This window comes from Streptomyces sp. NPDC087270 (genome assembly GCF_044744625.1).
Lineage (GTDB): Bacteria > Actinomycetota > Actinomycetes > Streptomycetales > Streptomycetaceae > Actinacidiphila.
In genome coordinates this window covers 1-115,105 of sequence record NZ_JBIUYR010000001.1, presented here as the reverse complement: position 1 = coordinate 115,105, position 115,105 = coordinate 1, and the positions used below count along the sequence as shown (strand labels likewise).

Sequence of the window (115,105 nt, the reverse complement as noted above, 5' to 3'; positions counted from 1 at the left end):
GCGGGATCACCCAGCGCCGCAGCCTGCTGTCCCTGCGGCAGGCGCTGGAGCAGGAGGCGCTGCTGGCCTACGCGGCGATCGCGGCCGGCGCCAACGCGCCGAAGCTGATCGCCACCTCGGAGCTGGGCCCCGACGCGGTGATGCTCGTCTACGAGCACATCGGCGGCCGCCGCCTGGACGCGCTGGACGACGACGAGATCACCGACGCCCTGATGCGCGAGGCGTGGAAGCAGGTGCGCGCCCTGCAGTCGCGGCGGATCGCGCACCGGCGGCTGGTCGGCGAGTCCCTGCTGGTGGACCGGAGCGGCACGGTCTTCCTCACCGACCTGCGCGGCGGCGAGATCGCCACCGGCGACATCCTGCTGCGGATGGACATCGCGCAGTTGCTGACCACCATGGCACTGCGGGTCGGCCCGGCGCGGGCGGTGGGCGCGGCGCTGTCGGTGCTCGGTCCGGACGCGGTCGCCGCGTCGCTGCCGCTGCTGCAGCCGATCGCGCTGAGCCGTTCCACCCGCGGCGAGCTGAAGATGCTCAACCGGGCCCGCGCGGTGCGGGAGCGCGAAGCGGTGCTCGCCGCGCTGGCCGCGGACAAGGAGGCCAGGGAGCGCGGCAGGGCGCACCCCGCTCGCGAGCCGGCGCCGAGCACCGCCACGGTGGCCGCCGAGCCGGACGGCTCGGCGGCCAAGGCACCGTCGAAGGCGGAGCGGAAGGCCGAGACCAAGGCGGAGAAGCGCGCCATGGAGGACGCGCTGGAGGAGATCCGCGAGGAGGACCTGCTGTCGCGGATCAGGCAGCAGGTGCTGCTGATCCGCCCGCAGGCGCCCGTCGAGCCGGTGCGGCTGGAGCGGATCAAGCCGCGCACCCTCATCACGGTCATCGCGGGCGCCTTCGCCGCGTACTTCCTGCTCTCCCAGCTCTCGTCGGTGCCGATCGGCCACGCCATCGTGCACGCGGACTGGAAGTGGGCGCTGGTCGCCGTGGTCGGCTCCGCGGCGAGCTACGTCGCCGCGGCCGGCGCGCTGTCCGGTTTCGTGCCGGAGCGGCTGTCGTGGCCGCGGACGGTGATGGCGCAGGTCGCCGGGTCGTTCGTGAAGCTGGTGGCGCCGGCCGCGGTGGGCGGGGTGGCGCTGAACACCCGCTATCTGCAGAAGGCGGGGGTACGGCCCGGGCTCGCGGTGGCCAGTGTGGGCGCCTCGCAGCTCGTCGGGCTCGGTTCGCACATCGTGCTGCTGATGGCGTTCGGCTTCATCACCGGCACCGAGAAGACGCCGTCGCTGTCGCCGTCCAGGACCGTCATGGCGGGGCTGCTGACCGCGGGCGTGCTGGTGCTGGTGGTCACCGCGGTGCCCGCGCTGCGGAAGTTCGTCTCGACCCGGGTCCGCGCGCTGTTCGCGGGCGTCGTGCCACGCATGCTGGACGTGCTCCAGCGCCCGGCGAAGCTGCTCACCGGCATCGGCGGCACCCTGATGGTCACGGTGACCTTCGTGCTGTGCCTGGACGGCTGCGTACGGGCCTTCGACGGCAACCTCAGCTACGCGACGATCGCGGTGGTCTACCTCGCGGGCAACGCGCTGGGGTCCGCGGCGCCGACACCGGGTGGCGTCGGCGCGGTCGAACTGGCGCTGACCGGCGGCCTGATCGCGGCGGGGCTGCCGAAGGAGGTGGCCACCCCGGCGGTGCTGTTCTTCCGGCTGCTGACCTTCTGGCTGCCGGTGCTGCCGGGCTGGCTCGCCTTCACGCACCTCAGCCGCAAGGGCGAGTTGTAGGACCGGAACAGGGACCGGTCAACGGGGACCGGGACGGTGGCCGTCCTGCCGGCCGGCGGGACGACCCGGTCGGCAGGATCGGCGGCTCACTGGTCCTCGATGTCCGAGATCTGCTTCGTCGCGAGGTCGGACTGGACCTTCAGGTACGTGTAGTACGGGCTGCTCGGGTTGCCCCAGGTGAGGCGGACGGTGCTGAAGGCGTGGCCGGCGCCGCCGCCGTCGGCCGTGACCTGCCAGCCGATCGGGTTGTCCTGGGCGCGCAGCACACCGTCGGCGTGCTGCGCGGCCTCCCACGCGGCCAGCTTCGTCCGGAAACCGCTGGTCAGGTAGTGCTCGCGCAGTCCGTTGCGCAGGTCGTCGTTGCGCGCGTCCCACACCACGTCGATGTAGGCGCCGTAGAAGTCCGCGACGCGGTCGACGGTCGACTGCGGGTCGCCCGAGCGGACCGACCCGGCGGCCTGCGGCACCTCGGCGCCGGTGGTGTGGTCGCCGTGCACGCTGCCCGCGGACTGGGTGGGCGCGGCCGGATGCGTGCCGTGGGTGGTGCTCGCCTGGGCGGCAGCCGCGGGCGCGGCGACGGCGAGACCGAGCGCGACGGCAGTGAGGGCGAGCCGGCGGACCGAGCTCCGGGTACGGGTACGGGTACGGGTACGGGTACGGGTACGGGTACGCGCGAGTTGCATGGCTGCCTGACCTTTCGTGAGATGTGTGGTGATAGACCACTCTTATCCAATAAGCGATCTGACACCCCGTAAGACCGTCTGTGTCCTGGAAGGGTTGTCCTTCGTCCGGGGAAATCCCGTGAACTCCGCGCATGCGGCGGCTGCTGACGGCGTGACACGTCCGTGACCCAATAGGCACTGCACCGCCCTCGAACAGGCTGTTCCGCTTCGATACGGTGAAAGCCTGGATACGGGGACCAGACTCGGGTGTACGTCATTGCCGCGGACCCGGTGGCTCCCTTTGCGACGACCGATCGGGAGCTCTCCACGATGCGCGCACGCACCGCAGTGACCGCCACCGCACTCGCGGCGGCCACCGCCCTCACCCTGACCGCCTGCGGCGGCGGCTCGGGCGGCGGTGGCGACAAGATCTCGACGTCACCGAGCACTTCGGCCGCCACGGCGGCACCGACTACGTCCTCCCCCGCGAGCGGTTCGCGCATCGTCCTCGACCCGAGTGTGAAACTGCCCGCCGGCCTCAAGCTCGACTTCGCCTGGTCCACGCCGAGCGACCCCGCTCAGAAGGCGGCGCTCACCGCAACCGCGAACTTCATGCAGTCGATGGTGCACGGCGTCGTCGAACAGAACCCGAAGGACGGGTCCCTGTACGGCTTCGCCACCGACAGCGCCCTCACCTACGCGAAGACCTACGTACAGAACCACGTCTCCGCAAAGCGCACGCTGACCGGAACGGACGACTTCTACCGTCCCGTCGTCAAACTCGGCGCCAAGAGCACCGTCGCGGAGGTCACCTTCTGCGAGAACGACGCGAAGCTCTACGCCAAGGACCTCTCGACGGGCAAGGTCGACACCACTCCGGCCGGCGACGACAGTTACACGTCCTACGACATCGTCCTGGCCAAGATGCCCACCCAAGCAGAACTGTGGCAGGCACGATCCGTCACCTACAAAGAGAGGGCCGTGCAGTGCAAGCAGTGAGGATCGCCAGGAGACTGGGTCCGACCGTACCGATCGCCATGCTGGTCGTGGCGGCAACAGCTGTGCCCAGTTACGCGCACGACACCACACAGAAGCCTCCGCCTTCCACCAGTTCGCACGCTTCGGGCGACAGCAAGAACGGCACCCTCACCGCCGGTGCCGGAGCCGTCAGCGTCACGTACCCCTCCGGCTCCCCCGGCGGGAACTCGCACCCCCTCACGTCCGTCGACGTGCACTGGACGCCGCCGCCCTGCTGGATAGGCCCGATAGCCGACCCGGTGACGTTCAAGAAGAACGTCCTGGACGGGGTGAAGGCCACCAACGTGCCGGGGCAGGCGAACTACGCCCTCGAAGCCATGGACCAGTACAAGAAGCACTACGACAGCAACTACACCTGGGACGGCAGCGGCAAGGGCTACAAGGACTTCAACATCGACCAGCAGGGCAAGGGCATGTTCTGGGGGCCAGTGGAGAACCCGGACGCCCCGAACAGCCTGGACAAGTTCGCCTGCAACTCCACGATCCCCTTCTTCGTGCCCAACGGGCAGCGCCCGCCCGCCGGCACGCCGAACGTGATCACGTCCGAGATGCTGTCGAAGATCGCGTACGCGCACACGCAGGTGCCCGGCGTGACGATCAAGACCAACCCGGTGAACACCCAGACCGTCAACCTGCCCACCTGGGTGCGGCTGGATGAGAAGTACACGCCGGTGAAGGTGCGGGCGTCGGTGGACCTCGGCGGCGGGCAGCAGATCTGGGCGGAGACCACCGCGAGCCCGACGAGCGTGCACATCGACCCGGGAACGTCGGACGCGACGGTGTACCCGGCATCAGGCGACTGCCCGATCGCGGGGGACGGGACAGTCGGCGCGGACTACAACGGGAACCCGAAGGCCGATCCGCCGTGCGGTGTGACCTACCTCAGGTCCACCCAGGCGACCGGGCCGTTCGACCTCGACGTCACCGCCACCTGGAGCGTCAGCTGGACCGGCTCGGACGGCGGCGGCGCGGCCCTGCCCGACGGCCGTATCCAGCAGCCCAGGCAGGTCACCGTGCAGGAGATCCAGTCCATCAACCGCTGAACCACCCGCGGGCACGGCATGGGTGGAACAGCATGAGCGGCACGGCATGAGTAAGGGGCGGCACCCCAGGGTGCCGCCCCTTACTGTCTGGACTGTCCGGCCTAGTAGACCGGCTTGTCCGGCTCGATCGTGTTCACCCAGCCGATGACGCCGCCGCCCACGTGCACCGCGTCGGAGAAGCCCGCGGACTTCAGCACCGCCAGCACCTCCGCGCTGCGCACGCCCGTCTTGCAGTGCAGCACGATCCGCTTGTCCTGCGGGAGGTGTTCGAGGGCCGAGCCCATCAGGAACTCGTTCTTCGGGATGAGCTTCGCGCCGGGGATCGACACGATCTCGTACTCGTTCGGCTCCCGGACGTCGATGATCTCGATGTTCTCGCCGTCGTCGATCCACTCCTTGAGCTGCTTGGGAGTGATCGTGGAGCCGAGCGCGGCCTCCTGGGCCTCCTCGGAGACGACGCCGCAGAACGCCTCGTAGTCGATCAGTTCGGTGACGGTCGGGTGCTCGCCGCACACCGCGCAGTTCGGGTCCTTGCGGACCTTGACCTGGCGGTAGGTCATCTCCAGGGCGTCGTAGATCATCAGCCGGCCGACCAGCGGGTCGCCGACGCCGGCCAGCACCTTGATCGCCTCGGTGACCTGGATGGAGCCGATCGAGGCGCACAGCACGCCGAGGACGCCGCCCTCGGCGCAGGAGGGCACCATGCCGGGGGGCGGGGGCTCCGGGTACAGGCAGCGGTAGCAGGGGCCGTACTCGGACCAGAAGACCGACGCCTGGCCGTCGAAGCGGTAGATCGAACCCCAGACGTACGGCTTGTTGAGCAGCACGCAGGCGTCGTTGACCAGGTAGCGGGTGGCGAAGTTGTCCGTGCCGTCGACGATCAGGTCGTACTGCGCGAAGATCTCCATCACGTTCTCGGCTTCGAGCCGCTCTTCGTGCAGGATCACGTTCACGTACGGGTTGATGCCCTTGACGGTGTCCCGGGCGGACTCGGCCTTGGAACGGCCGATGTCGGCCTGGCTGTGGATGATCTGGCGTTGCAGGTTCGACTCGTCGACCTCGTCGAACTCGACGATGCCCAGCGTGCCGACGCCCGCCGCCGCCAGGTACATCAGCGCGGGCGAACCGAGGCCGCCGGCCCCGACACACAGCACCTTCGCGTTCTTCAGCCGCTTCTGCCCGTCCATCCCGACGTCCGGGATGATCAGGTGGCGCGAATACCTGCGGACCTCGTCAACGGTGAGTTCGGTGGCCGGCTCGACCAGGGGTGGCAGCGACACAGGGACCTCAGCAATACGGTTGGGTAGGTCATCGGACAGTAGGTACGGGCGGCCGCCCGCACGTCCTGGCCCTGTAACACTGCCACGCCCTTCTTCATTCCAAGACACCCGGTCCGAAAGCCGAGACGAAACCTGGTCACATGCTGGGCGGCGGCTCCTCGCGCACCCTGCGCACCGCTTCGTTCCAGTACCCGGGCAGGCCCGCCCAGGGGTCCGCGCCGTCCCGGTCGGTGCGGTCGGTCATGTACACGGTGCCCGCGCCCTGCCAGCGGGCGACCCGCAGCGCGGCGTCCAGGTGCGTGGCGGGCAGGCCGTGCACCAGGTGCGCGAACCGCCCCGGCGGGTACTCCGCCGTCCACGCGGGCACCTCCGACCAGCGGTAGCGCGTCCACGGCCCGGCGAAGACCACCAGCTGGTCGGCGAACTCGGCATAGCCGGGGTAGGGGTGCGCGCCGGGCGCGAGCACCACCCGGCCGCCCTCCGGCAGCAGCGCCCGCAGGGTCGCGGTGGCCCGGCGGCACTGCGCCACCTCGGCGCGGAGCGTGGGCGCCCGGTCCACGTAGAAGCCGTCCACCTGGTACCAGTCCCGGTAGCGCGAGGCGTCCGCGACCAGCTCGCCGTACGGCCTGGTGCCGTACACCGCGTCCAGCCGTCCGAGGAGTGGTACGGCGTTCTCACGGACGCGGGTGAGGGCCTCGGCGCAGAGGGCGTCCGCGCGGCTGCCGGGGCCGGACGACACGTCGAAGGCGGCCCAGTCCACCGGCGCGCCCGGCCGGGCCAGTTCGGCCCACTCCGCGGGCGCGACCAGCGGGTGCGCGAAGAGCGGCACCCCGAAGCCGGTTCTGGCTCCGGGTACGGCCGGGGCCGGGCGGTCCGGCGCGGCACCGGACCGCCCGCCCCTGACCGGGTGGAACCTTGACGGGTCGGCCCCGGGGGCCCCGGCCCCGGACAGGTCGGAGACGGGCGGATCGGACATCGAAGGGCCTGACGTCGAGGCGCCGGACGCGGCCGACCGGGCCGGCCGGGCCGACGAGGACAGGTCCGATCGGCCGCGCGAGGCGGCCAGGGGGTCGCCGCGGGTCGACGGATCACTGCGCGGGAACGGGTTCAGACGCGGCATGCCGCCTCCATCCACACATCGGCCAGCGACTCCTCCAGGCCGATCCGTGGCCGCCAGCCGAGCCGGTCGCGGGCCGTACGCACGTCGGCCTGCTGCCAGGACCCGCAGCCGTCCGGATACGGCGCGGCGTTCGGCGGGTCGTCCAGCTCGCGCAGCGCGCCGTCGTACCCGGCGACGTGGGCGAGGGCCGCGGCCATGTCCCGCATCCGCACCGCGCGCCCGCTGCCGATGTTCACCACGCCCTGCGCCGCCGACAGCGAAGCGGCGTGCACGGCCCTGGCCACGTCGCGCACGTCCACGAAGTCGCGCTGCGCGCTCAGCCCGCCGAGCTTCAGCTCGCCGTCGCCGTTCTGCATCGCCCGGCGCAGCGCCTCCGCGACCCGGCCCAGCGGCGCCCCCGTCGGCGTGCCGGGCCCGACCGGGCTGAACACCCGCAGCACCACGGCGTCCAGGCCCGACCCGAGCACCAGCTCGGTGGCGGCGAGCTTGCTCACGCCGTACGGGCCGCCCGGCCGCGGCGACGCGTCCTCGCCGGTGGACGAGCCGACCGGCGAGGGGCCGTACTCCGACCCGCAGCCGACCTGCACCAGCCGGGCCGCGACCGAGCTGCGGCGCAGCGCCTCGCAGACGGTCGCCACGGCCACGATGTTCTGCCGGGTCAGGTCGCGGGCGTTGCCCCGGGTGGAGCCGGCGCAGTTGACCACCACCCCCGGGTGGACCGCGTCCACGAACCGCGACAGCACCCCGGGCGCGCCCGAGGCGAGGTCGAACCGCACGTCCGCGTCGTCGCTGCGGCCCAGCGCGGTCAGTTGGCAGGCGGGGTCGGCCAGCAGGCGTTCCGCGACGTGGCGGCCGATGAAACCGTCGGCCCCGAGCAGCAGCACCCTCATCGCACACCCCGCCGGGTCCGGCGCCCCGCGACCGTACGGCTGCCCGCAGGCGCGGGCCGCACCGGGGGCGGCGGGACGGGGATCGCGAACGGGCCGACCGGCACGGCCCCCCAGGTCGGCGCCGCCGGTGGGCGGCCGTACAGGTACGGGGTCCCGGGGAATTCCGGGGTGATCGCTTCCGGAGTGGTCCGGGCGGACGGGTGGTGCGTGCTCACGAGGGTTCTCCTGGTTGGTGATACAGCAGGTCAGATGCGGTGGGCCGAGGCGCGCGGGACGAGGTGGAGGGAGTGCGCGGCCAGCACCAGGGCGGCGGCGCCGCAGGCGACGGCCTCGGCGGGGCCCGCCGGGAGCAGGGTCGGCAGCAGGGCCTGGGCGGCCACGGCGACGGCGAGGCCCGCGGCGGCGGTCCGCGGCGCGCCGTGCACGGCGAGCAGGCGGGCCGCGAACAGCAGCGCGCCGACGGCCGAGCCGCGCAGCGAGCCGAGGACGGCGAGCAGGACGAGCAGGGTCGCGGCGTATCCGGCCAGGGCCGCGATCAGCCGTGGGCGGACCGCGTCGGCGAAGTCGGCGAGGCCGTGGCTGGGGGCGAGTTGGGCGCGGGCGCTCGACGCGAACCAGCGGGCCAAGGCTGCCGCCGGGAGCAGGGTCAGCGCGAGTACGGCGAGGGTCCCGGTGCCGACCGGGTCCGGGCCGCAGCGGGCCAGGGCGAGCAGCGCCACGGCGCACATCGCCGCAGGTACGCGGGTCGCCGCGCGGCCGGGGACGCGTAACGGTCCCCGGCTCAGCGCCGGCCACGCGGTGCCGGCGAGCACCGCGACCGCGACGGCGCCCGGGGCGTGCAGGGCCGCGGCGAGGGTGCAGGCCGCGGCCGGCAGCAGGTGCAGGGCGAGGTCGCGGGGGCGCGGCCGCACGAAGGTGCGGGTCGCGGAGGTGGGGGCGCTCCGCGGGGGTGTGCGGGGGACCCGGGCGAACAGTTCCTCTGCGAGGCCGAAGACGTCGCGGTGGCGCAGGCGCCGTGCGTCCACGTCCGTGACGCCCCGGGCCTCCAGGCCCGCGGCCACCTCCCACGGGTCGGCTGCGCCCGCGATCATCGCGTGGTGGTGGTGCATCACCCCGCGGACCGGGTCCGCGGGGCCCCTGCGCCGCGGCGCCCCCTTCCCCTCCGGCCGCCCTACGCCCGCGGCGCGGCTGGCCGCCGGCGGCCGGACGCTCTCGCCGTCATGGCCCGCGCCCGCCGCGCGACCACCCGCCGGTGGCGGGACGCTTTCGCCGTCACGGCCCGCAGCCGCAGCGCGACCACCCGCCGGTGGCCGGTTGCTCGCGCAGTTCCCCGCGCCCCCTGACGTACCCCCCACCGACGCGGCACCCACGCCCACACCCTCACGGGGCACGACCGCAGCGCGACCACCCGCCGGTGGGACGACGCTCTCGCCGTCACCGCCCACGGCCGCCATGCGACCACCCGCCGGTGGCCGGACGCTTTCGCCGTCACGGCCCGCGCCCGCCGTGCGATCACCCGCCGGTGGCCGGTTGCTCGCGCAGTTCCCCGCGCCCCCTAGGGAACCCCCCACCGACAAGGCACCCACCGCCGCAGCCTCGCGGGGCACGCCCGCAGCGCGACCACCCGCCGGCGGGACGACGCTCTCGCCGTCACGGCCCGCGGCCGCCGCGCGATCACCCGCCGGTGGCCGGTTGCTCGCGCAGTTCCCCGCGCCCCCTAGGGACCCCCCCACCGACAAGGCACCCACGGCCGCAGCCTCGCGGGGCACGACCGGAGTGCGACTGGCCGGGGGGAGGGGGCGGGGGGTGGGGAGTTGATAAATCGATTCGCCTGGGGATTGCAGAAGCGATTCGTCTCGGGGTGGCATGGGGGCTCCTAGCGGCACGGGGTGAGGGCTTCCGCGGGGGCGACGAAGGGTCGGGGGGCGCCGGTGGCGTCGTGGAGGGGCTCGCGGGGGACGGGGTGGCGGGCGACGACGGAGAGGTAGGCGTCGCGGAAGGCGTGCACGCAGGTGGTCACCGTGAAGAGCGCGAGCGCGCGCTCGCGTGCGGCGGCGCCGAGGCGGGTGGCCCGCTCGGGTCCGCGGAGGAGTTCGAGCGCGGCGTCGGCGAGCGCGCGCGGGTTCCGCGGAGGCACGATCAGCCCGGTGCCGCCGATCACCTCGCGCACGGCGCCGACATCCGTGGAGACCGTCGGGCGGCCGCAGAACATCGCCTCGACCAGGTTGAGCGGGAAACCCTCCGCGCTGCTGCTGAGCAGCACCACGTCGCCCGCCGCGTAGGCGTCCGCGGGTTCGGGCGCGCCAGGAGACCCGATCTCCTCGAAGGCGACCGGGCTCTCGCCGACGGCGTGCGGGTGGGCCGCCTCGTCGGGGAAGAGCTGCGCGGCCAGGCTCCGGCAGTGCCCGAGGTACCCGGCGCAGCGCTCGTCGGTGACGGGGGCGTGGAAGACCCGCAGCCGGGCCCGCGGCTCCTCCGCGCGTATCGCGTGGAAGGCGTGCAGCAGCGCGATCAGGTCCTTCGCGGGGTCGGCCCGCCCCACCCAGACGACCGTGGGTTCGGCCCGCGCGGCGGGCCGCCGCGCCTCCTCCTCGGACTCCTCCCCCGCCCTGGCGAAGCGCCCCGCGTCGATGCCCGGGTGGACGGTGCGGATACGGTCGGTGGGCGCGCCGCACCGCTCCTGCCAGCGGCGCACATGGGTCGAGCCGGGGGTGACGAGCGCGGCCTGCCGGTAGGACTCGCCGGCCAGCAGCCGGTGGTAGTCCCCGAGCAGGACCCGTACCGCGGGGGTCAGCCCGGCCGCGCGGTGGGCCAGCAGCGCCTCCCGCACCCGCACGGTGTACTCGGTGACGATCAGCGGCGTACCGCAGAAGCGTTTGGCCAGCAGCCCGGGCAGTGTGGCGGGGCCACCGGAGACGGCGTGGCACACGTCGGCGGAGCCCAGCTCGCCGGGGCCGTACCAGGGCAGCGACAGCGGCCGCAGCTGGTGCTCCAGCAGCGCGGCCACCGCGAGGAGTTCGGTGACGCCGATGTCCCCGAGCAGGGGGCGTACGCCGGGTGCGTGGCAGGCCGCCTCCAGGGCGGCCAGGGCGTCCTCGCTCCGTATCAGCTCGGGCAGTCCGCCGTGCTCGGCGGCCAGTTCGGCGAGGCCGTACAGCCCCGCGGCGAACCGGTCGGCGCGGTCGCGGCCGCGTGCCGGACCGCCCCGGCCGGCACTGTCCGCGGCACCCGCGAGCGCGGCGGCCAGGTCCCCGAAGTGCCAGCGGAACGCGGCCCGCCTGGCCTTCCGTTCGGCCCGGCCACCGCCCCGCACCGGGGCCGGCGGCTCGCCCCACAGCCGCTCGGCCCTGACCCGCTTGACCGGCGGGGGCGGGTCCACCCGGCCCCCGGCCTCGGTCCGCGGCGATCTGCTGAGCGCGTACACATCGAATTCGTGGTGCGCGAGACCGCGCACCAGGCGGTCGCACCACGCACCTCCTTCACCTCGCGCATACGGGTAACCACCCTCGGTGAGTAGTGCGATGCGCACGAGTGCGCCCCCTCTCGGCGTGCCGGATGTACGGTCGCTGCCGGGTCGGGGTGCTGCGCGGTTCGATGATGCGGTGGCTGTGCCCGTCCGGCGCGAAGCACGCTATGCCGGGACAACGGTGCTTCGGTGGACGGTTGTCCGCGCTGCCACCAAAAGGGGTGAAGGGGCGTAACTTCCGCGCGCGGCCGCCGTTTACCCGGCTTGTGCTGCGCCGGACGGGGCCGCGGCCAGGGGAACGGCTACGGGAACGGCCAGGGGTTGGGGGTGCAGGTCGGGCCGCCGTCGAGGGACAGGAACTTGGTCTGCTGCATCATCACCGGGGCGGGGGCGCCCTCGCGGGGGCAGCCGACGTGGTTGTGGCCGAGGCGGTGGCCGACCTCGTGGTTGACCAGCATCTGCCGGTAGGCGTGCATGCGGTCCGGGCCGTACGTCGCGGCGCCCCGGGCCCAGCGGTACGCGTTGATCATGGTGCGCGGGGTGGACGCGGCGTCGCAGGAAACGTTGTCGACCGTGGTGTCGAGGCCGGACTTGGCGCACCACTTGGCGGTGGTGCCGGGGCTGGCGAGGGTGACGACGATGTCGGCGGGGCCGGAGGAGACCCGTTCGAACGTCATCGTGCCGCCGTGACCCCAACTGCGCGCGTCGTTCAGGGTGGTGAAGACGGCGTCGGAGAAGAGCCGGGGGTCGAGGTCGAGCCCCTTCTCGACGTCGACCCGGAAGCGCATCACCTTGCCCTTGCCGGGGGCGGCCTGGTGGCCGGGCACGGTGGTGAAGGCGCCGGAGAGGCTGAGGTGCGGGTCGAGCGGATACTGCCTGGCCATCTGCTCGTCGTACGACGCCGGGCTCGCGGTCGCGGGCGCCGCGGACGGGGTGGACGGCGCGGCGGAGGTCTCCTCCGCCGAGGGGCCGGAGTCGCCGCTGGGAGCGGCGTCCTCCTCGGTGCGGTGGCCGCGGTGCAGCTGGGTGCCGGCCAGCACCGCGATCGCGGCCAGCGCGGTGGCGGCGGCGACGGCGGTGAGCGCGCGGGTCCTGCCGCGACCCGCGGCGCCGGACGCGGCGGGCGCCGCGGAGTCGTCCGTGCCGCTGCCGCCCTCGTCGCCCGAGGCGGCGGAGCCGGCGGTGCCGGGCGGCGGGTGCGACACGAGGCGCGGCGACGGCTGGTCGAAGGCGTCCACGAACTCCTGCCGGGGCCGCGGCATCACGCGCCCCACCTGGCCGTGCCGGGGAAGGGAGCCGTGGGCGGCGGGCGAGCTGAGCGCGGACGCGGTGTCGTACGGCGCCCAGTCCTCGGCCCACTCCTCGACCGGGTCGAACGGCAGGTCGCGGCGGCCGGACCGGGCGGCCGACCAGGCACCGGGAGTGCCCCAGGCGTTGTGCTCGGGATGCTCGGGGCGGTCGGGCCGATCGGGGTGGCCGGGGCGGGAGCCGGACGAGTCGTCCGGGTCGTACGGCAGCGGCGGTTCGGCCGGGTCGCGCGGGCTCCGCGGTTCGTCCGGGCCTTCCGGGCCGTCCAGGCCGTACGGGCTCAGCGGCGCGAAGTAGTCGCTGTCGTCGGCGGGGCCGCGGCGGCGGCGTCCGGTGCCGGGGGTGGCAGGGGGGATCGGGCCGCCGCTGACGAAACCGCCGGAGTCGGGTATCCGCTGCTCCCAGCGGTCCTGCTCCCAGCGGTCCTGTTCCCAGCGGTCCTGGCTGTCCCGGTCGTCCTGTCCGTCTGTCGCGCTGTGCTTCCCCACGCCCTCGATCAGCTCCTGGTCGCCGCGTCGGTACTCGGACCCCTGCCCATGCCCGCACCCGCCAGGCCGCCGAGCTGCCGCGGGCCGCCGGCGTCGCGCCGGCGCGCGGCCACGTCGGACAGCAGGTCACGGAAGGCCCGGTCGACCAGCCCCGGGTACTCCATCATCGCCACGTGCCCGCTGCCGGGGATGAGCAGCAGCCGCCGGTCGCGGAAGGCGCGGGCCGCGTGGCGGGCGGACCTCATGGACACCAGCTTGTCCCGCCCGCCGTAGACCAGCAGGGTCGGCGCGAGCACCCGCTCGGCCTGGCGCCACGGCGCGTGCTGCCCGCCGAGGGTGTAGGCGTCGGCGAGCCCGCGGATGGAGCGGACCATCGCGTCCCGGAAGTACGGCAGGTGCAACCGCCGTTCGTACTCGGCCGCGGCGTCCTCGCGGGCCTGCGCGTCGACCACGCCCGGGTCGCCGTAGCAGAGCGCCAGCAGGCCGGCGGTGCGGCGCTCCGGGCTCCAGTCCCGGGTCAGCCGGGTGAAGAGCCGGAGCACGCCGGGGACCGCGGTGAGCGTGGTGGGCCAGGCGGTGAGCTGCGGCGGGACCTCGGGGAGCGCGGGCGAGATGAGGGTGAGGGTGCGCACCAGGTCCGGGCGGGCCGCGGCGACCTTGACGGCGACCGCGCCGCCCATGGAGTTGCCGAACAGGTGGACCGGCCCGCGCCCGTCCGCTTCCAGCAGCCGGATCACGGCCCTGGCGTGCCCGGGGATCGAGTAGTTGCCGTCGTCCGGCGGCGGGGAATGGCCGAATCCCGGCAGGTCCGGGGCCTCCGCGCTGACCACGTCGGAGAGCCGGGCCATCAGCGCGGACCAGTTCTGCGAGGAGCCGCCGAGGCCGTGCACGCACAGCGCGGGCTCCGGTCCGCCGTCGGTACGTGACCGCACCACCAGGCTGAGCCCGGGCAGCCCCACGGTCCGCACCGTCTCGCCTGCCGCCAGACGCGGCCCCTCCGGTGGTACGGACGCCGGTGCTACGGCCGCGCGGGGAAGATCGGTCGAGGGCATACGGCAATATTACGAGACGATCACGTCAACGGCCGAGTGTTCGCGGCCACATGCGGCCGGAAACGACAGGCGAGCGGCGGAAAGCCGCCGTCCCGCACTGCGCGGGCGCGCGCCTGCTCCTAGGCTCGAACGTGGCGGTATCGCGCGTTCCGGCACGAGGAGGGGCAATGTCCGACCAGACCGGCAGCACCAGTGGCAGCCCTGAGGGCGGCGCCGGGGGGCCGGCCGCCCGCGGCAGGCTCGCCGCACCGGACGAGTCCGACCGCGCGGACGAGCGGGACGGGATCGGCGAGATGGACGAGGCGGAGGCCGCGGAAGCCGCCGAGGCCGCGCAGGAGGCGGCCGACCTCGGCCTGGAGGAACCCGAGGCGGACACCGCGGAGCAGCGCGCCGAACTGCTCCAGCAGCGCGACGACCGGATCACCGCCCGCCCCGCCGACCAGGCCACCGAGGCCGACCCGGCGGACGCCGCCGAGCAGCGCCGTACGGTCGCCCACGACGAGGACGACTACCGCTGACGGCGCCCCCGCGCCCCGCGCCGGTGCACCGCCGCGGGGCGGCCGGGACCGGAGGGACCCGTCGGGGCTTCCGCCCGCAGGTCCCAGGAAGTGAGAATGTCCGTCCGCACGGCGCACAGGGTCGTTACTGAAAAGTACGATGGCCATCGCGGTGTTCATTCGTACCTTCACCACCAGAACTGGGAGGCGGCGTGACAGCCATCGAGCAGACTCAGGCGGCACGGCCGCGTGGCACCCGCCTGCCCCGCAGGGCTCGGCGCGAGCAGCTGCTGGGCGCGGCCCAGGAGGTGTTCGTCGCACAGGGTTACCACTCCGCGGCCATGGACGACATCGCCGAGCGGGCCGGGGTCAGCAAGCCGGTGCTCTACCAGCACTTCCCCGGCAAACTCGAGCTCTACCTCGCGCTGCTCGACCAGCACTGCGAGTCGCTGCTGCACTCGGTGCGCACGGCGCTGGCGTCCACCACGGACAACAAGAAGCGCGTCGAGGCGACGATGGACGCGTACTTCGCCTACGTCGAGGGCGAGGGCGGCGCCTTCCGGCTGGTCTTCGAGTCCGACCTGACCAACGAACCCGCGGTGCGGGAGCGGGTCGACAAGGTCGCGCTCCAGTGCGCGGAGGCGATCAGCGAGGTCATCGCCGAGGACACCGGGCTGCCCACCGAGCAGTCCATGCTGCTCGCGGTCGGCCTCGGCGGCGTCTCCCAGGTGGTGGCCCGCTACTGGCTGGCCAGCGGCAGCGACGTGCCCCGCGACACCGCGGTCCAGTTGCTGACCTCGCTCGCCTGGCGCGGCATCGCCGGGTTCCCGCTGCACGGGGCCGAGGGCGAGCACCGGCCCGAGCAGGGCTCCGAGGACGCGCGCTGAACCCTGTTCCACCACGTGCGGGGCCGGACCTTCGGGTCCGGCCCCGCACGTGCTCGTCGGGTACCGCCGCGGGCCTGTTCGCTCACGGCGTTTACGCCGTGCCGGTACCGCCGGTCGGGCGGGGCTAGTCTTTGCTGCGTACGGCGCGATTCGACCGCGCACACCGCCCGACCATCGGAGGTATCCAAGCCGTGGAGGTCAAGATCGGCGTGCAGCACGCGCCGCGCGAGATCAACATCGAGAGCGCGCAGTCGGCGGCTGAGGTGGAAGCCGCCGTCGCCGAGGCGCTGTCCGGCACCAGCAAGCTGCTGAGCCTGGTGGACGAGCACGGACGCAAGGTCCTGATCCCCGCCGAGCGCCTTGCCTACGTGGAGATCGGCGAGCCCGCCACCCGCCGCGTCGGCTTCGGCGCCGCGCTCTGACCGCGCCTCACCGCAGGCCCTGAAGCCGCGCCCCCACCGGGGGGCGCGGCTTCTCCCTTGCCCCGGGCCGGCCACTCCCGCGAGTTGGCGAACGCGCCGCCACGCCCGGCCGCCAACTCCGCCGAGCGGCACGCCGATCCGGCCCGGCCGCGCCTGGCGCCGCGCCCAACTGGCCGCCGAGGTGTTCGATCCCGGAGCAGACGGGTGAGAGCGCTTTGCGCCGGTGGACGGCGGGGTAGGAGACGTACGGACCGGTCCCGTTCCGTACGTGCCACCGGAGGGATTTCACGATGCTGTGGGAAGCCGTCATCTTCGCCGCCCTCGGGCTGCTGGCCGCCTGGACGGCGAGCCGGATGTTCCCGCTCCGGCTCCCCGCCTCCCCCCTGGTCCTCGCGACCGGCCCGGCCGCCGCACTCGTCGGCGGGCTCGTCACCTACAGCATCGTCGGCGGCAGCCACCCCGAGGCCACCTTCCCCGCGGCCCTCCTCACCTCCGCGGCCCTCCTCAGCGTCCTCTCCCGTCCGCCCCGCCGTGGCCGCCACGCCAAAATCCTGAGCCCCTGACCCCCCGAGGCGGTGCGTTCCGCCGGTTCCGGGACCACCCCCCGGTGGTGGGCTTGTCGCGCCGTTCTCCCCCAGAGCTTCGCCTGGGAGGTGCCCCCACGCGCCCCTGGTTTTCCGCGGCTCCTTCCTTGAAAGAAACCTCGCTCCTTCCGCGGTGCCCGGCTCCCGCCTGCTCGGCCACGCCCAATCCCGGGCCATCCACCCGCCGCGCCCAGGCCCTGCCCCCGCCTTGCCGGACCACCTCCCGGTGGTCTGCTGCTCCCCGGGGCTTCCCTGAGAGATCTCCCCGCGCCTCTTGAGAGGCCCCCTGCCTCCACGGAAGCAGCCGCGCAAAACCAGGGGCGCGGGGAACTGCGCGCGCAACCCACCACCGGCACGTGGTGAAGCCACGACCGCAAGGGGCACCCCCTCAGGACGCGCGGGCAACTCCCCCAGAGAAGCCCCAGGCACCAGCAGCCCACAGCAGGTGATCCGGAAACCCGGGTGATGGGCCTGGGCCGGCGGGTGGCAGGCCCGGCGACGGGCATGGCGGAAGCACGCGGCACCCGGGTACCGCGGAAGGAGTGAGGCTCATTCCGCGGAAGGAGCCGAGGAAAACCAGGGGCGCGGGGAACGGCGCGACAAGCCCCCCACCGGCAGGTGGTCCCGGAACCGGCGGAACACACCACCCCGGGGGGTCAGGGGCACCCACTACGCCGCAAGCCCCAGCGAAGCCATCCGCTTGGTGTGCGCCTCCGTGATCCGCGAGAACATCCGCCCCACCTCCGCGAGGTCGAACCCGTCCGCGACCCCGCCCACCAGCATCGTGGAGAGCGCGTCGCGATCCGCGACCACCCGCTGCGCCTGCGACAGCGCCTCCCCCATCAGCCGCCGCGCCCACAGCGCGAGCCGTCCCCCGACCCGCGGCTCCGCCTCGATCGCCGCGCGCACCTTCTCCACCGCGAAGGTGGCATGCCCGGTGTCGTCGAGAACCGCGAGCACGAGCGTGCGGGTGTCGGAGTCCAGCCGCGCGGCGACCTCACGGTAGAAGTCGGACGCGATCGAGTCACCGACGTACGCCTTGACCAGGCCCTCCAGCCAGTCCGACGGCGCGGTCTGGCGGTGGAAGCCGTCGAGCGCCGCGGCGAACGGCGCCATCGCCTCGTGCGGCGCCTCCCCGATCTCCGCGAGCCGGTCCCGCAACTGCTCGAAGTGGTGGAACTCGGCGGACGCCATCGCGGCCAGCTCCGCCTTGTCCTCCAGCGTCGGCGCGAGCTTCGCGTCCTCCGCGAGCCGTTCGAACGCCGCGAGCTCGCCGTATGCCAGCGCGCCGAGCAGGTCGACGACGGCGGCGCGGTACTGCGGCTGCGCGGACGCCGCGGCCCAGTCCTGGGCGGCGATGCCGGTAACGGTCGGCTGGTGGTCGGTGGGCGTCTCAGCAGGCGTGTCCATGCTGGGCACAATAGCCAAGTCCGCGGCCGCGGACGCCCCCCGGTGACGGCTTCACCCGCCCTGTCGCGGCCGCCCCGGTACGCCGCCCGGCAGTGGCCGCCGAGAGGCCGCCGTGACCCGATGACGTCCCGAACGAAACATTTGATCGGGTGCAGCTACGTGTTTCCGGGGTAGAGTGGTAATGCACCCGTCGACAGTCGGCCTGGCATCGACCTACGACGGGCCACGTGTGCAACACCTGGATGCCCGGTCGGTGGCCCGATCGGCTCCGAACCGACCGCCTTCCCGTCATCGGGAGGGGCCCACTCGCGGCTTGAGCGAGGGCAGCGGTCCCGCGCCTAAACGGCCGACCTATGGCCGTACGACACCTCTGCGCGGTCAGTGACCGGTTCGTCGCACCCGACGTACCGGCTTGCTCGACCCCCTCGCCGCCAGTGCCGCGTCTCACAGAAGAGGCAACATCCTGACCACCACGACTTTTCGCAGCCTTGGAATTCTCGACGAGACCGCCGAAGCCCTCGAGGCCGTCGGCATCACCACCCCCTTCCCGATCCAGGAGATGACGCTCCCGGTCGCCCTCGCGGGCAACGACGTCATCGGCCAGGCCAAGACCGGCACCGGCAAGACGCTCGGTTTCGGCCTGCCCCTGCTGGAGCGGGTCACCGTCGCCGCCGACGTCGAGGCCGGCCGCGCCACGCCCGAGCAGCTCACCGACGCGCCGCAGGCGCTCGTCGTCGTCCCCACCCGCGAACTGTGCCAGCAGGTCACCAACGACCTGCTCACCGCCGGCAAGGTCCGCGCGGTGCGAGTCACCGCGATCTACGGCGGGCGGGCGTACGAACCGCAGGTCGAGGCGCTGAAGAAGGGCGTCGACGTGGTCGTCGGCACCCCCGGCCGCCTGCTCGACCTGTCCGGCCAGAAGAAGCTGAACCTCAAGCACGTCCGCGCCCTCGTCCTCGACGAGGCCGACGAGATGCTGGACCTCGGCTTCCTCCCCGACGTCGAGAAGATCATGGCCATGCTGCCCGCGCGGCGCCAGACCATGCTCTTCTCCGCGACCATGCCCGGCGCCGTGATCAGCCTGGCCCGGCGCTACATGTCGCAGCCGACCCACATCCGCGCCACCGCGCCCGACGACCACGGCGCGACCGTGGCCAACACCACGCAGCACGTCTTCCGCGCGCACTCCCTGGACAAGCCGGAGCTGGTCTCCCGCATCCTCCAGGCCGAGGGCCGCGGCCTGGCGATGATCTTCTGCCGCACCAAGCGGACCGCGGCCGATGTCGCGGAGCAACTGGAGAAGCGCGGGTTCGCCTCCGGCGCGGTGCACGGCGACCTCGGTCAGGGCGCCCGTGAGCAGGCGCTGCGCGCGTTCCGCAACGGCAAGGTGGACGTCCTCGTCTGCACCGACGTCGCCGCGCGCGGTATCGACGTCGAAGGCGTCACCCACGTGATCAACTACCAGACGCCGGAAGACGAGAAGACCTACCTGCACCGGATCGGCCGCACCGGCCGGGCCGGCGCCTCCGGCACCGCGATCACCCTGGTCGACTGGGACGACATCCCGCGCTGGCAGCTCATCAACAAGGCGCTGGAGCTGACCTTCAACGACCCGGAGGAGACCTACTCCACGTCTCCGCACCTCTACGAGCTGCTCGGGATTCCCGCGGGCACCAAGGGGATACTGCCTCGGGCCGAGCGGACCCGTGCCGGGCTCGACGCGGAAGTGGTCGAGGACCTCGGCGAGACCGGTGGCCGCGGCCGCCGCCCCGCCGGCCGTGACCGCACTCCCGCGGCCCCGGTCGAGGAGCGCGCGCCCCGCACCCGCACCCCGCGGCAGCGCCGCCGCACCCGCGGTGGGACCGCCGTCGCCGGCGAGACCGTGATCGCCGCCGCCACCGAGGCCGTCCCCGTCGCCGTCCCGACGGCCGACGCCCCGGACGCCGACGAGCCGCGCAAGCCCCGCCGGCGGCGCACCCGCAGCCGCGCGGCCACCGCCACCGCGATCTCCCCGGACGCCCCCGAGCAGACCGCCCCCGCGGATGCCGCTGCCGCGGAGGAACCCGTCAAGGTCCCCCGCCGCCGCACCCGCAAGACCCCCACCGCCTGACCCCCCGGGGGTGGCCCGATCCTGCCGGTTGAGGGACCACCTGCCGGTGGCGGGTTGCCCGCGCGTTCTCCCCCGGAGCTTCGCCTGGGGGAGAACAGCGCGACAAGCCACCCACCCGCCGCAAGGTCCCGGTGCCGACGGAACGGGTCACCCCGGAGGGGCGAAGTCACCCACCCACCGCAAGGTCCCGGGAACCGCAAACAGGGGCACTCGGGGGGGTCACGCCCCCACCAACCGCAACGTCTTGGACATGTGAGCCGCGTAATCTCACTGCATGAGCCGACCGAGCACCCTTGAGCTGCCGACGAACGTGGTCTCGCGCCAGATGAAAACCTCGCGGGGATCGTTCGCGGTGCTGGACGGCGCCCCCGCCAGGGGGGCGGAAAGACGTGGACACGTCCTCCTGATCCCGGGCTTCACCGGAAGCAAGGAAGACTTCCTCGACCTGATCACGCCGTTGACGGCCGCGGGATTCCACGCCGTCTCGGTGGACGGCCGCGGGCAGTTCGAGTCGGCCGGCCCGAGAGACGAGAAGGCGTACGCCCGGAGCGAGTTGGCGGCGGACGTCCAGGCGCAGGCGGTGGCCGTGGCCGAGGCGTACGGCACGGACGCGCCCCTGCACGTGCTGGGCCACTCGCTGGGCGGCCACATCGTACGGGCCGCCCTGCTCTCCGACCGCTCCGTGCCGTACGCCTCGCTGGCGCTGGTGAGTTCGGGTCCGGCCGCGATCGAGGCGCACCAGCAGGTGCGGACGCAGTTGCTGCTCGACCATCTGCCGACGATGGACATGGAGACCGCCTGGCAGGCGATGCGGGCGATGGACGCCGGGGCGGAGGCGGACAGCGCCGGGGACGCGGAGGGGCGCACCCCGACGTGGCTGGAGGACTTCCTGCACCGCCGCTGGTTGGGCACCGTACCCGAGCAACTGCTCGCCACCGCGCGACAGTTGATGTCCGAAACCGATCGAGTGGCGGAGTTGGCGGCGCTGCCGCTCCCTAAACTCGTACTCTCCGGCGAGGTGGACTACGCCTGGCCGGTGCCGTGGCTGGACGAGATGGCGGTACGCCTCGGCGCGCGGCGCGTCGTGATCAAGGACGCCGGACACTCGCCCAACGCGGAGCGGCCCGCCGAGACCGCGGCCGCGTTGGTTGCCTTCTGGAAGGACGTCGAGGGGCAGCAGAAGGACTCCCTCACCAGCAAGTAGTCAAGGCCGGAAAGTTTTTCGTTAGCCTAGGGAATGTTTTGAAGGGGGTGTTCGTTGACCACACATGTAACGCGCGACGAAGGGAGAAGCCCCATGCGCTTTGAGATCATGCGACTCGACGACGTCAACGGTGAGGCCGTGGACAGCACCGTCGTGGACGCCAACGCTGTCGACAGGATCGTGCAGCAGGCCGCCGCTCTCGGCCAGCGCATCTACATCCGCCCCGCGGACTGATCGCAGGCCCACGTAACGGCGCCCCGTACCGAATGGATGTACGGGGCGCTTTCGTCTGTCCGGGGCCGGATGCCTGGTCCCGTCCGGGACCGGAGGTCAGCCCTCGCCGTGGATGAAGCCGAAGATGCCGTTCGCCACCGACTGCACGGCGATCGCGGACAGCAGCATGCCCGACAGCCGGGTCACCAGCACCACCCCGCCCTCCTTGATCAGCCGGATGATCGCCAGCGAGTACCTCATGGTCAGCCACAGGACCGCGTGCATCGCCACGATCGCCACCCACACCGAGAGCTGCTGCCCGAAGCCGTTCGCGTGCTGCACCGCGAGGATCACCGTCACGATCGCCCCCGGACCGGCCAGCAGCGGCATGCCCAGCGGCACCAGCGCCACGTTCACGTCCTTCGTCTGCGTCGGCTCGTCCGCCTTGCCCGTCAGCAGGTCCAGCGCGATCAGCAGCAACAGCAGTCCGCCGGCCACCCGCAGCGCGGGCACCGACACATGCAGGTAGTCCAGGATCTGCTGGCCGCAGATGCCGAACACGGCGATCACCCCGAGCGCCACGGACGCGGCCTGCCACGCCATCCGCCGCTGCACCTTCGTCGCGCGCCCCGACGTCAGCGCCAGGAAGATCGGCGTGATGCCGGGCGGGTCCATGATCACGAACAGGGTGAAGAACACGGACCCGAACAAGGTGATGTCAAACATGCGGCAGGCTTTCTGAACGTACGAGCGCGCCCCGAAAGGGGGGCGCTGAGGGTGGGGACGTCTCCCGGCGGAGCCGGCGGGAGGACGGGAGGACGGGAGGAACTGCGCGACCGGGCACCGCGGAACGCGAGGTTCCGCGCGCGGCGCCGCGAGGTCCCGCGAGCCGTGGGCAGGGGCAGGAGCGAGGGCAGGGGCCGACCCGGAGGGCCGACCCGGAGAATCCGGCCCGCTAGACCGCCGAGATGGGCACCGCGCCCGTGGCCCGGCGCGCGATCTCCCGGTACACCTCGGGATCGGTGACGCACGCTCCGAGCCGGACCGTCTTGCGGTCGCCGTGGTAGTCGCTCGAACCCGTCGCCAGCAGGTCGTGCTCCGCGGCGAACGCGCGCAGCCGCGCCCTGGTCGCGTCGTCGTGGTCCACGTGGTCCACTTCGATGCCGTCGAGCCCGGCGGCGGACAGCTCGGCGATCACCGCCTCCGGCACGGTCTCGCCGCGCTTGTGCGCCCCCGGGTGCGCGAAGACGGTCACCCCGCCCGCGCCCTTCACCAGCCGCACCGCGTCGAACGGGTCGAGTTCGTGCTTGGGGACGTACCCGCGGCCGTCGTTGGCCAGCCACTGCTCGGTGAAGGCGTCCGAGACGCTGTCGACCACGCCCAGCTCGACCATCGCGGTCGCGATGTGCGGACGGCCCACGGAGCCGTCCCCGGCGATCCGGGCGACCTGCTCCCAGGTGATCGGCACGCCCAGCTCGCGCAGCTTGGCGACCATGCCCTGCGCCCTCGGCACCCGGTCGTCCCGGACGAGTTCGCGCTCGCGGTACAGCTCCGGCTCGGCCGGGTCGAAGAGGTACGCCAGCATGTGCATGCCGATCCCGTCGATCCGGCAGGACAGCTCGGCGCCGGTCACCAACGTCAGGTCCCCGGGTGCTTCCAGCCCCGCCAGCGCGGCGGTCGCCTCGGCGTAGCCGCCGACCGTGTCATGATCCGTGAGCGCCACCACGTCCAGCCCCGCGGCCGCGGCGTTCCGCACCAACTCAGCCGGCGAGTCGGTGCCGTCGGAAGCCGTGGAGTGGGTGTGCAGGTCTATACGCACGACTCGCTCCGCGGGTGGCTGGGGGTTGGGTGGCCGTCGCCAGGATAACCCGCCCGGGTGGTGCGTTCTGTCGTACGGCTCCCCCCGTGCTCGCCCCGGAACACCCGGGCAGATCCAGGGGCGCGCGCGACCCACCACCAACAGGTGGTCCCCCCACCGGCAGGACACACCACCCCGGAGGGTCAGGGGCACCGCTACGCGATGAGGCGGGGGGCGAGCGCACCGCACGGCAGGAGGTCGACCTCGGCGCCGGCGTCCCGCAAATCCGTGAGGACGAGCTCGTCGTACATCAGCAGCCCGGTCTGCTCGGGCCAGACGATGGCCCACAGCCAGAGCCCGCGGGCCTCGCCGGCGAAGACCACGCGGTCGTCGGGGACGCCCGCGACGTGCCAGAGGGGCGTGGGGCGCCCGGCCGCGAGGACCTTCGCGTGCGGCGGCATGTCCACGCACATGTTCGGACCGGGGTCGGGCCCGTCGATCCCGGCGAAGCGCGCGCCGAGCCCGACCCCCAACTCCTCTGCCACGAGCATGAGTTCACCGGGACCGCCGAGCGGCCCCGGCCCCGAGCACGAGACGGCGGTGGCACGGCCGCCGCTTCGGTCGTCACCGGCGGCGGCCACTCCGGAGAAGAGCCAGCCGACCGGCAGCGGCCAGGGCATCCAGACCGGCACCTGGGAGCGGTTCACGACGACGCCGAGCGCTTCGACACTGGGAGGCACCACCGGCTGGAGCGGATACACGGTCCCGTGCACATCGCACTGCCAGGAATCGGCGAAGAGTCCGGGCGCACGGACCCTGCCACCGCACTTCGGGCAACTGGGTTCGCCCCTCATAGATCCCCACGGTCCTCCTGGCCCCTCCCCACGTCAAGGACGATCACCCGTCCGGACCCGCCGCCGCGCACCCTAGGAGGTCAGGGGCACCGCCTTCCGCAGGGCGTCACGCAGATCCGTCTCGTGGGCCAGCCAGCGGTCCTGGAGCGCCGCGGCACCGTGCACGCGTTTCCACGCTGCCTCGGCCGGGGTCATCGGCAGGAGCGGGAAGAAGCGGACCGGGTCGAGGGGGTCGGGGAGGGTGAGGTCCGGCACGAGGCCGCCGGGTTCGGCGACGAGCACCGCGGAGAAGGGCGCCCCCGGCCACAGCGGCTCGGTGGTGTCGAGGGAGCCGCCGGGCGTGATGACGAGGCCCTCCACCTGAGGGGAGGCGGCGAGCACGGCCAGCGGGCGCAGCACTTTGTCGGTGTCGGCGAGCCCCGCCCGGACGGTGAGCAGCAGCTCGCCGCGCGGCCCGCGCAGCGGGTCCGCCACGGTGGCGAGCGGGTCGGCCATCGGCTGCGCGGACATCCCGAGTGTGGCGTATCGCACCAGGTCACCGGTGGTGTAGCGGAGGACCTCGACCCGGTCGGTGCCGACGAAGGTGACCGCGGCGCGGGCGTCGGGCGCGCCGAGGACATCGGACAGCCGCGCTTCGACGAGCGCCAGGACATCAGCCATACGGCGAGCATAGAACGCGTACAGAACCCGTAAGGCGGCACCGAGGAGGTGCTCGGACTTGCTAAGGTAGGGCGTTCACTCGCGCACCAAGGACATCCCTCAGCGGGGATCGACCGGAGGAGGTGGGGACTGACATGGATCCGAGTCGACCGTGCAGTACCGGCAGCTCTTCCGTATGCCATTTCGCGCGCTGAATTCCCCGCAGTACTCGCACGTCACGCGTTCTCTACCCGGCTGGCCGGGTCCAAAACGCGTCACCTCGCGAGTCGCGGTCCACCCCCGTCGGATGCGAGGGGGAGGCACAGCTCCCGCGGAGCCCGCGACAGCGGAAGAGCGCCCTGAACTGCCTGCGATCACCACGCCCTGATCTGCATTTCAGTGCGGCGCCATGCCGTCGGCCAGTCCGTGAAGGAGCTTGCCATGTCGATGATCCGCGACCTGCGCGCAGTAGTCCGTCCTGCCCTGCGGCCGACCCTGCGCAGGACCACCACGTCCTACGAGTACGACCCCGTCCCGGAGCCGCGCGCGGCCAGCGCGATCGTGGACTGCGCGGTCTACCGCGACGGCCTGCGCCACGGTGACGTCACGGACCCGCACGAGGCGCTGAAGATGGTGCGCGCCGGGCGGCCCGGCCCGCAGTGCGACGGCAGCGACGGCTTCGTGTGGATCGGGCTGCACGAGCCCACCGAGCAGGAGTTCGCGGGCATCGCCGAGGAGTTCGGCCTGCACCCGCTGGCGGTCGAGGACGCCGTCCACGCCCACCAGCGGCCGAAGTTGGAGCGGTACGACAACTCGCTGTTCGCCGTCTTCAAGACGATCCGCTACGTCGAGCACGCCGAGCTCACCTCCACCAGCGAGGTGGTGGAGAGCGGCGAGGTGATGGTCTTCACCGGACGCTACTTCGTGATCACCGTCCGGCACGGCGGGCACGGGTCGCTGCGCGCGCTGCGGCACCGGCTGGAGGACGACCCGGAGCTGCTGGCCAAGGGCCCCTCGGCCGTACTGCACGCGATCGCGGACCAGGTCGTCGACGACTACCTCGCCGTCTCCGAGGCGGTGCAGGACGACATCGACGAGGTGGAGATCGACGTCTTCTCCGCCGACAACGGGAAGACCTCGCGCGGTGGCGACGCAGGGCGGATCTACCAGCTCAAGCGGGAAGTGCTGGAGTTCAAGCGGGCGGTGTCCCCGCTGCTGCGACCCATGCAGCTGCTCGGCGAGCGGCCGATGCGGCTGATCGACCCGGAGATCCAGAAGTACTTCCGTGACGTGGCCGACCACGTCGCGCGGGTGCACGAGCAGGTCACCGGGTTCGACGACCTGCTCAACTCCATCCTCCAGGCCAACCTCGCGCAGGCCACCGTCGTGCAGAACGAGGACATGCGCAAGATCACCGCGTGGGCGGCCATCCTCGCGGTGCCGACCATGATCACCGGTGTGTACGGCATGAACTTCAAGCACATGCCCGAGCTCGGCTGGAAGTACAGCTATCCCGTCGTGCTCGCCGCGACCCTGGCGATCTGTTACGCGATCCACCGGGGCTTCCGCCGCAACGGATGGCTGTAGGGACGCCCGGGAGTCCCCTCCGGAGTGGTACGGCCGGACCGCGGCGGGCCCGTACGCTTGTGCGGTGACCACTCCCGAGAGCACCGCCATCCCGCCCCGTGCGGCACCGGCGGTGGACGAGAAAGCGCCCGAGGCCGGGCGTGGAGTGGACCTGACGCTGCTGGGCGTGGCGATCGCGGGCGTGTCCTTCTCTGCCCCCCTGATCGCGGCGACGGCCGCACCCGCGCTGGCGATCGCCTTCTGGCGGAACGCGATGGCCGTGGGGGTGCTCAGCCCGGTGGCGCTGTGGCGGCACCGCGGCGAGCTGCGGCGGATGGGCCGGCGCGCGCTGGGCCTGTCGGCGCTGGCCGGGCTGGTGCTGGCCGCGCACTTCGGGATGTGGCTGCCGAGCCTGAACATGACGTCGGTCGCCACCTCGACCGCCCTGTGCACCACGACGCCGATCTGGACCACGCTGATCCTGCGGCTGCGCGGCCACCGCCCGCCGCGGCTGGTGTGGGGCGGCACCGCGCTCGCGGTCGTCGGCGTGCTGATCCTCACCGGGATCGACCTGTCGACGGACAGCCGGGCGCTGGTCGGCGACGCGCTGGCGCTCGGCGCCGGGCTGGCCGCGGCCGTCTACATGCTGCTCGGCTCGGAGGTGCGGCGGACCGCGACGACCACCGCGTACACCTTCGTCTGCTACACGACCACGGCGGTGGCCCTGCTGTGCGCGTGCCTGGTCTCCGGGTCGGCGCTGGCCGGGTACGACGGGGAGACCTGGCTGAAGATCGCCGCGCTGACGGTGGCGGCGCAGTTGCTGGGCCACTCGCTGCTGAACCGGGTGGTGCGGGGCCTGGGGCCGTCGACCACCTCGACCGCGATCCTGCTGGAGACCCCGGGGGCCGCGCTGATCGCGGGGCTGTGGCTCGGCCAGACCCCGCCGGCGGCCGCGTATCCCGCGCTGCTGGTGATCCTCGGCGGTCTGGCCCTGGTGATCCTCTCCGACCGCCGCCGCTAGGCCCTGACCGGGGCACTAACCTGGGCACATGTCGACGCCGTCCACGCCGCCCGCCTCCCCCGCGCCCTCCGCCGTGCCCTCCGCCGACGAGGAGTTGTCGGCCCTGGTGGAGGAGGCCACGAAGAAGTCCGGGCTGGTCTGGGTCAACGGCCAGGCGGTGTGGCACCTGTGGCTGGACGGGGGCCTGCACCTCGTCGCCGGGCCCGGCGAGCAGCCGGTGCCGGACCTGGTGGACGGCGGGACCGCGACCGTGACCGTACGCAGCAAGGACAAGGGCGGGCGGCTGGTCACCTGGTCCGCGCGGGTCGAGGTGCTGGCGCCGCACGGCGAGCCGTGGGAGGCCGCCGTCGGCGAGCTGAAGGGCAAGCGGCTCAACGCGGTCGACGCCGAGTCGGTGCCGTCGCGGTGGGCGGCCGAGTGCCAGGTCTTCCGGCTGGCGCCGACCGGGAGCGTGCCGGAGCACCCGGGCGCGATGCCCGACACCTCCGGCGCCGTGGCCCCCGTCGCCACCTCGGCGACCACCCGCTCCCCCGCGCCCGCGGGACTGCCGAAGCTGCTCGCCCGGCGCCGCAGGACCTGACCGCGGACCCGGCGCCCGGGGCGAGGCAAGGCGAGCGGGTGCGGTGCGCTACTTGCCGACGGTCTTGCCGTAGTCCAGCACCTCGGACTTGGCCGGGGCGGCCAGGGTGAAGTCCTGGCCCCAGTCCGAGAGGGTCAGGGTGCCCGCGCCGCCGACGCGCTCGTAGCGCAGCGGGTAGGGCGTGCCCTTGAGGGAGACGTCCAGCGAGCCGCCCTTGGTGCCGTCGAGCGCGATGGTCTTGGTGGAGCCGACCTTGCGGTGGGCGCCGGTCTTGACCGTGCCGTCCAGCACGAAGAGGTCGGCGAGCAGCGTCTTCTTGTCGGTGAACCCGGAGAACTGCTGGTAGGAGGGGTCGTTCTGCGGAACCTTGACGTACTTGCCGTTGAGCTTCGCGGCGGCGGCCTTGCTGTCCTTGTCGCTGCCGCCGTCACCGTAGAAGTCGGCGCCGGCCTTGAGGTAGAGGTCGTCGTCGACCCGCAGCAACTGGAAGGTGTCGCCCTTGCTGCTGACCTCGCCGACCCCGCCGTTGGTGCGCAGCCGCATGTCGAGGCGGTAGGTCCGGCCGCCGCTGACCACGGTGCCGGCCAGCCGTACGGCGGCGGCGCCCGCGGCGGCGGACTTCGCCTTCTGCTCGATGGTCTGCGCCGGGAGCTTGCCGACCCCGTTGGTGCCCGCGTCGGGGTCGCCCCCGAAACCCAGGCAGCCGGTGAGCAGACCGCTCGCGCCGAGCGCGGTCAGGGCGGCGGCGACAGTCCTGCGGCCGTGGTGCACGGGTTCTCTTCCTCCAGGGACGGCGGCTGCGGGCGGCCTCGAAGCTACCGCAGGGTTACTCCCGGGGACCATCCCATGGGGCAGGCAAGATCGGCCCGGAGTAGCCTGAGCGGGTGCGGCGGGTGTGGCCCGCAGGCACCGGAGCAGCCCTCCGCGGACCGTAGGAGGCCCCCACCATGGCGGCAGGCGCCCCTCGGGTCTTCGTCTCGCACCTGGCCGGGGTCGCCGTCTTCGATCCGAACGGCGACCAGGTCGGGCGGGTGCGCGACGTGGTCGTCATGCTGCGCGTCGGAGGGCGCCCGCCCCGGGTGCTGGGCCTGGTCGTCGAGGTGGTCAGCCGGCGCCGGATCTTCCTGCCCATGACCCGGGTCACCGGTGTGGAGTCCGGCCAGGTCATCACCACCGGCGTGGTGAACATGCGGCGCTTCGAGCAGCGGCCGACCGAGACGCTGGTGCTGGGCGAGCTGCTGGACCGCAGGGTGCGGCTGGCCACCGACGAGTCGGGCTCCCCCGCCGAGACCCCCACCGCCGTGGCCCGCTCCGCCGCCGACGAGGCCCTGTCCGTCGAGGTCACCGTGCTCGATGTGTCCATGACCCAGCTGCCCTCCCGGCGGGACTGGGAGATCGACAAGGTCTTCGTGCGGCGCGGCAAGAGCGGGGCGCTGCGCCGCAGAGGCGAGGCGCTGACCGTGGACTGGTCGGCCGTGAGCGGCTTCTCGCTCGCCGAGGAGGGCCAGGGCGCGGAGAACCTGGTGGCGACCTTCGAGCAGCTGCGCCCGGCCGACCTGGCGAACGTGCTGCACCACCTGTCGCCCAAGCGCCGCGGCGAGGTGGCCGCCGCCCTCGACGACGACCGGCTCGCCGACGTCCTGGAGGAACTGCCGGACGACGACCAGGTGGAGATCCTCAGCAAGCTCAAGGAGGAGCGGGCCGCCGACGTGCTGGAGGCGATGGACCCCGATGACGCCGCCGACCTGCTCGCCGAGCTGCCGGCGGACGAGCAGGAACGCCTCCTCACCCTGATGCAGCCCCAGGAGGCCGCGGGCGTACGGCGGCTGCTGTCGTACGAGGAGCGCACCGCGGGCGGGCTGATGACCACCGAGCCGATCGTGCTGCGCCCGGACGCGACCGTGGCCGACGCGCTGGCCCGTATCCGCAACCCCGACCTGTCCCCCGCGCTGGCCGCCCAGGTGTACGTGTGCCGGCCGCCGGACGACACCCCGACCGGGAAGTACCTCGGCCTGGTGCACTTCCAGCGGCTGCTGCGCGACCCGCCCTTCACCCTGCTCGGCGCCATCGTGGACACCGACCTGCAACCGCTGGGCCCGGACACCGCGCTGCCGTCGGTGACGAGCTTCCTGGCCACGTACAACATGATCTCCGCGCCGGTGGTGGACGAGAGCGGTTCGCTGGTCGGCGCGGTGACCGTGGACGACGTGCTGGACCACCTGCTGCCGGACGACTGGCGGGAGACCGCGCTGTACGGCGCGGAGGGCGGCACGGACAGCGGCATGGACGGCGACGGGGACGGCGAAGGTCGCGGCACGGACGAGCGCGGCACGGACGAGCGCGCGGAGGCACCCGATGGCCGCTGACGAGCGCGAGCGGACCCGTCACCCGGCGGGGGCCACGGCGACCGGACGGCCGCGCAAGAACCGGCTGGACCAGCCGCGCGAGCCGCGCCGCAGCCTGCTGCCGTCCTACGACCCGGACGCGTTCGGCAAGCTCTCCGAGCGGGTGGCGCGCTTCCTCGGCACCGGACGGTTCATCGTCTGGATGACGGTGATCATCATCGTCTGGGTGCTGTGGAACGTCTTCGCGCCACGGAACTTCCAGTTCGACCACTACCCCTTCATCTTCCTGACGTTGATGCTGTCGCTGCAGGCGTCCTACGCGGCGCCGCTGATCCTGCTCGCGCAGAACCGGCAGGACGACCGGGACCGGGTCAATCTCGAACAGGACCGCAAGCAGAACGAACGGAACATCGCCGACACCGAGTACCTGACCCGGGAGGTGGCCGCCCTGCGGATGGGCCTGGGCGAGGTCGCCACGCGGGACTGGATTCGCTCGGAACTCCAGGACCTGGTCAAGGAGATCGACGAGCAGCGGCACCGTGCCGAGCGGCGCAACGAGCGGCAGGGCCAGGACCGGTACGGTGACCAGCGCCGCCCGCGCAGTGACGAAGGCGACGGCCGGGGCCGCTGAAGGGCCGCTCGGGACCGCCGTATCCTCGTGCGTATGGCTACCGCTCTGCACGGTTCTACCCCGACCGGCACCCCCACCGACGACGCTGTACGCGCCGCGCTGGCGACCGTTGACGACCCGGAGATCCACAAGCCGATCACCGAACTCGGCATGGTGAAATCCGTCGACATCGCCCCCGACGGCTCGGTCGCCGTCACCGTCTACCTCACCGTGTCCGGGTGCCCGATGCGGGACGAGATCACCGGCCGGGTCACGGCAGCGGTGCAGGGCGTGGCCGGGGTGACGTCGGTGCGGGTGGCGCTGGACGTGATGAGCGACGAGCAGCGCCGCGAGCTGGCGTCCTCGCTGCGCGGCGGCCAGGCCGAGCGGGAGATCCCCTTCGCCCAGCCCGGCTCGCTGACCCGGGTCTATGCGATCGCCTCCGGCAAGGGCGGGGTCGGCAAGTCCTCGGTGACGGTGAACCTCGCCGCCGCGATGGCCGCGGACGGGTTGAAGGTCGGCGTGGTCGACGCGGACATCTACGGGCACAGCGTGCCACGGATGCTCGGCGCGGAGGGCCGTCCCACCCAGGTCGAGAACATGATCATGCCGCCGTCGGCGAACGGTGTGAAGGTCATCTCGATCGGCATGTTCACCCCCGGCAACGCGCCGGTGGTGTGGCGCGGGCCGATGCTGCACCGCGCGCTCCAGCAGTTCCTCGCGGACGTCTACTGGGGCGACCTGGACGTCCTGCTGCTCGACCTGCCGCCCGGCACCGGCGACATCGCGATCTCCGTCGCGCAGCTCGTGCCGAACGCGGAGATCCTCGTGGTGACCACCCCGCAGCAGGCGGCGGCGGAGGTCGCCGAGCGGGCCGGGTCGATCGCCGTGCAGACCCACCAGAAGATCGTCGGCGTCGTGGAGAACATGGCGGGGATGCCGTGCCCGCACTGCGACGAGGTCGTCGAGGTGTTCGGCACGGGTGGGGGCGACCGGGTCGCCGAGGGGCTGTCCCGCACCACCGGCACCACGGTGCCCGTGCTCGGGCGCATCCCGATCGACGTGCGGCTGCGCGAGGGCGGCGACGACGGCCGGCCGGTGGTCCTCACGGCGCCGGAGTCCCCCGCGGGGGCGGCGCTGCGGGGCATCGCCGCGAAGCTCTCCGCCCGCGAGCGCGGGTTGGCGGGGATGTCGCTCGGGATCACCCCGCGCAACAAGTTCTGACGGCTCCCCCGGGCTGCCCGTCCCGTGACTCCGCGGACGGGCAGCCGGGTGGGTCCGGTTACCCCGCGTACGCGGTGAGGTCGGGGATGGCGGCCAGGGCGAGGCCGTAGGCGGACATGTTTCGGCCGTACGCCCCGAGGTGCACTCCCGCGGCGGAGCCGGCCATCACCCAGCCGTATTCCGACTCGCGGTAGTGGAAGGGGGTGGGGACGCCGTCGACGGGGAGGGTCAGGGACGACCATCCGGGTCCGGTCAGCTCGTCCGCGAGCTCCCACGCCGCCGAGGTCTGCTGGTCGAGCCAGTCCTGCCGCAGCGCGCGGTCCATCCGGGTGGGCCAGGTCGCCGAGAGCAGCCCGGAGCCGGCCAGCCAGGCCGCGGAGGAGACCGAGGTGGCCTCCATCACACCGGTGCCGTCGGCGCTGCGCCGCAGCGGCCGGTGGGCGACGGTGACCACGACCGCGAACTTCTGGCCCTCCGGGTCGGCGGCCTCGGCCTTGAGCGACGGCTCGTCGCCGTGTCCGGTCGCTCCGTGTTCGACGGTCCCGTCCGCGCTGGCGCCGAGCAGACCGAGCCACCGGGGCCCGGTGAATGCCTGGTCCAGCCCGTACCAGGGGAAGTCGGCCAACAGGTAGCCCTCGACCGCCCCCTGTTGCGTGCCGGTCTTCGTCTCCATATGGGTCGCGCCTCCTCGATGACCGCCCTCCTGGGCGACATGCCATCTTGCCCGACCATGGGCGGGTTCGGGGCGCGAAACGGCGTGGGGTGATGCCGAACACACGGACAACGGCCATGCAATCGGGTGAAAACGTGGATTCGGGTTGACGCTCCCCGGATCAGGTCGCGTCGGAGTCGTACGGCGGCGGCTCGTCCTGACCCAGCTTCTTCAGCCGGTCGGGGGTGCCGCCGGAGTCCGCGGAGCCCGCACCGGAAGAAGCCGTCCCCGCTGAGGCTGACGACGAGGACGAGCCGTTGACGCCCGTCCTGACCCCGTTGACCGCGTCGGTGACCTCCGCCATGTCCTTGCGCAGGTCGGTGACGTCGGTGAGGTCCTTGCGCAGGTCAAGGCTCTTGCCGAGGTCCTTCAGCTCGCCGAGGCCGTACTCGTCGTTCTCGCTGTTGATCAGGTTCTTGCGGATGAAGGTCTTCGGGTTGAGGTCCTCGAACTCGAAGTCCTTGAACTCCGGCCCCAGCTCGCGGCGGATGTCCTCCTTGGCGCTGTCGGAGAACTCCCGCACCTTGCGGATGAAGGCCATGGCGTCCTGGATCAGCTTCGGCAGCTTGTCCGGGCCGAAGACAAGCACGGCAAGGACCACGATCGCGACCAGCTCCAGCGGGCCTATGTCGAAGAACACCTTGCAGCTCCTTGAGACGTCCACGGCCGGCGTGGGCAGGGACCGGCGGAATTCACGGTACCTGCCCGAGCAAGCGATACGGGAGTGGCTGTGGCCAACACTATGCTGCCGCCCGGTAAAGACCTGCGCTGACACCGGGCGGTGCCCGACGCCGAACCACCGCTCAGCGCAGCGGGAACGAGCCGTTCGACGCCTGCTGGACCGGCGGTATCAACGGCACGGAGGTGGCCGACGCGACCACGATCCGCTCGCGCCGCTGCTCCTCGCGGTCCGAACTGAGCACGCCGCGCGGGATGGTGCCGCGGGTGTCGGAGACCTGGCCGGCGCTGAGCGGGCTGACCGCGGGGCCGTCGTCCGGCCGGGCGCCGCTGTCCATCGCCGCCTCCATCGGCAGCGCGCTGCCGATGGCGATCGCGGCCATCGAGAAGGCACCGGCCGCGGCGAAGGCGAAACGCCGGCCCCGGGAGGTGCTGTCGTGGACCCGGAAGCCGCGGCCGCGCCCGTCACCGGCCGGCAGCAGATCGGCGGCCGGGCCGAGGAAGGAGAACTCCTCGCGCCGCGCGCCCCCTGATCGGGCCAGGCCGGAGCCGGGGCGACCGGTGTCGGACCTGCCGGGGTCGGAGAGCACCGAGTCGGGAACCGTCGGCCGCGAGCCGAAGAAGCCGCCGTCGAACGGGCCGCGACGGTGGCCGACGCTGCCCGCCTCGTCGGCCGACAGGCCCTCGGGCCGCGCCGGGCCACCGGGGCCGTCCTGGCCGTCCATGGCCGGCAGTCCCTGTAGCCGCGCCAGCAGACCGGCCGATATGGCCGGCAGCTCCGAGCCGGCGATCACGCTCTTGAGCCGGCGCTGCTCGGCGGCGGCGGCCTTGCACTGCGTACATGTCGCGAGATGGGCCAGCACCCGGTCCCGGCTGTCGTCCGTCAGCTCGCCGTCGACGAAGGCGGAAAGTCGGTCACCGAGGTGCTGCTCGGCGGGTGCAGGACGTTGGGGACGGTGCTGCTCGCCTGAACCGCTGCTGCTCACGCTCTCCCGCCCTCCAGGGGTTTGGACGCGGTGGCAGCGAACGCGGGCGCCGGGCGCGCTCCGGGCGCCCGGTGCTCCAGAGCCTTGCGCAGGTGCGAGCGGCCGCGGTGGATGCGGCTTCGCACGGTGCCGAGTTTCACCCCGAGGGTCGCGGCGATCTCCTCGTACGACAGTCCCTCGATGTCGCAGAGCACCACGGCGGCCCGGAACTCCGGCGCGAGGGTGTCCAGCGCCTGCTGGACGTCCGCGTCGAAGTGGGTGTCGCTGAAGTGCTGCGCGGGGGACGGCTCGCGGCTGGGCAGCCGCTCAGCCGCGTCGTCGCCGAGAGCGTCGAAACGAATGCGCTGCCGGCGCCGCACCATGTCCAGGAAGAGGTTCGTGGTGATGCGGTGCAGCCAGCCCTCGAAAGTGCCGGGCGTGTAGGTGGACAGGGAGCGGAAGACCCGCACGAAGACCTCCTGGGTGAGGTCTTCCGCGTCGTGCTGGTTCCCGGTCAGGCGGTAGGCCAGCCGGTACACCCGGGCACTGTGCGTGCTGACGATCTCCTCCCAGGAAGGAGGCGTCCACGTCTGGCCGTCTCCGTCGGTAGCGAACGTCGCGGTCGCGGAGTCGGTCCTGGGTGAACGGTCATCAGCTGTGTCGGTCACGGATTTCGGCTGTCCGGCGGACTTTCGGAAGCGGTCGAGCATTCCTCGGTCACCGGCCGCAGCCGCACCTCCCCTGTCGGCTCTGGTGGTCTCCAGTAGAGCCCCTACCATATCCACCTCGCCCGTTAGCTCCGGATAAGTGCGCTGTTGCCAAAGCGGAGAGGGGGCTGCCGCTCCATCCCCGCGGGGGGCCGTTGCCACCCGTGTTCTCTAACGCCCGGTCCCATCAGCAGGTTCCCGGCGGCAACGGATACAGTCGCCCGGGCGGCGCAATTGCAAGGAGAACACCGGACAAGGGGAGCGGCCATTACCGGCAACCGGCAGGCGAGCTGGGCGTTCGCGGACGCCTTCGTCGCCGAGGACGACGCCTTGATACGCGCCCGCGCCCGCTCGCGTACGGAGGGGCTGCGCGCGGTCTCCCCCGGCACCGGCGCGGCCCTGCGACTGCTCGCCGGGGCCTGCGACGCGAAGTCCGTGGTCGAGATCGGCACCGGCACCGGCGTCTCCGGCATCCACCTGCTGCGCGGCATGCGGCCCGACGGGGTGCTGACCACCGTGGACTCCGAACCCGACCGCCAGCAGCTCGCCCGTGAGGCGTACCGCGAGGCCGGGGTCGCCGCCAACCGGGCCCGCTTCATCTGCGGCCGCGCCCTCGACGTGCTGCCCCGCCTCACCGACGGCGGGTACGACCTGGTCTTCTGCGACGCCGACCGGCTGGAGTGCCTGGACTACCTCGACGAGTCGCTGCGGCTGCTGCGCCCCGGCGGCGTGCTCTGCTTCGAGGGCGCCTTCGCCCAGGGCCGCGCGCTGGACGCCTCCCACCAGGACGCCGAGTCCCTGCACTTGCGCGACCTGATGCGGGCGGTCCGGGACAGCCCGCGACTGGCCCCGGTCCTGCTGCCCACGGATGACGGCCTCCTCTGCGCCATCCGCCGCGCATGAGCACGGCCACGTACGTGGGACGTACGTGGCCGTGACGATTCGGGACCGCTGGTCTCAGACGATGGCCTTCTTCAGCGCATCGCCCAGGGCGTCCGCCTCGTCCGGGGTCAGCTCTACTACCAGCCGCCCGCCGCCCTCCAGCGGAACGCGCATGATGATGCTCCGCCCCTCCTTGGTCACCTCGAGCGGGCCGTCACCCGTCCGCGGCTTCATGGCCGCCATGCTCGTTCCCCTTCCTGAAACCAGCTCGGACTCGAACACATTGGTTCTCGGCCATTATCCCGCATCAGTCGACCTGATGACCAATAGCCGTAGCACTCCGTTGTACATTCCGATCCCCCAAACCCGGCTATTTCGCCGGGTCGGGCCGCTTCCGGGCCCGGCGCGGTTTGATGTACGTCACATGTCGGACCGTCATCGGGTCCGGCATCCTGGCCAGGACACTTGCCGCGACGAAGGGGTTCTGGCATGGGCGAGAGCGTGCTGTACGAGGTCGAGGACGGCTTGGCGACGGTCACCCTGAACCGACCGGAGGCCATGAACGCACTCGACACGAATACGAAGAACGCGTTGCGCGAGGCGCTGCGGACCGCGGGCTCCGACGAGGCGGTGCGCGCCGTGCTGCTCACCGCGACCGGCCGGGCGTTCTGCGTCGGACAGGACCTCAAGGAGCACGTCGGCATCCTGGAGTCGGGCGGCGGCCTGGCGACGGTCGCCGAGCACTACAACCCGATCGTCACCGCCCTGGCCACCATGCCCAAGCCGGTGGTCGCCGCGGTCAACGGGGTGGCGGCCGGGGCGGGCGCGGGGTTCGCGTTCGCCGCGGACTACCGGCTCGCCGCGGACACGGCGTCCTTCACCACCGCGTTCGCCGGGGTGGCGCTGTCCACGGACTCCGGGATGTCGTGGACGCTGCCGCGGCTGGTCGGCCAGGCGCGGGCCGCGGAGCTGCTGATGTTCCCGCGGCCGGTGCCCGCGCAGGAGGCGCTGGCGCTCGGCCTGGTGCACCAGGTGCTTCCGGCGCCCGCGCTGGCCCAGGCCGCGGTCGCGGTGGCCCGGGCGCTCGCCGACGGCCCGACCGTCGCGTACGGCGCGATGAAGGAGGCGCTGGCGTACGGGGCGTCGCACACGCTGGAGGAGTCGCTCGCCCACGAGGACACCCTCCAGGCGCGGGCGGGGGCGTCGGCCGACCACCGTGAGGCGGTCTCGGCGTTCGTCGCGAAGCGGAAGCCGAGGTTCGAGGGGCGCTGACCCGAGGGGCGCCGAGTGGCCGGGGCGACGGTCGGGTCAGCGGGCCGTGCAGTCCGCCAGGTGGTCGTTGACCAGGCCGCACGCCTGCATCAGGGCGTGCGCGGTGGTCGGGCCCACGAAGCGGAAGCCGCGTTTCTTCAGGTCCTTGGAGAGCGCGGTGGACTCGGGGGTGGTGGCCGCGACGTCGGAGAGGGTGCGCGGGGCGGGGCGGCTCGCGGGGTCCGGGGCGAAGGACCAGACGAGGGCGTCCAGGCCGCCGTCGTAGGTGTCGCGGACCTCGCGGGCGGCGGCGGCGTTGGAGATCGCGGCGTCGACCTTGGCGCGGTTGCGGATGATCCCGGGGTCGGCGAGCAGCCGGGTCCGGTCCTCGTCGGTGAACGCGGCGACCTTGTCGATGGCGAAGTGCCGGAAGGCGGCGCGGAAGGTCTCGCGGCGGCGCAGGATGGTGATCCACGACAGCCCGGACTGGAAGGCCTCCAGGCAGATCCGCTCGAAGAGGGCGTCGTCGCCGTGCACCGGCTTGCCCCACTCCTCGTCGTGGTACGCCAGGTAGTCGGGGGTGGACAGTCCCCAGGGGCAGCGGAGCAGGCCGTCGGGGCCGGGGATGGCGGTGCCGTCACTCACCCGTGCCGCCCGGGAGGTCGTCGGGGCCGGCCACCGGCCGGTCGGGACGGGTGGCGGGCTCTGCGTAGCCGCTGCCGGGCCCGCCACCGTATCCGTGGCCGTATCCCTGCCCGTTGCCGCCGCCGCTCCCGTACGGGGCGCCGGGGGCGGTCTGGGGGGACGTGCCGGGCGCGGCGGAGGTGTCGTAGCGGTGCGCGCCGGCGTGGGCGCCGGCGAGGTGGGCCTCCAGCTCGGCGATGCGGGCGTCGCGTTCGGCCAGTTCCGCGCCGAGCCGCTCCAGCACCTCGTCCACGTCGAGCATGCGGTAGCCGCGCAGGCCCACCGGCAGCCGGACCGCGTCCACGTCGGCGCGGGCCAGCGGGCGGTCGGGGGGCAGCCGGTCCTCGAGCCGGTCGGGCTGGGAGTCCTTGAGCGCGCCGCCGTCGCCGAGTACGGCCAGCGCCACCGCGGCGACCACCGCGACGAGCGCGATGAGCATGAACCAGAACACGTCGATACTCCCGGGGTACGGCCCAGGGACCTGCCGTCCGGATCGGCGGGTCCTCCATGTCAGGCACGATCGTGCCACGATCGCATGAGTCTGAGATGAGGAGTGACCGTGGGACTTCGGCTGGGCAGCCGGGAATTCGGTGAGCGGGAGCCGGTGATCATGGCGATCGTTAACCGGACGCCCGACTCGTTCTACGACCAGGGCGCCACCTTCACCGACGAGCCGGCGCTCGAACGGGTCGCGCGGGTGATCGCCGAGGGTGCCGCGATCGTCGACATCGGCGGGGTCAAGGCGGGGCCGGGCGAGGAGGTGTCGGCGGACGAGGAGATCCGGCGCACCGTCCGGTTCGTCGCGGAGGTGCGGCGCCGCCACCCCGACGTGGTGATCAGCGTGGACACCTGGCGGCACGAGGTGGCGCGGGCCGTCTGCGAGGAGGGCGCCGACCTGCTCAACGACGCGTGGGGCGGGGTCGATCCCGAACTGGCCGAGGTGGCCGCGCGGTACGGGGTGGGGCTGGTGTGCACCCACGCGGGCGGGGTGCGGCCGCGGACCCGGCCGCACCGGATCGGCTACGACGACGTGATGGCCGACATCCTCCGGGTCACCGTCGGGCTCGCCGAGCGCGCCGAGAAGCTGGGGGTGCGGCGCGACGGCATCCTCATCGACCCCGGGCACGACTTCGGCAAGAACACCCGGCACTCGCTGGAGGCGACCCGGCGGCTGCCCGAGATGACGGCCACCGGGTGGCCGGTGCTGGTCTCCCTGTCCAACAAGGACTTCGTCGGGGAGACGCTGGACCGGCCGGTCAAGGAGCGGCTGATCGGCACGCTCGCGACCACCGCGGTGTCGGCGTGGCTGGGGGCGCAGGTGTACCGGGTCCACGAAGTGCCGGAGACCCGGCAGGTCCTGGAGATGGTCGCGGCGATCTCCGGTGCGAGCGAACCCCGGGTGGCCCGGAGGGGGCTCGCCTGACCCTCCGGGGTGGGTCAGGGGCGCCCCGCTTACGCGCTTTCCTTGGTGACCCTTTCGACCGCGTCGTCGACGTCGTCGGTGACGTGGAAGAGTTCGAGGTCGGCGGGGGACGCCTTGCCCTCGGCGACGAGGGTCTGGCGGACCCAGGAGACCAGGCCGCCCCAGTACTCGGTGCCGAAGAGGACGATCGGGAAGCGGGTGACCTTCTTGGTCTGGACGAGCGTGAGCGCTTCGAAGAGCTCGTCGAGGGTGCCGAATCCGCCGGGCAGCACCACGAACCCGCGGGCGTACTTGACGAACATGGTCTTGCGGACGAAGAAGTAGCGGAAGTTGACGCCGATGTCGACGTAGGGGTTGAGCCCCTGCTCGAAGGGCAGCTCGATGCCGAGGCCGACGGAGACCCCGCCGGCCTCCAGCGCGCCCTTGTTGGCCGCTTCCATGGCGCCGGGGCCGCCGCCGGTGATGACCGCGAAGCCGGCCTCCGCGAGGGCGCGGCCGATCCGGACCCCGGCGTCGTACTCGCGGGAGTCGACCGGGGTGCGGGCGGAGCCGAACACGCTGACCGCCGAGCCGAGTTCGGCGAGCGCGCCGAAGCCCTCCACGAACTCGGACTGGATACGCAGCACCCGCCACGGGTCGCTGTGCACCCAGTCGGTGGCGCCGCGGCTGTCCAGCAGGCGCTGGTCGGTGGTGCCGGAGAGCACCTGTCCACGTCGGCGGATCACCGGCCCGGTGTGCCGTTCCGGCCAGCCCTTGCCCTCCGGGCGGCCCTCGGCGGCGGCGTTGGCCGCGGCTGCTGCGTCCTGCCAGTCACCGGCGTTCCCACCCGCGTCGTCGGAGTCGGTTGCGTCTGTTGTCATACCCGCAGCGTACGCATCAGGGTGCCGTCGACGGTGCCAAAGGCACCGCTCGCGGCGCTTCCAGCCGCCCGCTGAGCCAGGTCAGGGCGCCGGGGAACATCCGGCTCCAGGTCTTCCAGTTGTGCCCGCCCGCGGTCAGCTGGACGGTGCTGACGGTGCCGGGCGGCCGTACCGCGTCGGCGATCGCGTCGGCGAACTTCGGCGGGCTCTCCCGGTCCTGGAGGCTGGACTCGACCAGGATGTGGGCCGCCGGGCGGCCGTTGCGGGCCAGCCACAGCGGGTTGCGCACCCCGTGGGCCGGGTCGTCGGGTGCGAGCGCGGCCGCGGCGGCGAACCGGTGCGGGTAGTCCAGGGCGAGCCGGGCCGCGCAGTAGCCGCCGGTGGATATGCCCATCACCGCCCAGCCGGCGGGGCCGGGCAGGGTACGGAAGTTGGCCGCGACGGTGGTCGGCACGTCGTCGGTGAGCCAGGTGGCGACCTTGCTCTTGCCCGGCACGTCCGCGCAGCCGGTGTCCACCCGGTCCGGGGTGATCGTGGGCAGCACCAGGATCGCGGGTTCGGCCCGGCCCGCCGCGATCTCGCCGGCCATGATCCGGCCGATCCGCATGCCGCGCAGGAAGCTGTGCGGCGTGCCGGGTATGCCGTGCAGCACCTCGATCACCGGGAAGCGGGTGTGGGCGTACCCCTTCGCGGCGTACTGCGGCGGCAGCCAGACGATCACCTCGCCCTTGCTGCCGGAGTGCCAGCCGCGCACCGTGGCGCGGCGGAATCCCGCGGAGTACGAGCCGAACACCACGTGGTAGTCGGGTACGGCGGGCGTCACGGCCGGGTGGGCGGCGGAGGCGGTGCCGCCACCGCCGCTGTTGGCGTCGCCGAGCAGGTCGGCCCAGGAGGCGTAGAAGCCGTACTGGTTGTTCACCAGGACCATCATCAGGCAGATCGCGGTGGCCTGGCAGAGCAGGATCATGCCCACCCGGGCCACGGTGCGCACCACACGGGGGCCGCGCACCTTCGCCCACAGCAGGAGCGCGGCCACCACCGCGCCGACCGCCGCGATCAGGAGCACCACGGCGAACCACGTGCTGGTCAGCCCCATGACCGTGTCCTCTCCCCCCGAACTTCGCCCGGATCGGGCGTATCCGATCACACCATGGCGGATGGGAGGATGCGCGCGCACCCCAGTTCGGTTGCTCGGACCGCCCGGACTATGGGGTGAGCCACTCCCGCAGCTTGCGCTCGGCCTCCTGGACGGCGGCGATCCGGACGTTCTCCTCGCGGGTGTGGGCGAGGGTGGGGTCGCCCGGGCCGTAGTTCACCGCGGGCACGCCGAGCGCGGAGAAGCGGGCCACGTCCGTCCACGCCTCCTTCGCCGCCGGCGGGGTGCCGATCGCCGCGACGAACGCGGCCGCGGCCGGCTGCGACAGGCCGGGCAGCGCGCCCGGGGCGCTGTCGGTGAGCACCACCTCGAAGCCGTCGAAGACCTCGCGCACCCGGTCCAGCGCCTCGGCCTCGCTCTGGTCAGGGGAGAAGCGGTAGTTGACGGTGACCGCGCAGGTGTCCGGGATCACGTTCCCGGCGTGGCCGCCCTCGATCAGCACCGCGTTGAGGCCCTCCGGGTAGACCAGGCCGTCGATCTCCACCCGGCGCGGCTCGTACGCCGCCAGCCGGGCCAGGATCGGCGCGGCCTTGTGGATGGCGTTCTCGCCCAGCCAGCTGCGGGCGGAGTGCGCGCGGCGGCCGGTGGTCTGCACCCGGACCCGGAGCGTGCCCTGGCAGCCGCCGTCCACCCGGCCGTCGGTCGGTTCCATCAGCACCGCGAAGTCCCCGGCGAGCCACTCCGGATGGCGCTCGGCGAGGCGCTTGAGCCCGTTGAACTCGGCGGCGATCTCCTCGGCGTCGTAGAACACGAAGGTGAGGTCGCGGTTGGGCTCCCGCAGTCCGGCGGCGAGTTTGAGCTGGACCGCGACGCCCGCCTTCATGTCCGAGGTGCCGCAGCCCCACAGCACGCCGTCGGCGTCCAGCCGCGACGGCAGGTTGTCGGCGATCGGGACGGTGTCCAAGTGGCCGGCCAGCACGACCCGTTCGGTACGGCCGAGCTCGGTCCTGGCCACCACCGCGTTGCCGTCCCGGTCCACCCGCAGATGCGGTTGCGCCGCCAGCGCCGCGGCCACCAGGTCGGCCAGCTCTCCCTCCGCCCGGCTCACCGATTCCACGTCCACGAGCTGAGCTGTCAACCCGGCGACGTCCTGCTCCAAGTCCAACACGGTTCCCATCCCGCCAGCGTAGGCGGTGCCCGCGGGTGCGACGGGAGGAGCCGCACACGGGCAGGGGCGCGGGAAACCCCCCCGGAGGGGGTGCCCCAGCGACGGGCTCCCAGCGGCAGGTGGGTCCCTGGACCGACCTGACGGGGCGACCCGGCGGATCGGGGCGCTCACATTCGGTAGGGTTCGGCCGTGCCCGAGTCGCCGTCCCCAGCGAGCAAAGAAGAGAAGCGCGGCCGCGGCTGCGGCCTGCGGTTCGCCGCCGGTTTCATCGTGTTGCTGGCCCTCGCGGGCTACCTCGCGTACCGCTTCGAGAACCACGAGAACCCGGCGGCCGCCGGCTGCACCGTGAAGACCGACGGCAACGACCTGACCCTCGACCAGGACCAGGCCGCGAACGCCGCGACGATCGCGGCCGTGTCGATCTCGCGCGGCCTGCCCGAGCGCGCGCTGACGATAGCGCTCGCCACGGCGATGCAGGAGTCCCGGCTGGTGAACCTCGACACCGGGGACCGCGACTCGCTCGGCCTCTTCCAGCAGCGCCCCTCGCAGGGATGGGGCACCGCCCAGCAGATCCAGGACCCGGTGTACGCGTCGAACGCGTTCTTCGACAGCCTGGTGAAGATCCCGAACTACACCCGGCTGCCGGTGACCGTGGCCGCGCAGCGGGTGCAGCGCAGCGGCTACCCGGAGGCGTACGCGCAGCACGAGACGGACGCCACGATGGTGGCCGCCGCGCTGACCGGGCGCGACGAGGCGGCGCTGAGCTGCACCACCGGCGCGAACACCGCGTACAGCGCCGGCGGGCGGCTGGGCGACACCGAGAAGGTGACGGCCCTGCTGAAGCGGGAGTTCGGCAGCCAGGTGCGGCCGCGGGACGACAGCGACCCGCGCACCGTGGCGGTGCCGTCGGCGCCGCCCGGCGGTTCCACGACCGGCGCCGGCAAGCAGCGCGGCTGGGCGCTGGCGCAGTGGGCGGTGGCGCACGCGCACGACCTGAAGGTGGAGCAGGTGAGCTTCGGGGACATGCGCTGGCAGGCGAAGAAGTCCGGCAAGGGGTGGCAGAAGACCTCGGACCCGTCCGGAACCAAGGGCGCTTCCGCGCCGGCCGTGGACACGCTCGTACGGATCACCGTCGCGCGGTAGTCCCCGCCCCGACCCGCCCGGGTGCCCCGGGAGTACCCGGGCGAGTCCAGGGGCACTGGGAACCGCGCGCGCAACCCACCACCAGGTGGTCCCTCACCCGAGGGAACGCACCACCCCGGAGGGTCAGCCGAGCCGTTCCACCGCGGCGGCCACCCGCTCGTCCGTCGCCGTGAAGGCGATACGGACGAAGTTCTGACCGGTGGGGCCGTAGAACTCGCCGGGGGCGACGAGGATGCCCTGCTTGGACAGGTCCCCGACGGTCTGCCAGCAGTCCTCGTCGCGGGTGGCCCACAGGTAGAGGCTGGCCTCGCTGTGCTCGACCCGGAACCCGGCGGCCTCGAAGGCGGTGCGCAGCGCGGCCCGGCGCCGGGCGTAGCGCGCCTTCTGGTCGACCGCGTGCTCGCGGTCGCCCAGGGCCGCGACCATCGCCGCCTGCACCGGCTGCGGCACGATCATCCCGGCGTGCTTGCGCACCGCGAGGAGTTCGGCGACGGCCGCGGGGTCGCCGGCGAGGAAAGCTCCCCGGTACCCGGCGAAGTTGGACCGCTTGGACAGGGAGTGGACGGCGAGCAGGCCGTCGTGGGTGTCTCCGCACACGTCGGGGTGCAGGACCGAGACCGGCTCGGTGCCCTCCCAACCGAGTTCGATGTAGCACTCGTCGGAGACGACGAGGATGCCGTGCTCGCGCGCCCAGGTCACGATCCGGCGCAGTTCGGCGGCGGACAGCACCCGACCGGTCGGGTTGGAGGGGCTGTTGAGCCAGAGCAGCCGGGTGCGGGCCGGGTCGAGATCGGCGACTGGGTCGTCGTAGCCGGCCGCTTCGGCCCGGGCGATGAGCGCCCCGATCTCGTAGGTCGGGTAGGCGAGCGCCGGGTAGCCGACCTGGTCGCCCTCGCGCAGGTCGAGCAAGGTGGGCAGCCAGCCGACGAGTTCCTTGGAGCCGATCAGCGGCAGGATGTGCGCCGGGTCCGCGCCGCTGACGCCGTGCCACGTGCGCAGGTAGTGCGCGGCGGCCTCGCGCAGCGCGGCCGTGCCGTAGGTGAGCGGGTAGCCGGGGCTGTCCGCGGCGGCGGTCAGTGCCTGCCGGATCACCTCGGGGACGGGGTCCACCGGGGTGCCCACGGACAGGTCGACCACGCCGTCGGGGTGCGCGGCCGCCGTGGCCTTGTACGGCTCCAGGCGGTCCCACGGGAAGACCGGAAGGCGGGCGGAGATGCTCAACGTGCTCACTCTCGCAGGGTGGTTCGTGCGGGCGGCGCAGAACACCGGGCCCCGTGCCGGCAGCGGTGCGCTGCCGGACGGGGCCCGGCGGTGTCAGCCCCGGGGGGTTGTCACCGGGTCACTGGTTCTGCGGGGGCAGTTCCGCGATGAAGGGGTGGTCGCGCTCGATCAGACCCAGCTTCGAGGCGCCACCGGGCGAGCCGAGTTCGTCGAAGAACTCCACGTTCGCCTTGTAGTAGTCCTTCCACTCCTCCGGGGTGTCGTCCTCGTAGAAGATCGCCTCCACCGGGCAGACCGGCTCACACGCGCCGCAGTCGACACACTCGTCCGGATGGATGTACAAGGACCGGGAGCCCTCGTAAATGCAGTCGACCGGGCACTCTTCGATGCACGCCTTGTCCTTGACGTCGACACAAGGCTGCGCGATGACGTAGGTCACGCTGTCGTTCCTCCTCGGTAGGGCTCATCTCGCGCGGGAGCGCGGCGTCGTCGATGCCCACACCTAGTATCTCCGTTCCTGGGCACGTTCCGAACAGGAGGGGCAGGCATGCGAGGGGTTTTCTCGTCCGGAGCTCGACTCGAAATCCACATTACCCCCGCTGACGTGGGAAAACGCGTCTCGGTCCGGCAGTTGGTCGAGGTCGCCGACGGGCATCCTATGTTCACCGATACGGTCGGTGTTCTCGCATCCTGGAATACGGGAGTGGTCTGCGTCACTCGGCGGACCGGAGAGACGGTGCGGATCGAGGAGGAGACACTGGTGGCGGGGAAGGTGGTGCCGCCCGCTCCGGAGCGGCGTGACAGGGGCCGGAGCAGGCCGGGAGTGCCCGCGGTGACGGCCGAGGAGATCGAGGCGGTGGCGTCGCGGGCCTGGCCGCCGGTGGAGTCGGCGCCGCTGGGCGGCTGGGTGCTGCGCGCGGCGGGCGGTTTCACCCGCCGCGCGAACTCCGTGCTGTTGACGGGCGACCCGGGGATGCCGGCGGCGGAAGCGCTCGCCGCGGTGACACGGTGGTACCAGGAGCGCGGGCTCGTGCCGCTGTTCCAGGTGCCGGACTCCTCGCCCTACGTCGTGGAGTTGGACCGCGCGGGGTGGGTGCGCGAGGCGGACACCCTGGTCCGTACCGCCCCGCTCGCCCCGTTGACGTCCCTGGCCGAGGCCGCCGGCCGCCCGGTGGAGCTGTCGCGCACCCCGGACGCGGCCTGGCTCGCCTCGTACCACCGCACCGGCGAACTCGCCGACGCCGCGCTCCAGGTGGTCTCGGGCGGCCCGTCAGTGTGGTTCGCCACCGCGCCGGGCGCGATCGGCCGGGCCGTGGTCGAGGGGCCCTGGGCGCTGTTCGGCGCCGTCGAGGTGGCACCGGACCAGCGCCGGCGCGGCCTGGCCACCGCCGTGATGGGCGCGCTCGCCCGGCGGGCGTACGACGAGGGGGCGACCGCCGCGTACCTCCAGGTCGAGGCGGACAACGCGGCCGCCCGCGCGCTCTACGACCGGCTCGGCTTCACCGACCACCACGGCTACCACTACCGGCGCCCCCCGGCATGACGGCTTCGGTACGCGAACGGTTCGCCGCGGCCGCCCGCGAGGAGCGGCCCGACCTGGCGGAGTTGTGCCTGCTGATCGGCGCGGAGGCGGACCCGGCGCTGGACGGCCCGGTGGCGGACCTGGCCCAGATCGAACTGGACCGGCTCGCCGGGCTGCTCCCGTACGGCTCCACCACGCCGCAGGACTGGGCCCAGGCGCTCAGGCGGGTGCTGGGCGCCGGGCACGGCTTCCACGGCACGCCCGCGGACTACGGGCTGCTGTCGTCGTCGCTGCTCCAGGAGGTGCTGCGACGGCGGCGCGGGCTGCCGATCCTGCTGTCGGTGGTGTGGATGGAGGTGGCGCGGCGCGCGGGGGCGCCGGTGCACGGGGTGGGGCTGCCGGGGCACTTCGTGGTGGCGCTCGGCGAACTGGAGCCGCACGGAGCGGAGTTCGGCGCGGAGTTCGGCGCCGAGTTCGACAACGGCCCGGCGCCGTACGTCCTGGTCGACCCCTTCGACGCGGGCCGCGTGCTGTCCGGGCCGGACGCCGAACGGCTCATGTCGGGCTCGGTCGGCGGCATCCGGGCCGGTACGGGGGCGGGCGGCCGCGCGATGGCCGCGCCCGCGCCGGCCGACACGCTGGACATCGTCCGCCGCGTGCTCAACAACATCCGGGCCTGGGCCGCGCCCCGGCCCGAGCGCCTCCCCGTCCAGCTGTGGACCCTCGACCTGACGCTGCTCCTCCCCCGCCATCCGGCCCGCCTGCGCTACGAACGGGCCCAGGTCCTCGTCCAGATGGGCGACTTCCTCGGCGGCGCGGCCGAGATGGAGGAATACGCCGAGGTGATCGGCTCGTTCGACCCGGAGACCGCGGCGACCATCCGCACGCAGGCGCGTGCCGCGCGGGCCCGGCTCAACTGACCTTCCCTTCGGGGAGGAGCCGAGCAGATTCAGGGGCGCGTGGGGGCGCTCCCCCGGGCTGCGCCGGGGCGCCCCCACCCAGGCGAAGCGCTGCGGGAGAACCGCGCGCGACCCACCAGCGAGAGGTGGTCCCCGAACCGACCGCACGGGGCGGCCGGGCGGGTCACAGCCACCCCTTCTCGCGGGCGATGAGGACCGCCTCCGCCCGGTTGCGCGCGCCGGTCTTCTGGATCGCGGTGGAGAGGTAGTTGCGCACCGTGCCCTCGGACAGCAGCAGCCGCCGGGCGATCTCCGCGTTCACCGAACCGTCGGCGGCGGCGTTGAGCACTTCCCGCTCCCGCCCGGTCAACGGGTCCGCGCCCTCGGCCAGCGCGGCCGCGGCCAGCGAGGGGTCGATCACCCGCTCCCCCTGGAGCACCCGCCGTACCGCGTCGGCGAGTTGCGCGGCGGGCGCGTCCTTCACGAGGAACGCCTCCGCCCCCGACTCCATCGCGCGCCGCAGGTATCCGGGCCGGCCGAAGGTGGTCACGATGACGACCTTCACCCCGGGCGCCGCCTTCCGGAGCAGCCCCGCCGCCTCGATCCCGGTCATCCCGGGCATCTCGATGTCCAGCAGCGCCACGTCCGGCCGGTGCTCCAGCACGGCGGCCACCACCTCGTCGCCCCGCGCCACCTGCGCGACGACCTCGATGTCCGCCTCCAGCCCGAGCAGCGTGGCCAGCGCCTCCCTGACCATCGACTGGTCGTCGGCCAGCAGCACTCGGATCATCCCCGTCACCCCGGCAGGGTAGCGGCTCCGCTCGGCGGGGTCCGGCCCGGGAGCGGCGTCACCCGGTGATGCGCATGAGGGCGATGTGGTTGTCGGAGACGGTGAAGGCGAAGTCGGAGGGGCCGTTGAAGCCGTTGCCGCCGACCTCGGCGGAGACCGTCGTGGTGTCGCCTTCGGTGCGGGTGCCGGTGACCCGCAGGGTGACCTGCTTGCCGATGAACTCGGCGTCGCTCCACTCCCGGACCGCGTCGTGGCCGCGGAAGATCCGGCCCCAGTCGTCCACGGCCCCGTCCGGCGCGAACGCGGCAAGGAAGTCCTCGGTGTTCCCCGCGCTCGCCGCCTCCAGGGCCGCGGCGATGGGGATCGGCAGGGGCTCGGCACTGGTCATGCCCGCTCAACGAGGGCCCGCGGGCCAGGTCACGCACCGTATGGGCCGACCGGGGGGCGGCCCGGGAACCGGCCGGGGCGAACCGGAAACCGGCGGGGAGCCGTTCGAGGCGCCGGCGCCGTATGACATCTGTCATGCGGATGTCACGACCGTACACACTGCCGCCGGGCCTCCCCCTCGGACCACAGTGGTGCCATGACCGCAGCATCAGTGAGCACGACCACACAACAGCAGGACGGGGCCCGCGGCCCGGGGCAACCCGTGGTGAGCTTCCGGGACGTGAGCAGGAGTTTCGGGGCTGTCCAGGCGGTCGCCGAGGTGAGCCTGGAGCTGCACCCCGGCGAGACGGTGGCGCTGCTGGGACCCAACGGCGCCGGCAAGTCCACCGCGCTCGACCTGCTCCTCGGGCTGAAGAACGCCGACCGCGGGGAGGTGAAGGTGTTCGGCACCAGCCCGACGCAGGCGATCGCCAAGGGCCGGGTCGGCGCGATGCTGCAGAGCGGCGGGCTGATGGAGGAGGTCACGGTGCGCGAGCTGGTGGGGCTCGCCTGCGACCTGCACCCGAAGGCGTACCCGGTGGACCAGGTGCTGGCCGCCGCCGACCTCACCGACATCCGGGACCGGAAGGTGAACAAGCTCTCCGGCGGCCAGGAGCAGCGGGTCCGGTTCGCGATGGCCACGGCCGGCGCGAACGACCTGATCGTGCTCGACGAGCCGACCACGGGCATGGACGTGAGCGCGCGGCAGGCGTTCTGGGCGACGATGCGTGCGCAGGTCGACCAGGGCCGCACCGTGCTGTTCGCCACCCACTACCTGGAGGAGGCGGACGCGATCGCGGACCGCGTGCTGGTCCTGCACCGGGGCCGGCTGATCGCGGACGGCACGGCGGCGGAGATCAAGGCGCGCGCGGGGGCCCGCCGGATCACCTTCGACCTGGCCGACGGGATCGACGAGCAGGCGCTCGGCGCCCTGCCGAACGTGGTGGGCCTGGACGTGACCGGCCCGACCGTACGCATCCGCTCCAACGACGCGGACGCCACCATGCACGCGGTGTACGGGCTCGGCCTGTACCCGCGCAACCTCGAGGTCGCCGGGCTCGGTCTGGAGCAGGCGTTCCTCGCCATCACCGACGCGGCGACCAACCCAGAGGAGGCGGGGCAGCGATGACGACGCTGATCCGGCTGGAGATCACCCGCACCCTGCGGAACCGCAAGTTCATGTTCTTCTCGGTGCTCTACCCGGCGTTCCTCTTCCTGGCGATCAGCCTGAGCTACAAGAAGAGCGACACCGTCGGCGACCACGGGCTGTCGGCGGTGGCCTACCTGATGGTCTCGATGGCCGCGTTCGGCGCGATGACGGCGGTGCTGATGGGCAACGCCGAACGGATCGCGCGGGAGCGGGAGAAGGGCTGGGTGCGGCAGCTGCGGCTGACCGCGCTGCCCGGCCGCGGCTACGTCACCGCGAAGGTGGCGTCGGCGGCCACGGTGAGCCTGCCGTCGATCCTGGTCGTGCTGCTGATCGGCGGACTCGTGAAGAGCGTCCGGATGGACACCTGGCAGTGGGTGGCGATCGCCTTCAGCACCTGGGCGGGCAGCCTGGTCTTCGCCGCGCTCGGGGTGGCGATCGGCTATCTGGCCACCGCCGACGTGGCCCGGCCGATCTCCATGCTGTTCTACTTCGGCCTGGCGGTCCTGGGCGGCCTGTGGGTGCCGATCTACAGTTTCCCGCAGTGGTTGCAGAACCTCGCCGGCTACCTCCCGGCGCGGCCGTACGTGGCCCTGAGCCAGGCGATCGAGGTGGGGAACGCCCCGCACGTCAAGGACGTCAGCGTCCTCGTCGTCTACCTGCTGCTCTTCGCGGGGGCGGCGGCCTGGCTCTACCGCAAGGACACCCGGAAGGCGTGACCGTATGACCGGCGAGTGGTGGCGCCGCCGCGCCGGGGACGGCGCCCGGCGGGGCGGCGGTCCCGGCGCCGTACCCGAGGACGGCGGCGAGCCGTGGCCGAAGTGGCGGCAGGAGGTGGAGGACGCCGACACCAGCCCGATGGGCCGGCCGCCGGAGAACCGCCGGCAGGCGATGATCAAGCTGATGTGGATCGGCATCTGGCTGCTCTACCTGGCCTCCCCGGTGAGCGACCTGGCCGACGGCGGCCACTCGCTCGCCGCCGCCGTCCCGGCCGCCCTCGGCCTGATCGTGTTCGTCGCCGGGTACCTGGTGCTGGCCTTCTTCCGCACCAACAACCCAGGGCCGCCCCAGCCCTGGGTGTACGCCCTGCTGGTCGCGCTCGCCTCCTTGGCACTGGCGCTGTCGGCCCTGCTCGGCAAGAACTGGCTGGTGCTGTTCGTGTACGTGGGGGTGGCGTGCGGGGCGGCGCTGCCCGGCAAGGACTCGCGGTGGGCGGTCCCGCTCTCGGCGGCGCTGCTCGCCGCGACCGGGGCGGTCGTCGATCCGCACGGCACGCTCTACCCGTCGCTGCTGGTGCCCGCCCTGCTCGGCGGCTTCGCGATGATCGGCGTGCAGCAGCTCGTCCGGACCATGCGGGAGTTGCGCTCCGCCCGGGACACCGTGGCGCAGCTGGCCGCGACCGAGGAGCGGCTGCGGCTCGCCCGCGACCTGCACGACCTGCTCGGGCACTCGCTGTCGCTGATCACCCTGAAGAGCGAACTGGCCGGACGGATGCTGCCGGACCGGCCGCGGGACGCCGCCCAGCAGGTCGCCGACATCGAGTCGGTCAGCCGCCAGGCGCTGGTGGACGTGCGCGAGGCGGTCAGCGGCTACCGGCGCCCCACCATGGCCGCCGAGGTCGCCTCGGCCCGCAGCGCGCTGGCCGCGGCGGGCGTCTCGGCCCGGCTGCACGTGCCCGACCGGATCGAGGGCCTCACCCCGGCCGGGGAGGGCGCGCTGGCCTGGGCGCTGCGCGAGGCGGCGACCAACGTCATACGGCACAGCGGCGCGACGACCTGTGTGGTGGCCCTGGAGACGGGCGGCGGCAGCGCGACGCTGACCGTCTCCGACGACGGGCGCGGGCCGGACGACTCCTGCCCGCCGGGCAACGGCCTGACCGGGCTGGGCGAGCGGCTGATCCTCGCGGGCGGCAGCCTGAAGACCTCCCGGGCAGGTGACGGCGGCTTCACGCTCACCGCGACGGTGCCGCTCGCCGCGGCGCCGGTGGGTGCGAAACAGCCGCCGAACGGCGAGTAGTAGGGTCCGGGCTGTGCCCGAGACCCCCGAGATCCCCGAGATCCCCGCGCCGAGCCAGCCGATCCCCGAAGATCCCGAAGCCGCCGGAGCCGCCGGAGCCGCGCCCGCCGCGGGCACCGACGGCGAGGGCGTCGACGCGACCGCGGATGCGGAGCCCGAGCACGGCGCCGCCGCACCGGACCTCGGCGAACCCGGCTTCGCCCACTCGGCCGCGGTGGTCGCCGGCGGCCTCGTCCCGGACTCCGTACTCCAGGTCGCCGCCCGCGCGACGCTGCCGTTCCAGGCGGCCCGCGCGGACCTGAGCTTCGCCACCGCCTTCTGGTACAACGACCTGATCGAGACCGGTGGCGACCACGAGGTCATCCGGCAGTACCTCGTCACGGCCGCGCCCCGCACCCGCTTCGAGATCGGGCAGTGGACGCTGCGCGGCGACCTCACCGACCCGGAACAGCCGCTCGACGAGCTGGTGATGGGCGGCTTCGCGAAGCGCTGGACGGTGCTCGACGGCCTCGGGGTCGCGGTGATGCCCACCGTGGACCTGCACCTGCACGCCGAACGCAAGGGCTGGCGCTGGGACACCCAGGAGATCACCGACGGGCTCGCCGCGCAGCCCGACGACATCGCGGCGATCGGCGACGACCCCCTGCCCGCGTACGTCCTCGGTCACGAGGCCGACGACAGCGGCGCCTCCGCGCACCCCGACCGGCCGCAGGCGCTGCTGGCGGGCGAGGTGCGCCGGGCCGCCCCCGACGCCCCGCTGACCTGGTCGGGTCCGCTGCCCACCGGCTTCGACGGCTCGCCGGTCTTCGCCGCCCTGCCGCTGCCCGACGAGCAGTTGAAGCTGCTCTGCCTGGGGGTGGCGCTGCCGGGCGCGGACGGGCCCGACGCGCCGGCGACCGTGGTGGCCTTCGCCGAGCTGCGCTCCGCCATCCACGCGCTGGCCCCCCGCCGCAGGCGCCACTGGTGGCAGCGCGGCTGAGGGGCCCGGCCCGGGGAGCCGCCCGCGGGAGCCGGTCCGCGAGGGCCGGCCCGCGAGGGCCGGCCGAGGGGCGGCTCCGCCCGCTTCCTGACGGCTCTTGCCGGCTCCCGCGTGCTCCTACTGCTGGACCGCGTCCTGGAGCGTCACGCTGCGCCCGGCGACGGTCTTGGAGTTCAGCGCCTGGATCAGCGCGGTGGCGACGTCCTGCGGGGTGACCGCGGTCTTCGAACCGTTGCCGCGCTTCAGCAGCACCCCGTCGAAGGAGTTGCCGTACAGCGCCTGGAGCGCCTTCAGGTCGATGTGCGGGGCGAGTTGGCCGTCCGGCGTGGCCTGCATGGTGAGGAACTGCGGCAGCGTCTTGTTGAACGGCAGGTCCTTGCCCCCGGCCAGGATGTGCACCGGACCCATCATCGCGGTCTTGCCGAAGCCGTTGACCGCCTTGTCCAGCGTCGCCTGGGTGACCTTCGGCTGCACGGTGGTGCCCCGGAGGTCGATCGGGGTGTTGCGGCCGGACTCGGCCCGCAGCCGGTAGGCCGCGGAGACCTGGGTCGCGGCGGCGTTCACGTCGACGGACTGGCTGGGCTTGCCGGGCACCGCGACGGCCTTGCCGCCGGTGAAGCGCACCATGCCGTCCGTGCCCTTGCTCGACGGCCCCGCGACCGTCGTCAGCGCCGCCTTGAGCTTGTCCTGGTCGACGACGATCACCGGGTCCGTGACCTGGGTCCGGCCGAAGAGCGAGCCGACCACCGAGACCGGGTTGTAGTCGGAGTGCGCCACCTTGCGGACGGTGGCGTCGGTGTCGATGGACAGGCCCGCGATCGACGGCTTGAGCGAGTGCTGCTTGCCGTCGACGGTGACGGTGAGCGCCGCGGTGCCCCGGTTGCCGAGCGCGTGGTTCAGCTTCTTGACGGCCGTCGCCTGGCTGGTGTTGCCGATGTCCACGCCGAGCACGGTGGTGCCCTTCGGCACGTCGGAGTGGTTCATCAGCAGCCCGGCGCCGTACGCGAGGACGGCGGCGCCGACGACCGCGACACCGAGCAGCGCGAGCTTGGAGCGGCCCTTCTTGACCGGCTTGGCCGACTTCGCCGGTGTGGCCGGGGTGGACGGCGCCGCGGGTCCTGGCCGCGGGACGGACCCGGGGGCGCCGGGTCCGGGCGGCGGCACCGCTCCGGGGCCGCCCGCGGCGCGGCCGGGGCCCTCCCCCGACGGCACCGGCGGGATGCCGCCGACCAGGGTGTCGCCGACCAGGGTGTCGCCGGCGCCCATCCGCCGGGGCGGCTCGGAACCGGCCGGGGCCGGCGGGCGGAAGGCGTGCTCGCCGGTGTCGCCGCCGATCGGCGGCACCCGCATGTCGCCGGTGGCCGGGCCGGTGGTGGCCCCGGCGGGCGGCGGCAGCGGCGCGGCGCCGCCGCCGGGCGCGAACGGGTCGGTGGGGATGCCGCGCGGCACCCCGGGCGGGAAGTCCTCGGTGCCGAACGGCGCCGGCCCGGAGCCGGGTTCGGCGCGGCCCTCGGCGCCCGCGGGGGTCTCGAAGGGCGAGGCGAACCCGCCCGACGGCGTGTCGTGCGGGCCGCGCGCGGCCGGGGCGTCGTCGAACGGCGAGCCCACCGGCGGCGGCAGGAACGCCTGCGGAATCTGCTGCGTCCCGGTGTCGGAGTCGGTGAACGGCTCGGCGAACTGCTCGTCGTACGGCCCCGCGAAGGGGTCGTCCGCGCGCGGGGTGCCCCCGGCGGGGGTGCCCGCGCCGAAGAAGCCGTCCGCGACCGGGGACCCGGCGTCCGGTGCGTCGCCGCCGCCCGGGGACCGCACCGGCGGCACCGTGAAGCCGCCGCCGGCCGTCCCGTTGCCGGGCGCACCGCCACGCGGGAAGTCGCCCTGGAAGCCGTCGCCGGAGAAGCCCTCGGAGAAGCCGTCGCCGGTCGCCCCCGCGCCCGGGGGGAAGCCCGTCGGGGCCTGGCCGGAACCGCTGCCGGGAGCCGTACCGGCGTCCGTGCCGAAGCCGGGGCCGCCGCCCGGGAAACCCTCACCCGGGAAGCCGTCGCCGGGGAAACCCTCACCCGGGAAGCCCTCACCCGCACCGGAACCCGCGGCCGAGCCGGAACCGGAGCCCGTACCCGGAGCGGAACCCGCGCCCGTACCGGCGGCCGAGCCCGTACCCGAGCCCGTGGGGCCGACCGGCTTGCGCGGCGCGAACCAGTCGCTGGTCTTCTCCTTCTTCTCGGCCCGCTCCTGCGGAGCTTCGCCGCCCTGCCCGCCGTCGGCGGGAGGTTCACCGGCGGAGCCGCCCGCAGTGCTTGGGGCCGCGGTGTCCGGGGCACCCGCGCCCTGCGGTCCGGCCGCGGGGGCCGCGGCGCCCTCCTCGACGGTGGTGCGCATGACGACCGGCGGGATCGGCCGGGAGCCGGGGATGTTGATCCTGATCCGGGTGGTCAGCGTCGTCTCGGTCCTGGGCTCGCCGGCCGCGTCCGCGTCGGTGCCCTGCTCGGCCGCTTCGGCGCCGTCCTGCTCCTGGCCGGCCGGACGCGGCCGCTCCTGCGGGTGCAGCGACGGGAAGGGGCGGGGGCCGTAAGGCGGGGTCCCTGACGGGTACGCGGCACCGCCGCGTCCCTGGGGACCGGAGGACGAACTGTCAGTTTCACGACTCAAAGGAGGCTCTCCCGGTTAGCCACGCCGCCCGACACATCACTTGGCAGGCGGCTCGCCGGCGCACCCACCATACCGACCTGTGCGCGGAGGCGACTGCGGTCCGGCGGAACGCTGGGGCACACCCAACCATGCGTCGGCCCCTGCCCGCCAAGTCAGGCCCTATTCGTGCCGGATGAGGGTACTTGGGGCAGCGTGGCGCAGATCACCGCCGACAACGCCCCGCCGAGCAGGTAGATGTACGGCCCGATGCCGGCGGCGAGCAGGAAGTCGCCCTCCGGCTGGGAGCCGCTGAGCAGGATCACGCACACCAGCCAGACCGCGGCGGGCACCACGGTGCCCAGGCGGGTGCCGGTGAGCTTCCCGCCGCCGTAGAAGGCCGCCACGCACCCGGCGAGCGCCAGCAGCAGCCCACCGGGCTCCCAGGCGGCCTGCACGAGGGCGCCGGCCACCGCGATGGCCACCGCGAGCACGGCGAGGCCGAAGTACCCGGCGATCCGGGCGCCTTGCGTCCCCCGCGGGTTGCTGGACAGCGGCCGGATCACCGGCGTACGGGACGGGGCCGGACCGCGGCCGGCGGCGGGGCGGCTCATCGCGCACCGCCCGGCGCCTCGGCGGACTCGGGCTCCGCGCCGAACAGGTCGTCCGCGCGGCCGGTGGACTCGCCCCGCACCTGCCGGTAGTACTCGACGGCGAAGAACGGCTGGCCGAGGTCGTTGGAGAGCGCGAAGAAGGGTCCGTCGACGGCGATCTGGGTGGCGTGCGCCCGCATCGCGGCGGTCTTGCGGTCGGCGTAGGCCGAGCCGTCGACCGACGCGGTGACGAGCGCGTCGTCGACCACGCCGGGGACGTCGTCCGGGGTCGCGACGCCCTTGAACGGGAAGTCCCGGCCCTCGGCGGCGAGCCGGTCGAAGCCGGCCTGGACGACCGAGCGGGGCGTGCAGATCTCGTAGACGCGGTCGATCCGGTGGCCGCGGTCGGCGGCGAGTTCGTAGCCGCGCATGGCGACGCGGTGCGCCTGGATGTGGTCCGGGTGGCCGTAGCCGCCGTTGTCGTCGTAGGTCACCAGGACCTGGGGGCGCACCTCAAGGATGACGTCGGCGAGGTGGCCGGCCGCCTCGTCCAGGTCGGCGCGCCACAGGCAGGCCGGATCGTCGTTCTGGGCGACGCCCATCATCCCGGAGTCCCGGTAGCGGCCGGGGCCGCCCAGGAAGCGGTGGTCGGTGACGCCCAACGCGGCCATGGCGGAAGCCAGTTCGCCGATCCGGTGCTCGCCCAGGGTGTCGTCGCGGTCCGCGGCGAGATGGGCCAGCTCCGGCGGAATGACCTCGCCCTCCTCACCGAGGGTGCAGGTGACGAGGGTGACGAGGGCCCCCTCGGCCGCGTACTTGGCCATGGTGGCGCCGTTGTTGATCGTCTCGTCGTCCGGGTGGGCGTGGACGAACAGCAGGCGCCGCTCAGGAGGGCCGTCGGGAGCATCGGTCATGGTCGAAGCCTACGGCTCCGCCCACCGGACCCGGGCAGCGGCCGCCGCTGCTGCCCGCCGTCCGCTTACCCGCCGGTATGACCGTCAGATCTTGATGTTGGAGATCGTCTGCGCCACGTTGCTGGTGAGGTCGGTGATCTGGGGCGCCCACGAGGAACTGGCAAGGTAGAAGCCGAGCAACGTACAGGCCACCGCGTGTCCCGCCTTGAGTCCCGATCGGCGGATCAGCAGGAACACGATGACTAGCAGCAGCAGCACCGCCGAAATCGAGAGTGCCACAGCGGCTCACCTCCTCATACGCAGGGTCCATGTCAGTTGCCACATGCTTATTACCCACCCACGGCTACGGATCATAACTTTCCGTGCGACCGCATATGTCGGAGCACGGAAGCACGCGGGGGCGCATGACCAGATCCAGCCAACAGCCGTGCCCGGTACGGCGGGTGGGCCGGCGCCGGACCGCCAGGTCAGGGCGGCGCGGGCGGCGCCGGGCGCTAATACAGGGGCGATTGTCGGTGCCACCCTCTAGGGTCGCGGGTATGACGTACCTCTCATTCCCACGGCAGCACGCGAGGACACAGCGGTTCACTCTCGGGGCGCCGCGGGCCTTCGCGGTCGCGCCGGGCGGGGACCGGGTGGCGTTCGTGCGCTCCCGGTCGGGCACCGAGCGGGAGCAGTTGCTGTGGGTGCTGGACCTGGCGGAGGGCGGCGCGGACACGGCGGCGGTGGAGCGGCTGGTGGCCGATCCCGCCGCGGTGCTGGGCGGTGCGGACGAGGAGTTGCCCGCGGCGGAGCGGGCCAGGCGCGAGCGCAGCCGGGAGGGCTCCGCGGGCGTGGTGGCCTTCGCCGTGGACCAGGCGGTCGAGCTGGCCGCCTTCGCGCTGTCGGGGCGGCTGTTCGTGGCGGATCTGACCGCCGTGGAGACGCCCGCCGAAGGGACAGCCGAAAAGGCCGCCGCAGGCACCGGCGGCGGCGCGCCCGCGGTGCGCGAACTGCCGGTGCCCGGCCCGGTGGTGGACCCGCGGCCGTCCCCTGACGGCCGCTGGGTGGCGTACGCGGCGGGCGGCGCGCTGCGGGTGGTCGGCGCCGATGGCGCGGGGGCCGACGACCGTGCGCTCGCCGAGCCTGACGGCGCGTCGGTGACGTGGGGGCTGGCGGAGTTCGTCGCGGCCGAGGAGATGGACCGCACCCGCGGCTTCTGGTGGGCGCCGGACAGCAGCGCGCTGCTCGTCGCCCGGGTGGACGAGGCACCGGTCCAGCGCTGGTGGATCTCGCAGCCCGCATACCCGGACCGGCCGCCGGTCGAGGTGGCCTACCCGCAAGCGGGCACGCCCAACGCGGAGGTGACGCTGGCCCTGTTCACGCTGGACGGCTCGCGCACCGATGTCGAGTGGGACCGGGACCGCTATCCGTACCTCGCGTCGGTGCACTGGTCGGCGGCCGGTCCGGCGCTGCTGCTGGTGCAGACCCGGGACCAGCGCGCGCAGGCATATCTGACCGTGGACCGTAAAACCGGCGCGACCGAGACGGTGGCCGTCGAGGAAGATCCAACTTGGCTGGATCTCTTCCCCGGTGTGCCGGTCCGCACCCCGGCCGGCGAGCTGGTCACGATCACCGACACATCGGGAGCACGTGCCCTGAAGGTGGGCGAAAGGACGCTGACCGGCCCGGAGTTGCACCTGCGGGCGGTGCTGGACACCGGCGCCGAGGACATTCTGGTGACCGCCTCCTCCGGTGAGACGGCGGCCGAGCCGGAGATCGGCGAGGTGCACGTCTACCGGGTGGACCACCGCGGCACGGACGCCGCCCCGGTCCGGGTCTCCACCGAACCGGGGGTGCACACCGCGGTGCGCGGCGGCGGCCTGACGGTGCTGACGACCTCCACCCTGGACCGCCCCGGAGCGGTGACCCGGGTGCTGCGCGACGGCGCCGAGGTCGCCCGGATCGCCTCCCATGCCGAGACCCCGTCCCTGACCGCGCGGCCCCGCCTGCTGGAAGCCGGGCCGCTGCGCATCCCGACCGCGGTCCTGCTGCCGACCGGCTGGAGCGAGGACGACGGCCCGCTGCCGGTGCTCCTCGACCCGTACGGCGGCCCGCACGGCCAGCGGGTGTACGCGGCGCACAACCCGCACCTGGTCTCGCAGTGGTTCGCCGACCAGGGCTTCGCGGTGATCGTGGCCGACGGCCGCGGCACCCCGGGGCGTTCGCCCCGGTGGGAGAAGTCCATCGCCGGCGACTTCGCCGGGATCTCGCTGCCCGACCAGGTGGCGGCGCTGCACGCGGTCGCCGAGCGGTATCCGCTGGACCTGGGCCGGGTGGCGATCCGCGGCTGGTCGTACGGCGGCTATCTCGCCGGACTCGCGGCCCTGCGCCGTCCGGACGTCTTCCACGCCGCGGTGGTCGGCGCCCCGGTCACCGACCTGCGGCTGTACGACACGCACTACATGGAGCGCTACCTCGGCGACCCCCGCGAGCAGCCCGAGGTCTACGAGGCGAACTCGCTGGTGGGCGACGGCGGCCTGGTGCGGGCCGCCGAGCCGGCCCGGCCGATGATGGTGATCCACGGCCTCGCCGACGACAACGTCCTGGTCGCCCACTCGCTGCGGCTGTCCACCGCGCTGCTGGCGGCCGGCCGGCCGCACGAGGTGCTGCCGCTGTCCGGGGTCACCCACATGACCGCCCCCCAGGAGCAGGTAGCCGAGAACCTGCTGCTGCTCCAGGTGGACTTCCTCAAGCGCGCCCTCAGCGGCCGCCCGCACGGATAACCCGCCGGCCGCAGCCGCAGCCGCGGCCCCGGACGCCGCCCCACCCGCCGGCCGGACCGCCGGAGAACCCGCGGAGCGCAGCACCGAAGATCCCGCCCGAAGCCCCGGACACATCGCGTCCGGGGCTTCGGCGTGCATACGAACCGGAAGGAATGCTCACACCATTCCGGCCATGGGGAGGACGGCGAGGTTAGGGGGAACGGCCGGCCGGGGACCACATCATCACGAGCCCCGACCGGCCTACGGCACCCGCACGGCCGTACGTTGTTCAGACTGCTCGGTCCGTATATCGGAGCTGCGACAGAAAAGTTGCTTGCATGTAAACGCGCTACGTCCCAAAATATCCGTTTTGCCCGTTTCAAATATCAGATGTCAAGCACGTACGGACACCAATCTGCAAAACCTTCGCTCAAGATGCCAAACAACAAGCTTTCTTCCCTCCTTCCCCCCTTGACTGGAAGTTGATTCCATTGCGAAAGTCCCGCTCAACACGCGTTGCGCATCGGCGTTGTACGCACGTTTTCGGTCCCGGGGAAGTGTGATGACAAGTCCTAGTAAGGCTGCCGCTGAGAGTGCCGGCAGCCTCACTCTCGACCCAGAGGGCGGCAACCCCGACCCCGGGCAGCACCAGGCACCCGAACTGGTGGGCCGGTCGCCGCGGCAGCTTGCCTGGATCAGGTTCAAGCGCGACAAGATCGGCATGCTCTGCGCCGTCGTCGTGGCGATCTTCATCCTGGTCGCGATCTTCGCGCCCTTGATCGTCAAGCTGTACGGCCAGAACGCGTACTCGCTCTACGGCCAGGACGACGGCCTGCTCAACGCCTACGGCCTGCCGATCAAGCCCAACGGTGGCATCGACGGCACCCACTGGTTCGGCATCGAGCCGCGCCTGGGCCGCGACGTGCTGGCGCTGCTGATCTACGGCATCCGTACCTCGCTGGGCGTCGCGGTGTGCGTGACGATCCTCTCGGTGGTCCTCGGCGTCGTGGTCGGCCTGGTGCAGGGCTACATCGGCGGGCGCACGGACTACTTCGTCGGCCGGGCCTCCGACTTGATGATGTCCTTCCCGCAGCAGCTGTTCTTCATCGCCTTCACGCCGGTGATCCTCTCGCTGTTCGTCAAGCCGGGTGCCGGCGAGCCCACCTACCTGCGGTTCACCGCGCTGGTGCTGGTGCAGTTCATCCTGGGGTGGATGTCGCTCGGCCGCCTGGTGCGGGCACAGGTGCTGTCGCTCCGGGAACGCGAGTACATCGAGGCGGCCAAGCTCTCCGGAGCGTCCAGCGGCCGCATCATCCGCAAGGAGCTGCTGCCCAACCTGTGGACCACGATCCTCGTGCAGTCCACCCTGCTGGTGCCGGTCAACGTGACGGCCGAAGCGGGTCTGTCCTTCCTCGGTGTCGGCATGCAGCAGCCGACCCCGGACTGGGGACTGATGTTCCAGGACGCGGCCGCGAACTACCAGTCCGACCTCACCTACATGTTCTTCCCCGGCATCGCGATGGTCATCTTCGTCGTCGCCTTCAACCTGCTCGGGGACTCAATCCGGGACGCTCTCGATCCCAAGACCATCCGCTGATGAGTGTCCACGTCGTCTCGCCGGTCCCGGGGAGCGGCAAGGCCAGTTCGATGACAGGCAGGAATAGATGAAGAAGCGTAGGGCGTATAGCGCCGCAGCTGTGCTGTCGGTGGGGGCTCTGGCCCTGAGCGCATGCAGTAGCGGCAACGGCGGGGGCGGGTCCGACAACCCGAGCAGCGGCAGCTCGACCGCCGCCACCACTGCGAAGGTGCAGGCCATCACGGTGGGCACCGCGGCCGACTCGGTCGGCCCGGCGCCGGCCGTCGCGGGGGCGAAGAAGGGCGGCACCGCGATCGACCTGGAGCCGGCCGGCATCAACCACCTGGACCCGGCCGAGGCGTACGTCAACCAGGAGCAGGTCATCGGGCAGCTCTTCAGCCGCCAGCTGACCAACTACAAGATCGACCCGACGACCGGCAAGACGGTCCTCGTGGGCGACCTCGCCACCGACACCGGCACCTCCTCGGACGGCGGCAAGACCTGGACGTTCCACCTCAAGGACGGCCTGAAGTGGCAGGACGGCACGCCGATCACCTCTGACCAGGTGAAGTACGGCATCGAGCGGCTGTTCTCCAGCTTCGAGACCGCCGGCCCGCAGTACATCCAGCAGTGGCTGACCGGCTCGACGGACTTCCGCAAGGTCTACGGCGGCCCGCAGGGCGGCAAGTCGCTGCCGGACTCGGTGCTGGCCACCCCGGACGACAAGACCATCGTCTTCCACTTCAAGGCGCCGCACGCCGACGCCCCGTACGCGATGGCGCTCTCCGGCTCCGGCCCGATCCTGAAGGCCAAGGACACCGGCCCGAAGTACGACACCGCGCCGTTCTCCGACGGCCCGTACGTGGTCAGCAGCTACAAGCCGGGCAAGGCCCTGGAGCTGACCCGCAACAAGTACTGGGACCCGAAGACCGACCCGATCCGCGGTGCGTTCCCCGACAAGTGGGACATCCAGCTCGGTGTCGAGCAGCCCGGCCTGACCCAGCGCCTGGAGCAGCAGAGCGGCAGCGACAAGAACGCCGTCTCGCTGGTCCAGTCCGCCGACCCGACGCAGATGTCGGTGCTCGCCGGCTCGCAGTACAAGTCGCGGCTGGAGAGCAACTACCAGCCGTTCGTGGACGTGTTCAACATCAACGTCTCCCGGATCACGAACGTGAAGGTCCGCCAGGCGATCATCTACGCGTTCCCGATGCAGCAGGTGCAGACCGCGCTCGGTGGCCCGCAGCAGGGTGAGCTCGGCACCAACCTGATCGGCCCGACGGTCTCCGGCTTCAAGGCGTCCGACCCGTACGGCAAGCTGACCAAGCCGCTCGGCGACCCCGAGAAGGCCAAGCAGCTGCTCAAGGAGGCGGGCGTCAAGGACCTGCACCTGTCCTTCGCGTACTCCAACTCCGGTCAGCGCTGGGCGAACGTCGCCACCACGCTGAAGAACTCCTTCGCCAAGGCCGGCATCACGCTGGACGCCAAGGCCATCGACCCGACCGCGTACTACACGCTGATCGGCAAGAAGGACAACCCGTACGACCTGTACCGCACCGGCTGGGGCAGCGACTGGCCGAACGCCTCCACCGTCATCCCGCCGACCCAGGACGGCCGGCTGATCGCGGACGACGACCCGAACTACTCGCACCTGAACGACCCGAAGGTCAACAGCGAGATCGACCGGATCAGCAAGATCACGGACCTCAACCAGCAGGCCGCCGAGTGGCAGACGCTGGCTGAGACGATCATGAAGACCGACGCGCCGGAGATCCCGTACCTGTACGACAAGTACTACAACATCTACGGCGAGGGCCTCGGCGGCGTCAGCTACAACTCCGCCTACGGCACGATCAACCCGAACACCATCTACGTGAAGTAGTCGGCACCACCGGCGTCGGCCCCGCGGCACCATCGCGGGGCCGGCGCCACCGGCGCGAGCCGAAAGCTCCACCCGATCCCTCCCGCTCTCGACCGGCGCCGCCACCCGCGGCCCCCCTACGGAAGAGCCCGACCCCATGCTCCGTTTCCTCACCCGCCGGGTGCTAGGCGCCGCAGTCATCCTCGTACTGATCAGCCTGGTGACATACCTGCTGTTCTTCGCCCTGCCGAGCGACCCGGCACTGCTGTCCTGCGGCAAGAACTGCACGCCGTCGAACATCCGCCAGATCCACAAGAACCTCGGTCTCGACAAGCCGGTCATCGTCCAGTGGTGGAACTACCTGATCGGCATCTTCGGCGGCCGTCACCTGCCGATGGGCAACTGCCCGGCACCGTGTTTCGGGCTCTCCTTCAACAACCAGACCCCGGTCTGGTCGCTGCTGAAGGACCGCTACCCCACCACCCTGTCGCTGGCCATCGGCGGCTCCTTCACCTTCCTCGTGGTCGGCGTCGGCCTCGGTCTGATCTCCGCCTGGAAGCAGGGCTCGATCTTCGACCGCGCCGCCAGCTCGGTGTCCCTGCTGGGCCAGTCGGTGCAGATCTTCTTCATCGGCCCGCTCGCCATCTACGCGTTCTCCTACAAGCTGGGCTGGCTCAACCGCGGTGGTGACCCGAGCTGGACCAGCAACCCGGGTGCCTCCTTCTCCGGCATGGTGCTGCCCTGCCTGGTGATGTCGGTCATCTTCTGGTCCAACTACAGCCGCCAGACCCGCTCCCTGATGGTCGAGCAGCTGTCCGAGGAACACGTACGGACCGCCCGGGCCAAGGGCATGGGCGCCCGCTACGTCTTCCTGCGGTACGCGCTGCGCGGCGCCATGGGCCCGATCATCACGATCTTCGGCATCGACCTCGGGTCGGTCTTCGGCGGTGCGATCATCACCGAAGCCACCTTCGGCCTGCACGGCCTGGGCAACCTCGCCGTCTCGGCCGTCACCCAGCAGGACCTGCCGCTGGAGATGGGCGTGATGCTGATCGGCGCCACCTCCATCGTCGTCTTCAACATCATCGTCGACGCCTGCTACGCCCTCATCGACCCACGGATTCGGCTCGCATGAACCCGGCGCACCCCCTACCGCACCAGGCTCCGGACCCGAGGAGAGCCCCGAAGTGACCACAGTGACCAAGCCGGACCCCGCACCCGAACCCAAGGGTTCGCTGAGCACCGACCCGTTCCTCTCCGTCCGCGACCTCTACGTGCGGTTCGCGACCGAGGACGGCACCGTCAAGGCGGTCGACGGGCTGTCGTTCGACCTCGAACGCGGAGAGACGCTCGGTATCGTCGGCGAGTCCGGGTCGGGCAAGTCGGTGACGAACCTGGCCATCCTCGGGCTGCACAACCCGCGCAACACCACCATCAGCGGCGAGATCACGCTCGACGGCCAGGAGCTGACCGGGGCGAGCAACCGCACCCTGGAGCGGCTGCGCGGCAACAAGATGTCGATGATCTTCCAGGACTCGCTCACCGCGCTGTCGCCCTACTACACGGTGGGGCGGCAGATCGCCGAGCCGTTCATGAAGCACACCGGCGCCTCCAAGCGGGAGGGCCGGAACCGGGCGATCGAGATGCTCGCCAGGGTCGGCATCCCGCAGCCGCAGACCCGGGTGGACGACTTCCCGCACCAGTTCTCCGGCGGTATGCGGCAGCGCGCGATGATCGCGCTGGCGCTGGTCTGCGACCCGGAGCTGGTGATCGCGGACGAGCCCACCACGGCGCTCGACGTCACCGTGCAGGCCCAGATCCTCGACCTGCTCAAGGACCTCCAGCAGGAGACCGGCACCGCGATCATCCTGATCACCCACGACCTGGGGGTCATCGCGAACACCGCGGACAACGTGGTCGTGATGTACGCGGGCCGGGCGGTGGAGCGCGGCACCACCCGGGAGATCCTGAAGTCCCCCGAGCACCCGTACGCATGGGGCCTGCTGGGCTCCATCCCGCGGCTGAGCGCCTCGGTGGACGTGCCGCTGGCACCGATCCCGGGGACCCCGCCGAGCCTGCTGAACCCGCCGTCGGGCTGCCCGTTCCATCCCCGGTGCGCCTTCGCCGAGGCGGTCGGCGGCGACCGGTGCAGCACGGAGCGGCCGCAGCTGCCGGACGGACGGGGCTCCGCGTGCCACCTGACCGCAGAGCAGAAGCGTGACATCTTCATCGAGCAGATCCAGCCGCGGCTGCGCTGACCGGGAGTCGAGGAACCAGCAATGAGTGAACAGCAGAAGCCGAGCCTGGAGAAGGGCGCTACGGCCGACGCGGCTGCGGTGACGGAGGAAGCCGGCGCGGCGCCGGAGACGGCCGTGCCGGTCAAGCGCCCGGAACCGGGCGAGCGGCTGCTGGACGTCACCGGCATGCGCAAGTACTTCCCGATCCACGGCGGCTTCGTGTTCCAGCGCCGGGTCGGGGACGTCCGGGCGGTCGACGGTGTCGACTTCCACATCGACAAGGGCGAAGCGCTCGGCATGGTCGGCGAGTCCGGCTGCGGCAAGTCCACGACCGGACGACTGGTCACCCGTCTGCTGGAGCCGACGGCAGGCCGGGTCGAGTACGCCGGGCAGGACATCACGCACGCCTCCCGCAAGCAGCTGGCGCCGATCAGGTCCGAGATCCAGATGATCTTCCAGGACCCGTACGCCTCGCTCAACCCGCGGCAGACGGTCGGCAACATCATCTCCGCGCCGATGGAGATCAACGGGATCAACCCGGCCGGCGGCCGGGAGAAGCGGGTCCGCGAGCTGCTGGAGACCGTCGGTCTCAACCCCGAGCACTACAACCGCTTCCCGCACGAGTTCTCCGGCGGCCAGCGACAGCGCATCGGGGTGGCCCGCGCCCTGTCGGTGAACCCGAAGCTGATCGTGGCCGACGAGCCGGTCTCCGCGCTGGACGTCTCCATCCAGGCGCAGGTGGTGAACCTGCTGCAGAAGGTGCAGAAGGAACTCGGTATCGCGTTCCTGTTCATCGCGCACGACCTGGCGATCGTGCGGCACTTCTCGCAGCGCATCGCGGTGATGTACCTGGGCAAGATCGTGGAGATCGGCGACCGCGACTCGATCTACACCAAGCCGCGCCACCCGTACACCCACGCGCTGCTCTCGGCGGCGCCGGAGGCGGACCCGGACGACAAGGGCCGCGAGCGCATCCGGCTGGCCGGCGACGTGCCCTCGCCGATCAACCCGCCGTCCGGCTGCCGGTTCCGCACCCGCTGCTGGAAGGCGCAGGACGTCTGCGCCGAGCAGGAGCCGCCGCTGGTGCAGCTCGGCGACAGCGTGGACGGCCACATGACCGCCTGCCACTTCCCCGAGGAACCGACGGTCACGGCGCGCGAGGAGGACATAGTGCTCGACCCCGCGCTCGCCGCTGCCGAGGAGTCGAACGCGGTGGCCTCCGCGTCGGAGGAGTCCGCCTGACCCTGACCGCCCGACTCCTGAGCGCCTGACCGTGGCCACGGCCACCGCGGGCCCGTGCGGTGCCGAACGCCAGGGCCGTGTCCCGACTCCCTGCGGGGAATCCCGGACACGGCCCTGGCGTTCGGCACCGCACGGGTGGCCCTCACTCCGGCGGGACGATCTGCTTCTCCTCGGCGAAGTGGCACGCCGAGGGGTGCTCGGCCGGGCCCGCCGTGCCGCGGAAGACCTCCGGCACCGCCAGCGGCGGCTCCTTCTCGGCACAGATCTCCTGGGCCTTCCAGCAGCGGGTGCGGAACCGGCAGCCGGACGGCGGGTTGGCCGGCGAGGGCACGTCGCCGGCCAGGATGATCCGCTCCCGGTGCTCGCGCGCCTCCGGGTCGGGCACCGGCACCGCCGAGAGCAGCGCCTGCGTGTACGGGTGGGTCGGGTGCTCGTAGATCTGCTCGTCCGAGCCGATCTCCACGATCTTGCCGAGGTACATCACGCCGACCCGGTCGGCGATGTGCCGCACGATCGACAGGTCGTGCGCGATGAACATGTACGACAGCTGGAACTCGTCCTGCAGCCGCTCCATCAGGTTGACCACCTGCGCCTGCACCGAGACGTCCAGCGCGGAGACCGGTTCGTCGGCCACGATGATCTCGGGGCGCAGCGCCAGGCCGCGGGCGATGCCGATCCGCTGCCGCTGGCCGCCGGAGAACTGGTGCGGGTAGCGGTTGATGTACTCGGGGTTGAGCCCGACCACGTCCAGCAGTTCCTGCACCCGGCGCCGCCGGTCGCCCTTCGGGGCCACCTCGGGGTGGATGTCGAAGGGCTCGCCGATGATGTCGCCGACCGTCATCCGCGGGTTCAGCGAGGTATAGGGGTCCTGGAAGACCATCTGGATGTTGCGGCGCACCGCCTTCAGCGCCCGCCCGGACAGCTTGGTGATGTCCTCGCCCTTGAAGACGATCTCGCCCGCGGTGGGCTCCTCCAGGTTCATCAGCAGCTTGGCCACGGTGGACTTGCCGCAGCCGGACTCGCCGACGATGCCGAGCGTCTCCCCCGCGTACAGGTCGAAGTTGACGCCGTCGACGGCCTGGACGGCGCCGATCTGCTTCTTGAAGAGGATGCCGCGGGTCAGCGGGAAGTGCTTGACCAGGCCCCGGACGGTCAGGATCGGCTCGCGCCCGGAGGGGTCGGGCGGCACGGGCCGCTCAGGCGTCTGCGGACGGGAGGCTGTCGTCATCCAGGGTCTCCTTCCAGAAGTGGCAGGCGCTCGCCCGGTCCTGGTCGACCCGGTACAGCGGGGGCACGTCGGTGCGGCACACGGCCTGCGCGCGCGGGCAGCGCGGGTTGAAGGCGCAACCGGGCGGGATGTGCAGCAGATTGGGCGGCAGTCCCTTGATCGCGTACAGCTCGCGGCCCTTCTGGTCCAGCCGCGGGATCGAGTCGAGCAGGCCCTTGGTGTACGGGTGGGCCGGTGCCCGGTAGATGTCGTGGACCGGCGAGGTCTCCACGATCCGCCCGGCGTACATCACCGCGATCTTGTCGGCGACGTCCGCGACCACCCCGAGGTCGTGGGTGATCAGGATCAGACCCATGTTGTACTCGCGCTGCAGATCCGCGAGCAGGTCCATCACCTGCGCCTGCACCGTGACGTCCAGCGCCGTGGTCGGCTCGTCCGCGATGATCAGGTCCGGCTCCAGGGCCAGTGCCATCGCGATCATCACGCGCTGCCGCATACCGCCGGAGAACTGGTGCGGGTACTGCTTGACGCGCTCGCGGGCGGCCGGGATGCGGACCCGCTCCATCAGCTCGATCGCCTTGGCGCGGGCGTCCTTGCGGGACGCCTTGTGGTGCACCCGGAACATCTCGCCGAGCTGCTCGCCGACGCTGAGCACCGGGTTGAGCGAGGACAGCGCGTCCTGGAAGATCATCGCCATCTTCGCGCCGCGGACCCGGCGCCGCTCCTCGGTGCCGAGCTTGAGCAGGTCCCGGCCCTGGAAGACCACCTCGCCGCTGGTGATGAAGCCGGGCGGCGTGTCGAGGATGCCCATGATCGCCTGCGCGGTGACCGACTTGCCCGAGCCGGACTCGCCGAGCACCGCCAGCGTCTCACCGGCGTTCACCGAGTAGTCCACGCCGTTGACCGCCTTCGCGGTGCCCTCCCTGGTCCGGAACTCCACGTGCAGGTCGCGTACGTCGAGCAGCGGGCCGCCGTCGCCGGGCGGCCGCCCGGGCGCCACCACCGCCGCGTCCGTGGCTCCTGTGCCACCTGTTGGCATCGCGACGCCTCCTAGCGCAGCTTGGGGTCGAGGGCGTCGCGGACCGCGTCGCCGAGCATGATGAACGCCAGCACCGTCAGGCTCAGCGCGCCGGCCGGCCACAGCAGCATGTGCGGCGCGTTGCGGATCTCGTTGGACGCGTCGGAGATGTCGATGCCCCACGAGACGGTGGGCGGTTTCAGGCCCACCCCGAGGTAGGACAAGGTCGCCTCCAGCGCGATGTACGTGCCCAGCGCGATGGTGCCGACCACGATCACCGGGGCGACCGCGTTGGGCGCGATATGGCGTACCAGCATCCGGGAGTTGCCGGCGCCGAGCGCGCGGGCGGCCTGCACGTAGTCGTTCTGCCGGGCGGTGATCACCGAGCCGCGGGCGATACGCGCGATCTGCGGCCAGCCCAGCAGCACCATGAACCCGACCACCGGCCACACCGTGGAGTTGGTGACCACCGACAGGAAGACCAGGCCGCCCAGCACCACCGGGATGCCGAAGAACACGTCGCTGATCCGGGAGAGCACCGCGTCCCACCAGCCGCCGAAGAACCCGGCGAGGCCGCCGAGCACGCTGCCGAGGATGACCACGCCGGCGGTGGCGCACACGCCGACGGTGACCGACGCCCTGGCCCCGTACACCACCCGGGTGTAGACGTCGCGGCCCTGGTTGTCGAAGCCGAACGGGTGCCCGGGGGACGAACCCTCCTGCGCCCTGGCCAGGTTGGCCTTCAGCGGGTCCTGGGTGGCGATGGTGCCGGGCCAGATCGAGATGAAGATCAGGAAGAGGATGATCAGCGCGGAGATGATGAAGATCGGGTTGCGCCGCAGGTCGCGCCAGGCGTCGGACCACAGGCTGCGGGGCTTGGCGGCCGGGCCGCCCTCCTGGCCCTCCCCCGGCGGCTTCTCCAGGGTCTCCGCGTCGGTGGCGGCCAGGTCCATACCGCCGCCGAAGCCGCTGGTCGGCGCGATGGCCTGGTTGGGGTCGACCGCTTCGTTCGGGTCGATCGGTTCAGGCATAGCGAATCCTCGGGTCCAGGACCGCGTAGAGCAGGTCGACAAGCAGGTTGGCCAGCAGGAAGACCAGCACCAGGATGGTGACGAAGCCGACCACCGTCGGCGCGTTGTTGCGCAGGATGCCCTGGTAGAGCTGGTAGCCGACACCGTGGATGTTGAAGATCCGCTCGGTGACGATCGCGCCGCCCATCAGGGCGCCGATGTCGGTGCCGATGAAGGTCACCACCGGGATCAGCGAGTTGCGCAGCAGGTGCCGGATGATCACCCGGCGCCGGGGCAGGCCCTTGGCGACGGCGGTACGCACGTAGTCGGCGCGGGTGTTCTCGGCGATGGAGGTGCGGGTCAGCCGGGTGACGTAGGCGAGCGAGACCAGGGCCAGCACCAGCCCGGGCAGGATCAGTTCGTTGAACGGCGCGCTCGGCGACACCGAGGGGCTGGTCCACTTCAGCTCCACGCCGAAGATGTACTGGAGCACGTAGCCGGTGACGAAGGTCGGCACCGAGATGACCACCAGGGTCAGCAGCAGCACCCCGGTGTCGACCGGCTTGCCTCGCCGCATGCCGGTGATCACGCCGAGGGCGATGCCGATGATGATCTCGAAGATGATGGCCACGATGGTCAGCCGGATGGTGATCGGGAAGGCGCTGCCCATCAGCGAGGTCACCGACTGGCCGTTGAAGGCGGTGCCGAAGTTCCCGCTGAAGATGTTCTTCATGTAGTGCAGGTACTGGGCGCCCAGCGAGTGGTCGAGGTACAGGTCGTGCCGGATCTGGGCCGCGGTGGCCGGGTCGGGTGCCCTTTCGCCGAAGAGCGCGGCGACCGGGTCGCCGAGCGCGTAGACCATGAAGAAGATCAGGAACGTGCTGCCGATGAACACCGGGATCATCTGGAGCAGCCGCCGGATCACATAGCGTCCCATGGGGCCTCCTGCACGGGGAGTGGGCGGAGGCCGCACCGGGGCGACCCGGTGCGGCCTCCGGCCGGTCTCACTTGACCTTGATCTCGTTGTAGACCGGGACGCTGAACGGGTTGAGGAGGACGTTGCTCAGGTTCGAGGAGTAGCCCGCGCTGCCGTTCTGGTACCACAGCGGGATCGCTGGCATGTCCTTGACCAGCAGCTTCTCCGCGTCCTGGAAGGTGCTGATCGCCTTGCCGGTGTCGCTGTCGGCGTTCGCCTGGTTGACCAGCTTGTCGAACTGCGGGTTGCTGTAGTGCGAGTCGTTCGACGAGGCGTTGGTGAAGTACAGCGGCTGAAGGAAGTCCTGGATCAGCGGGTAGTCCATCTGCCAGCCGGACCGGAACGGGTTGGTCATCTGCTTGTTGGTGATCTTGTTCCGGAAGTCGGCGAAGGTGCCGGTGGGCTCGCCCACGCACGCCTTGTTGTTGCCCAGCACGTTGTTGATGCTGTTGCAGACCGCGTCCACCCACTCCTTGTGCGAGCCGGTGTCGGCGTTGTAGCCGATGGTGATCTTCCCGCCCGGCAGGCCGCCGCCCTGCGCGATCAGCTGCTTGGCCTTGGCGGGGTCGTAGGTGCACTCCTGGCCGCACAGCCCGGCCTTGTAGCCGCCCGCGCTGCCGAGCACCGGCGAGGTCCAGTCGGTGGCGGGGGTGCGGGTGTTCTGGAAGATCTGCTGGGTGATCTGCTTGCGGTTGATCGCCATCGACAGGCCCTGCCGGACCATCGCGGACTTCGCCGACGACCAGCGGTTGCTGTACAGCGGGAAGGCGATGGTCTGGATGATGCCGGCCGGCTCGTTGATGTAGCGGCTGCCGAGGTCGGACTTGACGTTCTTCAGCTGCGAGGCCGGGATGTCGTCGACCAGGTCGATGTTGCCGGCCTGCAGGTCGGTGTACGCGGTGTTGTTGTCGGTGTAGACCCGCAGGTCGACGCCCTTGTTCACGGCCGCGTCCGGCCCGGTGTACCCGTCCCACTTGCGCAGGGACATCTGGGTGCCCTTGGTGTAGTTCTGGATCAGGTACGGCCCGTCGCCGATCGGCTTCTTCAGCCAGGCCGCGTGGTTGGTGAAGAACGACTGCGGCAGCGGGTAGAACGCCGCGTAGCCGAGGGTGTCCGGCCACAGCGAGAACTTCTGGTTGAGCTTCACCTTGAACTCGGTGTTCGACACCTTCGTCAGACCCGAGAGCTTGGTGGCGGTGGCCGTGGCGCCGGCGGCGTCCGGGTGCACCTTGTCGTAGCCGTCGATCTGCTCGAAGAAGAAGGCGTTGAGCTGGGCGTTCTTCAGCAGCGCGCCGTAGTTCCAGGCGTTGATGAAGGAGTCGGCGGTGACCGGGGTGCCGTCGGAGAACTTGAAGCCCGGCTTGATCTTGATGTCGAAGTTCTGCGCGTCGGTGCTGGTGATCGACGAGGCGATCAGGTTCTCGGCCTTCGCCGTCTTCGGGTTGTACTTCTTCAGGCCGCGGAAGACCATGTCGAGCACCTTGCCGCCCTGCACCTCATTGGTGTCGGCCGGCTCCAGCGGGTTCTGCGGGTCTCCCCAGGAGGCGCGGACGATCCCGTTGCTGCTACCGCCGCTGCTGCCGCCGCTGCTTCCGCCGCCGCAGGCCGTGGCGGCCAGCGCGACCGCCAGCACGCCCACCGCACACCTCACGCGTGTGGCTCCGCGCATCGAACGCCTCCTCATGGGTCACAAATGGCATGTGAGTACTCATGACACCCCAATACGGACACGACCGCACTTCTTCGCTCCCGTGTCGTGGGCCCAAAGTGCGGGTCAGGAGGTGGCCGGGCGGCGGAAGTTCACCCGGTTGGCCGCGCCCGGGCGGTCGCGGAACCCGTGCACGCCGAAGCGCCCCGGCCCGCGGCAAGGCGGACCGGGGCGCTCCCGGGTGTTATACGGCGGCGGCTCGCGCAGCGGGCCGGCGCCGGCTGTGTGCGACGGTGCGTCAGGCGGCGTCGGCGGACGCGCTGCCGACCACGTCCTTCTCCGCCGCGAAGTGGCACGCCGACTCGTGCGCGGCCGGGCTGTCGGAGCCCGCGAAGACCTCCGGCACCGCGAGCAGCGGCGTCTCCTGCGCGCACCGCTCCTCCGCCTTCCAGCAGCGGGTGCGGAACCGGCAGCCGGACGGCGGGTTGGCGGGCGAGGGCACGTCGCCGGAGAGGATGATCCGCTCCCGGTGCTCGCGCGCCTTCGGGTCCGGCACCGGCACCGCGGACAGCAGCGCCTGCGTGTAGGGGTGGGTCGGGTGCTCGTAGATCTCGGTGTCGGTGCCGATCTCCGCCATCCGCCCCAGGTACATCACGCCGACCCGGTCGGAGATGTGCCGCACGATCGACAGGTCGTGCGCGATGAAGATGTAGGACAGGCCGAACTCGTCCTGCAGCTTCGCCATCAGGTTGATCACCTGCGCCTGCACCGAGACGTCCAGCGCGGAGACCGGCTCGTCGCAGATGATGATCTCCGGGTTGAGGGCCAGGCCGCGGGCGATGCCGATCCGCTGCCGCTGGCCGCCGGAGAACTGGTGCGGGTAGCGGTTGATGTACTCGGGGTTGAGCCCGACCACGTCCAGCAGCTCGCGCACCCGGGCCCGGCGGTCGCCCTTCGGGGCCACCTCGGGGTGGATGTCGAAGGGCTCGCCGATGATGTCGCCGACCGTCATCCGCGGGTTCAGCGAGGTGTAGGGGTCCTGGAAGACCATCTGGATGTTGCGGCGCACCGCCTTCAGCGCCCGGCCCGAGAGCCGGGTGATGTCCTCGCCCTTGTAGAACACCTCGCCGGAGGTGGCCCGCTCCAGGTTCATCAGCAGCTTGGCCACGGTGGACTTGCCGCAGCCGGACTCGCCGACGATGCCGAGCGTCTCCCCCGCGTACAGGTCGAAGGAGATGCCGTCGACGGCCTTGACCGCGCCGATCTCCTTCTTGAAGAGGATGCCCTGCGTCAGCGGGAAGTGCTTGACCAGGTTGCGGACCCGGAGGATGGGCTCGCGGACGGCGGGCTCGCCGGCGGCGGGCGCACGAGAGGCGCGCTCACGGGAAGTGGGCTCAGTCACCGATCGTCTCCTTCCAGAAGTGGCAGGCGCTGCCCCGCTCGGCGCCGACGGTGTGCAGCGTCGGCACCTCGGTACGGCACACGTCCTGCGCGATCGGGCAGCGCGGGTGGAACGCGCAGCCACCGGGGATACGGGTCAGGTTGGGCGGCAGGCCCTTGATCGCGTACAGCTCCTGGCCCTTCTGGTCCAGCCGCGGGATCGACTGGAGCAGGCCCTTGGTGTACGGATGCGCGGGCGCGCCGTAGATGTCGTGCACCGGCGAGCTCTCCACGATCCGCCCGGCGTACATCACCGCGATCTTGTCGGCGACGTCCGCGACCACCCCCAGGTCGTGGGTGATCAGGATCAGGCCCATGTTGTACTCGCGCTGGAGCTCCGCGAGCAGGTCCATCACCTGCGCCTGCACCGTGACGTCCAGCGCCGTGGTCGGCTCGTCCGCGATGATCAGGTCCGGCTCCAGGGCCAGCGCCATCGCGATCATGATCCGCTGGCGCATACCGCCGGAGAACTGGTGCGGGTAGTCGCCGATCCGGTCCTTCGCGGCCGGGATGCGCACCCGGTCCATCAGCTCGATCGCCTTGGCCCTGGCCTGCTTGCGGGACATCCCCTGGTGCACCCGGAACATCTCGCCGAGCTGGTAGCCCACGCTGAGCACCGGGTTGAGGGAGGACAGCGCGTCCTGGAAGATCATCGCGATCTTCCGGCCGCGTATCCGGCGGCGCTGCTCGGCGGACATCTTCAGCATGTCCTGGCCCTGGAAGAGGATCTCGCCGTGCGTGATCCGGCCGGGCGGCATGTCGAGGATGCCCATGACGGTCTGCGCGGTGACCGACTTGCCGGAGCCGGACTCGCCGAGCACCGCCAGCGTCTCACCGGCGTTCACCGAGTAGTCGACGCCGTTGACGGCGCGGGCCACCCCGTCACGGGTGTGGAACTCCACGTGCAGGTCGCGTACTTCCAGCAGCGGAGTGGTGGACGCGGGCGCCGCGGCGCCCGCCCTCTCGTCGGTGACAGTCAACGTGACGCCTCCTAGCGCAGCTTGGGGTCGAGGGCGTCGCGGACCGCGTCGCCGAGCATGATGAACGCCAGCACGGTGATGCTGAGCGCGCCCGCCGGCCACAGCAGCATGTGCGGCGCGTTGCGGATCTCGCTGGACGCCTGGGAGATGTCGATGCCCCACGAGACGGCCGGCGGCTTGAGGCCCACGCCGAGGAAGGACAGCGTCGCCTCCAGCGAGATGAACGTGCCCAGCGCGATGGTGGCCACCACGATGATCGGGGCGAGCGCGTTGGGCGCGATGTGCCGCAGCAGCATCCGGGTGTTGCTCGCGCCGAGCGCGCGGGCGGCCTGCACGTAGTCCTGCTGCTTGGCGGTGATCACCGCGCCGCGGGCGATACGCGCGATCTGCGGCCAGCCCAGCAGCACGATGAAGATCGACACGGTGGTGACGGTGCCGCCCTTGACCACGGAGAGGAACACCACGCCGCCGAGCAGGATCGGGATGCCGAAGAAGACGTCGCTGATCCGGGAGAGGATCGCGTCCCACCAGCCGCCGAAGAACCCGGCGAGGCCGCCGAGCAGCGAGCCGAGCACCGCCACCCCGAGGGTGGAGAAGATGCCGACCGACACCGACGCGCGGGCGCCGTACACCGTGCGGGTGTAGACGTCGCAGCCCTGGGTGTCGAAGCCGAACGGGTGCCCGGAGGTGGCCCCCATCTGGGACTTGGCCAGGTCGCAGGAGAGCGGGTTGCCGCTCGCGAGCACGCCCGGCCACAGCGAGATGAAGATCAGGAAGAGGATCAGCAGGCCCGATATGTAGAACATCGGCTTGCGGCTGAGGTCGTGCAACGCGTCGGACCGCAGGCTGCGGGCCTTCTCGCGCTCCTTGCCCTGATCGGAGGGCTGCTGGGGGGTGGTGGCGACGCCGTTGACCACCGAGTGGCTGTCGGTCATCTCAGACATACCGAATCCTCGGGTCCAGGACCGCGTAGAGCAGGTCGACGAGCAGGTTGGCGGCGAGGAAGACGATCACCAGGATGGTGACGAAGCCGACCACCGTCGGTGGGTTCTGCCGCAGGATGCCCTGGTAGAGCTGGTAGCCGACGCCGTGGATGTTGAAGATCCGCTCGGTGACCACCGCGCCGCCCATCAGGGCGCCGAGGTCGGTACCAAGGAAGGTGACCACGGGTATCAGCGAGTTGCGCAACAGGTGCACGGTGACCACGCGCCGCCGGGGCAGGCCCTTGGCGACCGCGGTACGCAGGTAGTCGGCGCGGGAGTTCTCCGCGACCGAGGTGCGGGTCAGCCGGGCCACGTACGCCAGCGAGACGCCGGCCAGCACCAGGCCCGGCATGATCAGGTCGCCGATCGGGGCGCCCTCGGCGACCGCGGGGTTGGCCACGTGCCACTTCACACCGAAGAAGTACTGGAGCAGGTAGCCGGTCACGAAGGTGGGGACCGCCACCACGACCAGGGTGAACGCCAGCACGCCGGAGTCGGCGAACCGGCCGCGCCGCAGGCCCGCGACGAGGCCCAGGCCGACACCGACCACCGCCTCGATCGCGAAGGCGACCAGGGTCAGCCGGATGGTGACCGGGAAGGCGGTACCCATCAGCTCGGTGACCGGCTGGCCGCTGGCCGAGGTGCCGAAGTCACCGGTGAAGATCTGCTTCATGTAGTGGATGTACTGGGCCGGTAGTGAGTGGTCCAGGTACATCGCGTGCCTGATCTGCGCCGCGGTGGCCGGGTCGGGCGCTTTGTCGCCGAACATGGCCGCCACGGGGTCGCCGAGGGCGTAGACCATGACGAAGATCAGAAACGTCGTGCCGATGAAGACCGGCACCATCTGGAGCAGTCGCCTGATGACGTAGCGCCCCATGTGTCCTCCATGGATCGGACCAGACGGTGGTGCGCGCCCGCCCCGGGGTCGCCGGGGCGGGCGCGGCACGGCATCAGGTCAGCTGTTGACCGTGATGTCCGTGTAGACGGGGTAGCTGAACGCGTTCTCGGTCACGTTGGACACGCGCTTGGACCAGCCCGCCTCGCCGTTCTGGTACCAGAGCGGGATCACCGGCATGTCCGTGAAGAGCAGCTTCTCGGCCTGCTGGTAGAGCTCGGTCGCCTTGGTGGTGTCCGGCTCGGCGTTCGCCTGCTTGATCAGCGCGTCGAACTTCGGGTTGCTGTAGTGCGAGTCGTTCGAGCTGCCACCGGTCGCGTACAGCGGCGTCAGGAAGTCGTCGATCAGCGGGTAGTCCATCTGCCAGCCCGACCGGAACGGGTTGGTCATCTGGCCCTTGGTGATCTGGTTCCGGAAGTCGGCGAAGGTGCCGGTGGGGGCACCCACGCACGCCTTGTTGTCGCCCAGCACGTTGTTGATGCTGTTGCAGACCGCGTCCACCCACTGCTTGTGGGAGCCGGAGTCGGCGTTGTAGCCGATCGTCATGTGGCCGCCGGGGATGCCGCCGCCCGCCTTGATCAGCTCGCGCGCCTTGGCCGGGTTGTACGTCACCGCGTCGCCCGCGATGGTGGCGCTGTAGCCGCCGGCCGCGCCCAGCACCGGCGAGGTGAGGTCGCCGGCCGGGGTGCGGGTGCCCTGGAAGATCTTCTGGGTGATGGTCTTGCGGTCGATCGCCATCGACAGGCCGAGCCGGACCTTGTCCATGCCGGGCGCGTTCCACGCCTTCTGGTTCAGCGGGAACGACACGGTCTGGATGATGCCGGCCGGCTGGTTGAGGTAGCGGCCGTCCAGGTCGGACTTGGCGTGCGTGAGCTGCTCGGCCGGGATGTCGTCCAGCACGTCCAGGTTGCCGGCCTGCAGGTCGGCGTAGGCGGTGTTGGAGTCGGTGTAGACCTTGAGCAGCACGCCCTTGTTCTTCGGCTTGCTCGGCCCGGTGTAGTACGGGTTCGGGACCAGCTTCATGCTGGAGCCCTTGGTGTAGGACACGACCTTGTACGGGCCGTCGCCGACCGGCTTGTTGAGGTAGCCGGCGTGGTCGGTGAAGAACGACTTCGGCAGCGGCGCGAACGCCTTGTAGCCGAGCCGGTCCGGCCAGGTGGAGAACTTCTGGGTGAGCTTGACGGTGAAGGTGCTGCTGTCCACGACCTTCAGGCCGGACATGGTCTTCGCCGTCGGCGCGCCGCTGTCCGGGTGCACCTTGTCGTAGCCCTCGATGTCCTCGAAGAAGTACGCGTTGAGCTGCTTGTTGGTGAGCAGCGCGCCGTAGTTCCACGCGTCCACGAAGGAGCTGGCGGTGACCGGGGTGCCGTCGGAGAACTTCAGACCCGGCTTGAGCTTGATGGTGAAGTTCTGCTGGTCGGTCGTGTCGATCGACTGGGCCGCCTCGAGGTTGGCCTTGCCGGTCTTCGGGTCGTACTCCTTGAGGTCCATGAAGATCATGTCCAGGACCTTGCCGCCCTGCACCTCGTTGGTGTTCGCGGGCTCGAGCGGGTTCTGGGGGTCACCCCACCAGGCCCTGACGATCCCGTCGTTCGAGCCGCCGGCCTTGTCCGAGCTTCCGGAACCGCAGGCGGTCGCGGCCAGCGCGACTACCGCCGCTCCTACGACCCACTTGGCGCTCTTGGCACCGCGCATGGGTATGCCTCCTCAGGAGTCACTGTCGATACATGTGTCGATGTGTGAGAAGGCCGAGCGCCCCCTGACACCCCTGACAGCGACTGCGACCTTCTGTGCTCGTGAGTCGGCGCGGCAGTGGCTGCGCGTGACCCATTGACCCGAGCTCAACCTGATCCACTATCCGCTACGGAAGAGGGCTGCCGTGCAGCCGTGATCACGCCCAGGTCACGAGGCCGCGCCTACACCGTCCTGAAATCCGGACAATCCGGAACGTATACAGACACGCACAAATCGGAAATGTGATCTAACTAACGACCACTTGTGTCCGATAAACGGACGGCGAACAAACGGCGCAGGTCATGCCGAAGGGGCGCTGGACGTGACTCCCAGCGCCCCTTCGGTGACAGATCTAGCGCTTGGCGCGAGCGGCCGCGCGGCCGCGCTCCTTCTGGTCGAGGACGACCTTGCGGATGCGGACCGTCTCCGGAGTGACCTCGATGCACTCGTCGTCGCGGCAGAACTCCAGCGACTGCTCCAGCGACAGCTTCCGCGGCGGCACGATCGACTCGGTGACGTCCGCGGTGGAAGACCGCATGTTGGTGAGCTTCTTCTCCTTGGTGATGTTCACGTCCATGTCGTCGGAGCGCGAGTTCTCACCGACGATCATGCCCTCGTAGACCTCCGTGGTCGGCTCGCAGAACAGCACGCCGCGCTCCTGGAGGTTGGTCATCGCGAACGGCGTCACGACGCCGGCCCGGTCCGCGACGAGCGAGCCGTTGTTGCGGGTGCGCAGCTCGCCGAACCACGGCTCGTGGCCCTCGAAGATGGAGTGCGCGATGCCCGTGCCGCGGGTCTGGGTGAGGAACTCTGTCCGGAATCCGATCAGGCCGCGGGACGGCACGATCCACTCCATCCGAATCCAGCCCGACCCGTGGTTGGTCATGGTCTCCATCCGGCCCTTGCGGGAGGCCATCAGCTGGGTGATCGCGCCCAGGTGCTCCTCCGGCGAGTCGATGGTCATCCGCTCGATCGGCTCGTGCACCTTGCCGTTGATCTCCCGGGTGACCACCTCGGGCTTGCCGACGGTCAGCTCGAAGCCCTCCCGGCGCATCGTCTCCACCAGGATCGCCAGCGCCAGCTCGCCGCGGCCCTGCACCTCCCAGGTGTCCGGGCGCTCGGTCGGCAGCACCCGCAGCGACACGTTGCCGACCAGCTCGCGCTCCAGCCGGTCCTTCACCAGGCGCGCGGTCACCTTGTGGCCCTTGCCGCCCTTGCCGACCAGCGGCGAGGTGTTGGTGCCGATCGTCATCGAGATGGCCGGCTCGTCCACCGTGATCAACGGCAGCGCGATCGGGTTCTCCGGGTCGGCCAGCGTCTCGCCGATCATGATGTCCGGGATGCCGGCCACCGCGCAGATGTCACCGGGACCGGCGGACTCCGCGGGCTTGCGGGTCAGCGCCTCGGTCATCATCAGCTCGGTGATGCGCACGTTGGAGATGGTGCCGTCGCGCTTGATCCACGCGACCGTCTGACCCTTCTTCAGGTGCCCCTCCTCGACCCGCAGCAGCGCGATACGGCCGAGGAAGTTGTCCGCGTCGAGGTTGGTGACGTGCGCCTGAAGCGGCGCCTGCTCGTCGTAGGTCGGCGCGGGGACGGTGGACAGGATGGTGGAGAAGAACGGCTCCAGGCTGTCGCTGTCGGCCGGCACCGTGCCGTTGTCCGGCTTGGTGAGCGAGGCGATGCCGTCCCGCGCGCAGGCGTAGACGATCGGGAACTCGATCTGGTCCTCGTCCGCGTCCAGGTCCAGGAACAGGTCGTACGTCTCGTTGACGACCTCGTCGATCCGGGAGTCGGGGCGGTCGGTCTTGTTGATGCACAGGATCACCGGCAGCCGGGCGGACAGCGCCTTGCGCAGCACGAAGCGGGTCTGCGGCAGCGGGCCCTCGGAGGCGTCCACCAGCAGCACCACCGCGTCCACCATGGACAGGCCGCGCTCGACCTCACCGCCGAAGTCGGCGTGGCCGGGGGTGTCGATGATGTTGATCGTGACCGGGTCGCCACCGTCCTTCGGGTGGTACCGGACAGCGGTGTTCTTCGCGAGAATGGTGATGCCCTTCTCGCGCTCCAGGTCGTTGGAGTCCATCATCCGGTCGTCCAGATGCTGGTGCGCGGCGAACGCCCCGGCCTGCTTCAGCATGGCGTCCACCAGGGTCGTCTTCCCGTGGTCGACGTGGGCGACGATGGCGACGTTACGGATGTCGTGGCGCGTGGACATGAATGCGGCGCTTCTCCCGGAATCGTGGATGGCGTCGCGCCTTCTCCTTCGACGCGAATCGCCCGCCGGGCAGGGTCACGCCACGGCCTCACCCCATGGTACGGGGAGCCACGCGGTGCGTTGACGACCGCGGCTCCCTCCGGGGCGGGATCGGAGGGAGCCGCGGTCGTCGAGGGGCACGGGGAACGGGACGGGCACCCCGGAGGGCCGGGGCGCCGTAGCCGCTACTTCCGGAACCCGATGTTCTGGTAGCTGGGGGTCTGGAACCCGAAGGCCCCGGCGTTCGCCACGTTCGTCCTGAGCGCGACCACCTCGGGGCGCTGGTAGAGCGGGATCGACGCGGCCGCCGCCCAGATCCGCTCGTCCGCCTGGTTCGTGAGGCTGCGGGCCTGCCCGGAGTCGAGCTCGGAGCCGGCCCGGGCCATGAGCTGGTCGATCTGGTCGGTGCCGACCCGCGTGTAGTTCTCGGCGACGGCGAGCGACCCGTCGGGCGCGGGCACCGGCTTGGCGAAGATCGGCGTGTCATCGGTGGCCGGGAAGGCGGTGCCGGGCCAGGAGTACAGCGCCAGGTCGAAGTCCCCGGACGCGATGTGGTCCTGGAAGAAGCTGTCGTCGTCCACCTTGCTGATCTCCGTGCGGATGCCGATCTGCGACAGCATCCGGGCGATCTGCCCGCCCACGTCGTCGAGCGTCGGCGAGTCGGCCGGCAGGACGAACCGCATGGTCAGCCCCTTGCCGTCCTTCGTCACCGCCCGCGCCGGCTCCACCACGGTCAGCGCCCCGGACGCGGAGGTACGGCCCGAGCCGGCGGCCGGCCCGGCGGCCTTGTCACCGGTCTTGCCGGCGGCCGGCCGCTGCCAGCCCGCGTCGGCCAGCAGCGCCGCGGCCTGCTGGGCGTCCGCGGTGCCCAGCGCCGAGCTGTGGTCGCTGTACCCGGCCTGCGAGGGCAGCACCAGGTGGTTGCCGAGCGGCTCCGCGGGCAGTCCGAGCGGCTTGAGCACGGTCGCGGCGATCTTCTTCCGGTCGATCGCGCGGGCCACCGCGTGCCGGACACGCTCGTCCGCGAGCGGACCGGAGCTGCCGTTGAGCGCGAGCTGCGCGTACGCGTCGTCCGGGGCGGTGCGCACCCCGACGCCCTTGGTGCCCTTGGCCGCCTTCAGCTCGCCCGGGTCGATCTCGGCCACGTCCAGCTTGCCCGCGGCCAGCTCCGCCGGGCGCTTGTCGCGCGGCGTCGCGGTCAGCACGATCTGGTCGAGCTTGGCCCGGCCACCCCACCAGCGGGTGTTGCGGGCGAGGGTGACGGTGCCGGCCTTGGCGTCCTCCGCTTTGACCGTGAACGGGCCGGCGGACACCGCCAGCGCGGTGCGCACCCCGTCGTTGAAGGAGTCCGCGCTGCCGGTCACCGTCTTCGGGTACAGCGGCGCGAAGAGCGAGCGCCAGTCCGCGTAGGGAGTGGCGAAGGTGACCTTGACCTGGTGGGCGCCGGCGCCGGGGGCGATCGCCGAGATCCGGTCGTAGCCGGCGTTGCGGGCGGTCCAGAACGAGGTGTTCTTGCCGCCGAGCGCCTTCCACTGCGAGGTGAAGTCGTCCGCGCCGATCGCCCGGCCGTCGCTCCACTTCGCCTTCGGGTTGAGGTCGTAGGTGACGACCTGGCGCGGGTCCTGGGCGGTGACCTTCGCCGCGGTCACGTAGTCCCGGTCGAGCCGGGGGGCGCCGTGGGCGTCCAGCCGGAACATCGCCGGCAGCGTCGCGCCGGTGACGGTGGCGGTGCCGGCGTCCGCGTCGGCCTGGAAGGCGTTGAGGGTCTTCGGCATCTCGTCGACGGCCCAGGTGAGGGAGCCGCCGTCGCGCACCCCGGCGCGGGAGACCGCGGCCACATCGGTGCCGGCGGTGCCGGCCGCCTTGGTCCCGGACGAGGAGCAGGCGGTCAGCGCGGTGGCGCCGACCGCCAGCGCCAGGGCGACACATGCCGTGGTCGACACGGCACGACGGCGCCGTTCCGGGGCGGCCGGCGGTACGGCGGTCGGTTTCGCGCTGCGGTTCATGGGCTCGGACACCTCCGCGACCCGGCCGGCGCCGCTCTGGGGCGCGCGACCGGGACGTCATCGATCGGCCTGAAGCACGGGGACGGGGAGAGTGAGGGCCCGGCCCTCACTGCAAGAAGACCTGTGCCCCTTTCGACCCGTGACACGACGCACCTGCGCCCGGGGTCCACCCGGACGGCTCAGAAACCGCCGCCGACCGCCGTACGCACCAGGTCGACCGCCGGTCGCGTCACCGTCGCACCACCTGTCACGTCACCTGTCACGCTGTCGGCCGCGCCACCGGCCGCCCGGCGGGCTCCCGCCCCGGGCCGCACACGGTCGGTGCAGCGGTCTTCACAAGAGCAGGTGTGACACGCGACACTCTCAAGCGCTGCTTCCCCACTTCGCACGGCGACAGATGGCGAGGGCGCTCCATGTCCCTGCACGACGACCTGACTTCGGTCCAGCGGCGGCTGGACGACCTGATGCGCTGCGTGGCGCGGCTGGACGAGCACGCCGGCGACACCCTGGACATGCGCCGGGTGCGTGCGACCGCGGACCATCTGCGGGACAGCCTGGCCCTGCTGACGGAGTCGGTGCCCGCCGCCGCGGACCGCCGCACCCTGGAGATCGTCTCGATCCCGGACGCGCCGTACGACCGCGGGCTGTGGGCGGACGCCGAGGACGAGGGGCTCGGCTCTCCCTACCGGCACGCGCCCTGACCCTGCCGCCGGCCGCGAGTCCGTACGGACGGCCGGCCGCGGCCGCTCCCCCGGGCCGCCGACGAATCCCCCTCTCCCCTCCCCGGCCGCCCCGGCGCGTGACGCCGGCGACCGCTCCCGCGGCCTTCCCCGGCCCCGGCCCGCCGCCTCGCGGCGGGTGCGTCCCTTGCCATCCCCCGCGGAGTCACCTTTGTCCACCGGAACCACCCCGAGCACCCCACCGAGCACCTCGCCGTCCCCGCCGCCGGCGGCCGCCCCCGCGCGGATCGCCCACGGCGTCGGCAGCCCCGGCCGCGCGGCGATATCCGCGCCGCACCTGAGAACGGACCGATGGTGGCTGCCGCCCCTGGTCAGCGCGCTCGGCCTGGCCGCGTTCATCGGCTACTCGACCTGGCGGGCGTTCGCGAACAGCCACTACTACGCCGCGCCGTACGTGTCGCCGTTCTACTCGCCGTGCCTCGCCTCGAACTGCACGGACATGAACGGCGGCGCCGACTGGCACCTGTTCGGGAACTGGTGGGGCCTGTCGCCCGCCCTGCTGGTGCTGATCTTCCCGCTGGGCTTCCGGCTGACCTGCTACTACTACCGCAAGACGTACTACCGGTCGTTCTGGCTGTCCCCGCCGGCCTGCGCGGTGGCCGAACCGCACGCGTCGTACAGCGGCGAGACCCGGCTGCCGCTGATCCTGCAGAACGTCCACCGCTACTTCTTCTACCTGGCCGTGGTGGTCGCGGGCATCCTCACCTACGACACGGTGCTCGCCTTCCGCGACCGGCACGGCAACTGGGGCCACGCCGGCCTCGGCACCCTCGTGCTGCTGGTGAACGTCGGCCTGATCTGGGCGTACACCCTCTCCTGCCACTCCTGCCGGCACATCATCGGCGGCAAGCTGCGGCACTTCTCCGCCCACCCGGTGCGCTACCGGCTGTGGGGATGGGTGGGAGTGCTCAACGGCCGCCACATGCTGCTCGCCTGGTCCTCGCTGATCAGCGTCGGTGTCGCGGACCTGTACGTGTACCTGGTGTCCAGCGGCGTATTCGACGATCCGAGGTTCTTCTGAGATGACGAATGTGGAACGGCACGCGTACGACGTGGTCGTGGTCGGCGCGGGCGGCGCGGGGCTGCGCGCCGCGATCGAGGCACGGGAGCAGGGACTGCGGACCGCGGTGATCTGCAAGTCCCTGTTCGGCAAGGCCCACACGGTGATGGCCGAGGGCGGCATCGCGGCGAGCATGGGCAACGTCAACTCCGGCGACAACTGGCAGGTGCACTTCCGCGACACCATGCGCGGCGGGAAGTTCCTCAACCACTGGCGGATGGCCGAGCTGCACGCCAAGGAGGCCCCGGACCGGGTGTGGGAACTGGAGACCTGGGGCGCGCTGTTCGACCGCACCGCGGACGGGAAGATCTCGCAGCGCAACTTCGGCGGCCACGAGTACCCGCGGCTGGCGCACGTCGGCGACCGTACCGGCCTGGAACTGATCCGCACCCTCCAGCAGAAGATCGTCTCGCTCCAGCAGGAGGACCACGCCGTCAGCGGCGACTACGAGTCCCGGCTGAAGGTCTTCCAGGAGTGCACGGTCACCCGCGTGCTGAAGGGCCCCGGCGGCGAGGTCGCCGGGGTCTTCGGGTACGTCCGCGAGTCGGGCCGGCTGTTCGTGATCGACGCGCCCGCGGTGGTGCTGGCCACCGGCGGCATCGGCAAGTCGTTCAAGGTCACCTCCAACTCCTGGGAGTACACCGGCGACGGGCACGCGCTGGCGCTGCTGGCCGGGGCGCCGCTGATCAACATGGAGTTCATCCAGTTCCACCCGACCGGGATGGTCTGGCCGCCGTCGGTGAAGGGCATCCTCGTCACCGAGTCGGTGCGCGGCGACGGCGGGGTGCTGCGCAACAGCGAGGGCAAGCGGTTCATGTTCGGCTACGTGCCGGACGTGTTCAAGGAGAAGTACGCGCAGAGCGAGGAGGAGGCCGACGGCTGGTACACCGACCCGGACCACCACCGCAGACCGCCGGAGCTGCTGCCGCGCGACGAGGTGGCCCGGGCGATCAACTCCGAGGTGAAGGCCGGCCGCGGCTCCCCGCACGGCGGGGTGTTCCTGGACGTGTCCACCCGGCTCAGCCCCGAGGAGATCACCCGCCGGCTGCCGTCGATGCACCACCAGTTCAAGGAGCTGGCCGACGTCGACATCACCGCGGAAGCGATGGAGGTCGGGCCGACCTGCCACTACATGATGGGCGGGGTCGACGTGGACCCGGACACCGCGGCCGCGGCCGGCGTGCCGGGACTGTTCGCGGCCGGCGAGGTGGCCGGCGGGATGCACGGCTCCAACCGGCTGGGCGGCAACTCCCTGTCCGACCTGCTGGTCTTCGGTCGCCGCGCCGGGCTGCACGCGGCGCGGTACGCGGCCGGCCTCGGCGACGGCCGGCCGGTCGCGGACGGCGCGCAGATCGACGAGGCCGCGGCGGAGGCGCTGCGGCCGTTCGACGCCGCGAGCGCGGCGGGGAGCGGGGCCGAAGCCGGTCCCGTGGAGAACCCGTACACCCTGCACCAGGAGTTGCAGCAGGTGATGAACGACCTGGTCGGGATCATCCGGCGGGCCCCGGAGATGGAGCAGGCGCTCTCCCGGCTGGCGGTGCTGCGCGAACGGGCGGCGCGGGCCGGGGTGGAGGGGCACCGGCAGTTCAACCCGGGCTGGCACCTGGCGATCGACCTGCGCAACATGCTGCTGGTCAGCGAGTGCGTGGCGCGGGCGGCTCTGGAGCGTACCGAGAGCCGCGGCGGCCACACCCGCGACGACCATCCGGAGATGGACCGCACCTGGCGCAAGGTCAACCTGGTGTGCGAGCTGTCGGACGCGGCCGGCGGCGCGGTGGACCTGCGCCGCCGCCCGACCAGCCCGATCCGGCCCGACCTGCTCGACCTGTTCGAACGGGACGAGCTGCTGAAGTACCTGACGGACGAGGAGTTGGACGCGTGAGCGCTTACACGGCCCGGTTCCGGGTGTGGCGGGGCGACGCCGAGGGCGGCGGGCTGCGGGACTACGACGTCGAGGTGAACGACGGCGAGGTGGTGCTCGACATCATCCACCGGCTCCAGGCCACCCAGGCGACCGACCTCGCGGTGCGCTGGAACTGCAAGGCGGGCAAGTGCGGTTCGTGCAGCGCGGAGGTCAACGGGCGGCCCCGGCTGATGTGCATGACCCGGATGTCGGTCTTCGCGCGGGACGAGACGGTGACGGTCACCCCGCTGCGGGCCTTCCCGGTCGTCCGCGACCTGGTCACCGACGTGTCCTTCAACTACGCCAAGGCTCGCGAGATACCCGCGTTCGTGCCGCCGAAGGGCGTGCCGGCCGGTGAGTACCGGATGGCGCAGGTCGACGTGGAGCGCTCGCAGGAGTTCCGCAAGTGCATCGAGTGCTTCCTGTGCCAGGACACCTGCCATGTGGTGCGCGACCACGAGGAGAACAAGAGCACGTTCGCCGGGCCGCGGTTCCTGATGCGGGTCGCCGAGCTGGACATGCACCCGCTGGACGCCGCCGCCGCGGACGGCGGCCCGACCCGGGCGGAGTCCGCGCAGGACGACCACGGCCTGGGCTACTGCAACATCACCAAGTGCTGCACGGAGGTCTGCCCCGAGCACATCCACATCACCGACAACGCGCTGATCCCGTTGAAGGAGCGCGCCGTCGACCGCAAGTACGACCCGCTGGTGTGGCTCGGCGCGAAGATCCGCCGGCGCGGCCAGTAAGCCGGACCTCGGCACGGCCGCGCCGCCCCGACGGTCGCTCCCGCTGAGGGAGTTCACCCGACGGGTGGCGCGGCCGCCGGCCACGCCACCTTCAGCACCTGCGGGTTGCCGTCCCGGCCCAGCCGCAGGATCGGGCTGGCCTTGCCGACCGGATTGCTGCCGGTGCGGCTGGTCTGGTAGTTCGCGGTGAACCGGATCGGGCCGCTCGAGCCGAGCACCTGGTGCGCGCCCTGGAGCGCGCCGAGTTCGCCCGCCACCGCGTCGGCGCGCGGTTGCCGCTGCTCGGTCAGCCGGACCGCGGACACCCCGGTCAGCATCGCGTCGTACGCCGTCATGGTGTTGCCGTCGGTCAACGTGCCGCCGGGGAAGAGCCGTTGGAAGGTCTGGTCGAAGGCGCGGAAGCCGCGGGCGCCGTCCTGCTCGTCCCGCGCCGCCGCGGGGTCGTGGGCCGCCGTCCACTCGTCGGGGTGCGCGACGCCCGCGTAGTCCACGGTGACATGGCCGTTCAGGTCGTGCCGGAACTGCGGGGTGATCGCCAGGTTCGACATGTCGTCGCCGCTGACGATCTCGATCGACTTGTCCAGGCAGGTGCTGGCGAAGGCGTGCACCAGCACCCCGACGTCCTGGCCGCGCCCGGCGAAGAGCACCACCGCGGGCTGCTGGGCGCAGATGTCCAGCGCCATCTGGCTGATCCGGGTGGCCACCTCCTGCTCGGCCTCGGCCTGTTCGGACTCCGACGTGGCCCGGTCCCGCTTGGTCGTGTCGAACGGCTCCACGTCCACGATCCGGTGGTGCGGTATCGCGGCGAACTTCCGGAATCCGCTGACCAGCGTGGCGTCGTAGCTGTCGCCAGCGTTGCCGTCCTCGACCAGCACCGCGCGGGTGGCCGCCTGCACGTACGACAGTGCGGCGGCCATGTTGTCCTCGTTGCTCGGGGCGACCCGGACGAAGTTCTTGATGTCGCTGAAGCTGTCTGCGGTGATGCTGGAGCCGACCACCGGGATGTTCCGGGCGGTCAGTTCGCGCACCGCGCTGCGGGTGCCGTCGAGGCTCAGGCCGAGCCCGGTCACCGCCGCCACGTGCTGGGCGGTGGCGTGCTCGATCGCGGAAGTGGCCGCCTTCCACTGGTTGGCCTGGTAGCCGTCGCTGGCGATCAGCAGCTGGATGTACGGCGCGACGCCCTCGACGTTCTGCCGGTTGGCGTAGTACTGCGCGGTGTAGGCGCCGCGCACCTGCTCGACGACGGCGGACATCGCCATGATGCTGCCGCTGTGCGCGGAGATCGGCAGCAGCACCACCACGCTGACGTAGTCCTTCGGGTGTTCGCGGGTGACGTCCCGGTTCTCCTTCCGGATCGCCTGCTCGACGCCTTTCAACCGCGTGTCGAACGGGTACGAGCCGTCGGTGATGCCGACGCACTCGCCGTTCGCGCCGTGCTGGGTGACGGCGGTCGCGCCGCCGCGCATACACGGCTGGTTCCGGAAGTGGTCGACGAGCGCGAACACGCCGAACGATCCCGCGACGAGACCCGTGACGACCGCCGCCACCACGCCGATCCGCATCGGGCGGGGCAGATTTCCGTACCACTGTTCGGGGACTCGGAGCATGCGCGGCACTCTCATCGATCCCACTCCTCCTCGATGAGGTGGTATTTCCCGGATTCCTGGAACAGCGCCTCGTTGCCGCCGCAGATCGCGGCGAGGTTCCCGTACTCGGCGGAGATCAGCCCGGCCAGGTGGTGGCGCGGGTCGAACGACCGGTCGCCGTGGAGCCATCGCGCGGTCACCAGGCGGCTGATGGTCCGGTTGCGGTCGCGCGGGTCGGGCCGCCCGGCGAGCGCGGTGACGTAGGTGCGCGGATCGCCGTCTGTACGCAGCCGGTTGGGGGCCGCGGTCACCTGGCGCAGGATCACCTGCCAGCTCTCGGGCGACGCGCAGCGGTCGTACTCCCGCTCCAGGTAACCGGCGACCGCGGTCAGCGGCTCCCGGCGGGACGGGGTGGCCTGCGCGAGCAGGTGGTGGTGGCGCAGCGGCGCGTCGTGGGCGCCGGAGTAGTGGGCGGCGTAGCCCTGGTGGGCGCCGTCCCACACCTCGGGGAGCGCGGCGAGCCGGCGGTGCAGCAGCAGGGCGGCCAGCGGGTGCAGCCGGGCGGCGGGGCCGACGGGCGCGTCCGGCGCGCCGTTCGGGTCCGGTTCGGCCGCGCCGTCGAGCGGGTCGGGCGCCTCCGCCAGCCACAGCGCCGCGCCGAGCCGGCGGCGGGCGGTGGCGGCGTCGAACCGGGTCCAGCCCAGGAAGTGCAGCGCCGCGGTGCCGGCGCCCAGCCGCAGACCGGGGGTGAGCGCGAGCACCGCCATGGTGTCCAGCAGCGAGCCGCCGTCGGGACCGATGCCGCCGTCCGGCCCGTCGACGTGGTCGTCGGCGAGGATGCGGCGCAGCAGGTAGGCGGCCACGGTCGGAGCTCCGGCGGGCCCGTCCTCCGCCCCCTCCGCCGACCCGGGCGGGGTGGGGCGGGCCGGCGCGCTCCAGTGGTCGGGCAGGTACTCGGCGGCGGGCAGCGGCCGGTCCAGCAGCCGGCGCGGGTCGTCCCCGGCCGCCTCGGGCCGGGCCAGCAGGTGGGCGAGCCGATCGACCGCCTCGGGGTGGCCGTCGGTCAGGTCGCTCAGGTGGCTCGCGTCGCGCTTCTGGCTGCCCAGCACGCTGCTGCCGCACATCACCACCACGTCCTCGCGGCCGAGGCCGGTGAGCCGGATCGGGTACCACCACACCGGGTGGTCCTCGCCCGCGGGCGCGGCGGGGTGCCGGACGGCGAAGCTCAGCCGGTCGTCGGTCGAGGCGAGCGGCGCCATCGCGGTGTGCGCCCGGCCCCGCCGGGCGGCCACCACCAGCGCGGGGTCGGGCCGCTCGCGGGCCCGGTGGCTCTCGCGGCGGCACTCGGCGAGCAGTTCCAGGAACAGCTCGCCGGCCCGGCTGCCGGCGTTGTCCAGCATCAGCAGGCAGTTGGCGGGCCGCTGGCCGCGCAGCGAGCGCCGGTTGAAGTCCGTGCGCAGGTCGGCCAGCAGGGCGGCGCACACCGTCTTCAGCGCGGTGCGGGCCGCGTCCGGCGCGTCGCTGCGCCCGTGGTGGCGGCGGTGGATCTCCCACAGCCGGTCCTCCGCGCTGCCGACGCCGGGGGCGTGGTCCTTCAGCCAGCTCCTGGCCTTGGCGTCGCCGCGCCGGCGCCGGCCGACCGCGGACAGCAGCAGGCCCAGCGCCCTGGCCGTGGCCGACAGCAGCACCTGCTGGTCGGCGGGGAGCAGCGGCGCGGCCCGGGCCGCGAGGCCGTCGAGCGCGGCGTGCGCGGCGGCGTCCTGCGGGCCGGCCCGCAGATACGCCTCGAACGCGGCCCGTCCGCCGCCGGCGTCCACGAAGCTCAGCGCCTTGAAGAGCATCCGGGTGCGGCAGAAGCGGATCGGGCGGATGCCCGGGACCCGGCGGCCCCAGCCCTGGATCGCGGCCAGCACGATGTCCTCGACCGCCTCGGCCCGGCCCAGGTCGAGCCGGACGCTCAGGCAGCGCCCGCTGAAGTCCGTCCACAGCCGGTCCAGCAGCACCGAGCCGCCGCTGCCGCGCGGGCCGACCAGCAGCACGATCGGCAGCGGCCGGGCGGGGACGCCCGAGCGTCTCAGCGCGTCCCCGGTGAACTCCACCACCCGCACGCGGCCGTACAGCCTGCCGTCCGTCATGTCCCATGTCTCCCGCCGTCAGGACCGGCACCGTGCCGGACCCGCCCCCATCGGATGCACCGGATGTTCCGGGTCGCCCTGGCCCACCGAGTCCGCGGTTCGCCCTGGCCGACCGGAATTCGGTGCCAATGGTGCTCCGGGCATCCGGTCCGCCGGAATATCCGCAGCCTTCCCGGGGCACCATTGGCACCGAATTCCGGAATGGCTCGGGATTCCCCGGGCGCTCCCGGCGAATCCCGCGGAATCCCGGGCACCCGTGCCCCGGCGAACCAGGGGGAGTCCCGGGTCGCCCGGTGCGGAATCCACGCGGGCGCGCGTTTCCGTCCCGGACGGGAATCCTCCTCCGGGGCCGGAGGAAATCCCCCATCGATGGAATAGGGAGAGTAGACCGGCCCGAACGGGACCCGTCCCGAAAACCGGAAACCCTCCCCCTTTCGGGGAATTTCCGCTAGGGCGTGTCCCGCGGCACGGGCGGGGCACGGTATCGGGCTCGGGACGGCTCCCCGGTCGCGCGACGCATAAGCCGCACATACGCTCCCGAAAAGAGCCACGCGGTGGGCCGTGGCGCGGATAGCGGGAGGCAACGCGGTGCGCCACAAACGTAAGTCGTCGGCCGCCGCGCTGGTGGCGCTGGCCGTACTGGCGATGGGCGCGGGGCTGCCGCTGCGGGCGGTCGCCGACGCCCCGATACCCCTGGCCAGGACCGGCCAGGTCACCGACAGGGTGGGCGCGCTCCAGGGCCGGACCGCGCAGGTGCAGGCCGCGCTGAACGAGCTCTACGACCGGCAGAAGCTCCAGCTCTTCGCGGTCTACGTCAACGGCTTCTCCGGCGCCTCCCCGCAGGACTGGGCGAACGCGACCGCGGTGAAGAACGGCCTGGGCCGCAGGGACGTCCTGCTGGCGGTGGCCACCCACGACCGCCAGTACGCGGTGTCGGCGGACCAGGAGTCGGGACTCACCCAGCGGCAGATCGACGAGGTCGGCGACCAGGCGATCGAGCCCGCGCTGCGGCACGACGACTGGGCGGGCGCGGCGGTCGGCGCGGCGACCGGCTACGACGCGGTGCTCGACGGCCACCCGGTGACCGCCCCGGCCATCACGCCGGGCGCGGCGGACCCGGGCGGCGCGGGCAGCCGCTCGTCCGGCTCGGTGTGGATTCCGGTGGTCGCGCTGGGCGCGGCGCTGATGCTGGGCATCTGGGCGTACCGCAGGCGGGCCGCCCACCAGCGCCCGGTGCGGACGTCGGCGGGGCAGGGCGCGAGCGAGTGGCGGGCGCGGCCGAAGCAGCCAGTGCCGGTCACCCCGCTGCCGGAGCTGGACGCGCAGGCGCGGGAGCTGCTGGTGGCCACGGACGACGCGGTGCGCACCAGCCAGGAGGACGTGGGGTTCGCGGCGGCGCAGTTCGGCGAGGACGCCGCGCAGCCGTTCGGCGAGGCGGTGGAGTACGCCAAGGGCGAGCTGACCGCGGCGTTCCGGCTGCGGCAGAAGCTCGACGACGCCTACCCCGAGGACGACGAGACCCGGCGGCAGATGCTCGACGAGATCCTGTCGCGCTGCACCCAGGCGAACCGGCGGCTGGACGCGGAGTCGGAGGCGTTCGACAAGCTGCGTGCGATGGAGGCCAACGCCCCGCAGGTGCTGGCGCGGGCCGAGGAGAAGGCGGCGGCGCTGCCGGCCAGGATCGACGCCGCGGCGGCCGCGCTCGGCCCGCTGGCGCAGCGGTACGCCGACTCGGCGCTGGAACCGGTGGCCGGCTACCCGGCCGAGGCCCGCGACCGGCTGGACTTCGCCCGGACCAGCCTGGAGCAGGCGCACACCGCGATCGGCTCCGACCACGGCCGGGCCGCGGTCTTCGTCCGCGCCGCCGAGGGCGCCCTGGACCAGGCCACCATGCTCGCGGACTCCGTCACCCGAAGGGAGCAGGAGCTGCACGCGGCCGACACGAAGCTGGCCGAGGCTCTCGCCGAGACCGAGGCCGACCTCGCCGAGGCCCGCGCGATCCTGGGCGCGGGCCCGGCCCCGGGCGGCAGCACGGAGCCGTCGGCGGGCCCGTACGGGAACGGCCCCGGCAGCGGGCCGACCACCTCGGGTACGGGCGCCGCCGACTGGCTGAACGCTCCGGCGGGCGGCGATCCGGCGGGAACGGGCGGCGGACCGGCGGGAACGGGCGGCGGACCGGCGGGAACGGGCGGCGGACCGGCGGGCGCGGGCGGCGGACCGGCGCCGGCGTATCCCTCCGGGCCCGCGCACGCGGAACTGCGCGGGCGGGTGGCGCGGGCGGAGAGCGTGCTCTCGGCGGTGCGTACGGAGCTGGCGGCCGGGCGGCCGGACCCGATCGCGGCGCTGCGGCGGGTCGAGGAGGCGGACGCCGCGCTCGACGGGGCCCTGGCGGGGGCCCGGGAGCAGGAGGCCGGGCAGCGCCGGGCCTCGGCGCTGCTGGAGCAGGCGCTGCTGGCGGCGCGCAGCGAGGTCGCGGCGGCCCGGGACGTGGTCACCACGCACCGCGGCGCGATCGGCAGCCAGGCCAGGACCCGGCTGACCGAGGCCGAGCGCCGGCTGCGGCGGGCGGAGGCGCTGGCGGCGAGCGAGCCGCAGGAGGCGCTGGAGCACGCCCGCGAGGCGGACCGGCTGGCCCGCGAGGCCCAGACCTACGCGCAGGAGGACGTCACCGGCTTCGGCGGGCGGCGCGGGCGCGGCGGTCACGGCGGCGCGGGCGGCATGGGCGGGGTGGGCGGCGCCGTGCTCGGCGGCATCCTGCTCGGCGACCTGCTCGGCGGCGGCCGGACCCGCGGCTTCGGCATGGGCGGGTACGGCGGGTACGGCGGCGGGATGGGGGGCGGCGCGGGCCCCGGCAGCTTCGGCGGCGGTGGGACCCGCGGCCGGATGGGCGGCGGCGGGCGCTTCTAGGGCCGGCCGACGGGCCCCGGTCCGCCGGCCCCGCTCCCGCCGCACGCACGGCACGCACGGCACACCCCGCATCCGCGGGACCTCGCGGACGCGGGACCCGAAGAACGAAGGACCCCAGGTCAGTCAAGGAGTAGCCATGACGAAGCAGACGATCCTCGGCCGGGTGGCGCAGCTCGCCAAGGCGAACATCAACGCGCTCCTCGACCAGGCCGAGGACCCGCAGAAGATGATCGACCAGCTCATCCGGGAGTACACCGAGAACATCAAGGAGGCCGAGGACGCCGTCGCCGGCACCATCGGCAACCTGCGGATGATGGAGCAGGACCACGCCGAGGACGTCTCCGCGGCGGCGGAGTGGGGCGGCAAGGCGGCCGCGGCCAGCCGCAAGGCGGACGAGCTGCGGGCGTCGGGCGGCGGCGCGGAGGCCGACCGGTTCGACAACCTCGCCAAGGTGGCGCTCGGCCGCCAGCTCCAGTCCGAGAAGGAGGCGCGCACCGCGGAGCCGGTGATCGCCTCGCAGAACGAGGTGGTGGACCAGCTGCGCGGCGGTCTCGACGACATGAGGGAGCGGCTGCGGCAGTTGCAGGCCAAGCGGGACGAACTGGTCGCCCGCTCCCGTAGCGCGCACGCGCGGAACACCATGATGGACGCGGTCAAGAGCATCGACGTCCTCGACCCGACGAGCGAGTTGGGCCGCTTCGAGGACAAGGTGCGGCGCGAGGAGGCCCGGGCGCAGGGCCGTCAGGAGCTGGCCGCCTCCTCGCTGGACGCCCAGTTCGAGTCCCTGGACGCGGCGGGCGACAGCGCGGAGATCGACGCCCGCCTGGCCCGGCTGAAGTCCGGTGCGGCCTGACGGCGCGGCACCGGACAGCGCCACACGGAACCGTAAGGCCCGTACAGACCCGTACAGCGCCCTAGAACATGCTGAGCAGGTCGTCCACGGACGGCCCGGCGGAGCCCGGCTGGCCGCCGCGCAGGGCCAGTTCGAACCAGACCGTCTTGCCGCGGTGGGTACGGCGGCTGCCCCAGCTCTGGCTGAGCATCGCGACCAGTTGCAGGCCGCGCCCGCCCTCGTCGGTGTCCCGGGCGCGGCGCCGGCGCGGCTGCATCAGCGCGTTGTCCCACACTTCGCAGACCAGGGTGCGGTCCAGCAGCAGCCGTAGCCGGATGTCGCCGTAGCCGTGCCGCAGCGCGTTGGTGACCAGCTCGCTGACGAGCAGTTCCGTGGTGTCGACGAGGTCGTCGAGACCCCACTCCAGCAGCTGGTCGCGGGCGAGTTCGCGGGCCTTGGCGACGGAGGTGGGCTGCGGGGCGAGCGTCCAGTCGCCGACCTGCTCGGCGGGCAGCCCGCGGATACGGGCCATCAGCAGCGCGATGTCGTCCTCGCCGTGGGCGGTGTCGAGGGTCGCCAGGATGTGGTCGCAGACGTCCTCCAGCGGGCGGGCCGGGCCGGCCAGCGAGGCGCGGAAGGCGTCAAGGCCCTCGTCGAGCGGGTGGTTGCGGGACTCGACCAGGCCGTCGGTGTAGAGGGCGAGCAGGGCGCCCTCGGCCAGCTCCACCTCGACCTCCTCGAAGGGCTCGCCGCCGACGCCCAGCGGCACCCCCCGGGGCACTTCGAGCAGCAGCGGGTCCTCGCCGGGCTCGACCACGACCGGCGGCAGGTGCCCGGCGTTGGCGATGGTGCACCGGCGGGTCACCGCGTCGTAGACGACGTAGATACAGGTGGCGAGGTAGACCTCGGCGAGGTCGACGTCGGCGGGGTTCTTCGAGCGGCGGGTGCGGCCGGCCGAGGAGGAGCCGAGGCCCTCGGCGACCTCGTCCAACGCGCCCAGCACCTCGGCCGGTTCGAGGTCGAGCATCGCCAGGGTGCGGACGGCGGTGCGCAGTTCGCCCATCGCGACGGCCGCGCGCAGGCCGCGGCCCATCACGTCGCCGACCACCAGCGCGGTGCGGTGGCCGGGCAGTTCGATGACGTCGAACCAGTCGCCGCCGACCTCGGTCTCCATGCTGCCGGGCAGGTAGCGGCAGGCGATGTCGAGGCCGGTCGCCTCCGGGTCGTCCGGCGGCAGCAGGCTGCGCTGGAGGATCAGCGCGCGTTCGTGCTCGCGGCGGTAGAGCCGGGCGTTGTCGAGGAAGATGGCGGCGCGGGCGGCCAGTTCCTCGGCGAGCATCCGGTCCCGCTCGGTGAACGGCTCGCTGCCCTTGGCCCGGGAGAACTGCACCAGGCCGAGGACGGTGTCGCGGGCCACCATCGGCACCACCAGGGTGGACTGCACCAGCGGGGTGCCGCCCAGGTCGTGGCCGCCCTCGCCGTCGAGCACCTGGAGCTGGGCGGTACGCAGCGCGCGGGCGCTGGCGGAGCCGAACCGGAAGCGGTGCACCGAGCCGACCGAGACCGGACCCTCGCTGGGTTCGACGTCGTCGTCGCCGGCCATCGCCACCGGGGCGTCGGAGACCGAGCTGGCGAAGGCGACCCGGCGGACCTCGCCGCTGCCGTCGGTGGTGCCGGCCAGGTCCTCGGCGCCGGACAGCAGCGCCTGGTAGAGGTCGACGGAGGCGAGGTCGCAGAAGTGCGGCACCGCCACGTCGAGCAGTTCGCGGGCGGTGGTCTCCAGGTCGAGGGATGTGCCGATCCGCGAGCCGGCCTCGTTGAGCAGCGCGAGGTTGCGGCGGGCGTGGGCGGCCTCGCGCTCGGCGCGCTGCCGGCCGGTGACGTCCATCGCCAGGCCCGCGACACCGATCGGGCGGCCGGAGTTGCTGTGCAGCCGGTACAGCGAGATGGACCAGCGGCGGCGGGCCGGGTCGCCGGGCACGGTGCCGACCAGCGGCATGTCCAGCACCGCGTCGCCGGTCTCCAGCACCTGCCGCAGCGCGGCGGACAGCCGGTCGGCCTCCACCCGGGAGAGGAAGTCCTGCGGGCCGCGGCCCGGTTGCTCGTTCGGGCGGCCGAAGACCGCGGCGAAGCGGTCGTTGACCCGGACCAGGCGCAGGTGGGTGTCGAAGAGCACGAAGCCCATCGGGGACTGCCCGAACACCGCCTGGGAGGCGGCCAGATCGGTCTCGATCTGGCGCAGCGCGGCCACGTCGACCGCCAGGCACAGCGCGCCGTGGTCGGCGGGCATCACGTAGACCTCGGCGCGGCCCTCGGCGCCGGAGGCGTCGCGGTACGGCACCAGGCCCTGCCACTCGCGGCCGTCGAGGATCTTCGCCAGCCGCTGGTGCGCGCGCGTTTGCACGTCGGGCGGCGCGAAGGCGGCGATCGGGTCCTTGCCGACGGCCTCGGCCGCGGTCAGCCCGAAGAACTCGGTGGCGCGCTCGCTCCACTGGTCGATCCGGCCCTCGGCGTCGAGGGAGAAGGAGGCGACGCGTATGTAGTCATACAGGGACCCGGGCGGGCTGGACTGCCAGACGCCGGCCTTTGCCGCGTCCGCGTCGTCGTCGCCGGGCGGAACCGCCCCTGCTGGCATGTCGCTCACTCGCCCGACCCCTCCAGCTCAGCACACATGGACCGGTTGGACCCGAGTATTCAGCATGGCGACCGTCCAGCACACGGTCTTGTCGATCACAGCATCATCTCGGCTCCTGGGGCGCGGGGGCCGTCCCCGGAACACCACGGTCGCACCTCTCGCTCCCGCCTCTTCGGCATACCCGGCACAGTCGCTCGCAACCATCGTGCCCTTCGGCGCCCCGGCGGCGCCCTCCGGTCACGGCAGAGCCAGTTCGAACCAGACGGTCTTGCCGAGCGAGCCGTGCCGCGTCCCCCACCGCCGGGACGCCCCGGCCACCAGTTGCAGGCCCCGCCCGCCCTCGTCGTCCTCGGCCGCCACCCGCTCGCGCGGCGGGTCCGGCAGCGGGTCCGACACCTCCACCAGCAGCGAGCCGCCGCGCACCATGCGCACCCCGATCGGGCCGTGCGCGTACCGCAGCGAGTTCGTGACCAGTTCGCTGACCAGCAGCACCGTGACGTCGGTCAGCGACGCCAGGCCCCAGGAGGCCAGGGTGTCGCGGACCCGGCGGCGCGCCAGCCGGACCGCGCTCGCCTCGGCGGGGAAGGTCCAGGCGGCCGTGGAACCGGCCGGCAGGCCGCCGAGGCGGGCCATCAGCAGCGCCACGTCGTCCGGCTCGCGGTCGGGGTCCATCGTGGCCAGCAGGTCGTCGCAGGCGTCCTCCAGGGAGCCCAGCCGGCGGCACAGCGTCGACCGCAGCCGCTCGATGCCCTGGCCGATGTCCTTGCCGCGGGCCTCGACCAGCCCGTCGGTGTAGAGCACCAGGACCGCGCCGTCGGGCACGTCGAGCTCGGTGGTCTCGAAGCGCACCCCGCCGACGCCGAGCGGCACCCCGGTGGGCAGGTCCAGCAGCCGGGCGTAGCAGCGGTCCGGGTCGTCCTGGTGCTCCACCAGCACCGGCGGCGGGTGGCCGGCCTGGGCGATGGCGCAGCGCCGGGTGGAGGGGTCGTAGACGGCGTACACCGCGGTGGCCATCCAGCCCTCGGTCCGGTTCTGGGCGAGGTCGTCGCCCAGTTCGTTGACCCGGCGCAGCAGTTCGTCGGGCGGCATGTCGAGGCCGGCCAGGGTGCGGACGGCGGTGCGCAGCCGGCCCATGGTGGCGGCGGCGACCAGGCCGTGGCCCATCACGTCGCCGACGACGAAGGCGAGCCGGCCGCCGCCGAGCGGGATGACGTCGAACCAGTCGCCGCCGACCTCCGCGCCGCTGCTGCCGGGCACGTAGCGGTAGGCGATGTTGACGCCCGGCGGCTCGGGGACGGTACGCGGCAGCAGGCTGCGCTGGAGGGTCAGCGCGCCCTCGCGCTCGCGGACGTACAGCCGCGCGTTGTCCAGGGCGGTGCCGGCCCGGTCGGCGAGGTCCACGCCGAGCGCGAGGTCGTCGCGGTCGAAGGGCTCGCGGCCGCGGTCGCGGGCGACCACCAGCAGCCCGAGCACCACCCCGCGGGCCCGCAGCGGCAGCACCAGCATCGAGTGGAGGCCCAACTCCAGGGCGGCGTCCACCTTGGGGTCGTCGGGGTAGGTGGTGGCGCGCAGCTGGTCGTCGCCGTCGAGCAGCCGCGGCTCGCCGCCGGCCAGCACGGTGCCGAAGACGGAGTGCCGGGTGAAGCCGATCGACTGGCCGCGCCGCAGCATCCGTTCGACCTGCGGGGTCCAGTGCGCGGCGCCGACGCCGAGCTGGCGCAGCGGCTGGGTCTCCCGGAACCCGGCGGTCGGCAGGTCGCCGCCGCCGGCCACCTGCGCGTGCAGCAGCACCCCGGAGTAGCCGGCGAAGGTGGGCACCAGCGCTTCGGCGATGGTCTCGGCGACCCGGCGCACGTCGAGCACGCCGGCGATCCGCGAGCCGACGTCGTTGAGCAGGGTGAGGCGGCGGCGGGCCCGCTCGGCCCGCTCGGCGGCCTGCACCCGCTCGGTGACGTCGATCACGGTGGCGCTGACGCCCAGGACCCGCCCGGCCCGGTCGACCAGCCGGTGGTACGACAGCGAGCGGTGGCCGCGGCCGCCCGGGGCGGGCGCCACCACGTCGATCACCGGCCGGCCGGTGTGCAGCACGCGGCGCTGGAGCGCGGCCAGTTCGCGGGCGGTGTCGGCGTCGAGGATCTCCTCGACGCTGCGGCCGACGTGGTCGGCCGGCGGCATGCCGTTCATGGCGGCGAGCGCGTCGTTGACCCGTACGTAGCGCAGGTCGCGGTCGAGGATCGCGACGCCGAGCGGGGAGGAGTCGAACAGGGAGTCCAGGGCGGCGAGGTCGTGTTCCAGGGTGCGCAGCCGGCTGGTCTCCGCGAGGGCGGCGAGCACGAACGGGCGGCCGTCGCCGTCGACGAGCAGGCTGGCGCGGGTGTCGACCTGCACGGTGTGGCCGTCGCGGTGGCGCAGCGAGAGGATGCCGTTCCAGCGGCCGGTGCGCAGCAGTTCGCCGAGGATCTGCTCGGGCCGGCCGTCGCCCTCGGACGCGTCCGGGGGAAGGGGGTTCCGGGCTCCGGGGCGGGACGGCCCGGCGCCGGCGGTCCCCTCCTCCCCCGTGTCCGCGGCACCGGGGAACGGCTCGGGCGGGCCGAAGAGTCCGCCCACCCTGCGGCCGACGATGTGCTCGCCCGCCCAGCCCAGGACGTCCTCCGCCAGCGGGCTCCACAGCAGCACCCGGCCGCTGGTGTCCAGCATCACGACAGCCACCCGGAGGGCGTCCAACAGGGTGCCGGAGGCGCGCGGCCCGCCGGCGGCGTCCGGCTCCTGGCCGGGGAGCGGCGCGGAGGGCGGTACGGGCGGCGGTGCGGAAGGCGGTTCGGGCGGCGGCGGTACGGGCCGGGGGGCGCGGCCGGGCGGCGCCCCGGGGTCGTCGCCGCTGGCGCTCATACGTTGCACCCCCGACCGGGTCGGGTCGGGCGTGCGCGCACCCGACCTCCAAGAGAGGTTTACCCTCTCTTACCCGATATTGCCCCTTTCTGCGCAGGTGTGCGCGGAAGGGGCCGTCACGCCTCGGCCGCGCGGGGCACGACCTGCTCGATCACGTACACCTGCGGCGGAGCCGATGGGGCGGCGGGATAGGTCAGCGTCTCGGCGACCCGCTCGGCCTCCGCGCGTGTCGCGTACCGCCCCACCCGGTAGCGGTTGCCGCCCTCGTCCTGCCGTATGAGGACCCAACCGAACTCCGACGTCACTACGCCGCCCCCTCCTTCGCGCCGAGACCGCCGCATCCCGGCCGGTCCCGTGCTGGCGGAATCGGCGATGCGCATATGCCCGACCCTACGCCCGGGGTTCACCCGGCGGGCACGGAATGACACGAAGAGGTACCGATCCGGCCACTCGTTCGACCTGAAGTTGACGCTCCGTCAGCGCCCCTTCCGGGCACGGCGATACGGCGCGTCCGTACGGCGCGGACATACGGCGCGGGGCGTGGCGGGGCCGACACCCCGCAGCGCCCCGAGGCGCCCCGCGACGCGGTGCGGGGCGCCCTACGGCCTCAGCGCACGGGCAGGTGGTAGACGGCCCGGTAGCGCTCCGCCGGGATCACCACGTCGGCCGTCTCCACCGGCCGCCCCGACGCGTAGTACGTGCGGCGGATCTCGATCACGATGTGCCCGGGCACGCCGCCCAGCGCCGAGGTCTCCTCGGCCAGCCCCGGCCGCGCGCCGACCTCCTCGGACATGTGGTCGACCAGCACGTCGATCGCCGCCATCCGGGGCACCACGCCCTGCCCGCCGACCGGCCCCTCCTCCGGGAGCAGCACCGGGGTGCGGGCGGTGAGCGCCAGCGGCTCCCACGAGGTGGAGAGCATCGACGGCTCGCCCTCGGTGCGGAACAGGTAGCGGGTGCGCATCACCCGGTCGCCGACCTGGACGCCCAGCCGCTCGGCGATGTCGGCGGACGCGGAGTCCTGCACGCTGCGGGACTCCCAGGTGCCCTTGCTCTCCTCGTCGGCCTGCTCCTGGCGGTAGGGGCTCGGCAGACCGGTCGGCCGGAATCCGCTGCGGACGATCCTGCGCCGCTCGGGCCGCTCGCGCACGTAGGTGCCCGAGCCCGAACGGCCCTCCACGTAGCCCTCCGCCATCAGCACCTTGCGCGCCTCCAGGGCCACGGTGTCCGAGACGCCGTAGTCGCTGCGGATGCGGGCCTGCGAGGGCAGGCGGGCGTGCGGCGGCAGCGTGCCGTCGAGGATCTTCCGCCGCAGATCCCCGGCGACGCGCAGATAGGCAGGCTGCTCACCGAAGGCCACGTGCCCCTCCCAGGGGTTGACTGTGTGCGACAGCTTGGCAACCCTCGGTGCACGACCGCAAGCTCTCCCCTGAACGTCACCCGACGTGCGGGAGCCCGGATCGGAGCCCGTACGGACCTCCCACCGTGCTCGTACGCCGCACCCGTCACGCTCCCGCCGGGCTCGCGCGCCCCGCCGCCCTTCACGCGGCCGGCGGATCAGGGACGGATCAGACGCCCACCCCCGAGTCGCCGCCGTCGGACGAGCCGCCGTCGGAGGACCCGCCGTCGGAGGAGCCGTCAGACCCCTTGCCGTCCGACCCGCCCCGCACCGAACCGGTCACCTTGGCGTCGGCGTCGCCGAAGAAGCAGGTCACCGAGCGGTCGCCGGTGGCCCACAGCGACTTCTGCGGGCCGAAGAAGAACAGCCGCATGCCGTCCTGGAGCGACCCGCCGTCCAGGTACTCGCTCATCTGCTTGCCGCAGGTCGCCTGGGCCTGGCTGGTGATCGCGTCGACGCCCGGATAGGAACCGCTCGTGCTCGGGTCGAGGGTGTAGGTGTAGAACGCCTCGGCGTCGTGCGCCTTGGCGCAGTCGACCACGTTCACCGTCCGGGACACCTTCGCGCCCCCCTCGAACTCCTTGAGCGAGTGCCCGACCGTGTTGAAGCACTGGCCGGCCTTGATGTCCTGGACCTTGGTGTTGCCGTCGTCGTCCAGCACGCCGAGCGCGCCGAGCGTGATCAGCAGCGCGGTCAGCAGGGTGGTGATCGAGTTGATCGTGATACCCGCGATGGCCAGGCCGCGCCCGCGCTGCCCCTGCCGCTTGCTCTGCTTCAACCCGCCGATGCCAAGACCCAGGCCGAGCAGCGGAACACAGGTGAAGGACGTCACCAGCGAGGCGATCGACAGCCCGTTGGTGGTGCGGTTCGCCGCGTACCAGCCCGCGCCGGGCCCCGGATACGCGGTGTACTGCCCGGGAATCCCCGGCCCGCCCGGAGCCGCGTACGGATTCGGGTTCGGCTGCTGGTAGGGCCCCGGGCCGGCGCCGTAGGGCGACTGACCGTCGCCGCCGTACGGCGAGGGCTGCGCGTACGGCGTCTGCGGATAGCCGTACGGCGGGCCGGACCCGTACGGCGAGGAGGAGCCGCCGTAGGGCGGATCGGGGGCGGGGGGCGGCGGCGGGGGGCCGGCCGGGTATCCCCCGGGCGGCGGCGGCTGGTCCTCAGGGGACGGCGGCGGAGATATGTCCACCAGGGGAGTTTACGATCCCCTTACCGCTACGCCCCCACCGTCCCGTCGACTCCTTCGCGCAGGAAGTCCGCGTGGCCGTTGTGCCGTCCGTACTCCAGCAACACGTGCACCATCACCATCCGCAGGCTCACCTCTTCCTCCCACCTGGGCTGGTATCCGGCCACGTCCAGCGACGCGGCCGCCGCCTCGATCCGCCGGGAGGCCGCGACCTCCGCCTCCCACGCGCCGAACGCCTCGGCCCGGGTCGAACCGCTCGCGTCGTACGCCGCTTGGAAGTCGATCTCCCGCGACCACACCATGGGGGCGTCGTGGTCCTCGAACACCCGCCGGAACCAGGCCCGTTCGACCTCCGCCATGTGGCGCACCAGGCCCAGCAGCGACAGCGTGGACGGCGGCATCGAGCGCTGCCGCAGCTCCTCGTCGCCGAGCCCCGCGCACTTCATCGCCAGCGTGGCCCGGTGGTAGTCGAGAAACGCCCGCAGCATCTCGCGCTCCGTCCCGAAGTTCGGCGGCCCGACCCGTACGTCCTCGATCTCGCTGGTCATGGCAGGAGCCTAGAGGAGCACGGCGGGCCGCCGAACGGCAGGCGGAGCCTTGCGGGTCAGGGGCGCGCGGGTCGAACGCGGTGGCCCGGGCGCGGGCCTCCCGCCGGCCGATCTGCGCGCGTACGTCACCGCGTGCCGGCGGGCGGCAGGGGGGCGCGTTGTGGCGTCAGGGGAAGGTGCGCCATGATCCGACGGATGGACCAACGTACTCACACCTGCCTGTGTTTCTGCCTGCGCGACGGCGCCGACGGCCGTACGGAGGTGTTGCTCGGGCGCAAGAAGACGGGGCTCGGCGCGGGGAAGGTGGTCGGTCTCGGCGGGCACGTGGAGCCGGGCGAGAGCGCGGCCGAGGCAGCGGTGCGCGAGGTGGCCGAGGAGTCGGGGCTGGTGGTCGACGCGGCCGACCTGCGCTCCGCGGCCGTCGTCGACTGGCGGTTTCCGGCCCGGCCGGCCTGGGACATGTGGGTCACCGCGTTCACCACGTCCCGCGTGCTCGGGGAGGCCGCCGAGACCCGCGAGATCGCGCCGCTCTGGGTGCCGGTGGACGCGCTGCCGCTCGACTCCATGTGGGACGACGCCCGCCATTGGGTTCCCCAGGTGCTGGCGGGACGCACCCTCGACGCGGAGATCGTCTTCTCCGACGACAACGAACACGTCGCCTCCGCCACGATCCGTACGGTGCCCTGACCCGCCCGGGTGGGGGTGCCCCCGGGTGGGTCAGGCTCGCGCGGGGACGGGGGCGCTGCCGAGGGCGTCGCGGCGCAGGGGCATCGTGAGCGTCGTCATGCGGCGCCAACCGTGCACGCGCTCGTAGAGGTAGGTGAGGTGGATGCCGAAGCGGATCAGCGCGGCGGTGGGCGCCGGCCAGCGCAGGATGCGGCCCATCCGGGCCATCACCGCGAGGCTCACGTCGCGGTGCACCCGGATCTCCGCGTGCGCGCACTCGCGCAGCACGCGGTGGATGACCCGGCCGTGCCCGGCGGCAGCCAACCGCAGCAACTCCTCGTGGCAGTAGGCGAGGTGGTTGTCCTCGTCGTGCGAGATCGCCCGGACCGCGCGGCCGACCTCCGGGTGCTCCGCGAAGTACCTGAGCAGCAGCGCCATCTGCTCGGACGCGCGCTGCTCGGTGACCCGGCTGTGCGCCAGATACGTGACGATGTCCTGCTCGGTCAGCGGCTGGTCCGCGCGCAGCCGGGTGTGGGCCAGCCCGATACCGGCCCGCTCCAGCAGCATCGTGTAGTCGGTGTCGGCCGGCACCGGCACCGGCTCCAGCCCGCGCTTGCGCAGCAGCGCGTTGAAGATCCGGCCGTGCTTGTCCTCGTCGGCGCCGTGCCGGGCGATCTTCGGGGCCAGCTCCCGCTGCGAGGGGGGCACCAGCGCGGCGATCCGGCCGTTCTCCCAGCCGCCCTGGGCCTCGCCGCTGGCCGCGATGGAGCAGAAGAGCCGGTAGGCGTCGTCGTCGTCCACGATCGAGGTGAACAGCCCGCGCACCGAAAGCATCCCGTACCCCTCTCGCCGCCCAGCAGGTATCAGCGCCAGTCAAGGTTGGCCCCGGCCGGTCCGCAACCGCATCGGCCCCGCGGTTCGCCCATCCGGGTGACTCCCGCGGGACCGTGCGGCGGGCCGGTTCAGCAGCCGCCGTACCCCTCCCAGTTCGCGACGGTGTCGTGCTGGGTGCCGCCGTCGATCACGAGGGTGCGGTTGCCGACGTAGGCGCAGCCGGCGGTCTCCTCGTTGTTCGCCCAGGCACCGCCGAGCGTGTACTTGTACTGGATCGTGGTGGGCCCGGCGGCCTTGACGGTGGCGGTCCAGTGGGTGGCGTCGACGCGGGTGAAGGCGATCCCGTCCGGTGCCCAGTCGGCGGCGCCCCCGCCGAGCGCGGACAGGGTGCCGGCGAGGTAGACGGTCTTGCCGCTGGGGTCGGTGGCGGCGGGCACCGTCAGGTCGATCACCTCGACGTTGTTCGCGGTGGTGGTGGCGGTGACGGCGGCGGAGGCGTCGGACTCGTTGCCGTCGGTGTCGTAGGCGGTGACGGTGTAGGTGTACGCGGTGGTGGGCGTGAGGCCGGTGTCGGTGTAGGTCGTGCCGGTGGTGGTGCCGGCCAGGGCGGTGGTGCCGCTGCCGGTGGCGCGGTAGACGCGGTAGCCGGCCACGGTGCCGCCCGAGGTGTCGGTGGCGGCCTGCCAGGTCAGCGCGGCGGTGGTGCTGGTGGCGGTGGCCTTCAGGCCGGTCGGGGCCTGGGGCGGCGGTCCGGGCGTCTTGGTGGTGACGTGGATGCTCGCCGAAGCGGGCGAGGTGCCGACGTTGTTGGAGGCGGTGACGTAGTAGGTGTAGCCGGTGGCGGCGTCCAGGCCGCTGTCGGCGTAGGTGGTGTCGGCGGTGGTGGCGACCAGGGCCGCGGTGCCGCTGCCGGTGGCACGGTAGACCTGGTAGCCGGCCGCGCGCGCGTCGCCGGTCCAGGACAGGGTGACGCCGGTGGTGCGGACCGCGGTGGCCGCGAGGCCGGTGGGCGCGGCCGGGGCCTCGGTGGGCGGCGCCGCGCACGCGTCGAAGGTCTGGCAGACGGCGGTGGGCGTGTCCACGTCCTGGCCGGCGGAGATGTCGACGGCCAGCCGCACGTACTGGGCCATCGCCCACATCAGCGGGGTGGCGGAGTTGTCGGGCTTGCCGAAGGTGAAGCCGTTGGCGCCGGTGCTGCCGCCCCAGACCTGCTCGGAGATCTGGTGGTCGGCGGCGGCGCCGGCCATGGTCCCGAGCGCGGACTGCGCGCCGGTGAGGTCGCCGGCCGCCACCTCGTACTCGCCGCGCTCGCCGGTGAGCACCGGCCAGGGCTGCCCGGTGCCGGCGCCGGTGTAGTCCGCGCCCGAGCCGGTCTCGCCGTAGCCGTCGAAGCCGTAGCGGTGGTCGATGGCGCCCTCGGGGGTCTGCACGGCGATCTGCGCGTCGTCGACGGCGAGGGTGTTCGTCACCTCGGTGGACTTCGGGGCCAGCACCCCGAGCCGGACCAGGTCGAGGAAGCTCTGGTCGACCACGGTCCGGTCGTCGTGGTTGCCGCCGCCGTTGGCCAGGCCGATGGTGGCGCCGGAGTCCGGCTGACCGTCAGGGGTGATCCGCAGGAAGTAACTGCCTTTCCCGTACGAGCTGTTGGTGGTGTAGGTCCAACTGTCCACCTTCGACGCCCAGTCCTTGGCGGTGGCCAGCCACGAAGTGGCGTCCGCGGTGTCGCCGTTGGCGGTGGCGAGCTGCGCGGCGCAGACCAGGCCGGCGATCTCGGCGGCGATGGTGGCCGGGGAGTAGCCGCCGTTCTCCTCCCAGCGCTCCTGCCCGGTGGTGGGGCCGTGGGCGGCGATGAAGGCGGCCAGCAGCTTCACCTTGGCGAAGTCCGCGGCGCCGGTGCGGCCCAACTGGTAGGCGAGGATGATCGGATCGGCCTGCTCGTCCTGCTGGTTGCCGCCCCACATCGGGTTGCCGTTCAGCCAGGTGTTCTGCTTGACCTGCCCGTTCGCGGACATCTCGTAGTCGAGGATGTACGTCAGCGCGTCGCTCGCGTCCTGCTTGTCGCCGACGGCCAGCAGCGCGGAGGCCATCTGGTACTCGTCGCGGGTCCACACCAGGTGGTAGCCGTGCTGCCCGCCGCCGTCGGCGCCGACCGACGCTCCCCACGGGGTGGACGGCGAGGCGACGAAGGCACCGGTGTACGTCTTGTCCTCGTCGGCCTTCAGCTCCATCAGCGAGATCTCGTACTGCGTGAGCAGGTCGGGGCTCGAAGCGACCGACGCCGGCGGCGAGTCGAGGCCGGCCCACCAGTCGTGCCAGCCGGACTGGAAGGCGCCCTCGGTGGCGGCGAAGCCGGCCGCCAGCGACGCGGAGGCGTCCGAGACGGCCGCGGCGGTGGTCGCGCCGAAGGCCAGCGCCATGGTGAAGGTGGTCGAACCGGAGGCGGCGACCGGGATGCCCGCGGTCTGCTCGATGTGGCCGGGGCTGGGCACCGCGCTGTAGGGGGTGGACAGTTCGTGGCCGCCGGTGAGCTGGGTGCTGCCGCTGCTCGCGGTGCCGACGTAGCCGGTGGAGGCGGTGGTGAAGGGCACGGAGGCGGCGAGCGCGCTGGCCACCGGTCCGTTGGACGCGGTGAGGTCGCCGCTGGCGGCATCGGTGCCGCCGCTGTTGCCGTTGCCCTGGTTGTCCAGTTGGGGCAGGTAGTCCGCGTAGAGCGCCAGCGGGGTGGCGGAGTTGTTGGTGAAGGTGGTGTGCACCAGGATCACCGAGCGGGCCGGGTCGGCGACGTAGGTCTTGGTGATCGTGTACGCGCCGGAGGTGGCGGTGTTGGTCTGGGTGAAGGTCGGCGACCTCGGGTCGGCGAGGGCGACCTGGTGGGTGGTGGAGCCGATCTCGTCGTCGGTGAAGGTCGAGCCGTCGCTGACGTAGAACTGGAGGCCGTAGGTGTCCGGGTTGTCGGTCTGCGGGTAGTACACGTTCTGCAGCGCGCCGTTGGCGAGCAGGTACCAGACCTTGGAGTCCGGGCCGATCGCGGTGGCGTAGCCCTGGGTGCCCAGCGGCTCGTTCCAGCTGGAGGCGGAGCCGGGGCCGCCGGGGGCCGGTCGCGGCGCCGGCCGGCGGGGAGGTCCAGGCGACCGCGGCGGCGAGCAGGCCCGCGCAGGCGGCGGCGACGGTGAGCAGGCGTCGGCGGGGTGGGGGCGCGTCGGACGGGCGGAGCGGCATATGCATGACTGCCTTCCGGGTGGGGGGATCTGCGAGGGAGGGCGAGGTGCCGTCGGCGTGGGGTGCCTTCGGCGAGGCCCGCGCGACGGGGCCCGGACACGCGCCGGTCCGGGCCCGTCGCGGGGCGACTGCCTTGCTGGCGGACTTCCAGGCGCCTTACTTCCAGGTGTCGTTGAGCGTGAGCGAGCCCGAACCGCCGGTGCCGGCGGTGCGGTTGGCGCCCGACTCCCATGTCACGTTCCCGGAGGCGTCCTTGAGGATGTACTTGTACTCGAAGGACGTGTTCGGCGGCAGGTTCGCGGTGCCGGACCAGTTCGCCTGGTCGGTGGAGCTGAGCGCGATCGCCTGGGCGGGGGCCCAGTCGCCGAGCACCGGGATCGAGCCGGTCACGTAGACCTTCTGGCCGGCGGGCGCGGACTCCGCCTCGTGGAAGGCGACGGCGACCTGGTTCGCGCCGCCGGAGGACTGGACGCCCCAGGTGTCGTCCAGGGTGCCGCCGGCGCTGCCGGTGTCGGCGGTGTGGTTGTAGCCCGGCTCCCATGTCACGTTCCCGGAGGCGTCCTTGAGGATGTACTTGTACTCGAAGGACGTGTTCGCCGGGAGGTTCACCGCGCCGGTCCAGTCGGTGCCGTCGGTGGAGTCCAGCGGGATCGCCTGGGTGGTGTCCCAGCCGGCCAGCGCCGAGACGGAGCCGACCAGGTAGACCTGCTGGCCGGCGGGCGCGGCCTCGGACTCGTGGAAGGTCTCGGTGACGGTGCCGGCCGGCGGGGTGGTCGGGGGCGTCGTCGGCGGCGTGGTGGGCGGGGTGGTCGTCGAGGTGCCGGCCCGGTACAGCGCGACGGAGTCGTGCGCGGGCACGGTCACCGAGGCGGTGCCGTCCGAGCCGACGGTGACGGTGGAGCCGCTGCAACCGCCGGAGGAGGTGAGGTCGCCGTGGATGACGTCGCAGTACGTGCCCGCGGCCAGGCCGGTGGTGAAGGTGGCGGTCACCGCGGAGTCGCTGTTGTTCAGGCTGATCCACGCCTGGTCACCGCGGCTGAACGCGATCGCGTTGTTGCCGTTGTCCCACCAGTTGGCGACCTGCCCGCCCTGGGCCGCGTTGTGCCAGCCAACCATGTTCGCGATGCCCTGCACCCGGTCGGTGCACACCCACGCGCTGGAGGAGCAGTCGGTGTTGGTGACGTAGCCGTTGCCGTCGGCCGGCGGGGAGTCGTCGGAGCTGTTGAAGGCGAAGCCGGAGTACACCGTCGGGGCGCCGTATCCCCAGGCGAGCATGAACTCGGTGGCCAGCGTGTACTGCGAGCCGTTCTTGTAGTTCAGGGTGCTGCCGTTGCGCTCGGTGTCGTGGTTGGTGACCATCGCGCCGTCCTTGTCGGCCGGCTCCAGGCCCCAACTCTGGCCGAACGTCTTGAGGTTGGCGATGTTCCCCTGGAACTGCGCCTTCATCGCGTTGGCGTAGTCGAAGCCGATCACGCTGCCGTTGGACTCGAACGCGGCGGGCGCGAGGTTGCCGCCGCTGCCGAGCGCGACCTCCTGCAGGACGTACGGCCGCGCGCCCCACTCGGTGTCGGAGAGCCGGGACTCGATGTTCGCCATGTCGGACTGGTTGATGTGCTTGGCGGAGTCGACCCGGAAGCCGTCGACCCCGTAGCCGATCAGCTTGTTGAGGTATCCGGCGATCTTGCCGCGCACGTCGTCGGTCTCGGTGTAGAGGTCGGCGAGGTTGGACAGGTCGCACTCCTGGACCTGGGTCTGGTTGTTCCAGTCGTCGATGGCCATGTCGGCGTTGGGGCAGTTGGCCGGGGAGGTGTGGAAGTCCGAGGAGGCGTAGGGGACCTGGCCGTAGGACTTCGAGCCGACGTTGAAGCTGTCGCCGCCGTAGGAGTCGGTGCTGGCCTGGTCGTTGCCGGACATGTGGTTGATCACCGCGTCGGCGTAGACCTTGACGCCCGCGTCGTGGCAGGCGGTGACCATCGACTGGAACTGCGCCTCGGTGCCCATCCGGCTGTTCAGGTCGTAGCCGACCGGCTGGTAGATCTCCCACCAGGGGTGCGCGCCGGACAGCCGGATCGAGTCCTGCGGCGGGGCGACGAGCACCGATCCGTAGCCCTTGGGGCCGAGTTGGGTGGTGCACTCGTTCGCGACCGACGGCCAGTTCCACATGAAGAGGTTGGCGGTCACGTCGCTGCCGTTGCCGCCGCTCGCGGCCGCGGTGGTGGCGGGGCCCGCGTGCGCGGTGCCCTGGACGGCGGCGAGCGGGACGACGGCGCCGGCCACCAGGGCGGCGGCGGCGAACAGGGCCCGGCGGACGCCTTGTCGGCCCCCGCGCCGCGGAGTCCGCGGCCGGCCGCCGTGCGGCTCGGCGTGGCGCGACGCCGAGGAGGGCGGCTCCGAGGAGGGCGGCTCCGCGCGGTGGGGGGGATCGGCGCGGTCTGGTGAGCGAAGCATGGATGGCTCCCGCTGATGGTGGAGGACTGCGGCATGCGTACGCGACCACCCGGCTCCGACGCGCCTCGGACGAGCGGCCCGGTGGCCCTCCCGTGGGCCCCCGGAACCAACCGCCGCGGCAGGCACGACGGTTGAACGCGAGGTAGACCATGCTCCGGACCGGCAGCCCCGTCAAGACGTGCTGCAACAACTTTCCTGGTGTTGCAGAAAGCTTGCGCAGTGCGGTCCAGGGCAGGCCGGGGAGAATCACCTTTTGAGGTGGGTTACCGGGAAATCACCGAGGACGGCCCGGTACGGCTGCCACGGTTGCGGGCATGGACGCAGATACGACGCCCGCTCCTGACCTGCAGGACGGCCACGCCGGAGACCGGACCGAGCCCCGCACCCTCGCCGAGGCCGAGCGCGAGTCCGTTCCCGAGCCTCGATCCGAGCCCGAGTCTCCATCCGAGCCCGGGGCCGAGCTGGCCGTCGGTCCCGGGGCTGGTCCCGGGGCCGGACCCGGGACCGGCGCTCCGGCCTGGAGCCAGGAGCGCTACCGGGACGGGATGTTCAGCCACGCCGTCGACGGCGAGCGCGGCCGTCTCCAGCTGCTGGAGTCCGTGCTCGACGAGGCCACCCGGTCCCGGCTGACCGCGCTCGGCCTGAAGCCCGGTGACGACGTGCTGGAGGTCGGCGGCGGCGCGGGGTCGGTGGCCCGCTGGACGGCCGGGCAGGGCGCCCGGGTGACCGTGACCGACCTGGACACCGCCTTCCTGCACGATCTGTCCGGGTCCGGGGTACGGGTACTGCGGCACGACATGTACACCGAGGACTTCCCGCCGGAGTCGTTCGACGTGGTGCACACCCGCTTCGTCCTGCTGCACCTGCCCGACCCGGACCGGGCGGTGGCGCGGCTGGCGAGCTGGCTCAAGCCGGGCGGGGTGCTGCTGGTCGAGGAGCCGGCGTCGTTCCCGGTGCTCGACTCCCCGCACGCGGCGTACTGCACCGTGATGCGTGCCTTCCGGGACCACCTGGAGCGCGCGCTCGGCTCCCACACCGCGTGGGCCCGGAGCCTGCCGGTTCCCTTGCAGCGGGCCGGGCTCGGCGAGGTCGGCATCGACCCGCGGCTACAGGTCGTGTACGGCGGCGGGGCCGAGACGCGGTGGTGGCAGATGACCCTGGAGCAGGCGCGCGAGGGGATCGTGGCGGCGGGCCTGGCGCGCGACGCCGACTTCGAGGCGGCCTACCGGGAGATGGACGCGCCCGACTTCGTCGACCTGTCCGTGGCGGTGTTCGCGGCGTGGGGCCGGCGGGTGCTGTGAAACCTGCCGGCCCCACGGTCCCGGCGGGCCGCGCGGGACGCCGTCCGGCCACCGGCGCGGCCCCCGCACGGCCCTCGCGCGGGCGGGCCGCGGCCGCGCCCCCGATCGGCTCTCGTACGGCTCTCAGGAAGCTCCCCGGGCAGCTCCTCAGACGGCCGGGGCGCCGACCAGGTGGTCGGCGGGGATGCCGCCCTTGAGCGGGTGGTAGTAGTCCTTGATGGCCTCCACCCAGACCGGCACCGCGACCCGGTCGGCCGCGTCGGGCGCGAACGCGTCGAATAGCGCGTGGATGTTGGGGAGTCGGAAGCCGATCGCGGTCATCAGCGCCACGAACAGCGGGCGTTCGATCAGGCCGTCGCCGTCCGGATCGCCCAACGCGGCCAGGGCGTGGGCGAAGTCGGCGATCGCGTCGTCGAACCGCTCCGGCGCGAGCACGCACGCCTGGAACTCCTCGTAGCTGATCCGGCCGTCCTGGTTGGCGTCCAACTCCGTGACCAGCGTGGTCCAGTAGCGCTGGAAGGCGGTCGCCATCGCGGCCCTGGCGGCGTCGTCGGAGGCGGTCGCCGCTTCGGCCACGCGCCGGTTCATCAGGTCGAAATCGTCGGGTTCGAGGTATCCGTTGCCGTCCGCGTCGAACAGCGTGAAGACCAGCTTGACTCGGTTGACCGCTTCGGTGCGCATCCTGTCCCGCCTTCCGTCGGAATCCGGGGGCACCGGGGACCCCCGGAGACTCTGCGGTTCCACTGTGCGAGCCTCCGTGCCGCCCCGGCCCGGGAACGGCCGGGCTTCACCGCAATGAGTGAGCCTCCCGGGACAAACCCGGCGGAGCCGGCGCACGGAGGCTCCGCACGGCGGTCACGGGGCTCGCGTACGGCGCTCCCGGGCCCGCGGCGGGCGGCGGGCGCTGCCGGGCGCGGTGGCGCGCCCGGCGCGCGGGCGGGCGGCGGGCGCTGCCGGGCGCGGTGGCGCGCCCGGCGCGCGGGCGGTCGGTGCGCGGGTTTCAATGGGCGTATGGGTTCGAGCGGGCCTGGGCGGCGAGGCGACGCCGACGGGCCGGAGGGACCGGCGCGCCCGTCGCGAGGCGACGCGGCGCTGGTGGTGGACGCCCGCAAGACGGTGGTGAGCTGCACCAGGCGGGCGGCGGCGCTGCTCGGATGCAGCCCCGCCGCGCTGCGCGGCCGCGATGTCGTGGACCTGTTCGAGGACCCCGGGACCTGGTCCGTGCTGGCGTCGGGCGCGCTCGGCGGCCGGCAGAACACCGGCGGGGTGGTGCTGCTGCGGCCCGGCGGCGGGACGCTGCACGTCCGGCTGCGGGTGTCCGTCCTGGTGCCGGACGGCACGCACGGCGCGCACTTCCTGCTGCGGATGGCGCAGGGCGGCCCGCCGGGCCCGGACCGGGCCGAGCCGGGCGCCGCGGCGCAGGACCCCGGCCCGAGCGCAGAGGACACCGAGCCGCGCGCCGAGGACGGCCCGCTGAGACGCCCGCGGCTGGCCACCGCGGGCGTCACCGCGTCGGAGCGGGCCGACCTGCGGTACGCGTCCGCGGCGGCGATCGGCGGGTCACTGGACATCACCCGCAACGCGGAGGACCTGGCGGCCGTCCTCGTGCCCGCCTTCGCGGATCTGGCCGCGGTCGACCTGACGCTCTCGGTGCTCCAGGGCGAGGAGCCCGCCCCGTTCACCGGCGCGACCCCGTTGAGCAGGGTGGCCGTGGCGTCGGTCGGCGAGTGGCCGCAGGAGCTGTACCCGCGCGGCGCCACCCTGACCGTCGGCGATGTCGCGAGCGAGCAGGTGCGGCGCGGCGCCGCGGGCTTCCTGCCCGACCTCACCGAGCTGCGATCGCTGCTGGCGGCGCAGGAGGAGCGGTCCCGGCTGTTCCTCCCGCCCGGCGCCACGTCGCTGCTGCTGATGCCGGTGCAGGCGCGCGGCCTGGTCCTGGGCACCGTGCTGCTCTGGCGTACCGGCCGGCGCCGCCCGTTCGACGAGAACGACGCCGGCCTCGCCGACGAGGTCGCCTCGCGGGCCGCGCTGAGCATCGACAACGCGCGCCGCTACACCAAGGAGCGCCGTACCGCCGAGACCCTTCAACGCAGCCTGCTGCCAAGGGTGGTGGAGGAGAGCACGGCGGCCGAGACGTCCGGCGTGTACGTGCCCGGCGGCACCCCCGAGGGCATCGGCGGGAGTTGGTTCGACGTCATCGAACTGTCCTCCGCCCGGGTCGCGTTCCTGGTCGGGCGGGTGCCCGGGCACGGGCTCGGCGCGACCGCCGCGATGGGCCGGCTGCGCGCCGCGGTGGGCACCCTCGCCGACCTGGACCCGGCGCCCGACGAACTCCTCAGCCACCTCGACGACCTGGTCGTGCGCTTCGCGAACACCGACGACCGCGACCCGGTCCACACCGGTATCGAGGGCGCGCTGCGCGGGGCCTCCTGCGTCTACGCGACCTACGACCCGCTCACCGGCCGCTGCCTGATCGCGTCGGCGGGGCACCCGGGACCGGTCCTGGTACGGGGAGGGGCCGCCGGGCCCGGCCAGGCCGCCGCACCCGATCCGGCCGGACCCGACGCCGCCGAACCGCCTGCCGGGGCCGAACCGCCGGCGGCGACCGAACCGCTGGTCGCCGAGCAGGTCGAGGTCACCGCGGGCCCGCCGCTGGGCACCGGCAACGGGCCTTTCGAGATGGCCGAGTTGCTGCTGTCCGCCGGGGACGTCCTGGTCTTCCACAGCGACGGCGCCGCACCGCGCGACGACCCGGCCGGGCACCGCCGGCAGGCGGCGGTCGCGGAGGTCGCGCGGTCGGCGGCGGCGAGCGGCCGCTCGATGGCGGACGCCGGCCGCGAGCTGCTCGGCCGCCTCTCCGACCCGGCCCCCGACCACGACCAGGCCCTCCTGCTGGCCCGCACCCGCGAGTTGCCCGCCGACCGGACCGCCGGGTGGACGGTGACCGCCGACCCCGAGGCGGTGGCCGAGGTCCGTTCCGGCGTCACCGACCAGCTCACCGCCTGGGGCCTGACCGAACTGGCCTTCAGCACCGAGCTGATCGTCAGCGAACTGGTCACCAACGCCATCCGGTACGCGGGCGCGCCGATCACCGTCCGGCTGATCAAGGACCAGCGGCTGATCTGCGAGGTCTCCGACCCCAGCCAGACCCAGCCGCACCTGCGCCGCGCCCGCCTCACCGACGAGGGCGGCCGCGGGCTGTTCCTGATCGCCCAGCTCACCCACCGCTGGGGCAGCCGCTACACCCCCGAGGGCAAGACCATCTGGACCGAGCAGCTCCTCACCCCCCGCTGACCGCTCCCCCGCCCCGTTCCGCCGCCCCCGCCCGTGGCCGCGACAGGGCCCCCGGACGGCGTGCTGCCGCTTGGGTTCTAGTGGTCCTCGCAACACCCGTGATCTGTGGGAGTTGCGAGGACCGTGGGCGTTGAGCGTGCTGGTCTTGCTGGGTTGCGGGAGCG

General features: G+C 72.5%; 97 protein-coding genes (1 of these 97 cut by a window edge). 41 read left to right on the top strand and 56 right to left on the bottom strand.

Annotated features, from left to right (window positions below):
- Nucleotides 1–1,766: the 3' portion of a lysylphosphatidylglycerol synthase domain-containing protein gene (locus ACIPAE_RS00485; protein WP_402442621.1), read on the top strand. 907 nt of this gene lie to the left of the window's left edge; 1,766 of the gene's 2,673 nt are visible here — the last part of the coding sequence; its start codon lies off the left edge, out of view; its stop codon occupies nt 1,764–1,766.
- Between the two features lie 86 nt (nt 1,767–1,852).
- Here ACIPAE_RS00485 and ACIPAE_RS00480 read toward each other — a convergent pair whose 3' ends face one another.
- A complete protein-coding gene (locus ACIPAE_RS00480; RefSeq protein ID WP_402441961.1) occupies nt 1,853–2,449 on the bottom strand; it encodes a hypothetical protein in 597 nt (198 codons plus the stop codon).
- 309 nt (nt 2,450–2,758) lie between these two features.
- Between ACIPAE_RS00480 and ACIPAE_RS00475 the strand changes: the two genes are divergently transcribed.
- Both ACIPAE_RS00475 and ACIPAE_RS00470 read left to right on the top strand, forming a co-directional pair.
- Nucleotides 2,759–3,427, top strand: a complete 669-nt coding sequence (locus ACIPAE_RS00475; protein ID WP_402441959.1) for a hypothetical protein — start codon at nt 2,759–2,761, stop codon at nt 3,425–3,427.
- Nucleotides 3,415–4,509 carry a hypothetical protein gene (locus ACIPAE_RS00470; protein WP_402441957.1) on the top strand — a complete coding sequence of 365 codons (1,095 nt, stop codon included), beginning with the start codon at nt 3,415–3,417 and terminating at the stop codon, nt 4,507–4,509. Before ACIPAE_RS00475 ends, ACIPAE_RS00470 begins: the two co-directional genes overlap by 13 nt.
- Nucleotides 4,510–4,610: 101 nt before the next feature.
- On the opposite strand, the gene moeZ is transcribed toward ACIPAE_RS00470, so the two are convergent.
- The 7 genes from moeZ to ACIPAE_RS00435 form a co-directional block, all read right to left on the bottom strand.
- Entirely contained in the window at nt 4,611–5,789 is a 1,179-nt protein-coding gene (gene moeZ, locus ACIPAE_RS00465; protein ID WP_103884379.1) for an adenylyltransferase/sulfurtransferase MoeZ, read from the bottom strand.
- A gap of 136 nt (nt 5,790–5,925) precedes the next feature.
- On the bottom strand, nt 5,926–6,765 hold the full coding sequence (locus tag ACIPAE_RS00460) for a spherulation-specific family 4 protein (protein WP_402442619.1): 840 nt from the start codon (nt 6,763–6,765) through the stop codon (nt 5,926–5,928).
- A 131-nt stretch (nt 6,766–6,896) separates the two neighbouring features.
- Nucleotides 6,897–7,799: an NAD(P)-dependent oxidoreductase gene (locus tag ACIPAE_RS00455; RefSeq protein ID WP_328468965.1), complete on the bottom strand. Its 903-nt coding sequence runs from the start codon at nt 7,797–7,799 to the stop codon at nt 6,897–6,899.
- 245 nt (nt 7,800–8,044) lie between these two features.
- Complete coding sequence (locus ACIPAE_RS00450; protein ID WP_402441956.1) at nt 8,045–8,890, bottom strand: hypothetical protein; 846 nt, start codon at nt 8,888–8,890, stop codon at nt 8,045–8,047.
- A gap of 785 nt (nt 8,891–9,675) precedes the next feature.
- Nucleotides 9,676–11,328: a DUF3492 domain-containing protein gene (locus ACIPAE_RS00445; protein ID WP_402441954.1), complete on the bottom strand. Its 1,653-nt coding sequence runs from the start codon at nt 11,326–11,328 to the stop codon at nt 9,676–9,678.
- Between the two features lie 239 nt (nt 11,329–11,567).
- Complete coding sequence (locus ACIPAE_RS00440) at nt 11,568–13,061, bottom strand: DUF3152 domain-containing protein (protein ID WP_366410949.1); 1,494 nt, start codon at nt 13,059–13,061, stop codon at nt 11,568–11,570.
- Nucleotides 13,062–13,069: 8 nt separating this feature from the next.
- Nucleotides 13,070–14,113 (bottom strand): alpha/beta fold hydrolase, encoded by a 1,044-nt coding sequence (locus ACIPAE_RS00435; RefSeq protein WP_402441952.1) that lies wholly within the window; start codon nt 14,111–14,113, stop codon nt 13,070–13,072.
- Nucleotides 14,114–14,280: 167 nt separating this feature from the next.
- Between ACIPAE_RS00435 and ACIPAE_RS00430 the strand changes: the two genes are divergently transcribed.
- From ACIPAE_RS00430 to ACIPAE_RS00415, 4 genes are all read left to right on the top strand, one after another.
- Entirely contained in the window at nt 14,281–14,631 is a 351-nt protein-coding gene (locus ACIPAE_RS00430; protein WP_402441950.1) for a hypothetical protein, read from the top strand.
- A gap of 191 nt (nt 14,632–14,822) precedes the next feature.
- Complete coding sequence (locus tag ACIPAE_RS00425) at nt 14,823–15,497, top strand: TetR/AcrR family transcriptional regulator (RefSeq protein ID WP_328468953.1); 675 nt, start codon at nt 14,823–14,825, stop codon at nt 15,495–15,497.
- A 191-nt stretch (nt 15,498–15,688) separates the two neighbouring features.
- Complete coding sequence (locus ACIPAE_RS00420) at nt 15,689–15,919, top strand: DUF3107 domain-containing protein (protein ID WP_329365075.1); 231 nt, start codon at nt 15,689–15,691, stop codon at nt 15,917–15,919.
- 290 nt (nt 15,920–16,209) lie between these two features.
- A complete protein-coding gene (locus tag ACIPAE_RS00415) occupies nt 16,210–16,482 on the top strand; it encodes a hypothetical protein (protein WP_329365077.1) in 273 nt (90 codons plus the stop codon).
- Between the two features lie 690 nt (nt 16,483–17,172).
- Here ACIPAE_RS00415 and ACIPAE_RS00410 read toward each other — a convergent pair.
- Nucleotides 17,173–17,913: a ferritin-like fold-containing protein gene (locus ACIPAE_RS00410; protein ID WP_328468929.1), complete on the bottom strand. Its 741-nt coding sequence runs from the start codon at nt 17,911–17,913 to the stop codon at nt 17,173–17,175.
- 412 nt (nt 17,914–18,325) lie between these two features.
- On the opposite strand from ACIPAE_RS00410, the gene ACIPAE_RS00405 reads away from it, so the two are divergent.
- The 3 genes from ACIPAE_RS00405 (at nt 18,326) to ACIPAE_RS00395 (ending at nt 21,461) form a co-directional block, all read left to right on the top strand.
- Nucleotides 18,326–20,023, top strand: coding sequence for a DEAD/DEAH box helicase (locus ACIPAE_RS00405; protein ID WP_402441947.1), 1,698 nt, complete (start codon nt 18,326–18,328; stop codon nt 20,021–20,023).
- A 274-nt stretch (nt 20,024–20,297) separates the two neighbouring features.
- Nucleotides 20,298–21,227, top strand: coding sequence for an alpha/beta fold hydrolase (locus tag ACIPAE_RS00400; protein ID WP_402441945.1), 930 nt, complete (start codon nt 20,298–20,300; stop codon nt 21,225–21,227).
- 93 nt (nt 21,228–21,320) lie between these two features.
- Nucleotides 21,321–21,461, top strand: a complete 141-nt coding sequence (locus ACIPAE_RS00395) for a hypothetical protein (protein WP_200823142.1) — start codon at nt 21,321–21,323, stop codon at nt 21,459–21,461.
- 96 nt (nt 21,462–21,557) lie between these two features.
- Here ACIPAE_RS00395 and ACIPAE_RS00390 read toward each other — a convergent pair whose 3' ends face one another.
- The 4 genes from ACIPAE_RS00390 to ACIPAE_RS00375 form a co-directional block, all read right to left on the bottom strand.
- Nucleotides 21,558–22,166, bottom strand: a complete 609-nt coding sequence (locus ACIPAE_RS00390; RefSeq protein ID WP_328468924.1) for a MarC family protein — start codon at nt 22,164–22,166, stop codon at nt 21,558–21,560.
- A gap of 229 nt (nt 22,167–22,395) precedes the next feature.
- Nucleotides 22,396–23,259: a PHP domain-containing protein gene (locus ACIPAE_RS00385; RefSeq protein WP_402441943.1), complete on the bottom strand. Its 864-nt coding sequence runs from the start codon at nt 23,257–23,259 to the stop codon at nt 22,396–22,398.
- Nucleotides 23,260–23,453: 194 nt separating this feature from the next.
- Nucleotides 23,454–24,092 (bottom strand): DUF6758 family protein, encoded by a 639-nt coding sequence (locus tag ACIPAE_RS00380; RefSeq protein WP_328468920.1) that lies wholly within the window; start codon nt 24,090–24,092, stop codon nt 23,454–23,456.
- 72 nt (nt 24,093–24,164) lie between these two features.
- Entirely contained in the window at nt 24,165–24,752 is a 588-nt protein-coding gene (locus ACIPAE_RS00375; RefSeq protein WP_402441940.1) for a suppressor of fused domain protein, read from the bottom strand.
- A 420-nt stretch (nt 24,753–25,172) separates the two neighbouring features.
- Here ACIPAE_RS00375 and ACIPAE_RS00370 point away from each other — a divergent pair, with 420 nt between their 5' ends.
- The 3 genes from ACIPAE_RS00370 to ACIPAE_RS00360 all read left to right on the top strand — a co-directional run bounded on the left by ACIPAE_RS00370 (nt 25,173) and on the right by ACIPAE_RS00360 (nt 27,898).
- Nucleotides 25,173–26,318, top strand: a complete 1,146-nt coding sequence (locus ACIPAE_RS00370) for a magnesium and cobalt transport protein CorA (RefSeq protein WP_328468917.1) — start codon at nt 25,173–25,175, stop codon at nt 26,316–26,318.
- 88 nt (nt 26,319–26,406) lie between these two features.
- Nucleotides 26,407–27,318, top strand: a complete 912-nt coding sequence (locus tag ACIPAE_RS00365) for a DMT family transporter (protein WP_402442617.1) — start codon at nt 26,407–26,409, stop codon at nt 27,316–27,318.
- Between the two features lie 28 nt (nt 27,319–27,346).
- Nucleotides 27,347–27,898 (top strand): hypothetical protein, encoded by a 552-nt coding sequence (locus ACIPAE_RS00360; protein WP_329365091.1) that lies wholly within the window; start codon nt 27,347–27,349, stop codon nt 27,896–27,898.
- Between the two features lie 48 nt (nt 27,899–27,946).
- Here the strand turns inward: ACIPAE_RS00360 and ACIPAE_RS00355 are convergent, their stop codons facing one another.
- Nucleotides 27,947–28,669, bottom strand: a complete 723-nt coding sequence (locus tag ACIPAE_RS00355; RefSeq protein WP_366413664.1) for a hypothetical protein — start codon at nt 28,667–28,669, stop codon at nt 27,947–27,949.
- 176 nt (nt 28,670–28,845) lie between these two features.
- On the opposite strand from ACIPAE_RS00355, the gene ACIPAE_RS00350 reads away from it, so the two are divergent.
- From ACIPAE_RS00350 to ACIPAE_RS00340, 3 genes are read left to right on the top strand one after another with little or no spacing between them, the layout of a single operon-like run.
- Nucleotides 28,846–30,264, top strand: a complete 1,419-nt coding sequence (locus ACIPAE_RS00350) for a magnesium transporter MgtE N-terminal domain-containing protein (RefSeq protein ID WP_329365095.1) — start codon at nt 28,846–28,848, stop codon at nt 30,262–30,264.
- Nucleotides 30,254–30,874, top strand: coding sequence for a DUF1003 domain-containing protein (locus ACIPAE_RS00345; RefSeq protein WP_366413665.1), 621 nt, complete (start codon nt 30,254–30,256; stop codon nt 30,872–30,874). Before ACIPAE_RS00350 ends, ACIPAE_RS00345 begins: the two co-directional genes overlap by 11 nt.
- Before the next feature lie 33 nt (nt 30,875–30,907).
- Nucleotides 30,908–32,077, top strand: a complete 1,170-nt coding sequence (locus tag ACIPAE_RS00340) for an Mrp/NBP35 family ATP-binding protein (RefSeq protein ID WP_402441936.1) — start codon at nt 30,908–30,910, stop codon at nt 32,075–32,077.
- A 58-nt stretch (nt 32,078–32,135) separates the two neighbouring features.
- On the opposite strand, the gene ACIPAE_RS00335 is transcribed toward ACIPAE_RS00340, so the two are convergent.
- The 4 genes from ACIPAE_RS00335 to sigE form a co-directional block, all read right to left on the bottom strand.
- Entirely contained in the window at nt 32,136–32,750 is a 615-nt protein-coding gene (locus tag ACIPAE_RS00335) for a hypothetical protein (protein ID WP_328468902.1), read from the bottom strand.
- Nucleotides 32,751–32,910: 160 nt separating this feature from the next.
- Nucleotides 32,911–33,429, bottom strand: a complete 519-nt coding sequence (locus ACIPAE_RS00330) for a sec-independent translocase (protein ID WP_329365102.1) — start codon at nt 33,427–33,429, stop codon at nt 32,911–32,913.
- A 163-nt stretch (nt 33,430–33,592) separates the two neighbouring features.
- Nucleotides 33,593–34,453: a zf-HC2 domain-containing protein gene (locus ACIPAE_RS00325; RefSeq protein WP_329365104.1), complete on the bottom strand. Its 861-nt coding sequence runs from the start codon at nt 34,451–34,453 to the stop codon at nt 33,593–33,595.
- Nucleotides 34,450–35,211: an RNA polymerase sigma factor SigE gene (sigE, locus tag ACIPAE_RS00320; protein WP_329365107.1), complete on the bottom strand. Its 762-nt coding sequence runs from the start codon at nt 35,209–35,211 to the stop codon at nt 34,450–34,452. The genes ACIPAE_RS00325 and sigE overlap by 4 nt, the downstream gene beginning before the upstream one ends.
- A 162-nt stretch (nt 35,212–35,373) precedes the next feature.
- Here sigE and ACIPAE_RS00315 point away from each other — a divergent pair, with 162 nt between their 5' ends.
- Nucleotides 35,374–36,042 (top strand): O-methyltransferase, encoded by a 669-nt coding sequence (locus tag ACIPAE_RS00315; RefSeq protein ID WP_329365109.1) that lies wholly within the window; start codon nt 35,374–35,376, stop codon nt 36,040–36,042.
- A 54-nt stretch (nt 36,043–36,096) separates the two neighbouring features.
- Here the strand turns inward: ACIPAE_RS00315 and ACIPAE_RS00310 are convergent, their stop codons facing one another.
- A complete protein-coding gene (locus ACIPAE_RS00310) occupies nt 36,097–36,264 on the bottom strand; it encodes a DUF3117 domain-containing protein (protein ID WP_073493047.1) in 168 nt (55 codons plus the stop codon).
- Between the two features lie 246 nt (nt 36,265–36,510).
- Between ACIPAE_RS00310 and ACIPAE_RS00305 the strand changes: the two genes are divergently transcribed.
- Nucleotides 36,511–37,293 carry an enoyl-CoA hydratase-related protein gene (locus ACIPAE_RS00305; RefSeq protein ID WP_402441932.1) on the top strand — a complete coding sequence of 261 codons (783 nt, stop codon included), beginning with the start codon at nt 36,511–36,513 and terminating at the stop codon, nt 37,291–37,293.
- A gap of 36 nt (nt 37,294–37,329) precedes the next feature.
- Here the strand turns inward: ACIPAE_RS00305 and ACIPAE_RS00300 are convergent, their stop codons facing one another.
- Together ACIPAE_RS00300 and ACIPAE_RS00295 are read right to left on the bottom strand one after the other, a co-directional pair.
- Nucleotides 37,330–37,917: a DNA-3-methyladenine glycosylase I gene (locus ACIPAE_RS00300; RefSeq protein ID WP_329365114.1), complete on the bottom strand. Its 588-nt coding sequence runs from the start codon at nt 37,915–37,917 to the stop codon at nt 37,330–37,332.
- Complete coding sequence (locus ACIPAE_RS00295) at nt 37,910–38,407, bottom strand: cell division protein DivIVA (RefSeq protein ID WP_402441930.1); 498 nt, start codon at nt 38,405–38,407, stop codon at nt 37,910–37,912. Before ACIPAE_RS00295 ends, ACIPAE_RS00300 begins: the two co-directional genes overlap by 8 nt.
- A gap of 159 nt (nt 38,408–38,566) precedes the next feature.
- Between ACIPAE_RS00295 and folP the strand changes: the two genes are divergently transcribed.
- Entirely contained in the window at nt 38,567–39,379 is an 813-nt protein-coding gene (gene folP / locus ACIPAE_RS00290; RefSeq protein ID WP_329373944.1) for a dihydropteroate synthase, read from the top strand.
- A 29-nt stretch (nt 39,380–39,408) separates the two neighbouring features.
- Here folP and ACIPAE_RS00285 read toward each other — a convergent pair whose 3' ends face one another.
- From ACIPAE_RS00285 to dapE, 3 genes are all read right to left on the bottom strand, one after another.
- Nucleotides 39,409–40,239 carry a TIGR00730 family Rossman fold protein gene (locus tag ACIPAE_RS00285; RefSeq protein ID WP_329365116.1) on the bottom strand — a complete coding sequence of 277 codons (831 nt, stop codon included), beginning with the start codon at nt 40,237–40,239 and terminating at the stop codon, nt 39,409–39,411.
- 16 nt (nt 40,240–40,255) lie between these two features.
- Complete coding sequence (locus tag ACIPAE_RS00280) at nt 40,256–41,335, bottom strand: alpha/beta hydrolase (RefSeq protein WP_402441927.1); 1,080 nt, start codon at nt 41,333–41,335, stop codon at nt 40,256–40,258.
- A gap of 109 nt (nt 41,336–41,444) precedes the next feature.
- Nucleotides 41,445–42,512 (bottom strand): succinyl-diaminopimelate desuccinylase, encoded by a 1,068-nt coding sequence (dapE, locus tag ACIPAE_RS00275; protein ID WP_329365120.1) that lies wholly within the window; start codon nt 42,510–42,512, stop codon nt 41,445–41,447.
- Between the two features lie 180 nt (nt 42,513–42,692).
- Here dapE and ACIPAE_RS00270 point away from each other — a divergent pair, with 180 nt between their 5' ends.
- Entirely contained in the window at nt 42,693–43,646 is a 954-nt protein-coding gene (locus tag ACIPAE_RS00270) for a heavy metal transporter (RefSeq protein WP_366413667.1), read from the top strand.
- A gap of 123 nt (nt 43,647–43,769) precedes the next feature.
- On the opposite strand, the gene dapC is transcribed toward ACIPAE_RS00270, so the two are convergent.
- Together dapC and fdxA are read right to left on the bottom strand one after the other, a co-directional pair.
- Nucleotides 43,770–44,876, bottom strand: a complete 1,107-nt coding sequence (dapC, locus tag ACIPAE_RS00265; RefSeq protein ID WP_402441925.1) for a succinyldiaminopimelate transaminase — start codon at nt 44,874–44,876, stop codon at nt 43,770–43,772.
- A gap of 109 nt (nt 44,877–44,985) precedes the next feature.
- On the bottom strand, nt 44,986–45,306 hold the full coding sequence (gene fdxA / locus ACIPAE_RS00260) for a ferredoxin (RefSeq protein WP_033319951.1): 321 nt from the start codon (nt 45,304–45,306) through the stop codon (nt 44,986–44,988).
- 108 nt (nt 45,307–45,414) lie between these two features.
- Between fdxA and ACIPAE_RS00255 the strand changes: the two genes are divergently transcribed.
- Entirely contained in the window at nt 45,415–46,410 is a 996-nt protein-coding gene (locus tag ACIPAE_RS00255) for a GNAT family N-acetyltransferase (RefSeq protein WP_402441922.1), read from the top strand.
- A complete protein-coding gene (locus ACIPAE_RS00250) occupies nt 46,407–47,309 on the top strand; it encodes a transglutaminase-like domain-containing protein (RefSeq protein ID WP_366413670.1) in 903 nt (300 codons plus the stop codon). Before ACIPAE_RS00255 ends, ACIPAE_RS00250 begins: the two co-directional genes overlap by 4 nt.
- Before the next feature lie 163 nt (nt 47,310–47,472).
- Here ACIPAE_RS00250 and ACIPAE_RS00245 read toward each other — a convergent pair whose 3' ends face one another.
- Both ACIPAE_RS00245 and ACIPAE_RS00240 read right to left on the bottom strand, forming a co-directional pair.
- On the bottom strand, nt 47,473–48,078 hold the full coding sequence (locus tag ACIPAE_RS00245) for a response regulator transcription factor (RefSeq protein ID WP_328474462.1): 606 nt from the start codon (nt 48,076–48,078) through the stop codon (nt 47,473–47,475).
- Nucleotides 48,079–48,136: 58 nt separating this feature from the next.
- A complete protein-coding gene (locus ACIPAE_RS00240) occupies nt 48,137–48,466 on the bottom strand; it encodes a nuclear transport factor 2 family protein (RefSeq protein WP_329365127.1) in 330 nt (109 codons plus the stop codon).
- Nucleotides 48,467–48,661: 195 nt separating this feature from the next.
- On the opposite strand from ACIPAE_RS00240, the gene ACIPAE_RS00235 reads away from it, so the two are divergent.
- The 4 genes from ACIPAE_RS00235 to ACIPAE_RS00220 all read left to right on the top strand — a co-directional run bounded on the left by ACIPAE_RS00235 (nt 48,662) and on the right by ACIPAE_RS00220 (nt 52,646).
- On the top strand, nt 48,662–49,633 hold the full coding sequence (locus ACIPAE_RS00235) for an ABC transporter ATP-binding protein (protein WP_402441920.1): 972 nt from the start codon (nt 48,662–48,664) through the stop codon (nt 49,631–49,633).
- Nucleotides 49,630–50,370 carry an ABC transporter permease gene (locus tag ACIPAE_RS00230; protein WP_329365130.1) on the top strand — a complete coding sequence of 247 codons (741 nt, stop codon included), beginning with the start codon at nt 49,630–49,632 and terminating at the stop codon, nt 50,368–50,370. The genes ACIPAE_RS00235 and ACIPAE_RS00230 overlap by 4 nt, the downstream gene beginning before the upstream one ends.
- Before the next feature lie 139 nt (nt 50,371–50,509).
- Nucleotides 50,510–51,667 carry a sensor histidine kinase gene (locus ACIPAE_RS00225; protein WP_366413678.1) on the top strand — a complete coding sequence of 386 codons (1,158 nt, stop codon included), beginning with the start codon at nt 50,510–50,512 and terminating at the stop codon, nt 51,665–51,667.
- Nucleotides 51,668–51,680: 13 nt separating this feature from the next.
- Nucleotides 51,681–52,646 (top strand): hypothetical protein, encoded by a 966-nt coding sequence (locus ACIPAE_RS00220; RefSeq protein ID WP_329365132.1) that lies wholly within the window; start codon nt 51,681–51,683, stop codon nt 52,644–52,646.
- A 117-nt stretch (nt 52,647–52,763) separates the two neighbouring features.
- Here the strand turns inward: ACIPAE_RS00220 and ACIPAE_RS00215 are convergent, their stop codons facing one another.
- The 4 genes from ACIPAE_RS00215 to ACIPAE_RS00200 all read right to left on the bottom strand — a co-directional run bounded on the left by ACIPAE_RS00215 (nt 52,764) and on the right by ACIPAE_RS00200 (nt 57,054).
- A complete protein-coding gene (locus tag ACIPAE_RS00215; RefSeq protein ID WP_402441917.1) occupies nt 52,764–55,292 on the bottom strand; it encodes a hypothetical protein in 2,529 nt (842 codons plus the stop codon).
- Nucleotides 55,293–55,444: 152 nt separating this feature from the next.
- On the bottom strand, nt 55,445–55,882 hold the full coding sequence (locus ACIPAE_RS00210) for a DUF6113 family protein (protein ID WP_329365136.1): 438 nt from the start codon (nt 55,880–55,882) through the stop codon (nt 55,445–55,447).
- Nucleotides 55,879–56,775 carry an N-acetyl-1-D-myo-inositol-2-amino-2-deoxy-alpha-D-glucopyranoside deacetylase gene (mshB, locus tag ACIPAE_RS00205; protein ID WP_402441915.1) on the bottom strand — a complete coding sequence of 299 codons (897 nt, stop codon included), beginning with the start codon at nt 56,773–56,775 and terminating at the stop codon, nt 55,879–55,881. The genes ACIPAE_RS00210 and mshB overlap by 4 nt, the downstream gene beginning before the upstream one ends.
- 84 nt (nt 56,776–56,859) lie before the next feature.
- Entirely contained in the window at nt 56,860–57,054 is a 195-nt protein-coding gene (locus ACIPAE_RS00200) for a hypothetical protein (protein WP_328468859.1), read from the bottom strand.
- A 260-nt stretch (nt 57,055–57,314) separates the two neighbouring features.
- On the opposite strand from ACIPAE_RS00200, the gene ACIPAE_RS00195 reads away from it, so the two are divergent.
- The 6 genes from ACIPAE_RS00195 to ACIPAE_RS00170 all read left to right on the top strand — a co-directional run bounded on the left by ACIPAE_RS00195 (nt 57,315) and on the right by ACIPAE_RS00170 (nt 66,432).
- Nucleotides 57,315–59,540, top strand: a complete 2,226-nt coding sequence (locus ACIPAE_RS00195; protein WP_402441913.1) for an alpha/beta fold hydrolase — start codon at nt 57,315–57,317, stop codon at nt 59,538–59,540.
- Nucleotides 59,541–60,081: 541 nt separating this feature from the next.
- A complete protein-coding gene (locus ACIPAE_RS00190; protein WP_329365142.1) occupies nt 60,082–61,116 on the top strand; it encodes an ABC transporter permease in 1,035 nt (344 codons plus the stop codon).
- A gap of 67 nt (nt 61,117–61,183) precedes the next feature.
- A complete protein-coding gene (locus tag ACIPAE_RS00185; protein ID WP_402441911.1) occupies nt 61,184–62,974 on the top strand; it encodes an ABC transporter substrate-binding protein in 1,791 nt (596 codons plus the stop codon).
- Between the two features lie 136 nt (nt 62,975–63,110).
- Nucleotides 63,111–64,088 (top strand): ABC transporter permease, encoded by a 978-nt coding sequence (locus ACIPAE_RS00180; protein ID WP_329365145.1) that lies wholly within the window; start codon nt 63,111–63,113, stop codon nt 64,086–64,088.
- Nucleotides 64,089–64,140: 52 nt separating this feature from the next.
- Nucleotides 64,141–65,211 (top strand): ABC transporter ATP-binding protein, encoded by a 1,071-nt coding sequence (locus tag ACIPAE_RS00175; RefSeq protein ID WP_402441909.1) that lies wholly within the window; start codon nt 64,141–64,143, stop codon nt 65,209–65,211.
- A 21-nt stretch (nt 65,212–65,232) separates the two neighbouring features.
- On the top strand, nt 65,233–66,432 hold the full coding sequence (locus tag ACIPAE_RS00170; RefSeq protein ID WP_329365147.1) for a dipeptide ABC transporter ATP-binding protein: 1,200 nt from the start codon (nt 65,233–65,235) through the stop codon (nt 66,430–66,432).
- Nucleotides 66,433–66,574: 142 nt separating this feature from the next.
- Here the strand turns inward: ACIPAE_RS00170 and ACIPAE_RS00165 are convergent, their stop codons facing one another.
- The 12 genes from ACIPAE_RS00165 to ACIPAE_RS00110 all read right to left on the bottom strand — a co-directional run bounded on the left by ACIPAE_RS00165 (nt 66,575) and on the right by ACIPAE_RS00110 (nt 82,607).
- Nucleotides 66,575–67,660: a dipeptide ABC transporter ATP-binding protein gene (locus ACIPAE_RS00165; RefSeq protein ID WP_328468847.1), complete on the bottom strand. Its 1,086-nt coding sequence runs from the start codon at nt 67,658–67,660 to the stop codon at nt 66,575–66,577.
- Nucleotides 67,629–68,699, bottom strand: coding sequence for an ABC transporter ATP-binding protein (locus ACIPAE_RS00160; RefSeq protein ID WP_329365150.1), 1,071 nt, complete (start codon nt 68,697–68,699; stop codon nt 67,629–67,631). Before ACIPAE_RS00160 ends, ACIPAE_RS00165 begins: the two co-directional genes overlap by 32 nt.
- An 11-nt stretch (nt 68,700–68,710) precedes the next feature.
- The gene (locus ACIPAE_RS00155; protein ID WP_329365152.1) at nt 68,711–69,709 is read right to left on the bottom strand and encodes an ABC transporter permease; all 999 of its coding nucleotides are present in this window, start codon (nt 69,707–69,709) and stop codon (nt 68,711–68,713) included.
- Complete coding sequence (locus tag ACIPAE_RS00150) at nt 69,702–70,625, bottom strand: ABC transporter permease (protein WP_329365154.1); 924 nt, start codon at nt 70,623–70,625, stop codon at nt 69,702–69,704. Before ACIPAE_RS00150 ends, ACIPAE_RS00155 begins: the two co-directional genes overlap by 8 nt.
- 67 nt (nt 70,626–70,692) lie before the next feature.
- A complete protein-coding gene (locus ACIPAE_RS00145) occupies nt 70,693–72,333 on the bottom strand; it encodes an ABC transporter substrate-binding protein (RefSeq protein ID WP_329365156.1) in 1,641 nt (546 codons plus the stop codon).
- A gap of 277 nt (nt 72,334–72,610) precedes the next feature.
- On the bottom strand, nt 72,611–73,714 hold the full coding sequence (locus ACIPAE_RS00140) for an ABC transporter ATP-binding protein (protein WP_402441906.1): 1,104 nt from the start codon (nt 73,712–73,714) through the stop codon (nt 72,611–72,613).
- Entirely contained in the window at nt 73,707–74,732 is a 1,026-nt protein-coding gene (locus tag ACIPAE_RS00135; protein WP_329365158.1) for an ABC transporter ATP-binding protein, read from the bottom strand. The genes ACIPAE_RS00140 and ACIPAE_RS00135 overlap by 8 nt, the downstream gene beginning before the upstream one ends.
- Nucleotides 74,733–74,743: 11 nt before the next feature.
- Nucleotides 74,744–75,676 carry an ABC transporter permease gene (locus tag ACIPAE_RS00130; RefSeq protein WP_329365160.1) on the bottom strand — a complete coding sequence of 311 codons (933 nt, stop codon included), beginning with the start codon at nt 75,674–75,676 and terminating at the stop codon, nt 74,744–74,746.
- On the bottom strand, nt 75,669–76,592 hold the full coding sequence (locus tag ACIPAE_RS00125) for an ABC transporter permease (RefSeq protein WP_329365162.1): 924 nt from the start codon (nt 76,590–76,592) through the stop codon (nt 75,669–75,671). Before ACIPAE_RS00125 ends, ACIPAE_RS00130 begins: the two co-directional genes overlap by 8 nt.
- A gap of 78 nt (nt 76,593–76,670) precedes the next feature.
- On the bottom strand, nt 76,671–78,305 hold the full coding sequence (locus tag ACIPAE_RS00120) for an ABC transporter substrate-binding protein (RefSeq protein WP_402441904.1): 1,635 nt from the start codon (nt 78,303–78,305) through the stop codon (nt 76,671–76,673).
- A 391-nt stretch (nt 78,306–78,696) separates the two neighbouring features.
- Nucleotides 78,697–80,562 carry a translational GTPase TypA gene (typA, locus tag ACIPAE_RS00115; protein ID WP_328468830.1) on the bottom strand — a complete coding sequence of 622 codons (1,866 nt, stop codon included), beginning with the start codon at nt 80,560–80,562 and terminating at the stop codon, nt 78,697–78,699.
- 224 nt (nt 80,563–80,786) lie between these two features.
- Complete coding sequence (locus ACIPAE_RS00110) at nt 80,787–82,607, bottom strand: ABC transporter family substrate-binding protein (protein WP_329365167.1); 1,821 nt, start codon at nt 82,605–82,607, stop codon at nt 80,787–80,789.
- A 413-nt stretch (nt 82,608–83,020) separates the two neighbouring features.
- Here ACIPAE_RS00110 and ACIPAE_RS00105 point away from each other — a divergent pair, with 413 nt between their 5' ends.
- From ACIPAE_RS00105 to ACIPAE_RS00090, 4 genes are all read left to right on the top strand, one after another.
- A complete protein-coding gene (locus ACIPAE_RS00105) occupies nt 83,021–83,308 on the top strand; it encodes a hypothetical protein (protein WP_329365169.1) in 288 nt (95 codons plus the stop codon).
- Between the two features lie 190 nt (nt 83,309–83,498).
- Nucleotides 83,499–84,368 (top strand): hypothetical protein, encoded by an 870-nt coding sequence (locus ACIPAE_RS00100; protein WP_402441901.1) that lies wholly within the window; start codon nt 83,499–83,501, stop codon nt 84,366–84,368.
- A 1-nt stretch (nt 84,369) separates the two neighbouring features.
- Nucleotides 84,370–86,289, top strand: coding sequence for a fumarate reductase/succinate dehydrogenase flavoprotein subunit (locus ACIPAE_RS00095; protein WP_402441899.1), 1,920 nt, complete (start codon nt 84,370–84,372; stop codon nt 86,287–86,289).
- Entirely contained in the window at nt 86,286–87,059 is a 774-nt protein-coding gene (locus ACIPAE_RS00090) for a succinate dehydrogenase/fumarate reductase iron-sulfur subunit (RefSeq protein ID WP_402441897.1), read from the top strand. Before ACIPAE_RS00095 ends, ACIPAE_RS00090 begins: the two co-directional genes overlap by 4 nt.
- 53 nt (nt 87,060–87,112) lie before the next feature.
- On the opposite strand, the gene ACIPAE_RS00085 is transcribed toward ACIPAE_RS00090, so the two are convergent.
- Nucleotides 87,113–88,681: an ABC transporter substrate-binding protein gene (locus ACIPAE_RS00085; protein ID WP_402441895.1), complete on the bottom strand. Its 1,569-nt coding sequence runs from the start codon at nt 88,679–88,681 to the stop codon at nt 87,113–87,115.
- A complete protein-coding gene (locus tag ACIPAE_RS00080) occupies nt 88,678–90,780 on the bottom strand; it encodes an ATP-binding protein (protein ID WP_402441893.1) in 2,103 nt (700 codons plus the stop codon). The genes ACIPAE_RS00085 and ACIPAE_RS00080 overlap by 4 nt, the downstream gene beginning before the upstream one ends.
- Before the next feature lie 588 nt (nt 90,781–91,368).
- On the opposite strand from ACIPAE_RS00080, the gene ACIPAE_RS00075 reads away from it, so the two are divergent.
- Together ACIPAE_RS00075 and ACIPAE_RS00070 are read left to right on the top strand one after the other, a co-directional pair.
- Nucleotides 91,369–93,687, top strand: coding sequence for a TPM domain-containing protein (locus ACIPAE_RS00075; protein WP_402441891.1), 2,319 nt, complete (start codon nt 91,369–91,371; stop codon nt 93,685–93,687).
- Between the two features lie 136 nt (nt 93,688–93,823).
- Nucleotides 93,824–94,540 (top strand): PspA/IM30 family protein, encoded by a 717-nt coding sequence (locus tag ACIPAE_RS00070; RefSeq protein WP_402441889.1) that lies wholly within the window; start codon nt 93,824–93,826, stop codon nt 94,538–94,540.
- A gap of 61 nt (nt 94,541–94,601) precedes the next feature.
- Here ACIPAE_RS00070 and ACIPAE_RS00065 read toward each other — a convergent pair whose 3' ends face one another.
- The 6 genes from ACIPAE_RS00065 to ACIPAE_RS00040 form a co-directional block, all read right to left on the bottom strand.
- Entirely contained in the window at nt 94,602–97,154 is a 2,553-nt protein-coding gene (locus ACIPAE_RS00065) for a SpoIIE family protein phosphatase (protein WP_329373958.1), read from the bottom strand.
- 237 nt (nt 97,155–97,391) lie between these two features.
- Nucleotides 97,392–100,043: a SpoIIE family protein phosphatase gene (locus ACIPAE_RS00060; protein WP_366413791.1), complete on the bottom strand. Its 2,652-nt coding sequence runs from the start codon at nt 100,041–100,043 to the stop codon at nt 97,392–97,394.
- 116 nt (nt 100,044–100,159) lie between these two features.
- Entirely contained in the window at nt 100,160–100,348 is a 189-nt protein-coding gene (locus ACIPAE_RS00055; RefSeq protein WP_328468810.1) for an SPOR domain-containing protein, read from the bottom strand.
- Between the two features lie 302 nt (nt 100,349–100,650).
- Complete coding sequence (locus ACIPAE_RS00050; protein ID WP_328468808.1) at nt 100,651–101,403, bottom strand: GntR family transcriptional regulator; 753 nt, start codon at nt 101,401–101,403, stop codon at nt 100,651–100,653.
- A 208-nt stretch (nt 101,404–101,611) separates the two neighbouring features.
- The gene (locus ACIPAE_RS00045; RefSeq protein ID WP_329365184.1) at nt 101,612–102,634 is read right to left on the bottom strand and encodes a DUF4190 domain-containing protein; all 1,023 of its coding nucleotides are present in this window, start codon (nt 102,632–102,634) and stop codon (nt 101,612–101,614) included.
- Nucleotides 102,635–102,660: 26 nt separating this feature from the next.
- A complete protein-coding gene (locus ACIPAE_RS00040) occupies nt 102,661–103,179 on the bottom strand; it encodes a DinB family protein (RefSeq protein ID WP_329365186.1) in 519 nt (172 codons plus the stop codon).
- 195 nt (nt 103,180–103,374) lie between these two features.
- Between ACIPAE_RS00040 and ACIPAE_RS00035 the strand changes: the two genes are divergently transcribed.
- Nucleotides 103,375–103,866, top strand: coding sequence for an NUDIX domain-containing protein (locus ACIPAE_RS00035; protein WP_328468800.1), 492 nt, complete (start codon nt 103,375–103,377; stop codon nt 103,864–103,866).
- Between the two features lie 30 nt (nt 103,867–103,896).
- Here ACIPAE_RS00035 and ACIPAE_RS00030 read toward each other — a convergent pair whose 3' ends face one another.
- The 3 genes from ACIPAE_RS00030 to ACIPAE_RS00020 all read right to left on the bottom strand — a co-directional run bounded on the left by ACIPAE_RS00030 (nt 103,897) and on the right by ACIPAE_RS00020 (nt 110,346).
- Nucleotides 103,897–104,679, bottom strand: a complete 783-nt coding sequence (locus tag ACIPAE_RS00030; protein ID WP_328468798.1) for a ferritin-like domain-containing protein — start codon at nt 104,677–104,679, stop codon at nt 103,897–103,899.
- Nucleotides 104,680–104,807: 128 nt separating this feature from the next.
- Nucleotides 104,808–107,900: a glycoside hydrolase family 15 protein gene (locus tag ACIPAE_RS00025; RefSeq protein WP_402442615.1), complete on the bottom strand. Its 3,093-nt coding sequence runs from the start codon at nt 107,898–107,900 to the stop codon at nt 104,808–104,810.
- Between the two features lie 154 nt (nt 107,901–108,054).
- Nucleotides 108,055–110,346 carry a carbohydrate-binding module family 20 domain-containing protein gene (locus ACIPAE_RS00020; RefSeq protein ID WP_402441885.1) on the bottom strand — a complete coding sequence of 764 codons (2,292 nt, stop codon included), beginning with the start codon at nt 110,344–110,346 and terminating at the stop codon, nt 108,055–108,057.
- A 314-nt stretch (nt 110,347–110,660) separates the two neighbouring features.
- On the opposite strand from ACIPAE_RS00020, the gene ACIPAE_RS00015 reads away from it, so the two are divergent.
- Nucleotides 110,661–111,647, top strand: coding sequence for a class I SAM-dependent methyltransferase (locus tag ACIPAE_RS00015; RefSeq protein ID WP_402441883.1), 987 nt, complete (start codon nt 110,661–110,663; stop codon nt 111,645–111,647).
- Between the two features lie 147 nt (nt 111,648–111,794).
- Here the strand turns inward: ACIPAE_RS00015 and ACIPAE_RS00010 are convergent, their stop codons facing one another.
- Complete coding sequence (locus ACIPAE_RS00010) at nt 111,795–112,328, bottom strand: EF-hand domain-containing protein (RefSeq protein WP_402441881.1); 534 nt, start codon at nt 112,326–112,328, stop codon at nt 111,795–111,797.
- 330 nt (nt 112,329–112,658) lie between these two features.
- Here ACIPAE_RS00010 and ACIPAE_RS00005 point away from each other — a divergent pair, with 330 nt between their 5' ends.
- On the top strand, nt 112,659–114,941 hold the full coding sequence (locus ACIPAE_RS00005; RefSeq protein WP_402441880.1) for a SpoIIE family protein phosphatase: 2,283 nt from the start codon (nt 112,659–112,661) through the stop codon (nt 114,939–114,941).
- Nucleotides 114,942–115,105 lie beyond the last annotated feature (164 nt).

Coding starts and splice junctions, on each gene's coding strand:
- ACIPAE_RS00480 (WP_402441961.1), bottom strand. CDS start 2,449: ATGCAACTCGCGCGTACCCGTACCCGTACCCGTACCCGTACCCGTACC.
- ACIPAE_RS00475 (WP_402441959.1), top strand. CDS start 2,759: ATGCGCGCACGCACCGCAGTGACCGCCACCGCACTCGCGGCGGCCACC.
- ACIPAE_RS00460 (WP_402442619.1), bottom strand. CDS start 6,765: ATGTCCGATCCGCCCGTCTCCGACCTGTCCGGGGCCGGGGCCCCCGGG.
- ACIPAE_RS00455 (WP_328468965.1), bottom strand. CDS start 7,799: ATGAGGGTGCTGCTGCTCGGGGCCGACGGTTTCATCGGCCGCCACGTC.
- ACIPAE_RS00450 (WP_402441956.1), bottom strand. CDS start 8,890: ATGATCGCGGGCGCAGCCGACCCGTGGGAGGTGGCCGCGGGCCTGGAG.
- ACIPAE_RS00435 (WP_402441952.1), bottom strand. CDS start 14,113: ATGCCCTCGACCGATCTTCCCCGCGCGGCCGTAGCACCGGCGTCCGTA.
- ACIPAE_RS00430 (WP_402441950.1), top strand. CDS start 14,281: ATGTCCGACCAGACCGGCAGCACCAGTGGCAGCCCTGAGGGCGGCGCC.
- ACIPAE_RS00415 (WP_329365077.1), top strand. CDS start 16,210: ATGCTGTGGGAAGCCGTCATCTTCGCCGCCCTCGGGCTGCTGGCCGCC.
- ACIPAE_RS00410 (WP_328468929.1), bottom strand. CDS start 17,913: ATGGACACGCCTGCTGAGACGCCCACCGACCACCAGCCGACCGTTACC.
- ACIPAE_RS00400 (WP_402441945.1), top strand. CDS start 20,298: ATGAGCCGACCGAGCACCCTTGAGCTGCCGACGAACGTGGTCTCGCGC.
- ACIPAE_RS00395 (WP_200823142.1), top strand. CDS start 21,321: ATGCGCTTTGAGATCATGCGACTCGACGACGTCAACGGTGAGGCCGTG.
- ACIPAE_RS00390 (WP_328468924.1), bottom strand. CDS start 22,166: ATGTTTGACATCACCTTGTTCGGGTCCGTGTTCTTCACCCTGTTCGTG.
- ACIPAE_RS00380 (WP_328468920.1), bottom strand. CDS start 24,092: ATGAGGGGCGAACCCAGTTGCCCGAAGTGCGGTGGCAGGGTCCGTGCG.
- ACIPAE_RS00375 (WP_402441940.1), bottom strand. CDS start 24,752: ATGGCTGATGTCCTGGCGCTCGTCGAAGCGCGGCTGTCCGATGTCCTC.
- ACIPAE_RS00370 (WP_328468917.1), top strand. CDS start 25,173: ATGTCGATGATCCGCGACCTGCGCGCAGTAGTCCGTCCTGCCCTGCGG.
- ACIPAE_RS00360 (WP_329365091.1), top strand. CDS start 27,347: ATGTCGACGCCGTCCACGCCGCCCGCCTCCCCCGCGCCCTCCGCCGTG.
- ACIPAE_RS00350 (WP_329365095.1), top strand. CDS start 28,846: ATGGCGGCAGGCGCCCCTCGGGTCTTCGTCTCGCACCTGGCCGGGGTC.
- ACIPAE_RS00345 (WP_366413665.1), top strand. CDS start 30,254: ATGGCCGCTGACGAGCGCGAGCGGACCCGTCACCCGGCGGGGGCCACG.
- ACIPAE_RS00340 (WP_402441936.1), top strand. CDS start 30,908: ATGGCTACCGCTCTGCACGGTTCTACCCCGACCGGCACCCCCACCGAC.
- ACIPAE_RS00335 (WP_328468902.1), bottom strand. CDS start 32,750: ATGGAGACGAAGACCGGCACGCAACAGGGGGCGGTCGAGGGCTACCTG.
- sigE (WP_329365107.1), bottom strand. CDS start 35,211: ATGGTAGGGGCTCTACTGGAGACCACCAGAGCCGACAGGGGAGGTGCG.
- ACIPAE_RS00310 (WP_073493047.1), bottom strand. CDS start 36,264: ATGGCGGCCATGAAGCCGCGGACGGGTGACGGCCCGCTCGAGGTGACC.
- ACIPAE_RS00305 (WP_402441932.1), top strand. CDS start 36,511: ATGGGCGAGAGCGTGCTGTACGAGGTCGAGGACGGCTTGGCGACGGTC.
- folP (WP_329373944.1), top strand. CDS start 38,567: ATGGCGATCGTTAACCGGACGCCCGACTCGTTCTACGACCAGGGCGCC.
- ACIPAE_RS00285 (WP_329365116.1), bottom strand. CDS start 40,239: ATGACAACAGACGCAACCGACTCCGACGACGCGGGTGGGAACGCCGGT.
- ACIPAE_RS00280 (WP_402441927.1), bottom strand. CDS start 41,335: ATGGGGCTGACCAGCACGTGGTTCGCCGTGGTGCTCCTGATCGCGGCG.
- dapE (WP_329365120.1), bottom strand. CDS start 42,512: ATGGGAACCGTGTTGGACTTGGAGCAGGACGTCGCCGGGTTGACAGCT.
- ACIPAE_RS00255 (WP_402441922.1), top strand. CDS start 45,415: ATGCGAGGGGTTTTCTCGTCCGGAGCTCGACTCGAAATCCACATTACC.
- ACIPAE_RS00250 (WP_366413670.1), top strand. CDS start 46,407: ATGACGGCTTCGGTACGCGAACGGTTCGCCGCGGCCGCCCGCGAGGAG.
- ACIPAE_RS00245 (WP_328474462.1), bottom strand. CDS start 48,078: ATGATCCGAGTGCTGCTGGCCGACGACCAGTCGATGGTCAGGGAGGCG.
- ACIPAE_RS00240 (WP_329365127.1), bottom strand. CDS start 48,466: ATGACCAGTGCCGAGCCCCTGCCGATCCCCATCGCCGCGGCCCTGGAG.
- ACIPAE_RS00235 (WP_402441920.1), top strand. CDS start 48,662: ATGACCGCAGCATCAGTGAGCACGACCACACAACAGCAGGACGGGGCC.
- ACIPAE_RS00230 (WP_329365130.1), top strand. CDS start 49,630: ATGACGACGCTGATCCGGCTGGAGATCACCCGCACCCTGCGGAACCGC.
- ACIPAE_RS00225 (WP_366413678.1), top strand. CDS start 50,510: ATGGGCCGGCCGCCGGAGAACCGCCGGCAGGCGATGATCAAGCTGATG.
- ACIPAE_RS00210 (WP_329365136.1), bottom strand. CDS start 55,882: ATGAGCCGCCCCGCCGCCGGCCGCGGTCCGGCCCCGTCCCGTACGCCG.
- mshB (WP_402441915.1), bottom strand. CDS start 56,775: ATGACCGATGCTCCCGACGGCCCTCCTGAGCGGCGCCTGCTGTTCGTC.
- ACIPAE_RS00195 (WP_402441913.1), top strand. CDS start 57,315: ATGACGTACCTCTCATTCCCACGGCAGCACGCGAGGACACAGCGGTTC.
- ACIPAE_RS00190 (WP_329365142.1), top strand. CDS start 60,082: ATGACAAGTCCTAGTAAGGCTGCCGCTGAGAGTGCCGGCAGCCTCACT.
- ACIPAE_RS00185 (WP_402441911.1), top strand. CDS start 61,184: ATGAAGAAGCGTAGGGCGTATAGCGCCGCAGCTGTGCTGTCGGTGGGG.
- ACIPAE_RS00180 (WP_329365145.1), top strand. CDS start 63,111: ATGCTCCGTTTCCTCACCCGCCGGGTGCTAGGCGCCGCAGTCATCCTC.
- ACIPAE_RS00170 (WP_329365147.1), top strand. CDS start 65,233: ATGAGTGAACAGCAGAAGCCGAGCCTGGAGAAGGGCGCTACGGCCGAC.
- ACIPAE_RS00165 (WP_328468847.1), bottom strand. CDS start 67,660: ATGACGACAGCCTCCCGTCCGCAGACGCCTGAGCGGCCCGTGCCGCCC.
- ACIPAE_RS00160 (WP_329365150.1), bottom strand. CDS start 68,699: ATGCCAACAGGTGGCACAGGAGCCACGGACGCGGCGGTGGTGGCGCCC.
- ACIPAE_RS00155 (WP_329365152.1), bottom strand. CDS start 69,709: ATGCCTGAACCGATCGACCCGAACGAAGCGGTCGACCCCAACCAGGCC.
- ACIPAE_RS00150 (WP_329365154.1), bottom strand. CDS start 70,625: ATGGGACGCTATGTGATCCGGCGGCTGCTCCAGATGATCCCGGTGTTC.
- ACIPAE_RS00145 (WP_329365156.1), bottom strand. CDS start 72,333: ATGCGCGGAGCCACACGCGTGAGGTGTGCGGTGGGCGTGCTGGCGGTC.
- ACIPAE_RS00130 (WP_329365160.1), bottom strand. CDS start 75,676: ATGTCTGAGATGACCGACAGCCACTCGGTGGTCAACGGCGTCGCCACC.
- ACIPAE_RS00125 (WP_329365162.1), bottom strand. CDS start 76,592: ATGGGGCGCTACGTCATCAGGCGACTGCTCCAGATGGTGCCGGTCTTC.
- ACIPAE_RS00120 (WP_402441904.1), bottom strand. CDS start 78,305: ATGCGCGGTGCCAAGAGCGCCAAGTGGGTCGTAGGAGCGGCGGTAGTC.
- typA (WP_328468830.1), bottom strand. CDS start 80,562: ATGTCCACGCGCCACGACATCCGTAACGTCGCCATCGTCGCCCACGTC.
- ACIPAE_RS00110 (WP_329365167.1), bottom strand. CDS start 82,607: ATGAACCGCAGCGCGAAACCGACCGCCGTACCGCCGGCCGCCCCGGAA.
- ACIPAE_RS00105 (WP_329365169.1), top strand. CDS start 83,021: ATGTCCCTGCACGACGACCTGACTTCGGTCCAGCGGCGGCTGGACGAC.
- ACIPAE_RS00095 (WP_402441899.1), top strand. CDS start 84,370: ATGACGAATGTGGAACGGCACGCGTACGACGTGGTCGTGGTCGGCGCG.
- ACIPAE_RS00085 (WP_402441895.1), bottom strand. CDS start 88,681: ATGAGAGTGCCGCGCATGCTCCGAGTCCCCGAACAGTGGTACGGAAAT.
- ACIPAE_RS00080 (WP_402441893.1), bottom strand. CDS start 90,780: ATGACGGACGGCAGGCTGTACGGCCGCGTGCGGGTGGTGGAGTTCACC.
- ACIPAE_RS00070 (WP_402441889.1), top strand. CDS start 93,824: ATGACGAAGCAGACGATCCTCGGCCGGGTGGCGCAGCTCGCCAAGGCG.
- ACIPAE_RS00065 (WP_329373958.1), bottom strand. CDS start 97,154: ATGCCAGCAGGGGCGGTTCCGCCCGGCGACGACGACGCGGACGCGGCA.
- ACIPAE_RS00060 (WP_366413791.1), bottom strand. CDS start 100,043: ATGAGCGCCAGCGGCGACGACCCCGGGGCGCCGCCCGGCCGCGCCCCC.
- ACIPAE_RS00040 (WP_329365186.1), bottom strand. CDS start 103,179: ATGACCAGCGAGATCGAGGACGTACGGGTCGGGCCGCCGAACTTCGGG.
- ACIPAE_RS00035 (WP_328468800.1), top strand. CDS start 103,375: ATGGACCAACGTACTCACACCTGCCTGTGTTTCTGCCTGCGCGACGGC.
- ACIPAE_RS00030 (WP_328468798.1), bottom strand. CDS start 104,679: ATGCTTTCGGTGCGCGGGCTGTTCACCTCGATCGTGGACGACGACGAC.
- ACIPAE_RS00020 (WP_402441885.1), bottom strand. CDS start 110,346: ATGCTTCGCTCACCAGACCGCGCCGATCCCCCCCACCGCGCGGAGCCG.
- ACIPAE_RS00015 (WP_402441883.1), top strand. CDS start 110,661: ATGGACGCAGATACGACGCCCGCTCCTGACCTGCAGGACGGCCACGCC.
- ACIPAE_RS00010 (WP_402441881.1), bottom strand. CDS start 112,328: ATGCGCACCGAAGCGGTCAACCGAGTCAAGCTGGTCTTCACGCTGTTC.
- ACIPAE_RS00005 (WP_402441880.1), top strand. CDS start 112,659: ATGGGTTCGAGCGGGCCTGGGCGGCGAGGCGACGCCGACGGGCCGGAG.